This is a genomic window from Amycolatopsis sp. NPDC051716 (genome assembly GCF_040681595.1).
Taxonomy (GTDB): Bacteria; Actinomycetota; Actinomycetes; order Mycobacteriales; family Pseudonocardiaceae; genus Amycolatopsis.
Genome location: NZ_JBFAZA010000032.1, coordinates 1 through 111,957 on the forward strand (window position 1 = coordinate 1; position 111,957 = coordinate 111,957).

Annotated in this window: 105 protein-coding genes and 1 pseudogene (1 of these 106 only partly in view); 50 read left to right on the forward strand and 56 right to left on the reverse strand. The window is 72.0% G+C overall.

Translation table 11 applies throughout. From position 1 onward, the window contains the following. Positions 1-101: 101 nt before the first annotated feature. Together AB0M30_RS34515 and AB0M30_RS34520 are read right to left on the reverse strand one after the other, a co-directional pair. A complete protein-coding gene (locus AB0M30_RS34515; RefSeq protein WP_364592658.1) occupies positions 102-893 on the reverse strand; it encodes a DNA-formamidopyrimidine glycosylase family protein in 792 nt (263 codons plus the stop codon). A gap of 15 nt (positions 894-908) precedes the next feature. Beyond that, a complete protein-coding gene (locus AB0M30_RS34520) occupies positions 909-2,060 on the reverse strand; it encodes an MFS transporter (protein WP_364592661.1) in 1,152 nt (383 codons plus the stop codon). Positions 2,061-2,107: 47 nt separating this feature from the next. On the opposite strand from AB0M30_RS34520, the gene AB0M30_RS34525 reads away from it, so the two are divergent. After that, positions 2,108-3,511, forward strand: coding sequence for a PLP-dependent aminotransferase family protein (locus tag AB0M30_RS34525; RefSeq protein WP_364592663.1), 1,404 nt, complete (start codon positions 2,108-2,110; stop codon positions 3,509-3,511). 7 nt (positions 3,512-3,518) lie between these two features. Here the strand turns inward: AB0M30_RS34525 and AB0M30_RS34530 are convergent, their stop codons facing one another. After that, positions 3,519-4,145: a glyoxalase gene (locus AB0M30_RS34530; protein WP_364592666.1), complete on the reverse strand. Its 627-nt coding sequence runs from the start codon at positions 4,143-4,145 to the stop codon at positions 3,519-3,521. A 249-nt stretch (positions 4,146-4,394) separates the two neighbouring features. Between AB0M30_RS34530 and AB0M30_RS34535 the strand changes: the two genes are divergently transcribed. Beyond that, positions 4,395-5,093, forward strand: a complete 699-nt coding sequence (locus tag AB0M30_RS34535; RefSeq protein WP_364592669.1) for a GNAT family N-acetyltransferase — start codon at positions 4,395-4,397, stop codon at positions 5,091-5,093. Further along, positions 5,093-5,314 carry a translation initiation factor IF-1 gene (infA, locus tag AB0M30_RS34540; protein ID WP_103337604.1) on the forward strand — a complete coding sequence of 74 codons (222 nt, stop codon included), beginning with the start codon at positions 5,093-5,095 and terminating at the stop codon, positions 5,312-5,314. Before AB0M30_RS34535 ends, infA begins: the two co-directional genes overlap by 1 nt. A gap of 92 nt (positions 5,315-5,406) precedes the next feature. Here infA and AB0M30_RS34545 read toward each other — a convergent pair whose 3' ends face one another. Continuing rightward, complete coding sequence (locus AB0M30_RS34545) at positions 5,407-5,868, reverse strand: phage tail protein (RefSeq protein ID WP_364592672.1); 462 nt, start codon at positions 5,866-5,868, stop codon at positions 5,407-5,409. Between the two features lie 55 nt (positions 5,869-5,923). Continuing rightward, a complete protein-coding gene (locus tag AB0M30_RS34550; protein ID WP_364592675.1) occupies positions 5,924-6,541 on the reverse strand; it encodes a class I SAM-dependent methyltransferase in 618 nt (205 codons plus the stop codon). A 242-nt stretch (positions 6,542-6,783) separates the two neighbouring features. On the opposite strand from AB0M30_RS34550, the gene AB0M30_RS34555 reads away from it, so the two are divergent. The 3 genes from AB0M30_RS34555 (at position 6,784) to AB0M30_RS34565 (ending at position 10,039) form a co-directional block, all read left to right on the forward strand. Further along, a complete protein-coding gene (locus AB0M30_RS34555; protein ID WP_364592678.1) occupies positions 6,784-7,107 on the forward strand; it encodes a YciI family protein in 324 nt (107 codons plus the stop codon). Beyond that, the gene (locus tag AB0M30_RS34560; RefSeq protein ID WP_364592681.1) at positions 7,104-8,327 is read left to right on the forward strand and encodes a sigma-70 family RNA polymerase sigma factor; all 1,224 of its coding nucleotides are present in this window, start codon (positions 7,104-7,106) and stop codon (positions 8,325-8,327) included. The genes AB0M30_RS34555 and AB0M30_RS34560 overlap by 4 nt, the downstream gene beginning before the upstream one ends. Positions 8,328-8,410: 83 nt before the next feature. Then, positions 8,411-10,039, forward strand: coding sequence for a hypothetical protein (locus AB0M30_RS34565; protein WP_364592684.1), 1,629 nt, complete (start codon positions 8,411-8,413; stop codon positions 10,037-10,039). Positions 10,040-10,082: 43 nt separating this feature from the next. Here AB0M30_RS34565 and AB0M30_RS34570 read toward each other — a convergent pair whose 3' ends face one another. Both AB0M30_RS34570 and AB0M30_RS34575 read right to left on the reverse strand, forming a co-directional pair. Further along, positions 10,083-10,589 carry a hypothetical protein gene (locus tag AB0M30_RS34570; RefSeq protein WP_364592687.1) on the reverse strand — a complete coding sequence of 169 codons (507 nt, stop codon included), beginning with the start codon at positions 10,587-10,589 and terminating at the stop codon, positions 10,083-10,085. A 22-nt stretch (positions 10,590-10,611) separates the two neighbouring features. Then, positions 10,612-10,959, reverse strand: a complete 348-nt coding sequence (locus AB0M30_RS34575) for a GntR family transcriptional regulator (protein WP_364592690.1) — start codon at positions 10,957-10,959, stop codon at positions 10,612-10,614. Positions 10,960-11,024: 65 nt separating this feature from the next. Here AB0M30_RS34575 and AB0M30_RS34580 point away from each other — a divergent pair, with 65 nt between their 5' ends. Continuing rightward, positions 11,025-11,534, forward strand: a complete 510-nt coding sequence (locus AB0M30_RS34580; RefSeq protein WP_364592693.1) for a hypothetical protein — start codon at positions 11,025-11,027, stop codon at positions 11,532-11,534. Between the two features lie 16 nt (positions 11,535-11,550). Here AB0M30_RS34580 and AB0M30_RS34585 read toward each other — a convergent pair whose 3' ends face one another. Further along, entirely contained in the window at positions 11,551-12,279 is a 729-nt protein-coding gene (locus tag AB0M30_RS34585; protein WP_364592695.1) for a phosphatase PAP2 family protein, read from the reverse strand. Then, positions 12,276-12,953 (reverse strand): dienelactone hydrolase family protein, encoded by a 678-nt coding sequence (locus AB0M30_RS34590; RefSeq protein WP_364592698.1) that lies wholly within the window; start codon positions 12,951-12,953, stop codon positions 12,276-12,278. The genes AB0M30_RS34585 and AB0M30_RS34590 overlap by 4 nt, the downstream gene beginning before the upstream one ends. A 65-nt stretch (positions 12,954-13,018) precedes the next feature. On the opposite strand from AB0M30_RS34590, the gene AB0M30_RS34595 reads away from it, so the two are divergent. Beyond that, positions 13,019-14,371: a TrpB-like pyridoxal phosphate-dependent enzyme gene (locus AB0M30_RS34595; protein ID WP_364592701.1), complete on the forward strand. Its 1,353-nt coding sequence runs from the start codon at positions 13,019-13,021 to the stop codon at positions 14,369-14,371. A 72-nt stretch (positions 14,372-14,443) separates the two neighbouring features. Here the strand turns inward: AB0M30_RS34595 and AB0M30_RS34600 are convergent, their stop codons facing one another. Further along, a complete protein-coding gene (locus AB0M30_RS34600) occupies positions 14,444-15,718 on the reverse strand; it encodes a diguanylate cyclase (RefSeq protein ID WP_364592704.1) in 1,275 nt (424 codons plus the stop codon). Positions 15,719-15,926: 208 nt separating this feature from the next. Between AB0M30_RS34600 and AB0M30_RS34605 the strand changes: the two genes are divergently transcribed. Then, the gene (locus AB0M30_RS34605) at positions 15,927-16,178 is read left to right on the forward strand and encodes a hypothetical protein (RefSeq protein ID WP_364592707.1); all 252 of its coding nucleotides are present in this window, start codon (positions 15,927-15,929) and stop codon (positions 16,176-16,178) included. A gap of 35 nt (positions 16,179-16,213) precedes the next feature. On the opposite strand, the gene AB0M30_RS34610 is transcribed toward AB0M30_RS34605, so the two are convergent. The 3 genes from AB0M30_RS34610 to araD form a co-directional block, all read right to left on the reverse strand. Next, the gene (locus AB0M30_RS34610) at positions 16,214-17,413 is read right to left on the reverse strand and encodes an MFS transporter (RefSeq protein ID WP_364592710.1); all 1,200 of its coding nucleotides are present in this window, start codon (positions 17,411-17,413) and stop codon (positions 16,214-16,216) included. A 51-nt stretch (positions 17,414-17,464) separates the two neighbouring features. Next, on the reverse strand, positions 17,465-19,249 hold the full coding sequence (locus AB0M30_RS34615; RefSeq protein WP_364592713.1) for a VanW family protein: 1,785 nt from the start codon (positions 19,247-19,249) through the stop codon (positions 17,465-17,467). Between the two features lie 116 nt (positions 19,250-19,365). Continuing rightward, a complete protein-coding gene (araD, locus tag AB0M30_RS34620; RefSeq protein ID WP_364592716.1) occupies positions 19,366-21,078 on the reverse strand; it encodes an L-arabinonate dehydratase in 1,713 nt (570 codons plus the stop codon). Between the two features lie 75 nt (positions 21,079-21,153). Here araD and AB0M30_RS34625 point away from each other — a divergent pair, with 75 nt between their 5' ends. Genes AB0M30_RS34625 through AB0M30_RS34635 form a run of 3 tightly spaced genes read left to right on the forward strand, consistent with a single transcriptional unit; the run spans position 21,154 to position 23,303 of the window. Then, the gene (locus tag AB0M30_RS34625) at positions 21,154-21,807 is read left to right on the forward strand and encodes a GntR family transcriptional regulator (protein WP_103337590.1); all 654 of its coding nucleotides are present in this window, start codon (positions 21,154-21,156) and stop codon (positions 21,805-21,807) included. Further along, the gene (locus tag AB0M30_RS34630) at positions 21,804-22,307 is read left to right on the forward strand and encodes a YfcE family phosphodiesterase (protein ID WP_364592719.1); all 504 of its coding nucleotides are present in this window, start codon (positions 21,804-21,806) and stop codon (positions 22,305-22,307) included. Before AB0M30_RS34625 ends, AB0M30_RS34630 begins: the two co-directional genes overlap by 4 nt. Positions 22,308-22,316: 9 nt before the next feature. Next, positions 22,317-23,303 carry a PHP domain-containing protein gene (locus AB0M30_RS34635; protein WP_364592722.1) on the forward strand — a complete coding sequence of 329 codons (987 nt, stop codon included), beginning with the start codon at positions 22,317-22,319 and terminating at the stop codon, positions 23,301-23,303. 12 nt (positions 23,304-23,315) lie between these two features. Here the strand turns inward: AB0M30_RS34635 and AB0M30_RS34640 are convergent, their stop codons facing one another. After that, a complete protein-coding gene (locus AB0M30_RS34640; RefSeq protein ID WP_364592725.1) occupies positions 23,316-24,161 on the reverse strand; it encodes a chitosanase in 846 nt (281 codons plus the stop codon). A gap of 173 nt (positions 24,162-24,334) precedes the next feature. Continuing rightward, on the reverse strand, positions 24,335-24,925 hold the full coding sequence (locus AB0M30_RS34645) for a TetR/AcrR family transcriptional regulator (protein WP_364592728.1): 591 nt from the start codon (positions 24,923-24,925) through the stop codon (positions 24,335-24,337). Between the two features lie 66 nt (positions 24,926-24,991). On the opposite strand from AB0M30_RS34645, the gene AB0M30_RS34650 reads away from it, so the two are divergent. Further along, a complete protein-coding gene (locus AB0M30_RS34650) occupies positions 24,992-26,470 on the forward strand; it encodes an NAD(P)/FAD-dependent oxidoreductase (protein WP_364592731.1) in 1,479 nt (492 codons plus the stop codon). On the opposite strand, the gene AB0M30_RS34655 is transcribed toward AB0M30_RS34650, so the two are convergent. The 3 genes from AB0M30_RS34655 to AB0M30_RS34665 all read right to left on the reverse strand — a co-directional run bounded on the left by AB0M30_RS34655 (position 26,443) and on the right by AB0M30_RS34665 (position 30,829). Then, positions 26,443-27,342 (reverse strand): hypothetical protein, encoded by a 900-nt coding sequence (locus AB0M30_RS34655; RefSeq protein WP_364592734.1) that lies wholly within the window; start codon positions 27,340-27,342, stop codon positions 26,443-26,445. The two genes, AB0M30_RS34650 and AB0M30_RS34655, sit on opposite strands and share 28 nt — an antisense overlap. Before the next feature lie 76 nt (positions 27,343-27,418). After that, positions 27,419-29,500: a M4 family metallopeptidase gene (locus AB0M30_RS34660; protein ID WP_364592737.1), complete on the reverse strand. Its 2,082-nt coding sequence runs from the start codon at positions 29,498-29,500 to the stop codon at positions 27,419-27,421. 150 nt (positions 29,501-29,650) lie between these two features. Further along, positions 29,651-30,829, reverse strand: coding sequence for a saccharopine dehydrogenase NADP-binding domain-containing protein (locus AB0M30_RS34665; RefSeq protein ID WP_364592739.1), 1,179 nt, complete (start codon positions 30,827-30,829; stop codon positions 29,651-29,653). 112 nt (positions 30,830-30,941) lie between these two features. Here AB0M30_RS34665 and AB0M30_RS34670 point away from each other — a divergent pair, with 112 nt between their 5' ends. From AB0M30_RS34670 to AB0M30_RS34685, 4 genes are all read left to right on the forward strand, one after another. Continuing rightward, positions 30,942-32,105, forward strand: a complete 1,164-nt coding sequence (locus AB0M30_RS34670) for a lactate 2-monooxygenase (protein WP_364592742.1) — start codon at positions 30,942-30,944, stop codon at positions 32,103-32,105. Between the two features lie 118 nt (positions 32,106-32,223). After that, positions 32,224-32,472, forward strand: a complete 249-nt coding sequence (locus AB0M30_RS34675) for a hypothetical protein (protein ID WP_360174771.1) — start codon at positions 32,224-32,226, stop codon at positions 32,470-32,472. Between the two features lie 114 nt (positions 32,473-32,586). After that, on the forward strand, positions 32,587-36,495 hold the full coding sequence (gene hrpA, locus AB0M30_RS34680) for an ATP-dependent RNA helicase HrpA (protein WP_364592745.1): 3,909 nt from the start codon (positions 32,587-32,589) through the stop codon (positions 36,493-36,495). A 99-nt stretch (positions 36,496-36,594) separates the two neighbouring features. Continuing rightward, on the forward strand, positions 36,595-38,364 hold the full coding sequence (locus AB0M30_RS34685; protein WP_364592747.1) for a sialidase family protein: 1,770 nt from the start codon (positions 36,595-36,597) through the stop codon (positions 38,362-38,364). A gap of 55 nt (positions 38,365-38,419) precedes the next feature. On the opposite strand, the gene AB0M30_RS34690 is transcribed toward AB0M30_RS34685, so the two are convergent. Further along, positions 38,420-40,108: a bifunctional 3'-5' exonuclease/DNA polymerase gene (locus AB0M30_RS34690; protein ID WP_364592750.1), complete on the reverse strand. Its 1,689-nt coding sequence runs from the start codon at positions 40,106-40,108 to the stop codon at positions 38,420-38,422. Positions 40,109-40,289: 181 nt separating this feature from the next. Between AB0M30_RS34690 and AB0M30_RS34695 the strand changes: the two genes are divergently transcribed. After that, positions 40,290-41,924, forward strand: a complete 1,635-nt coding sequence (locus tag AB0M30_RS34695) for an acyl-CoA synthetase (protein ID WP_364592752.1) — start codon at positions 40,290-40,292, stop codon at positions 41,922-41,924. On the opposite strand, the gene AB0M30_RS34700 is transcribed toward AB0M30_RS34695, so the two are convergent. Next, positions 41,919-42,215, reverse strand: a complete 297-nt coding sequence (locus AB0M30_RS34700; protein WP_364592754.1) for a nuclear transport factor 2 family protein — start codon at positions 42,213-42,215, stop codon at positions 41,919-41,921. The two genes, AB0M30_RS34695 and AB0M30_RS34700, sit on opposite strands and share 6 nt — an antisense overlap. Positions 42,216-42,291: 76 nt before the next feature. Here AB0M30_RS34700 and AB0M30_RS34705 point away from each other — a divergent pair, with 76 nt between their 5' ends. Continuing rightward, on the forward strand, positions 42,292-45,249 hold the full coding sequence (locus AB0M30_RS34705; protein ID WP_364592757.1) for a LuxR C-terminal-related transcriptional regulator: 2,958 nt from the start codon (positions 42,292-42,294) through the stop codon (positions 45,247-45,249). Positions 45,250-45,388: 139 nt separating this feature from the next. On the opposite strand, the gene AB0M30_RS34710 is transcribed toward AB0M30_RS34705, so the two are convergent. Beyond that, entirely contained in the window at positions 45,389-46,318 is a 930-nt protein-coding gene (locus tag AB0M30_RS34710) for a helix-turn-helix transcriptional regulator (protein ID WP_364592760.1), read from the reverse strand. Between the two features lie 382 nt (positions 46,319-46,700). On the opposite strand from AB0M30_RS34710, the gene AB0M30_RS34715 reads away from it, so the two are divergent. The 6 genes from AB0M30_RS34715 (at position 46,701) to AB0M30_RS34740 (ending at position 50,869) form a co-directional block, all read left to right on the forward strand. Further along, complete coding sequence (locus tag AB0M30_RS34715; protein ID WP_364592763.1) at positions 46,701-47,453, forward strand: SDR family oxidoreductase; 753 nt, start codon at positions 46,701-46,703, stop codon at positions 47,451-47,453. Next, positions 47,450-48,508 carry a phosphotransferase family protein gene (locus AB0M30_RS34720; protein WP_364592765.1) on the forward strand — a complete coding sequence of 353 codons (1,059 nt, stop codon included), beginning with the start codon at positions 47,450-47,452 and terminating at the stop codon, positions 48,506-48,508. The genes AB0M30_RS34715 and AB0M30_RS34720 overlap by 4 nt, the downstream gene beginning before the upstream one ends. Next, positions 48,508-49,164, forward strand: a complete 657-nt coding sequence (locus AB0M30_RS34725) for a histidine phosphatase family protein (protein WP_364592768.1) — start codon at positions 48,508-48,510, stop codon at positions 49,162-49,164. The genes AB0M30_RS34720 and AB0M30_RS34725 overlap by 1 nt, the downstream gene beginning before the upstream one ends. A gap of 10 nt (positions 49,165-49,174) precedes the next feature. Beyond that, complete coding sequence (locus AB0M30_RS34730; protein ID WP_364592771.1) at positions 49,175-50,092, forward strand: SMP-30/gluconolactonase/LRE family protein; 918 nt, start codon at positions 49,175-49,177, stop codon at positions 50,090-50,092. Continuing rightward, on the forward strand, positions 50,092-50,481 hold the full coding sequence (locus AB0M30_RS34735; RefSeq protein ID WP_364592774.1) for a VOC family protein: 390 nt from the start codon (positions 50,092-50,094) through the stop codon (positions 50,479-50,481). The genes AB0M30_RS34730 and AB0M30_RS34735 overlap by 1 nt, the downstream gene beginning before the upstream one ends. Positions 50,482-50,584: 103 nt before the next feature. Beyond that, positions 50,585-50,869 carry a hypothetical protein gene (locus tag AB0M30_RS34740; RefSeq protein ID WP_364592777.1) on the forward strand — a complete coding sequence of 95 codons (285 nt, stop codon included), beginning with the start codon at positions 50,585-50,587 and terminating at the stop codon, positions 50,867-50,869. A 3-nt stretch (positions 50,870-50,872) separates the two neighbouring features. On the opposite strand, the gene AB0M30_RS34745 is transcribed toward AB0M30_RS34740, so the two are convergent. Genes AB0M30_RS34745 through AB0M30_RS34760 form a run of 4 tightly spaced genes read right to left on the reverse strand, consistent with a single transcriptional unit; the run spans position 50,873 to position 54,651 of the window. Further along, positions 50,873-51,700 carry an enoyl-CoA hydratase family protein gene (locus tag AB0M30_RS34745; protein ID WP_364592780.1) on the reverse strand — a complete coding sequence of 276 codons (828 nt, stop codon included), beginning with the start codon at positions 51,698-51,700 and terminating at the stop codon, positions 50,873-50,875. Continuing rightward, positions 51,697-52,389 carry an SDR family oxidoreductase gene (locus AB0M30_RS34750; protein ID WP_364592783.1) on the reverse strand — a complete coding sequence of 231 codons (693 nt, stop codon included), beginning with the start codon at positions 52,387-52,389 and terminating at the stop codon, positions 51,697-51,699. Before AB0M30_RS34750 ends, AB0M30_RS34745 begins: the two co-directional genes overlap by 4 nt. Next, positions 52,386-53,906 carry a benzoate-CoA ligase family protein gene (locus tag AB0M30_RS34755; RefSeq protein WP_364592786.1) on the reverse strand — a complete coding sequence of 507 codons (1,521 nt, stop codon included), beginning with the start codon at positions 53,904-53,906 and terminating at the stop codon, positions 52,386-52,388. Before AB0M30_RS34755 ends, AB0M30_RS34750 begins: the two co-directional genes overlap by 4 nt. Continuing rightward, positions 53,899-54,651: a creatininase family protein gene (locus AB0M30_RS34760; protein ID WP_364592789.1), complete on the reverse strand. Its 753-nt coding sequence runs from the start codon at positions 54,649-54,651 to the stop codon at positions 53,899-53,901. Before AB0M30_RS34760 ends, AB0M30_RS34755 begins: the two co-directional genes overlap by 8 nt. A gap of 48 nt (positions 54,652-54,699) precedes the next feature. Here AB0M30_RS34760 and AB0M30_RS34765 point away from each other — a divergent pair, with 48 nt between their 5' ends. The 5 genes from AB0M30_RS34765 to AB0M30_RS34785 all read left to right on the forward strand — a co-directional run bounded on the left by AB0M30_RS34765 (position 54,700) and on the right by AB0M30_RS34785 (position 59,532). Beyond that, a complete protein-coding gene (locus tag AB0M30_RS34765; RefSeq protein WP_364592791.1) occupies positions 54,700-55,515 on the forward strand; it encodes a PaaX family transcriptional regulator C-terminal domain-containing protein in 816 nt (271 codons plus the stop codon). Continuing rightward, positions 55,512-56,306 (forward strand): tryptophan 2,3-dioxygenase family protein, encoded by a 795-nt coding sequence (locus tag AB0M30_RS34770; RefSeq protein WP_103337560.1) that lies wholly within the window; start codon positions 55,512-55,514, stop codon positions 56,304-56,306. Before AB0M30_RS34765 ends, AB0M30_RS34770 begins: the two co-directional genes overlap by 4 nt. Next, entirely contained in the window at positions 56,303-57,496 is a 1,194-nt protein-coding gene (locus AB0M30_RS34775; protein WP_364592794.1) for a kynureninase, read from the forward strand. Before AB0M30_RS34770 ends, AB0M30_RS34775 begins: the two co-directional genes overlap by 4 nt. 165 nt (positions 57,497-57,661) lie before the next feature. Next, positions 57,662-58,735 carry a Glu/Leu/Phe/Val dehydrogenase dimerization domain-containing protein gene (locus tag AB0M30_RS34780; RefSeq protein ID WP_364592797.1) on the forward strand — a complete coding sequence of 358 codons (1,074 nt, stop codon included), beginning with the start codon at positions 57,662-57,664 and terminating at the stop codon, positions 58,733-58,735. Further along, positions 58,732-59,532 carry a serine hydrolase gene (locus tag AB0M30_RS34785; RefSeq protein ID WP_364592799.1) on the forward strand — a complete coding sequence of 267 codons (801 nt, stop codon included), beginning with the start codon at positions 58,732-58,734 and terminating at the stop codon, positions 59,530-59,532. Before AB0M30_RS34780 ends, AB0M30_RS34785 begins: the two co-directional genes overlap by 4 nt. Here the strand turns inward: AB0M30_RS34785 and AB0M30_RS34790 are convergent. Then, positions 59,517-60,461 (reverse strand): LysR substrate-binding domain-containing protein, encoded by a 945-nt coding sequence (locus tag AB0M30_RS34790; RefSeq protein ID WP_364592802.1) that lies wholly within the window; start codon positions 60,459-60,461, stop codon positions 59,517-59,519. The two genes, AB0M30_RS34785 and AB0M30_RS34790, sit on opposite strands and share 16 nt — an antisense overlap. An 84-nt stretch (positions 60,462-60,545) precedes the next feature. On the opposite strand from AB0M30_RS34790, the gene AB0M30_RS34795 reads away from it, so the two are divergent. Beyond that, positions 60,546-61,475: an MBL fold metallo-hydrolase gene (locus AB0M30_RS34795; protein WP_364592805.1), complete on the forward strand. Its 930-nt coding sequence runs from the start codon at positions 60,546-60,548 to the stop codon at positions 61,473-61,475. A 41-nt stretch (positions 61,476-61,516) separates the two neighbouring features. Here AB0M30_RS34795 and AB0M30_RS34800 read toward each other — a convergent pair whose 3' ends face one another. Both AB0M30_RS34800 and AB0M30_RS34805 read right to left on the reverse strand, forming a co-directional pair. Continuing rightward, on the reverse strand, positions 61,517-61,705 hold the full coding sequence (locus AB0M30_RS34800; RefSeq protein ID WP_364592808.1) for a DUF5302 domain-containing protein: 189 nt from the start codon (positions 61,703-61,705) through the stop codon (positions 61,517-61,519). Between the two features lie 82 nt (positions 61,706-61,787). Continuing rightward, positions 61,788-62,744 (reverse strand): winged helix-turn-helix transcriptional regulator, encoded by a 957-nt coding sequence (locus tag AB0M30_RS34805; RefSeq protein ID WP_364592811.1) that lies wholly within the window; start codon positions 62,742-62,744, stop codon positions 61,788-61,790. 127 nt (positions 62,745-62,871) lie between these two features. On the opposite strand from AB0M30_RS34805, the gene AB0M30_RS34810 reads away from it, so the two are divergent. The 5 genes from AB0M30_RS34810 to AB0M30_RS34830 all read left to right on the forward strand — a co-directional run bounded on the left by AB0M30_RS34810 (position 62,872) and on the right by AB0M30_RS34830 (position 69,085). Further along, entirely contained in the window at positions 62,872-64,344 is a 1,473-nt protein-coding gene (locus tag AB0M30_RS34810) for a carotenoid oxygenase family protein (RefSeq protein ID WP_364592814.1), read from the forward strand. Next, a complete protein-coding gene (locus AB0M30_RS34815; protein WP_364592817.1) occupies positions 64,341-66,032 on the forward strand; it encodes a class I adenylate-forming enzyme family protein in 1,692 nt (563 codons plus the stop codon). The genes AB0M30_RS34810 and AB0M30_RS34815 overlap by 4 nt, the downstream gene beginning before the upstream one ends. A gap of 4 nt (positions 66,033-66,036) precedes the next feature. Next, a complete protein-coding gene (locus AB0M30_RS34820; protein WP_364592820.1) occupies positions 66,037-67,230 on the forward strand; it encodes an acetyl-CoA acetyltransferase in 1,194 nt (397 codons plus the stop codon). After that, positions 67,227-68,198 (forward strand): LLM class F420-dependent oxidoreductase, encoded by a 972-nt coding sequence (locus AB0M30_RS34825; RefSeq protein ID WP_364592823.1) that lies wholly within the window; start codon positions 67,227-67,229, stop codon positions 68,196-68,198. The genes AB0M30_RS34820 and AB0M30_RS34825 overlap by 4 nt, the downstream gene beginning before the upstream one ends. 368 nt (positions 68,199-68,566) lie before the next feature. After that, positions 68,567-69,085 carry a pyridoxamine 5'-phosphate oxidase family protein gene (locus tag AB0M30_RS34830; protein WP_364592826.1) on the forward strand — a complete coding sequence of 173 codons (519 nt, stop codon included), beginning with the start codon at positions 68,567-68,569 and terminating at the stop codon, positions 69,083-69,085. On the opposite strand, the gene AB0M30_RS34835 is transcribed toward AB0M30_RS34830, so the two are convergent. Then, positions 69,075-69,920: an SGNH/GDSL hydrolase family protein gene (locus AB0M30_RS34835; protein WP_364592972.1), complete on the reverse strand. Its 846-nt coding sequence runs from the start codon at positions 69,918-69,920 to the stop codon at positions 69,075-69,077. The two genes, AB0M30_RS34830 and AB0M30_RS34835, sit on opposite strands and share 11 nt — an antisense overlap. A 111-nt stretch (positions 69,921-70,031) precedes the next feature. On the opposite strand from AB0M30_RS34835, the gene AB0M30_RS34840 reads away from it, so the two are divergent. Further along, complete coding sequence (locus AB0M30_RS34840) at positions 70,032-71,261, forward strand: helix-turn-helix domain-containing protein (protein WP_364592829.1); 1,230 nt, start codon at positions 70,032-70,034, stop codon at positions 71,259-71,261. A 206-nt stretch (positions 71,262-71,467) separates the two neighbouring features. Here AB0M30_RS34840 and AB0M30_RS34845 read toward each other — a convergent pair whose 3' ends face one another. Both AB0M30_RS34845 and AB0M30_RS34850 read right to left on the reverse strand, forming a co-directional pair. Next, positions 71,468-71,905, reverse strand: a complete 438-nt coding sequence (locus AB0M30_RS34845) for a hypothetical protein (protein ID WP_364592832.1) — start codon at positions 71,903-71,905, stop codon at positions 71,468-71,470. Positions 71,906-71,985: 80 nt separating this feature from the next. Next, positions 71,986-72,852, reverse strand: coding sequence for an alpha/beta hydrolase (locus tag AB0M30_RS34850; protein ID WP_364592835.1), 867 nt, complete (start codon positions 72,850-72,852; stop codon positions 71,986-71,988). 67 nt (positions 72,853-72,919) lie between these two features. Here AB0M30_RS34850 and AB0M30_RS34855 point away from each other — a divergent pair, with 67 nt between their 5' ends. Then, on the forward strand, positions 72,920-73,651 hold the full coding sequence (locus tag AB0M30_RS34855; RefSeq protein WP_364592838.1) for a TetR family transcriptional regulator: 732 nt from the start codon (positions 72,920-72,922) through the stop codon (positions 73,649-73,651). Positions 73,652-73,759: 108 nt separating this feature from the next. Here the strand turns inward: AB0M30_RS34855 and AB0M30_RS34860 are convergent, their stop codons facing one another. The 4 genes from AB0M30_RS34860 to AB0M30_RS34875 form a co-directional block, all read right to left on the reverse strand. Next, complete coding sequence (locus tag AB0M30_RS34860) at positions 73,760-74,425, reverse strand: TetR/AcrR family transcriptional regulator (protein ID WP_364592841.1); 666 nt, start codon at positions 74,423-74,425, stop codon at positions 73,760-73,762. A gap of 90 nt (positions 74,426-74,515) precedes the next feature. Continuing rightward, positions 74,516-76,207, reverse strand: coding sequence for an NAD(P)/FAD-dependent oxidoreductase (locus AB0M30_RS34865; RefSeq protein WP_364592844.1), 1,692 nt, complete (start codon positions 76,205-76,207; stop codon positions 74,516-74,518). Further along, positions 76,204-76,947: a carbon-nitrogen hydrolase family protein gene (locus AB0M30_RS34870; RefSeq protein ID WP_364592847.1), complete on the reverse strand. Its 744-nt coding sequence runs from the start codon at positions 76,945-76,947 to the stop codon at positions 76,204-76,206. Before AB0M30_RS34870 ends, AB0M30_RS34865 begins: the two co-directional genes overlap by 4 nt. After that, entirely contained in the window at positions 76,944-78,335 is a 1,392-nt protein-coding gene (locus AB0M30_RS34875) for an amino acid permease (RefSeq protein ID WP_364592850.1), read from the reverse strand. Before AB0M30_RS34875 ends, AB0M30_RS34870 begins: the two co-directional genes overlap by 4 nt. 211 nt (positions 78,336-78,546) lie before the next feature. Between AB0M30_RS34875 and AB0M30_RS34880 the strand changes: the two genes are divergently transcribed. Continuing rightward, positions 78,547-79,380: a MarR family transcriptional regulator gene (locus tag AB0M30_RS34880; RefSeq protein ID WP_364592853.1), complete on the forward strand. Its 834-nt coding sequence runs from the start codon at positions 78,547-78,549 to the stop codon at positions 79,378-79,380. Positions 79,381-79,506: 126 nt separating this feature from the next. On the opposite strand, the gene AB0M30_RS34885 is transcribed toward AB0M30_RS34880, so the two are convergent. The 6 genes from AB0M30_RS34885 to AB0M30_RS34910 all read right to left on the reverse strand — a co-directional run bounded on the left by AB0M30_RS34885 (position 79,507) and on the right by AB0M30_RS34910 (position 85,517). After that, complete coding sequence (locus AB0M30_RS34885; RefSeq protein WP_364592856.1) at positions 79,507-80,796, reverse strand: HAMP domain-containing sensor histidine kinase; 1,290 nt, start codon at positions 80,794-80,796, stop codon at positions 79,507-79,509. Positions 80,797-80,798: 2 nt separating this feature from the next. After that, the gene (locus AB0M30_RS34890; RefSeq protein ID WP_364592859.1) at positions 80,799-81,509 is read right to left on the reverse strand and encodes a response regulator transcription factor; all 711 of its coding nucleotides are present in this window, start codon (positions 81,507-81,509) and stop codon (positions 80,799-80,801) included. Positions 81,510-81,555: 46 nt separating this feature from the next. Continuing rightward, positions 81,556-82,218, reverse strand: a complete 663-nt coding sequence (locus AB0M30_RS34895; RefSeq protein WP_360174895.1) for an IclR family transcriptional regulator — start codon at positions 82,216-82,218, stop codon at positions 81,556-81,558. A 222-nt stretch (positions 82,219-82,440) separates the two neighbouring features. Continuing rightward, complete coding sequence (locus AB0M30_RS34900) at positions 82,441-83,253, reverse strand: sugar phosphate isomerase/epimerase family protein (protein ID WP_364592863.1); 813 nt, start codon at positions 83,251-83,253, stop codon at positions 82,441-82,443. Beyond that, positions 83,253-84,395, reverse strand: coding sequence for a dihydrodipicolinate synthase family protein (locus AB0M30_RS34905; protein ID WP_364592866.1), 1,143 nt, complete (start codon positions 84,393-84,395; stop codon positions 83,253-83,255). Before AB0M30_RS34905 ends, AB0M30_RS34900 begins: the two co-directional genes overlap by 1 nt. An 81-nt stretch (positions 84,396-84,476) precedes the next feature. After that, positions 84,477-85,517 carry a LacI family DNA-binding transcriptional regulator gene (locus AB0M30_RS34910; protein WP_103337538.1) on the reverse strand — a complete coding sequence of 347 codons (1,041 nt, stop codon included), beginning with the start codon at positions 85,515-85,517 and terminating at the stop codon, positions 84,477-84,479. A gap of 215 nt (positions 85,518-85,732) precedes the next feature. Here AB0M30_RS34910 and AB0M30_RS34915 point away from each other — a divergent pair, with 215 nt between their 5' ends. The 4 genes from AB0M30_RS34915 (at position 85,733) to lpdA (ending at position 89,367) form a co-directional block, all read left to right on the forward strand. Further along, positions 85,733-86,137: a nitroreductase family deazaflavin-dependent oxidoreductase gene (locus AB0M30_RS34915; protein ID WP_364592869.1), complete on the forward strand. Its 405-nt coding sequence runs from the start codon at positions 85,733-85,735 to the stop codon at positions 86,135-86,137. Positions 86,138-86,216: 79 nt separating this feature from the next. Beyond that, positions 86,217-86,978 (forward strand): lysophospholipid acyltransferase family protein, encoded by a 762-nt coding sequence (locus AB0M30_RS34920; RefSeq protein WP_364592872.1) that lies wholly within the window; start codon positions 86,217-86,219, stop codon positions 86,976-86,978. Positions 86,979-87,010: 32 nt separating this feature from the next. Then, the gene (locus tag AB0M30_RS34925) at positions 87,011-87,874 is read left to right on the forward strand and encodes an alpha/beta hydrolase (protein ID WP_364592875.1); all 864 of its coding nucleotides are present in this window, start codon (positions 87,011-87,013) and stop codon (positions 87,872-87,874) included. Between the two features lie 101 nt (positions 87,875-87,975). Next, positions 87,976-89,367: a dihydrolipoyl dehydrogenase gene (gene lpdA / locus AB0M30_RS34930; protein ID WP_364592877.1), complete on the forward strand. Its 1,392-nt coding sequence runs from the start codon at positions 87,976-87,978 to the stop codon at positions 89,365-89,367. On the opposite strand, the gene AB0M30_RS34935 is transcribed toward lpdA, so the two are convergent. Next, positions 89,357-89,803 (reverse strand): GNAT family N-acetyltransferase, encoded by a 447-nt coding sequence (locus tag AB0M30_RS34935; RefSeq protein ID WP_364592880.1) that lies wholly within the window; start codon positions 89,801-89,803, stop codon positions 89,357-89,359. The two genes, lpdA and AB0M30_RS34935, sit on opposite strands and share 11 nt — an antisense overlap. Before the next feature lie 22 nt (positions 89,804-89,825). Here AB0M30_RS34935 and AB0M30_RS34940 point away from each other — a divergent pair, with 22 nt between their 5' ends. Then, positions 89,826-90,398 (forward strand): nucleotidyltransferase family protein, encoded by a 573-nt coding sequence (locus AB0M30_RS34940; RefSeq protein ID WP_364592883.1) that lies wholly within the window; start codon positions 89,826-89,828, stop codon positions 90,396-90,398. Positions 90,399-90,543: 145 nt separating this feature from the next. Here AB0M30_RS34940 and AB0M30_RS34945 read toward each other — a convergent pair whose 3' ends face one another. Beyond that, on the reverse strand, positions 90,544-90,933 hold the full coding sequence (locus AB0M30_RS34945; protein ID WP_364592886.1) for a hypothetical protein: 390 nt from the start codon (positions 90,931-90,933) through the stop codon (positions 90,544-90,546). Here AB0M30_RS34945 and AB0M30_RS34950 point away from each other — a divergent pair. The 3 genes and pseudogenes from AB0M30_RS34950 to AB0M30_RS34960 all read left to right on the forward strand — a co-directional run. After that, positions 90,908-90,994, forward strand: a pseudogene (locus AB0M30_RS34950) (hypothetical protein); the annotation flags it as partial. The gene AB0M30_RS34945 and the pseudogene AB0M30_RS34950 overlap by 26 nt on opposite strands. A gap of 4 nt (positions 90,995-90,998) precedes the next feature. Next, the gene (locus tag AB0M30_RS34955) at positions 90,999-91,319 is read left to right on the forward strand and encodes a zinc-binding dehydrogenase (RefSeq protein ID WP_364592889.1); all 321 of its coding nucleotides are present in this window, start codon (positions 90,999-91,001) and stop codon (positions 91,317-91,319) included. A gap of 147 nt (positions 91,320-91,466) precedes the next feature. After that, the gene (locus tag AB0M30_RS34960; RefSeq protein WP_364592892.1) at positions 91,467-93,380 is read left to right on the forward strand and encodes a S8 family serine peptidase; all 1,914 of its coding nucleotides are present in this window, start codon (positions 91,467-91,469) and stop codon (positions 93,378-93,380) included. 43 nt (positions 93,381-93,423) lie between these two features. On the opposite strand, the gene AB0M30_RS34965 is transcribed toward AB0M30_RS34960, so the two are convergent. After that, on the reverse strand, positions 93,424-94,053 hold the full coding sequence (locus tag AB0M30_RS34965; RefSeq protein ID WP_364592895.1) for a class I SAM-dependent methyltransferase: 630 nt from the start codon (positions 94,051-94,053) through the stop codon (positions 93,424-93,426). A 21-nt stretch (positions 94,054-94,074) separates the two neighbouring features. Here AB0M30_RS34965 and AB0M30_RS34970 point away from each other — a divergent pair, with 21 nt between their 5' ends. Then, complete coding sequence (locus tag AB0M30_RS34970; RefSeq protein ID WP_364592898.1) at positions 94,075-94,809, forward strand: SDR family oxidoreductase; 735 nt, start codon at positions 94,075-94,077, stop codon at positions 94,807-94,809. A gap of 163 nt (positions 94,810-94,972) precedes the next feature. Here AB0M30_RS34970 and AB0M30_RS34975 read toward each other — a convergent pair whose 3' ends face one another. Further along, positions 94,973-95,983, reverse strand: coding sequence for an SDR family oxidoreductase (locus AB0M30_RS34975; protein WP_364592901.1), 1,011 nt, complete (start codon positions 95,981-95,983; stop codon positions 94,973-94,975). Between the two features lie 71 nt (positions 95,984-96,054). Between AB0M30_RS34975 and AB0M30_RS34980 the strand changes: the two genes are divergently transcribed. Then, entirely contained in the window at positions 96,055-96,933 is an 879-nt protein-coding gene (locus AB0M30_RS34980; protein ID WP_364592904.1) for a LysR family transcriptional regulator, read from the forward strand. Here AB0M30_RS34980 and AB0M30_RS34985 read toward each other — a convergent pair. Together AB0M30_RS34985 and AB0M30_RS34990 are read right to left on the reverse strand one after the other, a co-directional pair. Continuing rightward, a complete protein-coding gene (locus tag AB0M30_RS34985; protein WP_364592907.1) occupies positions 96,930-97,511 on the reverse strand; it encodes an amino acid transporter in 582 nt (193 codons plus the stop codon). The two genes, AB0M30_RS34980 and AB0M30_RS34985, sit on opposite strands and share 4 nt — an antisense overlap. Beyond that, positions 97,508-98,953, reverse strand: coding sequence for an ABC transporter substrate-binding protein (locus AB0M30_RS34990; RefSeq protein ID WP_364592910.1), 1,446 nt, complete (start codon positions 98,951-98,953; stop codon positions 97,508-97,510). Before AB0M30_RS34990 ends, AB0M30_RS34985 begins: the two co-directional genes overlap by 4 nt. Before the next feature lie 103 nt (positions 98,954-99,056). On the opposite strand from AB0M30_RS34990, the gene AB0M30_RS34995 reads away from it, so the two are divergent. After that, a complete protein-coding gene (locus AB0M30_RS34995) occupies positions 99,057-100,391 on the forward strand; it encodes a hypothetical protein (RefSeq protein ID WP_364592913.1) in 1,335 nt (444 codons plus the stop codon). Here the strand turns inward: AB0M30_RS34995 and AB0M30_RS35000 are convergent. The 9 genes from AB0M30_RS35000 to AB0M30_RS35040 form a co-directional block, all read right to left on the reverse strand. Further along, positions 100,388-101,968, reverse strand: a complete 1,581-nt coding sequence (locus tag AB0M30_RS35000) for a glycoside hydrolase family 13 protein (RefSeq protein WP_364592916.1) — start codon at positions 101,966-101,968, stop codon at positions 100,388-100,390. The genes AB0M30_RS34995 and AB0M30_RS35000 overlap by 4 nt on opposite strands. Positions 101,969-101,999: 31 nt before the next feature. Further along, entirely contained in the window at positions 102,000-102,869 is an 870-nt protein-coding gene (locus AB0M30_RS35005) for a carbohydrate ABC transporter permease (RefSeq protein WP_364592919.1), read from the reverse strand. Beyond that, positions 102,866-103,840, reverse strand: coding sequence for a sugar ABC transporter permease (locus tag AB0M30_RS35010; protein WP_364592922.1), 975 nt, complete (start codon positions 103,838-103,840; stop codon positions 102,866-102,868). Before AB0M30_RS35010 ends, AB0M30_RS35005 begins: the two co-directional genes overlap by 4 nt. Further along, positions 103,818-105,194: an extracellular solute-binding protein gene (locus AB0M30_RS35015; RefSeq protein ID WP_364592925.1), complete on the reverse strand. Its 1,377-nt coding sequence runs from the start codon at positions 105,192-105,194 to the stop codon at positions 103,818-103,820. Before AB0M30_RS35015 ends, AB0M30_RS35010 begins: the two co-directional genes overlap by 23 nt. A gap of 179 nt (positions 105,195-105,373) precedes the next feature. Further along, positions 105,374-106,381: a LacI family DNA-binding transcriptional regulator gene (locus AB0M30_RS35020; RefSeq protein ID WP_103337522.1), complete on the reverse strand. Its 1,008-nt coding sequence runs from the start codon at positions 106,379-106,381 to the stop codon at positions 105,374-105,376. A gap of 1,143 nt (positions 106,382-107,524) precedes the next feature. Next, the gene (locus AB0M30_RS35025; protein WP_364592928.1) at positions 107,525-108,943 is read right to left on the reverse strand and encodes a HAMP domain-containing sensor histidine kinase; all 1,419 of its coding nucleotides are present in this window, start codon (positions 108,941-108,943) and stop codon (positions 107,525-107,527) included. Then, positions 108,940-109,614, reverse strand: a complete 675-nt coding sequence (locus AB0M30_RS35030; protein ID WP_364592931.1) for a response regulator transcription factor — start codon at positions 109,612-109,614, stop codon at positions 108,940-108,942. The genes AB0M30_RS35025 and AB0M30_RS35030 overlap by 4 nt, the downstream gene beginning before the upstream one ends. A 101-nt stretch (positions 109,615-109,715) precedes the next feature. Continuing rightward, the gene (locus AB0M30_RS35035; protein WP_364592934.1) at positions 109,716-111,902 is read right to left on the reverse strand and encodes a discoidin domain-containing protein; all 2,187 of its coding nucleotides are present in this window, start codon (positions 111,900-111,902) and stop codon (positions 109,716-109,718) included. 11 nt (positions 111,903-111,913) lie between these two features. Further along, positions 111,914-111,957, reverse strand: partial view of a discoidin domain-containing protein gene (locus AB0M30_RS35040; protein WP_364592937.1) — the final stretch only. Its footprint extends 2,215 nt past the window's final position; 44 of the gene's 2,259 nt are visible here — the last part of the coding sequence; its start codon lies beyond the right edge, outside the window — the gene reads right to left on this strand; the stop codon is at positions 111,914-111,916.

The following is a 111,957-nucleotide window of genomic DNA, read 5'->3' on the forward strand; positions in this document are numbered from 1 at the left end:
TGAACGCACCGAAGGCCGCCTTGGGTGCGTTGAACGCAACCAAGGCCACATTGGGGCGCTCGGGGACCGGGCCGCTGTCACTGAACTTCGGACGCGCGACACTAGGACTGCTCCTTCGAGCACCACCAGGTCGACCGGCCGCCGACCGTCCCGTGGCTCATCTCCGCGCCGCAGCGCGGGCAGTGGTCGCCCGGCCGCCGGTGGCCGATGATATCGCCGGTGTGGACGCCGCCGTGGCGGATGGCCGCGCGCAACGCCTTCCGCAGCGCCTTGTGCAAGTCACCGAGGTCGCCGGAGTTCAGCTCGTGCACCGGCCGGGCCGGGGACAATGCCGCCTGCCAGAGGGTTTCGTCGGCCAGCAGGTTCCCGATCCCGGCCACCACCGACTGGTCCAGCAGCCGCGCCTTCAGCGGCGCCCGCCCGCGGCCGACGCGCTCGGCGAAGTCGCGGCGCGAAATCTCCCCGGCGTCCGGGCCGAGCGCGTCGAGATCCGGGTCGAGCCGGACCCGGCTGAGCCGCCGCGTGTCGAACAGGCGCAGCTGTTCGCCGTCGGCGAAAGTGATCCCGAACCGGAACCACTCGGGTTTCTCCACCCGATCACGAGCCCGTCCGGGCGGTCCGCTCTCGCCGCCGAACCGCAGCTGCCCGGCCATCCCGAGGTGCAGGCCGAGGTTCGGGCCGGGCCGCCCGTCGCCGGCTTCCGTTTCGCACCACAGTGTCTTGCCCCGTCGATGCGCTCCCACCAGCCGCCCGCCCCGCAACGCCGTGGCGATGTCCCCCGGGGCGTGTGGGCGGCAGACCCAGTCGTCGTGGTCGTCGACCGCGCAGATCTTCCGGCCGAGCGCACCGGCGAGGACCTGCCGGGCGAGTTCCACTTCGGGGAGTTCGGGCACGCGCACCAGTTTGCGTCAGGGACGCCGGTCGCGCCGCGCCAGCAGCAACGCCGGCAGGATCGCCACGGCGGTGAGGGCGAACGTCGCCGGGTACCCGGCGGAGCCGATCAGCAGCCCGGCGCCCAGCGCGCCGGCCGCCATGCCGAGGTCGTAGGCCGCGTTCCAGATCGCGCTCACCGCGCTCTCGCCGCCGGCGGGCACCCGGGCGTACATCAGCGACAGCGTCGCGTTCTGCAGGGCGCCGAACCCGGCGCCGAACACGAACGCCCCGCCGATCACCGCGGCCGGGGTACCGACGAAGACGAGGCCCGCCATGCCCGCCGCGGCCAGCAGCAGCCCCGGCACCAGCAGCCACGCCGGCCCGTGGCGGTCGCCGATCCGCCCGGCGGCCCAGCGCGCCGCGGTGGCCGCCGCGGGCTGGGCGAGCAACGCGCTCGCGGCGATCCAGGCCGGCTGGTCCGCGGCGGCGAGGGGGAGGAACGTGACCAGGACGCCGGCCGCGGCGGCCGACACCGCGAAGAGCGTCGCGGGCCGGGTCAGCACCGGGTTGCGCAGGCCGGCCAGAACACCTTGGTCCGGTGCGGCGGCCGAAAGGGAGTGCCGCGGCAGGCCCGGCACCGACAGCAGGGCGAGCAGGGTCGCCACGGTCGTCACCACGAACACCGGCGCGTAGCCCCAGTGCGCCGCCGCCCACACGCCGGCCGGCAACGCGAGCAGGCTGGGGATCCCGCCGACGATCCCGACGAGCGCGAGGCCCTCGCCGCGCCGGTCCGCCGGGATCAGCAGGGCGGTGACGGCCCCGCCGGCCACCACGGCGATGGCGTACCCGATCCCGCGCACCACGCTGACCGCGATGATGACGCGGATGTCGTCGCTGAAGGTCAGGACGAGGGTCGGCACCCCGAGCAGGACCAGCCCGGTGGCCAGCGCCCACCGATAGCCGACGCGGGCGACGAGCCGCGGCGTCACCAGCTCGGCGGCCACGGTGGCCAGCAGCAACGCGACCGTCGCGAGCCCCGCGCCGGCTTCCGAGCCGGCCTGTTTCGCGAACAGCGGCACCACCGAAAGCGGCAGGAAGAAGCCGATCGACGAGCCGATGATCGAGACGAAGCGCACCAGCAGGGCGCGGGACACCAACCGGGGGCGGAGCTGCAGGTCGACGGTCATGCCGAGAACGCTAGAAGCGAACCGGGTCACCGGTAAGGTCCAGTTCCATGCCTGTGGAGTGGGCCGGTTCGGGTCCGGAGCTGCTGTTCACGATCGACCGCGAGAGCGGGGACGGGCTCCGCGCGCAGCTGGAGCGGCAACTGCGTGACGCGATCTGCGGCGGCCGCCTGGCGGGTGGGGAGCGGCTGCCGTCGTCCCGCGAACTCGCCCGCGCCCTCGGCCTGTCCCGCGGCCTGGTCCAGGACTGCTACGCCCAGCTGCAGGCCGAGGGCTACCTGACCAGCCGCCCCGGATCGGCCACCCGGGTGGCGGCGGTCGCCCGCCGGGCCGCGCCGCCCCCGCCGAGCCCGCGGACGCCGCCGCGGCCCGCGATCGCCGACTTCCGCCACGGCGTGCCGGATCTCCGCCTGGCGCCCCGAGAGGACTGGGCGTGGGCGGTTCGCGAGGTCTGCCGCACCGCGCCGAACACCGCGTTCGACTACGGCGACCCGATCGGCGAGCGGCAGCTGCGGGAGGTGCTCGCCGCGTACCTGCGCCGGGTGCGGGCGGTCGCGGCCCCGGCCGAGCAGGTCGTCGTCTGCACCGGGATGGCGCAGGCGCTCGGCCTGGTGCTGCGGGCGCTCGCCGCCGACGGCGTCACCCTGGCCTTCGAGGACCCCGGCGCCGTCCGGTCGACGACGAGCCAGGCGGCCGCCGCCGGGATGGCCGCGGTGCCCGTCCCGGTGGACGAAGACGGCCTGGACGTCGAGGCGCTCGACCGCAGCGGGGCGCGGGCCGTGCTGGTGACCCCGGCGCACCAGTGGCCGACCGGCGTGGTGCTCGCCGGGCACCGCCGTCAGGAACTGCTCGCGTGGGCGCGCCGGCGCGACGGCCTGGTCATCGAAGACGACTACGACGCGGAATTCCGCTACGACCGCGACCCGGTCGGCTCACTGCAGGGCCTCGACCCCGGCCACGTCGTTTCGCTCGGCACCGTCAGCAAGTCGCTCGCCCCGGCCCTGCGCCTGGGCTGGCTGGTCGCCCCCGAACGGCTGATTCCCGTGCTGGCCCACGACAAGGCCGTCACCGACCGCGGGAGTCCCGGTCTCGACCAGCTCGCCCTGGCGCTGTTGATCGAGTCCGGGCGCTACGACCGGCACCTGCGCCGCGCCCGCGCCGAGTACGCCGCCCGGCGCCGGACGCTCGTCGACGCGCTGGCCGTCCACGCGCCCGGCCTCCGCGTCACCGGGCTCGCCGCCGGGTTCCACGCCGTCCTGCACCTGCCGCCCGGGGCCGGCGAGGAGCAGGTGATCGACCAGGCCCGGCAGCGGGGTGTCGGGCTCTACGGCCTGGCCGGCCTGCACGCGACGCCGGGGCCGTGGCCGCCGCGGCTGATCCTGGGGTTCGGCGACACCCCGGACCACGCGATCGCGCCCGGCATCGCCGCCGTTGCCGACCTGTTGCGCGGTTGATCGGTGCTCAGGAAAGGCTCGCGGAAGCGGTGGTCTCCCAGGCGAACCCGTCCGGGTCCGTGAACGCCGCGGGCGCGCCGCCGACCGCGATCCGGTGCGAGCCGCTGCCCTCGGGGGCGACGCCGGCGTCCTTCGCGAGCGCCTTGCGGCGGTACAGCGCCAGCTTGACGGGGCTCTCGCCGGCGTCGAACTCGACGTACATCTTGCCGAAGCTCTTCCCGACGGTCAGGCCGTGGCCGAGGTAGAACTTCTTGCTGGCGGCTACGTCGGCGGCGCCCAGCAGGAGCACGACGGATTCGATCTTGCGGGTGGCCGGGCCGGTGTTCTTCTTGGCGGAGGTCGCGAGCTTCCAGATCGCCCCGTCCGGCGCCCGGACGGTGCCGCCGTAGCCCCACATGGACTTGCTGGCGGGCTTGATGGTCGTGGCCCCGGCCTTCAGGGCGGTCTCGATCAGGGAGTCGACGTCGGCGGGCTGCGGCACGGTGAGGGAGAGGGTGTACCCGCGGAAGCCGTCGCTCGGCGCGTCCGAGACCCGGAACCGCAGCTGGGTGGTGAGCCCGAAGGCGTCGGCGTAGAAGCGCTCGGCGGCGGCGGTGTCGGCGACTTCGAGGGTGATGGTTTCGATGTTGGTCATGCCGGTAACGCTAGGTCCGGACCGCTGACCGGCGCTTCTCGATTCCTGATCGGTCTGGGCGGGCCCGTGCGGAAAAGGAGTGGGCGGGACGCTCGCGGAGCTGATAACTTGCCGTTGACCGTGACCCGGCCCGAGGAGGTGAGACCCGTGAACGCTGTACGCAATGGGTGCTCCCCCTCGTCGTCACGGACGGGCGGCTGACGCAGGTGTCGCCGGGAGCGCTTCGACAGTCTCCCGAAAGGCGACACCATGGACTATCTGCACCAACGGCCGGACGTGGCCGGCCGCGGGGAAGCGTTCCGGCGACCGGACGGACGCCTCTTCCTCAGCATCGACACGTGGGACCAGGCTGACTTCGCGCTGCTCGCGGCCGACATGCTGCCGAAACTGCCGAGGCCGCTGTACACAGTGGTCGACGAAGCCGACACCGAGCTCCGGTCCTGCTGGGAATCGGCCGGTTTCACCCCGCGACGCCGTGAGTGGGAGTACGTCGTCCCCACGGCACCGGGCACGGTTCCCGCCATCCCGGGGGTGACGATCGGGCCGCCGTCCGACGAGCGGGCCCTGCGCTCGCTCGACGACGCGATCCGCGCCGAAGTCTCGGCGACGGTGGGCTGGCCGGAGATGCCGGCCGAGATCCTTCCCCGCCCGGACGTCCTGGACCTCACGAAGTACACGGTGGCCGCGGCCGAGGAGGGTTACGTTGGCCTGCTCAGGCTGGCGGCGGTGCCGCGGCAGCCGCGGATCGGCCTGCTCGCGGTCCGCGCGGACCGGCAGCGGACCGGGATCGGCCGCGCGCTGCTGACCCATGTGCTGAATGCGTTGCACCGCAACGGAGTTCAGGCGGCCACGGCCGAAGTGAACGAAGCGAACCCGGCGGCTCTCGCGTTGGCCGAGGGCGCCGGAGCCCGCCGGGTGGGCGGCAACGTCGAGCTGGTGCTGCGCTGATGGCGAACACGGCGGGCATCGAAGTCGAGGGCACGGTCGTCGAGTGCCTGCGGAACGCGACGTTCCGGGTGGAGCTGGAGAACGGGCACAAGGTCCTCGCGCACATCAGCGGGAAGATCCGGAAGAACTTCATCAAGATCCTGCCGTTCGACCGGGTCCTGGTGGAGCTGAGCCCGTACGACCTGAACCGGGGACGGATCCTGTTCCGCTACCGGACGTAGTACGGGGGTCGCCGTCGCCGGGTCCCCGGACCCGGCGACGGTTTTCCGGAGGAGGTGGGCGAACCGGACCAAGGCCCTCGCCGGGTGAGGAATCAGTATTCGTTCTTGATGACGAAGTAGGAGCCGCGGATGGTGCCGGCCAGCTTCGACTTCTGGCGGGCGAACTTGAACGAAGACAGTTCCTCGGGGATCTCCATCCCGTCGGAGAGCTTGAACCCGACGGCCCGCTTCCCGCCGTCGTCCACGGTGTACAGCACGTTGATCGACAGGCCGCTCTCGTAGAACACGTACGTCCACCGGATGTTCTCGACCTGGAACGCGGTCGCCTCGAGCGGGCGGGAGGCGATGACGATGCCGCGCTCTTCCTCGAGGATGCGGTGCACCCAGTCGACGGTGGGCCGGACGTCGCCGGCGGGCTCGACCGTGAAGACGTGGTCGTACTTGTTCTTGAAGTACCGCGCCTCGTTGGCCCGCAGCCCGGCGAGCGCGTCCGCGACCGGCGACGACTCCAGGCCGGCCGTCGATACGGTCTCGAAGTCCACGGTGTGGGGCATGGCGATCCTCCGCGTCGGTGTCCTGGCCGGACTTCAGCCTAGGCCGTCGTGGCGGTTACGGCCTCCGGACGCGCAGGACGCCGGTCAGCAGCGGGAGGACGAACTCGCCGCGCCGGTCCGCGAGGTGGGCGCGGATCCGGTCCAGCGTGGCCTCCCGCTCTCGCGCCGGCATGACCAGCACGCCGGCGCGCGTCGCGAGGGTCGCGACGAGGGAGCCGGCGGTGCGCCGCTGTCCGTGCGGGAACTCGGCCTGCTCCGGTGCGCCGAACCGGGCCACCAGGCCCGCCGTGGCGGCACGCCAGCTGCTGAACGTGTCACGGGGGCCGATCACCGCGGGGCCGCTGACCCGCTCCAGCCCGGCCACCCAGCCGACCCGGTCGTCCAGGACGTTCCACAAACCGGCCAAGACGCCGCCGGGGGCGAGCACCCTGGCCATCTCGGGCCCGGCGACGGCCATGTCGAACCAGTACAGTGCGTTCCCGGCCAGCACGGCATCGACGGAGGCGTCCGGCAGCGGGATCGCCTCGGCACCACCCGCCAGGGCGAGGACGTCCGGCCGGGCGCGCCGCAGCTCGGCCAGCATCGCCGGGTCCGGCTCGACCGCGATGATGTCGGCGCCGAGAGCGGCCAGGGTGCCGGTCAGCTTGCCGGTGCCGGCCCCGAGGCCCAGCACCCGTGGACCGGGTGCCGCCGCCAGAGCCCACCGCACCGCGGCCGGCGAGTAGTCCGGGCGGTGCTCGCGTAGCCGGCCGCCGCCGCGCCGAAGGACGAGCCGTGCCGCCGTCGCGTGTCGTGGTCCACGAGGCACCGTAACCTTCGGAAAAAATCCGGGCGAGGTTGTCGGATCGGGCCGGCGGCGTTCGTAGCAAGGGTGAAGTCACCCGCGAGGGGTGGCCACCGAGAGAGGATTTCCTGATGCAGTACCTGGTTTCCGTGATCGACGACAAGAGCAATCCCGGCAGCACGGACCGGCAGCCCGCCATCAGCGAGTTCAACGACCGGCTGATCGCCGAGGGCTACTGGGTCTTCGCGGGCGGGCTCGCGGACACCGACGCGGCCACGGTCGTCGACCACCGGGGCGAGCAGGCGGTGATCAGCGACGGGCCGTTCCTCGAGTCGAAGGAGTACCTCGCCGGGTTCTGGGTGTGGGAGGTCCCCGACCTCGACGTGGCGCTCAAGCTCGCCGCCGAGGCGTCGAAGGCCTGCGATCGGAAGATCGAGGTGCGACCGTTCCGGTGAGCGACGTCGAGCAGGCGGTGACCCGGGTGCACCGCGCGGAGTGGGCCCGGGTGGTGGCCGCGCTGACCAGGCGTTTCGGCGACCTCGACCTCGCCGAGGAGGCCGCCGCCGAAGCGTTCGCGACCGCCGTCGAGCGGTGGCCGGCCGACGGCGTGCCCCCGAACCCCGGTGCCTGGCTGACCACCACCGCCAACCGCAAGGCCATCGACCGGATCCGGCGCGAAAACAAGCGCGACGACAAGCACCAGGAGGCCCGGATGGTGTACGACGACGCCCCGCCCGAGCCGTCCGGCGCCATCGACGACGACCGGCTGCGGCTGATCTTCACCTGCTGCCACCCCGCGCTGGCGACCCAAGCCCGCGTGGCGCTGACGCTGCGCCTGGTCGGCGGCCTGACCGTGCCCGAGATCGCCCGCGCCTTCCTGGTGCGGGAGTCCACTTTGGAGCAGCGGATCACCCGCGCGAAGGCCAAGATCAAGGCCGCGCGCATCCCCTACCGCGTGCCGGCCGCCGAGGACCTCCCCGCACGCGTGTCCGGGGTGCTCACGGTCCTGTTCCTCGTCTTCAACGAGGGCTACCTGGCCACCGGTCCCGGCACCGACCCGATCCGGCACGAGCTGACCGCCGAGGCGATCCGGCTCACCCGCCTGATCCACGCCCTCCTCCCGGACGACGGCGAGGTGACCGGCCTGCTGGCGCTGATGCTGCTCACCGAAGCCCGCCGCCGAGCCCGGGTTTCGGCGGGCGAGCTGGTCTCGCTCGACGAGCAGGACCGCGGCACCTGGGACGCGGCGCTGATCGCCGAGGGACACGGGCTGGTGCGCGAGCGTCTCGCCGCCGGGGTGGCGCCGGGCCGTTACCAGATCCTGGCGGCGATCAACGCCGTGCACACGTCCGCCCGCGACATCCGCGACACGGACTGGTCGCAGGTCGTCGCCCTCTACGACCAGCTGGTCCGGGTGGACGCGTCCCCGGTCGTCGCGCTCAACCGGGCGATCGCGGTCGCCGAGCTCGACGGCCCGGAGGTGGCACTGGCCGCCGTCGACCGGCTCGAGGATCAGCTGGCCGGCTACCACGCCTACCACGTGACCCGCGCCGACCTGCTCCGGCGGCTGTCCCGCGGCGCGGAAGCCCGCGCGGCGTACGGCAAAGCCATCGAGCTGGCGGGCAACACCGCCGAGATCGCGTACCTGACGCGCCGGCGGGATCAGCTGGGGTAGCCGGAACCGGACGCACCGCACCCGACCCGATCCGGGGCCGAGCCGTGTCGCGGTCGTGATCACGGCACCGGAGGCTGTACCAGATGCGAACTGGGGTCTTTCCGCGCTGGGCGGCGCATCCGCTGACCGTCGGCGCCACGGCGGTCCTGCTGCTCAACGACCACCTGCTCAAACCGGCGTGGCCGGGCCTGGTCACCGGGAAGCTCAGTGACGTGGCCGGGCTGGTCGCGGCCCCGCCGGTGCTCGGGCTGCTGCTCGGCCTGTTCCTCGCCCGACGGCTCGCCGCCCCGGCCGCGGTGGCGGTGACCGGTGCCGCGTTCGCGGTGGTCAAGCTGACCGCGGCCGGTGCCGGCGTCGCTTCGGCGGCGTGGTCGGTCGTCAACGGTCCTTCGGTGGTCCTGGCCGATCCGACCGACCTGGTCGCGCTGCCCGCGCTGGGGCTCTCCTGGTGGGTCTGGCGCCGGGTCACGGCGGCCCCGCCCCTGCCGGCGGACCTGGTGTTCCGGGCGCGGGTGATCGTCGCGGTGCCGTTCACGGTACTGGCGATCACCGCGACGTCGGCGGCCCAAGACAACACTCCGGCGGTCGAATCCGTGCAGATCAAGGGCACGGATGTGGTGATCGAGGCGGCCAGGGAGAGCTACAGCTCGTCCTCGGGCGTCGACGGCTGGCGGTTCGTGTCGCAGGTGCCGCCGACGAACTGGTCGACGGCGGGGCCGGCGCCGGAGCGGCAGCTGCAGACCCAAGCCTGCGTGCCCGACGTGGCCGCACACTGCTACCGGGTGCGCGGCACCGCCGATCTCGACAACGAAGGGCTGCTGCCGAGCGGTGGCCGCCCGCCCGGCGTCGACGAGTCGGCCGATGCCGGCCGGACCTGGCACACCGCCTGGGAGACGCCCGCCGCCCGGTGGCAGTTCATCTCGCGCCAGCACCCGTTTCCGGCCGGGGTGGTCAACCTGGCCAAACTGTCCAGTGTGGAACTCGTCGTCCGCGCCGTCCCGGGCGGGCACGAGGTGTTCGTGGCCAACGGCGTGGAAGGGCTGGTGGTCCGCGGTGCCGACGGTGCGTGGCGCCGGATCCCGGTCGTGGTCCCCGAGACCGGGCTGGCCATCCGGCCGGCGCCGCTCACCGCGTTCGGCCGGTTCATCGGGGACGACGTCAACTACGCCGGCTTGCTCGCCGTGCTCGCGCTGCTGATCGGGACGACGCTGGCGGCCGCCCGGGTCCGCACCCGGCTCGGCCGCGGGCTCACCGCCGTGGTTCCCCTCGTCCTGCTCATCGTGCTGGGTGTCCCGGTCCTCGGCGCGGTGGCGTTCTTCACCGAGGGCTCCGGCATGTCGACCGGGCCCTGGCTGGTGGCCTCCCTCTGCCTGGTCGGCACCGGTGCCGCGCTCGCACTGGCTCAGCCGCGCCTGTACCGGCCGCGCATGATGGCGGTCGTCGCCGCCGCCGTCCTGACCGGACTGGCGTACGTCGCGCCCGCACTGGGCTGGACGCTGGGCCACCCGCAGGAGCACGCCCCGGCGGCCGGACTCGGCCTGATCCTCGCCGCGGCTTGCCTGCCGGTGGTCGCCGTGGCCGGCTGGTGGGCCGGCGCGCGCGACCCGGCCGCGCCGCCGGGACCACCCTGGCCGCCGGATCCGCCGTGGCCGCGCGAGCCGTCCGGGCCGCCATGGCCGGTGGATCCGCCTGTCCCGAGGCGGAAGTCCTAGCGCGGTCGTCCCGGCGGTCCGCACTCGACGCCGTGTCGCGGTGTCAGGCGGACTTCGCCTCGTGGACGGTCGCGGCCGCGGCGTGGGGGTCGGGGACCGTGATCGTCACGCTCCGGCCGGTGCGCAGGGTCAGGCGCAGGGCGGGCCCGGTCCGGAGCGTGAAGTAGGTGTGGCGCGGGGTCCACCAGAAGCCGAGGGACAGCCGCCACAGTGACGGCCGCAGGTCGATCACCTCGGCGCGCTCGATCTCGTCCAGCCGGTAGGTGCGGCGCGGCCGGCCGAACGCTCCACAGTGGACCGAAACGCCGTTGGGGCCCGCCGCTGTCCGGACCCGCAGCCCGGTCAGCACGATGACGAGCAAGACGGCCGCGGCGGCGAGGAGCGGGATCGCGGGGCCGGCCGGGGCGAGCCAGTTGCCGTGCGACAGGCCGCCCAGTGACAGCAGCGGCACCATCAGGGCGGCGCCGAACGCCACCAGCAGCGGCCAGTTCGTCACGCGGCCGGTGTAGATCGAATACCGGCCGGGGCCGGGTAGCGCGGATGCCGTCACGGGGCACCGTCCTCTCGACGTGTCAGGTCAGCCGCTCGATGAGACGAAGCAGGTCGTGGCGCCCCAGGCCGTGCCGCCGGGCCACGGCGACGAGCGTCTGCGCCGCCTCGGTGACCGGGGCCGGCTCGGTGACGGCGGACGCGACGCGTGCCCCGCGGCCCCGCCGGAACTCCAGCACGCCCTCGTCTCGCAGCCGCCGGTAGGCGGCCAGCACGGTGTTGCGGTCGACGGAAAGCGCCCCGGCCAGCTCGGCCGCCGGCGGCAGCTGCTCGCCGACGGCGAGTTCTCCCGAAGCCACGCCCCGCCGCACGCAAGCCACGATCTGGAGTGGCAACGCCTCCGGGGAGGTGTGATCGACTACCCATCTCATAGTGCTAGTATTATTAGCACCATCTGAGGCGGGTGGTCAATGGCGCAGGTTCGGGGGAGTGTGCGGTGATACCGGAAGGCCGGTCGGAGGAGTTCCTCGAGCACGCCCGCCGTGCCTACGGGGATCTCCGGAACCCGTACTACGGGTTCTTCGCCGACGCGCTGAACGACAACCCGTGGAAGCCGCTCCTGCGTGGATTCGAGGAGTTCCTCAAGGTCGAAGACTGGACTGATCGGACGGACGACGTCAGCTTCTCGTACGTCCTCGAGCCGCGCCGCCGGAGCCGCTCGGTATGGAGCCTGTGGCTGTCGGCGGTGGGGCCGTACTCGTTCCTCACCTACAGCGATGCCGGCAACGAATTGGCGCGCGCCGACGTGGTCACCGGTCTTGGTCAGGGGCGGCCCGCGGAAGAAGCCCGGATCATCGGGATGCTCCGGGCAGCCGGACTGACCTTGCTCAGCGCCGAAGAAATCGAGATGACGGTCGATTTCCACCCGCCGGACGGCCGGTTTCCGGTGTCCGCGTTCGTGCTGCTCTTCGGCGAGTCGGACGTGCCGTGGTGGCACGGATCGTGAAGCCGGCCAACGTCGGTTAGGCAGGCACGGTTCGCCAGGACTCGGCGAGCCGCCCGCACCAGGACGCCACGAGTACCGAGACGGTCAGCAGCGCGACGCTGCCCGCGATGTCCAGCACGTAGTGGTTCGCCGTGGCGAGCACGTCCGCCATCATCAGCAGCGGGAACGACCACGCCGCCGTCGCCAGGCGTGGGTGCGTGCCGCGCAGGGCGGTCCACACCGCATACGCGCACCACAGCGACCAGCCGACGTGCATGCTCGGCATCGCCGTGTAGTGGGTGGGTTTCGTCCAGCTCGCCACGCCCAGGAAGTCATACCTGGCCACGATGTCCACCGCGCCCGGCAGCGCGAACCGCGGTGGCGACATCGGCACCGCCCAGTACACCGGCAGGACCAGCGCCGTCATCGCGACCATCGTCCGGCGCACCTGGCGGTAGACCTCGGCGTGGCGGACGAACACCCACAGCAGCACGCCCGCGACCACCACGTAGTACAGCCGGTACAGGTACACGGCCAGGTGGCCGAGGACCGGCCGGCCGGCCAGCCAGTCGTTCGCACTCCGCTCGATGTCGAGGTGGGCCAGGTGTTCCAGGGACTGCAGCGCCAGCGCATGGGCGTCGGCGGCCGCGAAGTCCTTGCCCACAGCGGCGTCGAGCCGCGCGAAGAGCAGGAACCAGAGCAGGAGGAAGGCCAGTTCGACGAGCACGCCGGGGCGCCCGCCGACGCCCCGGAAGAGCGCCTTCACGCCGGCAGGGTCCGCCGCAGGAACTCCGTCGTCAGCTCCCACGCCCGCGCCGCCGCTTCGGGGTGGTGGAACATCGGGGCCACGTGGTTGTGGAACGCGTGGCCCGCCTCTTCCTGGACGTGGATCTCCGCCCCGGGATGCGTGGCCACCGCGGCCTCCACCACGGCCACGTCGGACCGCGGGATGTACGGATCCGCCCCGCCGAAGTGGAACTGGATCGGGCATCCGACGCGGGAAAGGGCGTCGATCTGCTGCGCCACCGTCGAACCGTAGAACGACACCGCCACGTCCGGGTCGCCCTCGGCCGCCGCCGCGAAGGCCAGCGAGCCGCCCAAGCAGAAACCCAGGACGCCCACGCCGCCCGTCACCGACGGCAGGGACCGGAGGTGGCCGACCGTGGCCAGGACGTCGGAAAGTCCCAACGCCGGGTCGAAGGAGGACATCACTGCCATCGAAGCCGCGACACCCGCTTCGTCGTGGGTCGACGACCAGCCCGGAGCGGTGCGCCAGAACAGCTCCGGGACCGCCACCACGTACCCCGCGGCGGCCAGGTCCGACGCCACCGAGCGCAGGTAGTCGTCCAACCCGAAGATTTCCTGGACCAGCACCAGGCCCGGGCCGCGGCCGGCGGGCGGGTGCCACGTCGGGATGTCGTTCAGGACTGAATTCCTCACCCGGTCACCGTACTGGCTCCGCGGCCGGGTGCGTCCTAAGTTGAGGTGCCGACCAAGGAGGCGTGATGGCTGAACAGACCAAATACGTCCTGGACGAAGCCGATCTCCCTGCCCAGTGGTACAACGTCATCCCCGATCTGCCCGAGCCGCCGCCACCGCCGCTGCACCCCGGCACGCGCGAGCCCGTCGGCCCGGACGACCTCGCGCCGCTGTTCCCGCAGGCGCTCATCGCCCAGGAAGTGACGACTGATCGCTATGTCGACATCCCGGAGGAAGTGCGGGAGGTCTACCGGCTCTGGCGCCCGTCGCCGCTGTTCCGGGCTCGGCGGCTCGAGAAGGCGCTGGGCACCCCCGCGCGGATCTACTACAAGTACGAAGGTGTCAGCCCGGTCGGCTCCCACAAGCCGAACACCGCTGTGCCGCAAGCGTTCTACAACGCAGCCGAAGGCGTCACGCGGCTGACCACCGAGACCGGCGCCGGCCAGTGGGGGAGTGCGCTCGCTTTCGCCTGCGCCCAGTACGGGCTGGAATGCGAGGTCTGGCAGGTGCGGGCGTCCTACGACCAGAAGCCCTACCGCAAGCTGATGATGGAGACGTTCGGCGCGACCGTCCACCCGAGCCCGTCGGAGCTGACCGAGTCCGGCCGGGCGATCCTCGAGCGGCACCCGGACTCGACGGGCAGTCTCGGCATCGCGATCAGCGAAGCCGTCGAGCAGGCGGCGCAGGACCCGGACGCGCGGTACGCGCTCGGCAGCGTGCTCAACCATGTGCTCCTGCACCAGACGGTCATCGGTGAGGAAGCGCTGAAGCAGTTCGAGCTGGCCGGCGACACCCCGGACCTCCTGGTCGGCTGCACCGGCGGCGGCTCCAACTTCGGCGGGCTCGCGTTCCCGTTCCTGCGCGAGAAGCTGGCCGGCCGGATGGACCCGGTGATCCGCGCGGTCGAGCCGGCGGCGTGCCCATCCCTGACGCGCGGCAAGTACGCCTACGACTTCGGCGACACGGCCGGGCTGACGCCGCTGCTGAAGATGCACACGCTCGGCCACGAGTTCATCCCGGACCCGATCCACGCGGGCGGCCTGCGCTACCACGGGATGTCGCCGCTCATTTCGCACATTTACGAGCTCGGCCTGATCGAGGCGATCGCCATCGGCCAGCAGGAGTGCTTCGCGGCGGGCGTGCGGTTCGCCCGGTCCGAGGGCATCATCCCGGCACCCGAGCCGACCCACGCGCTCGCGGCGTGCATCCAGGAAGCGTTGCGGTGCAAGGAGACCGGGGAGGAGAAGGTGATCCTCACGGCGCTGTGCGGCCACGCTCACCTGGATTTGCCGGCGTACGGTGCTTACCTCGCCGGGGACATGGTGGACAACGAGCTGTCCGACGCCACCCTCGAGAAGTCTCTCGCCACGTTGCCCTGACCCGAGCGCCCCAATGTGGCCTTCGGTGCGTTGGACGCGCCGAAGGCCACATTGGGTGCGGTGATTGGAGCGTTACAGGGCGTCCGGGATTTCCGGGCGGGTCAGTTCGGTGCGGGCGGTCGCCAGGACCACGCGGTCGCGGCCGCCCGCCTTCGCCTCGAACACCGCGTCGTCCGCTGCCTGCAGCAGGATCGTGTACTCCGTGGCCGTTTCCGGGTACACCGCCGCGCCGATCGAGGCCGTCAGGCCGCTGATCACCTCGGGCTTGCCCGGGCGGATCACCGGGACCGGCACCTCGAGCCGGGCGATCGCGATCCGGATGCGGTCCGCGACCGACGCCAGCTCCGCGCTGGTCGTGCCCGGGAGCAGCACCACGAACTCGTCGCCGCCGAAGCGGCCCACGTAGTCGCCGCCGCGGACGGCGGCCTGGATCGCCGCCGCGACCGCGCGCAGGACCTCGTCGCCCGCCAGGTGGCCGTTGCCGTCGTCGATGGCCTTGAAGTGGTCGATGTCGATCATCAGCACGCCGGCCGTCGAGGACAGCTCCGCCGCGCGGGCCAGCTCGTTGCGGGCCAGCTGGACCCAGAACTCCGGCGCGAGCAGCGCCGTCTTGGAGTCCGTGCGCGCGGCCGCCTGGAACTGCGGCAGCAGCAGACCGATGTGCAGCGCCACCGGCGTCACCATGAGCACCGGCAGCAGCCACGGCCGGACCGTCATCACCAGCGCGATGCCGCAGCCGACGCCGACCGCGGCCAGCACGATCAGCACGTCGGACGCGTTGCCGAACGCCTGCCGCGGCGGCTTTCCCGGGTTGCTCAGCAGGATCGCCGCGATCACGAGCACGTAGTTCAGGCCGAAGTAGACGATCCCCGACGTCAGCAGCGCGGTCATCCCGCCGAACCCGTCCAGGTAGGGAACGTACGGCGCCACGTGCCCGGTGCCCGCCCACAACACCGCGCCCGCGGCGGTGCACGCCAGGATCACCGTCGCCCCGGAAAACACTTTCCGGTGAATCACACCTCGCCGTTTGTAGACCCGGACCCAGGAATGGGCATAACTCACGACGATGACGAGCGTGGCCAGCGGCGGGGGCAGCAGGAGCAGCCCGGCGAAGATCCAGATCGACTGCAGGTGCATGTGCGGACGGCCGTCGGCGGCCAGCTCGCGGATGCGCTCGATGCGTTGCGCCGCTTCGAGGTGCACGACCTCACCGGCGAGGATCAGTCCACACCAGAGCAGCGCCGGGGTGGTGATCGGCACCAGCGCGGCCGTCGAGAGGACCGCGATCAGCGCCAGGGCGTCGACGATGAGGACATAGCCGAGCACCGGAGTGGCCAGCTTCCACATCGCCCACGTTCGGGTACCTGATCGTGGACGTTCTGAGCTGGGCTTTCGCCCTTGGGACCCGGACAATCCCACGAAACGCCCTTCTGCTCAGGACGGAACTCTTCGCGGAAATCGTCAATGTAACCGAATGAACGCGGTGTGTCACTAGGCCGGTCAGGCTACGGTCCGGTCACGCACCGTGCCAATCCCCGCACAACAGGAGAAAACCATGTCGCACTTCCTGCCCAGCAGCAACATCGTCCCGTCCCGCCGTCGCGCGCAGCGGCCGACCGACTGGACCCGGCAGCTCCCCACCGACTGGACCCGGGCGATCCCGACCGACTGGACCACGCGGCAGCTGCCGACCGACTGGACCGCCCGCGAGCTGCCGACCGACTGGACCCTGCCGGGCGTCGCCCCGGCGCAGTGCCCGACCGACTGGACCCCGCGCCAGATCCCCACCGACTGGACACGACGCTGACCAGTGCCCGGTGACCGGTACCCCGGCGGGGCCGGTCACCGGGGATCCGGCTGTGCCCGCCGCCACAGCCGGGCCGCGCCGAACGCCGCCAGCACGCCGATCGCCCCGGCTCCCGCGACGACGCCGTGCGGCGCCACGCGTTCGGCGGCCACGCCGGCCAGCACCACGCCGAGCCCTTGCGACACCCGCAACGCCGTCAATGCGAACCCGAACGACTGGGCGCGCTGAGCCTCCGGCGTCAGCTGCACGAACGTCGTGTTCGCGATCAAGTTGTACGAACTGGCCACCCCGCACAGCGTGAACAGCGCCAACGTGGCCACCAGGTCCGGGTGCAGCGCGCAGCCCAGCAACGCCGCGCAGGCCAGCACGGCGAGCGGCCCCAGCAACGGTCCCCGCCGCGCGGGCGGGATCCGCGACAACGCCGCCATGCCGAGCACGTTCCCCAGCGCGAACGCCCCGAGCAGCAGCCCGACGACGACCGCGCCGCCGCCGAGCTCGGCGGCGTACGGCGCGGCGATCGCCTCGCCCGCGATGTAGAGCCCCGACACGCACCCCAGCGCCACCAGGGCGAGCCGCCGCCGGTCGCCGGCCACCACCGTCCACCCGGCCCGCACGTGCTGCCACCACCGGACGCCGGAGGTTTCCCGCGGCGGCCAGGCCCGCACACCGGCGGCCAGGAACAGGGCGGACACCGCGAAGCTCGCCGCGTCCGCCAGCAGGGCGCCGCCGGTGCCGAGACCCGCCACGAGCAGCCCGCCGAGGGCGAACCCGGCGACCTGGCCCACCTGGACCAGCATCATCAGCAGGCCCATCCCGGGCACGAACGTCTCGCCCGGCAGCACCTGCGGCAGCAGCGCGGCCCGGGCCGAGTTCCAGACCGGGTTGAACAGCTGGACGCCGACCAGCAGCGCCGCCACCACCGGCAGCGGCAGGCCCGGCGCCGCCATCACGGCCACTGCGAGCGCCCGCAGGACGTCCGCCAGGACCATCACCGTCCGCGGCGGGTACCGGTCGGCCAGCCCGGACAGCAGCGGCCCGCCGACGAGGTCCGGCAGGAACGTCAGCGCGTAGGTGAGCGCGGCCCAGCCCGGCGAGTTCGTGCGGTCGTACACCAGGATCGACAGCGCGACCCGCGCCAGCTGGTCACCGGTGACCGAGACCAGCTGGGCCGAGAACAGCGCCCGGAACTCGGTCACGGCGAGGACGTCCCGGAAGCCTGCCGCGCGCCCTGTCATGGGCACCCAGGGTACCGCCGTGGACGCCCAGCGTGAACGGCCGTTAGGAGGTCACTGACCTTCTCCGCAGACGATTTTCGGCTGCGGGTTGTAGTGCACGGTCCGGGTCGACCGGCCGACTTCGCGGCCGGTGGCGGCGTCCTTGAGCACGCGGGTGTTGCTGGTGGTGAACCCCGGCGCGCCGTTCGAGGCGTGGCAGTTCTCCGCCGGCCCCGGCTTGGGCTGCGGGTCGCTCGGGTTGGTCCGCTCGCCTTCGATCGACTCGACGGTGTAGCGCTTGGTGCCCCACAGCTTCACGGTGATCGACGACGGCGTCCAGATGGTCTGGATCGCGATGCCGGTCGGCGAGTCGTTGGTGAACTTGAGGTCGATCACGCTGGACCCGTTGGGGTTCTGGAACACCGTCGCCTCGCGCGCGGCGGGGTAGCGGCTGATGTAGTAGCTGTGCTCCTTGTGCCCCGCGTCCTTGAGGCCCGCGAAGTAGGACGCGTTGTACAGCGTGGTCGCGAACTGCGAAATGCCGCCGCCGACCTCGCGCCCCGGAGCGCCGTCCTTGATCACGCCCGCCTCGACGTAGCCCTGGGCCGTGCCGCGCGGGCCGGTGAAACCGTTGAGGCTGAAGGTTTCCCCGGGCTTGACGATGGCGCCGTTGACCTTCTGGGCGACGGTCCGGATGTTCACCCCGGAGTCGGCCGCGAACTTCTCGGTCGTGAACTCGCCGACGACTTCCTTGATGCCCAGCTGGTTCGCCTGCTCGGTGGTCACCTTCGCCGGGCTGTCCTTGTAGACGGCCGGGAGCTCGCGGCCGTCGGTCTTCTTGAGCACGTCGGGCAGTGGCTTGAGGCTGGGGTCCCAGTCGACGGTCCGGCCGTCGGTGGAGGGGTCGACCGCGGGCTTGCCGCCCTCGAAGACGACGGTCGCGTCCTTACCCTCCTTCTCGGTGGACTTCAGCTGCGGCCCGGCGGCTTCGGCGATCTTCGCGTTGTCGATCTTCGGGGTCAGCCCGCCACCGTCGGCCGGTTCGAAGGTGATCGCCGCGGCGATCGCCTCCGGCTTCACGGTGGCGACCTTGCCCTCGCCCTTGATCAGCAGGGGGCCGGACACGGCGGGACGCGCGAACCCGTCGAGCGCCGCCTGGACGCCTTCGGCCGTGGTCCGGACCGGCGTGCCGGTCACCGGCAGCGCCAGGGTTTCCCCGCTCGCCCACTTCTCGACGACGGCGGCGGTCGCGGCCGGCACGTCGAGCTTCTGCCCGGTCTTCGGCGGCACGGCGACCGGCCGGGCGCCCTCGAACTTGACGGTGCCCTCGACCGGGTCGCGGTCGACCTGGCCGCGCAGCGTCTCCAGCGCGGCGGTGAGCTTCGCGTCGTCGGCGTGGCTGACGACGCCGACCTCGCGGCTGGAGAACAGCGACGACAGGCGCGTGAACGGGTTCAGCGGCTGCTCGCCGGCCTGGTCGAGGGTCTGCGGCCAGTCGAGCTTCAGCCCGGCGAGCGTCGGCGCCAGCGTGCCCTGGTACTCGCCCGCGGTGACGGCGAGCGGGCGCGTCAGCCGCGGCTCGATCTTGCCGCGCAGTTCCTGCTCGGCCGCCTCGCGGCCCATCCCGCCGACGTCGACACCGGCGACGGTCACCCCGCGCGGGACGCTGCCCTGGCTGATCAGGAGGTCGATCCCGTAGACCGCGACGAGCACGCCGAACACCCCGCCCGCGATCAGGCCGGCCGTGCGGAAGGAGCGCTTCGCGGCGGCGGGGCCGGGCTGCGGCTCGGGCCGGACGACCGGCAGGACGTCGGTCTGCTCACCGTGTGAGTCGGGCCAGTGCGGTTCGTACGGCAACTCTCCACCCCTTCAACGCGGCACCGGGTTGCGACGGTGACGGGAACAGCGTACGGGGCACCCGGACAAGCCGTACGACTCGCCCTAACGGGGGATGAAACGGTCACGGATCAGCGTCAGCGCGCGTCCGGCTCCGGATTGTGGCCCGCCCGGGCGAGGAAATCGAAGTCGCAGCCTTCGTCCGCCTGCGTGATGTGTTCGCTGTAGAGCGCGCCGTAACCGCGTTCGAACCGGGGCGCCGGCGCGGTCCACCCGGCACGCCGCCGCTCGAGTTCCTCATCGGACACCTCGAGCCGCAGCGTCCGCGAAGGAACGTCCAAGGTGATCAGGTCGCCGTCGCGGACCAGGGCCAGCGGGCCGCCGACGTGCGACTCGGGGGCCACGTGCAGGACGCAGGCGCCGTAGCTCGTCCCGCTCATCCGCGCGTCGGAGATCCGGACCATGTCCCGGACGCCCCGTTCGAGCAGGTGCGCGGGAATCGGCAGCATCCCGTACTCGGGCATGCCGGGGCCGCCGAGCGGGCCGGAGCCGCGCAGCACCAGCACCGAGTCCGCGGTGATCGACGGGTCGTCGATCCGCTTCTTCAGGTCGGGGTAGTCCTCGAACACCACGGCCGGCCCGGTGTGCGTCAGCAGGTGCTTCTCGGCCGCGATGTGCTTGATGACCGCGCCCGACGGCGCCAGGTTCCCGTGCAGCACGGCGACCCCGCCTTCGGCGGCGACCGGGTTGTCCCGGGGCCGGATGACGTCGTCGTTGTGCACCTGCGCGTGCGCGAGGTTCTCGCCGAGGGTGCGGCCGGTGACGGTGAGCCGGTCCGGGTGCAGCAGGTCGGTCAGCCGCGACAGCAGCCCGGGCAGGCCGCCGGCGTAGTAGAAGTCCTCCATCAGCCAGTCGCCGCCGGGCCGGATGTTCGCCAGCACCGGCACGCGCCGGGCGATCGCGTCGAAGTCCGCGAGCGAGACCGGGATCCCGCTGCGCCCGGCCATCGCGATCAGGTGGATCACGGCGTTGGTCGAGCCGCCGAGCGCGAGCACGGTGGTGATGGCGTCGGCGTACGCGCGCTTGTCCAGCACCTGGGTGATGGCCAGGTCTTCCCACACCATTCCGACGATCCGGGCGCCACTCGCGGCGGCCATCCGGTGGTGCGCCGAATCGACGGCGGGGATCGACGCGGCGCCCGGCAGGGTCACGCCGAGCACCTCGGCGGCCGAGGTCATCGTCGAGGCCGTCCCCATCGTCATGCAGTGCCCCGGTGAGCGGGCCAGCCCGCGCTCCAATTCGGACATCTCGGCGTCGCCGATCAGCCCGGCGCGCTTGTCGTCCCAGTACTTCCACATGTCGGTGCCGCTGCCGAGGACCTCGTTGCGCCAGTGCCCGCGCAGCATCGGCCCGGCCGGGACGAAGATGGCCGGCAGCCCCGCGCTGGCCGCACCCATCAGCAGCGCCGGGGTGGTCTTGTCGCAGCCGCCCATCAGGACGGCGCCGTCGATCGGGTAGGACCGGAGGATCTCCTCGGTCTCCATGGCGAGCAGGTTGCGGTAGAGCATCGGGGTCGGCTTCTGGTAGGTCTCCGACAGCGTCGCGACGGGGAACTCCAGCGGGAAGCCGCCGGCCTGCCAGACACCCCGCTTGACCTGCTCGGCGCGTTCGCGCAGGTGCATGTGGCAGGGGTTGATGTCCGACCAGGTGTTGAGGATGCCGATGACCGGTTTGCCGAGGTGCTCTTCCGGGTTGTAGCCGAGCTGGCGGCTGCGGGCGCGGTGGCTGAAGTTGCGCAGTTCGTCGCCGCCGAACCACCGGTGGCTGCGGAGTTCCTCGGGTTGCTTCATGCGATCCAGTATGGCATCTGATATACGATCAGGGACCCTGGTTGAATTGGGGTTCACAGATCGAGGGAGCGCGCCATGACCGGGACGTTCAGCCTGCCCGCCTCCCGGACCGAAGTGGTCCTGGAGGAGATCCGCCGCGGCATCCTGACCCGGGAACTCGTCCCCGGTCAACCGCTGGTCGAGGCGGAGCTGGCCGCACGGCTCGGCGTGTCGAAGACGCCGGTGCGCGAGGCGCTCAAGGTGCTGTCCAACTCCGGGCTGGTGACGTTCAGCCCGTACAAGGGCGCGTCGGTGATCACGGTCGACGCCGAGCTCGCGAAATCCGTCTACGACGTGCGGATGGTGCTCGAACCCGAGGCCGTCCGGCGGACCGTCGGGCGACACGACCCCGAGCTGCTGGAAGACGCGGCGGAAGCGCTGAAGGAGGCGTCGACGGCGATCGCGGACAAGGACCAGGCCGCGCTGAGCCTGCTGAACCGCCGCTTCCACCGCGCCCTCTACCGCGGCTGCGGCAACCCGCTGCTGGTCAGCATCCTCGACGACCTCAAGGACCGCGCGGCGCTGATCAGCGTCGTCGGCTGGGAGGCCAACCCCAGCTGGAAGAAGGAGTGGACCGAGCACCGGGCGGTGCTGGCCGCGGCGAAGAAGGGGGACGCCGAGGGTGCGGCCGCCCTGCTGCGCGACCACATCGGCGGGTTCCTCGAACGGGTCCTGAAGGCCATCGGATGAGGCTGCTGCTCATCTCGGACACCCACCTGCCGGCCCGCGCCCGCGAGCTGCCGCCGCAGGTGTGGGCCGAGGTGGCGGCCGCCGACGTCGTCGTGCACGCGGGCGACTGGGTCGACGTCGCCCTGCTGGACGAGCTCGAGGAGCGCAGCAAGCGGCTGATCGGCGTGTACGGCAACAACGACGGCCCGGCGCTGCGGGCGCGGCTGCCCGAGATCGCCCGGGCGGAACTCGGCGGCGTCCGCTTGGCGGTGATCCACGAGACCGGCGCGAAGCAGGGCCGCGAGCAGCGGTGCGACGCCCAGTTCCCGGACACCGACGTGCTGGTCTTCGGGCACAGCCACATCCCGTGGGACACGGTGGCGCCGTCCGGGCTGCGCCTGCTCAACCCGGGGTCGCCGACGGACCGCCGCCGCCAGCCGTACTGCACGTACCAGACCTGCCGCGTCGAAAACGGGGCGCTGACCGGCGTCGAGCTGCATCAACTGCCCCGGAGGGGGTAGACAGGTCCCATGGATCCGGCATGGGCGTTGCGGGAGATCGCGTTCCAGCTCGAACGCGCGGGGGAACCGACCTACCGCGTCCGGGCGTTCCGGAACGCCGCGGCGACGGTCGACAAGACCGGCACCGAGAAGCTGGCGCAGATGGCGGAGAACGGCACGCTGACGTCGTTGCCGGGGATCGGCAAGGCCACCGCCGGCGTCATCGAGGACGCGCTGGCCGGCCGTGACCCGGCCTACCGGGGGAAGCTCGTCGAGAAGGAGCTGCCGGACGGCGAGCCGCTGCGCTCGGCGTTGCGCGGCGACTGCCACACCCACTCGGACTGGTCGGACGGCGGCAGTTCGATCGGCGAGATGGCGGTGGCGGGCCGGGACGTCGGTCACGAGTGGATGGTGCTGACCGACCACTCGCCGCGGCTGACCGTGGCGAACGGGCTGTCCCCGGACCGGCTCCGGACGCAGATGCAGATCGTGGCGAAGGCCAACGAGCTGATGGCGCCGTTCCGCCTGCTGCACGGCATCGAGGTCGACATCCTCGACGACGGTTCGCTCGACCAGGAGGAAGAACTGCTGGGGGAGCTGGACTTCGTGGTGGCGAGCGTGCACTCGAAGCTGCGGATGCCCGCGCGGGACATGACCCGCCGGATGGTGGCGGCGGTCCGCAACCCGCACGTGCGGGTGCTGGGCCACTGCACGGGCCGGCTGGTGGTCGGCCGCGGGCGCCCGGAGTCGGAGTTCGACGCCGAAGCCGTATTCACGGCGTGCCGGGAGAACGGGGTGGCGGTGGAGATCAATTCCCGGCCGGAGCGCCTGGACCCGCCGATGCGGTTGCTGCGCCTGGCCGCGGAAATCGGCTGCGACTTCACCATCGACAGCGACGCGCACGCGCCGGGCCAGCTGGATTGGCTGGGCTACGGCTGCGAGCGCGCGATCAAGGCGGGAATCGGGCCGGAGCGCATCCTGAACACCCGCACAGCGGACGCGCTCCTGACCCGATAACCCGGCCCAAGCTCAGTTGATCGTGTACGAGTCGCCGTACACCTTCCACTTCAGCGGGGTGTGCAGGTCGAAGTTGCCCTCGCTGAGGAACTTCGCCTGCTCGGTGTCCACACGCGAGGTGTCGGAGTGCGCGTCCTCCTGCTTCATGATCACCTTGCGGGCGGCGAAGAACGCCTTGAGGTACGTCGCCTCGTCGCCGCCCTGGGCCGGGGTCTTCGCCTTCTTCATCGCGGCCTTGCGGATGCCGCCGAAGCTGTCGGAGCTGTCGCCGGGGCCGTGCATCACGATGGCGTCGTAGTAGGCGAACTGGCCGAGGTTGCTCAGGCCGTCCGACTTGCCCTGGTTCACCGACGGGTTGAAGTAGACGCGGTCGCGCTCGTTGTTCTGCGCGGTCTGGAACGCCGTCGTCGCCGCGGCCTGCTTCCACGCGCTTTCGAACGCCGAGCCGAGCCCGGCGTGCGAGTCCGTGCCGTTCACCTTGCGCAGCGCCGGAAGGTACTTCGCCAGCGGGTTGTTCGGGACGGAATTCGTGTACGCCTCGACGAGTTCCAGCATGTCGCCGGTGCCCGAACAGAAGCCGATGATGCCCGCGGTGTAGCCGCGGCCGTCGCCGATGTCTTCGATGTACTTGTACTGCGCCTTCCAGTCCAGCGACGAGTTCTCCGCGCTGGACACCAGCTTCATCGCGATTTCCTTCTTGGCCGGGGCCGAGAGGTCACCGGTGGCGAGCACGGACGCGCTGGTCGCCGCCAGTGGCGCGGGTGCGGCGGAGGAGAGGGCCGGCGTGGTGATCACGAGGGCGGCGACGGAGGCCGCGCCGAGCGTGCCGACGAGGACCGGCCGCAACTTCTTGCTCATGGGGAGGGGACCCTTCCGCGGGATGCGCCGTGGGAGTACGGCGGTTACGGGTGTGTGGGTGGAGCTGCGGCGTAACGACACGGTAGCGAAGGGTCAGCGGGCTCCACAAGAGGCGGAATTCGTTCATGTTCGTGAACGGTCCAGACCACTTCGGCAAGGTCCGCAAAGGACGGTCAGCGCACCCCGGCGAAGAGGCGGATGACGTCCGGCAGCACGGTCACCGGGATCGTCGGGTCGATCGCGCGCTGGACGCCGAGCCCGATGCCCAGGCTGAGCAACGCCGTCGCGGCGTCGTCGGCCGACATCGGGAGGGTGATCCCGAACCGCTCGGCGTACCCGGTGAGCAGGCCGGCGATGGTGTCGCGGATGGCCTTGTCCCGCGCGGCCAGCTCGGCGCGCACGTGCGGGTCGCGCCGCGCGTTCGTGGCGAATTCGACTTCCAGCGCGGTCCAGGCCTCGTCGCCGATGCTGCGCTCGGCCCAGGTCTGGAACGCCGCCAGCAGCCCTTCCACCCCTTCGACCCCGGCCAGCGCCTCGGCGATCAGGGCGACCTGCTCGTCGTGGATCCGGTCGAGCACGGTGAGGCAAAGCTCGTCCTTGTTGCGGAAGTTCGAGTACACCGCGCCCTTCGAATACCCGGCCTCGTCGGCGACCTTCTCCAGCGACGTCACCGAGTAGCCGTCGCGCAGGAAGAGCAGCTTGGCCGTCTCGACCAGCTGCTCGCGGGTGCGCGCCTGGCTTTCCGCGCGGGTGAGTCGGGCCATGGTGGCACTCTAGCGAACCTCGGAATTGGGGTACCGATGGTTTTCGGATACTGCTAGTCTCCGAAAATGGAACAACGCGACTTCGCGGTCCTCGTCGTCGGTGCCGGGGCATCGGGCCTGGGCGCCGCCATCCGCCTTTCCCAGGCCGGCGTCGGCGACCTCGCCGTGCTGGAGAAGGCCGGCGCGCTCGGCGGGACGTGGCGCGACAACACCTACCCCGGCTGCGCCTGCGACGTCCCGTCCGCGCTGTACTCCTACTCCTTCGCGCCCAATCCGGAGTGGACGCGCGCGTTCGCCGGCCAGGCCGAGATCCGGGCCTACCTGCAGGACACGGCCGCGCGCTTCGGCGTCACGGAGAAGATCCGCTACGGCGTCGAGGTGACGCGCGCGCAGTGGAACGATCGCGACGCGCGCTGGGAGCTGGAGACGTCACAGGGTCCGTACACCGCGCGGATCCTGGTCGCCGGCACCGGTCCCTGGCACGAACCGCTGATCCCGGAGCTGCCGGGCCTCGCCGGGTTCCCCGGCGAGGTCTTCCACTCCGCGCGCTGGAACCACGGCTACGACCTGACGGGCAAGCGGGTCGCGGTGATCGGCACCGGCGCGTCCGCGGTCCAGTTCGTCCCGGAGATCGTACCCCGGGTGGGGCGGCTGCACCTGTTCCAGCGCACTGCGCAGTGGGTCCTGCCGAAGCCGGACCACCCCGTCCCGGCGGTCGAGCGGTTCCTCCTGCGGCGGTTCCCGGCCCTCCAGCGGGCTCTGCGCGCCGCCGAGTACGGCCTGATGGAGACGCTCGGCTTCGGCTTCCGGCACCCGTGGCTGCTGCGGCAGGTGCAGAAGATCGGGCTCGCGCACCTGCGCCGGTCCGTGCGGGATCCCATGCTACGCAAGGCCCTCACGCCGGACTACACGCTCGGCTGCAAGCGCCTGCTCATGTCGAACACGTACTACCGCGCGCTGACGCAGTCCACTGTGGACGTCCACCCGACCGCGGTGCGGTCCATTGCCGGCAGCCGCGTTTTCGGCGCGGACGGTTCGGTCGCCGAGGTCGACGCGATCATCTTCGGCACCGGCTTCCACATCCTCGACATGCCGGTGTCTTCGCGGGTGTTCGACGCCGACGGCCGGAGCCTGGACGACCACTGGAAGGGCAGCCCGCAGGCGTACGCGGGGACGACGGTGGCCGGGTTCCCGAACCTGTACCTGCTGCTGGGCCCGAGTCTCGGCACCGGGCATTCCTCGGCGTTCACGATCGTCGAGGCCCAGCTGCGGCACACGGTGGCGGCGGTGACCCGGACGCTGCGGTCGGCGGGGACGTCGCTGTCGGTCCGCCCGGCGGTGCAAGCGGCGTTCAACGCGGACGTCCAGGCGGCCCTGCCGGGCACGGTCTACCAGTCCGGCGGCTGCACCAGCTACTACACCGATGTCAACGGGCGCAACAGCTTCAGCTGGCCGTTCTCCACCGGGCGGCTGCGGTCGCGGGTGGGTTCGTTCGACGAGCGGGACTACGAGCTCGGTCAGTCCCACTCCCAGCACATCCCGTAAACCCCCGGCCGGGCGTCCAGCACCGCGATGTGGCTGGTGCCGCTCGGCCCCACCGGCAGTTCCGGCCGCGCCGCCGCCTTGCCGGCGTACCGGTAGCACCGCACCGGCACCGCCGCCGGGTCGAAGCACGCCTGCAGCACGATCTGCCGGGCCGGTGCGCGCACGCCGAACTGCAGGTAGCTCGTCTCCGGCGGGGTCCCGTCGTAGGCGAACTCGAAGTCGAACACGTACGTTTCGCCCGCCCGCAGCGGGTAGTCGAACCGCAGTTCCACGGCCAGCAGTTCGGACTCCGCGTCCCGGCGGACCCGGCCCGGGCGGCAGCAGTGCGCCGAGCGCAGCACCGGCTGGTGGCCGCCGCCGGTCTGGGGCCGGAAGAACGACACCCACCGGTCGACGCCGTCCGTGCGGCTGGTCACCACCAGTTCCGTGTGGACCGACCGCTCGGTTCGGTCCGGGCCCAGGACCGCCCGCTGGTGCACCGACACCAGCGCCAGCCGGGCGTTGCCGTCAAGGTCGATGCCTTCGCAGGCGGCCAGGTCCGCCGGCTCGCCGCCGAGCGCGCTGGCCAGGCTGACCCCGCCCGGCCACGGCTCCGTGCGGCGCACCCGCGGCCGCGCCACCAGGCTGGTCAGCGCGTCCGCCGGCAGGCCGAGGCAGCTTTCGGCGACGCCGACCGCGTGCAGCGAACGGTGGCCCTCCGGGTGACGGCGGCCCCGGCGCCAGTAGCTGAGCGTGGCCAGGCTGACCTGGGCGCCCCGGATCGCCATCCGTCGCTGCAGGGCCTCCAGGCTCAGGCCGCGCTGCCGGATCGCCAGGTCGAAGGCCTCGGCGAACGGGACCGACGCGGCGACTTCCGCGGAAAACGCCTCCATCCGCGTAAGCATGAATACCGGACGCGGCCGGCGCAACGAGGGCCTGCCACCAAAGTAGGTGGCAGGCCCCGCCGGGTCAGCTCAACGTGAGCCCGGTGTCGTCGACGGCGAAGGACGTCTGCAGTGACTGGTCCTCCGTCCCGGCGAACTTCAGCGTCACCGTCTGGCCCGCGTAAGCGGACAGGTCGAGTGTCTTCTGGACGTAGGCCGAGTTGCGGTCGAGGTTCGAGTACGTCGCCAGCGTCGTCGAACCGGCCGATACGACCAGCTTGTCGTAGGCGACGTTCTCGGTCTCCGCCGTCCACACGCGCAGCCAGAACGTCAGGCTCGCCTTGCAGCCGGCAGGGATGGTGACCGGCTGCGTGAGCGTGTCCGTGTGCGCCGAGCCCCAGCCGCCGAGCCAGGAGTCGTAGGTGCCCGAGCGCGCCGGCGCCTGGCTGCCCCACTGGCCGATGGTGGTGTTCGGGTCGGACCAGGACGCCTGGCCGGATTCGAAGCCCGGGTTCTGCACCAGCTGCCCGCTGCACCCGCCCGGAGGCGTGGTGGACGTCGGCGGCGTGGTCGGTGTGGTCGTCGGCGTCCCCGTGCACGTCGGGTCGCCGGACTGCGCCGGGACGCTCACCGCGTTCCACGCCGCCTTCACGGCGTCGAACTCGGCGCAGCTGCCCGGGTAGAGGTTCTTCGCCGCCTGCAGCGTCCACGTCCGGTAACGCAGGTAGCTGCTGCCGGAGGTCTTCAGCTGCACGGCGCCGTGCATGATGTTGATCGCCTTGCGGATGCCGATCCCGGTCACCGTGCTGCCGTTGCACGTCGAACTCGTGGGCTGCCCGTTCGCCGGGTTGCTGCCCTCGGCGAGCAGGTAGAACCAGTGGTCGCCGGGCCCGGCCGCCTTGTGCACCTCCGCGTTCGGCGTCGAGGTGGAGTAGCAGCTCGGGTCGCCGACCTTCGACGGGTCGTACATGTACCGGATCGCGCCGGTGCCGACCAGGTTGACCTCCTCGCCGATCGCGTAGTCCGGCGGGTCGTACTGGGACGGCTCGTTCGCGTAGAACTCCGTCGCCGTGCCGAACGTGTCCGCGATGAACTCCTGCGTGCCGCCGCCGGAGAACCCGCCGGACCCGGAGTAGTCGTCGACGCCGTGGCCCATTTCGTGGCCGAGGATGTCCAGCGAACCGACCCATTCACCGCTCGGGTTGTGGCCGAGGTTCACGTACGCCGGGCGCGAGTTGTAGTAGTAGGCGTTTTCGTCGTCGAGCCCGACGCGGATCTTCCACGCACCGCCGTCGCCGGTGAAGCCGTTGCGACCCGCCCATTCCGAGAGCATCTTCTTCTCGGTCTGGGCGACGAAGAGCGCGTCCGCGCAGCCGGTTTCGATGTTCGTCCCGGTGCCGTTGCCCCAGCTGTCGTCCGGTCCGGTCAGGACGGAGTCGCTGCTGTAGTTGCGGCAGTCGAGGTTCGGCGTGTTCGGGTCGGCCATCGCATACGTGCTGCCGGACTTCGTCGTGTTCAGCGGCAGCGGCGCCGGGCCGTTCCACTTGCCCGTGCCGGTACCCGCGGCGAGGTGCTGGACGGTCCGCAGCACGTGCCCGTCCACGGCGTCGACGTAGACGCTCAGGCTGCTCGGCTCGCCGTGGGAGTCGGTGCCTTCGACGTTGCTCTCGTAGGCGAGCCGCCCGGCGCCGTCGGCGACCACGACGAGCCGGCCGCCCGGCAGGCTCCTCGGGCCGCTGACCTCCTTGCGCGCCACGGCGTCCGCCTGCGCCGCCGACAGCTTCGCGCCGTGGACGTCGAGGTCGCCGAGCGCCTGCTGCTGCGCGACGGAGGTGGTCTTCACCGTGCCGGCGGCGTCGGTGGCGATGACCAGGTCGCCGCCGATCACCGGCAGGCCGTCGTAGGTGCGGTCGTAGACGACGTAGGACAGCCCGGCCGCCGACCGGACGGCCCGCTGGACGAACCGGTCGTGCTTCCCGGCGTGGAGGGCGGCGGGCCGGGCGCCGACCAGGTTCGCGGCGGCATCGGTGGCGTTGGCCTGGGCCTGCGCGGCGGACGGCGGGGGCTCGGGGGCGGGCCGGGCGGGTGCGGCGACGGCGACGCCGACCACCACCATGCCCGCCGCCGTCGCCCCGCCGAGCGCGGCGAACCGTTGGGGCAATCTCATGACGCTCCTTGGGAAAACGCGATGGGGGAAGGGAGAACCCGATCGACGCTAACCGCGGCCTCGGAGCGGCAGAAGTTCCATCACAGCAGCGGAATTTCACGCTGCCGCACTGTGAAAACGTGAAAAGCCTCGTGAGTGGTAAGGCGGGTTCTAACCCGCTTTACCACTCACGAGGGTGGTGAAGCGGATGCCCGCCTTGGTGAGCCGGTCCACGAGCGCCCCGCCCATCGCGGTCGCCGTGGTCACCTGGCCCGCCGTCTCCGGGAGGTCGTCGGTCGCCAGGCACAGGGCCGACTCCGCCAGCATCTTCGCCGTCTCGTCGTAGCCCGGGTCGCCGCCCGACACTTCCGTCACCACCCGCGTGCCGCCGCCTTCGCCGAGGAACCGCACCGAAAACCACGACCGCGCGCGCCGCTCGGGGCTCGGCCCGTTGCCCGGCGCCAGCAGCCGCGACAGCGCCCGCCGGGCCGGCGGCACCTGCGCCGCGGCGAGCAGGGCGCCCGCCCCGGCCACGCCGCCGGCCAGCACCGGCAGGTGCTTCACCGCGGCGAAGTGCCGGTACGTGAAGTCGGGCCCGTAGCGCTCGGACGCGGCCGCCGACCGGCGGACGACGTCGGGGTCGATCGTCGGCAGCGGCACCGCCCACCAGCCCGGGTCGGCGACCCGGTGTGGGCGTCCCAGCGGGGCGCGGGCGAACCGCCCGGCGGGCCGGGGTTCGGCGGCCGCGCGTTCCTTCGCGACGCGGGCGCCGGCGGGCAGGCGGGACATGATGGTCAGCGCGCTGAGGAACGTGCCACCCGAGGGCATCCCGCCGGCCCGGACGTAGCCGTCGACCGTCAGCGGCACGCCTTCGGGCAGCTGCTGCACGGTGAACCACGCGCCGAGGTCGTGCGGGATCGAGTCGAACCCGCAGGCGTGCACCAGCCGCGCGCCGGTCTCGCGGGCGCGCCGGTCGTGCGCCAGGTACATCCGGTCGACGAACTCGGGTTCGCCGGTCAGGTCGACGTAGTCGGTGCCCGCTTCGGCGCACGCCGCCACCAGCGGTTCGCCGTGCGTCAGGTACGGGCCGACGGTCGTGATCACCACTTTCGTGGCCTCCGCGACGGCCACCAGGGAAGCGCGGTCGCCGGAGTCGGCGACGAGCAGGTCGAGCGCGCCGAACCGGTCGTCGAGCTTCGCCAGCCGCGTCCGGACCGCCTCGAGCTTGCCGCGGTTGCGCCCGGCCAGCGCCCAGCGCAGGTCCGCCGGCGCGTGCCGGGCCAGGTACTCGGCGGTCAGGCCGCCGGTGAACCCGGTGGCGCCGAACAGGACCACGTCGTACGCGCGCATGGCAGCTCCTTCGAAGGGACGTCGGCGGGGCTCAGGTTACCCGCCGGTCAGTTCCCGGCGCCGGGTGAACTACCGGCGAGTACAGTGCCCCCTCGAACGCGAGGAGGCAACGGTGACCGAACGCTTCGGCAGCTACCAGAACGAGATCTACCTGCAGGGACTCGGTGGGCAGCTGCCGCCGTGCTCGACCGACGCGACGAAGCTCGAAGCGTCGGCCCGCGAGGTCATGGCGCCCGGGCCGTTCTCCTACGTCGCGGGCGCGGCCGGCTCCGGCGCGACCGCCCGCGCCAACCGCGAGGCGTTCGACCGCTGGCGCGTGGTGCCCCGGATGCTGACCGGCGCCACCGACCGGGACCTGGCCACGACGGTGCTCGGCAGCCGGCTGCCGGCGCCGGTGGCCGTCGCCCCGGTCGGCGTCCAGTCGATCGTCCACCCGGACGCCGAGTCCGCGACCGCCCGCGCCGCCGCGTCGGTCGGGCTGCCGTTCATCCTGTCCACGGCGTCCTCGACCGGCATCGAAGACGTCGCGGCGGCCAACGGCGACGGCCCGCGGTGGTTCCAGCTGTACTGGCCGGGCGACAACGACGTCTGCGCGAGCCTGCTGACGCGGGCGAAGAACGCCGGCTACACCGCGCTGGTCGTCACCCTCGACACGTGGACGCTGGCCTGGCGACCGTCCGATCTGGACCAGGCGTACCTGCCGTTCCTGAAGGGCGAGGGCTGCGCGGTCCCGTTCACCGACCCGGTGTTCCGCGGCCTGCTGGAGAAGACGCCGGAAGACGACCCGAACATGGCGATCCTGCGCTGGATCGGCATGCTCACCGGCACCGACCGGACGTGGGACCAGCTGCCGTTCCTGCGCGAGCACTGGGACGGCCCGATCGTGCTCAAGGGCATCCAGCACGTCGCCGACGCGCGCCGCGCGGCCGAGGCCGGCGTGGACGGCATCGTGGTGTCGAACCACGGCGGCCGCCAGGTCGACGGCGCGATCGGTGCCCTGGAGGCCCTCCCGGGCATCGTCGCGGCGGTCGGCGACCGGATGGAGGTGCTGTTCGACTCGGGCATCCGCACCGGCTCCGACGTCCTCAAGGCGCTGGCGCTGGGCGCGCGGGCGGTCCTGGTCGGCCGCCCGTGGGTGTACGGCCTGGCCCACGCGGGCGAGGACGGCGTGCGCCACGTCCTGCGCAGCCTGCTGGCGGACTTCGACCTGACCATGGGGTTGTCCGGTCACCGCACCCTCGCCGACCTGGGCCCGGACTCGCTGCAGCGGACCTGAGGTAACAAATCGGGAACTCCGGCGACAGCGTGCGCCAGGATCGCTACGGTTCTGCCTCACCACGGCCGCTCGGGGACGGACCGGTGGTTCCATCGTTCCTTTCTCCAGGGGGTTTCCCATGTCTTCGATCATGATGCGGATCGGCGTCCTGTGTGCCGTGCTCGGCTTCGGCACCCTTGTTCTCGAGCAGTTCGACTACGAGTTCCGGATCCTGTCCTGGGCCACTGACATGCAGCCGGTGTTCGGCATCGTCCTCGGCGTGGCCGGCCTCGCGCTGATCGGTGGCTCGGTGGCGTTGAACCGCGCCAAGAGCGCGGAGCAGCAGGCGCCGGTCCAGCCGCCGCAGCAGCCCGGCCAGCCCGGCTGACGTGCTCCGAAGGCCTCCTCGCCGCCGGTGAGGGGGCCTTCGGCGTGCGCCCGGTCACGCGGCGGGGATATTCGGAAGCCCGGTTCGTCACCCACGGCTATCCTTGGACCGAGAATGTCCGAGCCATCCCCCTTCCACGCGCTGCGAGCGCGCCTGCCCGAGCTGATGCCGCGCGACGAGCAGCGGCTGCGCCGCCGGCTCGAGGGCGCCCGCAAAGCCCGTGACCGTGAAACCGCCCTCGCGCGGATCGCCGCCGACGTCGACGCCGCCGAGCTGCGCGTCCAGTCGCGGCGCGAGAGCGTGCCCAAGATCGAGTACCCCGCAGAGCTGCCGGTCAGCAAGCTCAAGGACGAGATCGCCGCCGCCATCGACAAGCACCAGGTCGTGATCGTCGCGGGCGAGACCGGCTCGGGCAAGACCACCCAGCTGCCGAAGATCTGCCTGGAGCTCGGGCGCGGCATCCGCGGCCAGATCGGGCACACGCAGCCGCGGCGGCTGGCCGCGCGCACGGTCGCCGACCGGATCGCGAGCGAGCTGAAGACCGAGCTCGGCGAAACCGTCGGCTACAAGGTGCGGTTCACCGACCAGTCCGGCCAGGACACGCTGGTCAAGCTGATGACCGACGGCATCCTGCTGGCCGAGATCCAGACCGACCGGTCGCTGCGCCAGTACGACACGCTGATCATCGACGAGGCCCACGAGCGCAGCCTCAACATCGACTTCATCCTCGGCTACCTCAAGCAGCTGCTGCCGCGCCGCCCCGACCTCAAGGTGATCATCACCTCGGCGACGATCGACCCGGAACGGTTCTCGAAGCACTTCGACGACGCGCCGATCGTCGAGGTCTCCGGCCGGACGTACCCGGTCGAGGTGCGCTACCGGCCGCTCGTCGACCCCGACGACCCCGACGATCCCGAAGGCCCCGGAGACGCCGACGAGCGCGACCAGACCCAGGGCATCCTCGACGCCGTCGAGGAGCTGTGCGCCGAGGGCCCCGGCGACATCCTGGTGTTCCTGTCCGGCGAGCGCGAGATCCGCGACACCGCCGACGTGCTCAACCGCGCGAACCTGCGCAACACCGAGGTGCTGCCGCTGTACGCGCGGCTTTCGGCGGCGGAGCAGCAGCGCATTTTCCAGTCCCACACCGGGCGCCGGGTCGTGCTCGCGACCAACGTCGCCGAGACGTCGCTGACCGTGCCGGGCATCAAGTACGTCGTCGACCCGGGCACCGCGCGGATCTCCCGCTACAGCCACCGCACGAAGGTGCAGCGGCTGCCGATCGAACCGGTGTCGCAGGCGTCGGCGAACCAGCGCAAGGGCCGCTGCGGCCGGACGTCGGACGGCATCTGCATCCGGCTCTACTCCGAAGCGGACTTCGAGGCGCGGCCCGAGTTCACCGATCCGGAGATCCTGCGGACCAACCTCGCCTCGGTCATCCTGCAGATGACGTCGCTGGGCCTGGGTGACATCGCGGCGTTCCCGTTCGTCGAGCCGCCGGACCGCCGCCAGGTCGCCGACGGCGTGGGCCTGCTGCAGGAGCTGGGCGCGTTCGCGCCGGGCGGTTCCGGGTCCGACCGCAGCCTGACCGACATCGGCCGCAAGCTCGCGCAGCTGCCCGTCGACCCGCGGATGGGCCGGATGGTCCTGGAGGCGGCGCGGAACGGCTGCGTCCGCGAAGTCATGATCATCGCCGCCGCACTGTCCATCCAGGACCCGCGCGAACGACCGGCCGAGAAGCAGCAGGCCGCCGACGCCCAGCACGCGCGCTTCGCCGATCCGACGTCGGACTTCCTGGCCTACCTGAACCTCTGGGAGTACGTCGCCGAGCAGCAGAAGGCGTTGTCCGGCAACCAGTTCCGGCGCATGTGCCGCGCCGAGTACCTGAACTACCTGCGGCTGCGCGAGTGGCAGGACATCTTCAGCCAGCTGCGTCAGCTGGCCAAGCCGCTCGGCATCTCGCTGAACACGAACACGGCCCCGGCCGACCCGCAGCGCGTGCACACGTCGCTGATCGCCGGGCTGCTCTCGCACATCGGGCTCAAGGACCCGGCGAAGGGCGACTACCTGGGGGCGCGCGGCGCCCGGTTCGGCATCTTCCCGGGGTCGGCGCTGTTCAAGAAGCAGCCGCGCTGGGTGATGTCGGCGGAGCTGGTCGAGACGTCGCGGCTGTGGGCGCGGGTCAACGCGCGCATCGAACCCGAGTGGGTCGAGCCGCTGGCGGGGCACGTCGTCAAGCGGTCCTATTCCGAGCCGCACTGGGAACGCAAGCAGGGCGCGGTGATGGCGACCGAGAAGGTGACGCTCTACGGCGTCCCGCTGATCGCCGACCGCCGCGTCAACTACGGCCGGATCGACCCGGAGCTGTCGCGGGCGCTGTTCATCCGGCACGCGCTGGTCGAGGGTGATTGGCAGACGCGGCACCACTTCTTCGCCGAGAACCGGGCGCTGCTGGAGGAGGTCGAAGACCTCGAGAACCGCGCCCGCCGGCGCGACATCCTGGTCGACGACCAGACGCTGTACGAGTTCTACGACGCGCGGGTCCCGGCGGACGTCGTGTCGGTGCGCCACTTCGACAGCTGGTGGAAGAAGGCGCGGCACACCGAACCCGACCTGCTGTCGTTCGAGAAGTCCATGCTCATCAACGAGTCCGCCGGCGGCGTCCGCGAGGGCGACTACCCGGACTCGTGGACGCAGGGCACCCAGGTCTTCAAGCTGACCTACCAGTTCGAGCCGGGTGCCGACGCCGACGGCGTCACCGTGCACATCCCGCTGCCGGTGCTCAACCAGGTGACGCCGGACGGCTTCGACTGGCAGGTGCCGGGCCTGCGCGCGGAACTGGTCACCCAGCTGATCAAGTCGCTGCCGAAGGCCTTGCGCCGCAACTTCGTCCCGGCACCGGACACGGCCCGCGATGTCCTTTCGCGAGTGTCCCCTTCGGACGGTCCGCTGCTCGAGGTGCTCGGCCGCGAGCTGCGGGCCCTGCGCGGGATCACGGTGCCGTATGCGGACTGGGACCTGGCTTCGGTGCCGGAGCACCTGAAGATGACGTTCCGGGTGGTCGACGAGCGGGGTCGCCGCGTGGCCGAGGGCAAGGACGTGGCGGAGTTGCAGCGCCGGCTCGCCCCGAAGGTCCGCGAGACGATCTCCAAGGCGGCGAACACCTTGGAGAAGGCGGGCCTGACGAAGCCGTCGTTCGGTTCGTTGCCGCCGGTGTTCTCTTCGCACCAGCGCGGGCACGACGTCAAGGCGTACCCGGCGCTGGTGGACGAGGGCGCGACGGTGGCGGTGCGGCTGCTGGACACGCCGGCCCAGCAGGAACACGCGATGTGGGCGGGCACCCGGCGGATGCTGCGGCTGAACCTGAGCTCGCCGATGAAGTTCATCACGCGGTCGCTGTCCAACTCGTCGAAGCTGGTGCTCAACCGGAACCCGCACGGCAGCGTGGCGGCGCTGCTCGAGGACTGCGTCGACTGCGCGGTGGACGCCCTGATGGCCTCCGGCGGCGGTCCGGCGTTCGACGAAACCGGCTTCAAGGTGCTGCTGGAGAAGGTCCGGGCGGGCCTGCACCCGGAAGTGCTGGCGGTGCTGACCGAGGTGGAGAAGATCCTCCGCGCGGCGAACGACGTCGAGGTGCAGCTGTCTTCGTCGCGCGGCCCGGCGGAGTCCCTCGCGGACATCCGGGCTCAGCTGGCGGGGCTGGTGTATTCCGGTTTCGTGACGGAGACGGGCGCTTCGCGACTGCGTAACGTGGTCCGGTACCTGCAGGGAATTTCCCGACGGCTGGAGAAACTGGTTTCGGAGCCGACGCGCGACCTTCAGCGCACGGCGGACATCGCGTGGATAACCCGCGAGTACGCCGACGCGGTGGCTTCGCTGCCACCGGGGACATCGTCACCGGCGTTGAACGAAGTGCGGTGGATGATCGAGGAGCTGCGGGTGTCGTTCTTCGCCCAGACGCTGGGGACGGCGCACCCGGTGTCGCTGAAGCGGATCACGAAGGCCATCGACGACGCTCTGGCGTGACGCCGGGAATGTCCGGCTCCCCACTTCCGTCGGTTGACCGGGGCGGAATCGAAGTCAAGCCTGGGTCGGCTGGAGACCTTCCTGGGAAAGGGCTTTCCGATGTCCTTGGGTGTTTCGTCCGCCAGGCGAAGAATTTTCGCCGTCTGTACCGCGCTTCTCCTGCCGCTCCTGTTCGCGCCCGCCGCGCACGCCGCCACCGGGGGCTCGCCGCTGCCCGTGGATCCCCACGGTCGCAAGCACAAGATCGCCCGGATGGCCGCGGAGGCCCGGCACGACGTGCCGAACCCGCTGCTCAAGGAGCAGTTCGCCGAGGAGGAAGAGGAGGACGGCGACGATCCCGCGCTGTCCGCGCTCTGCCAGACCTACATCGGCAAGCCAAACCCGTACCGGCCGCTCGCGCCGAACACCGACGTCATCGACGGCGACACCATCGTGCCGACCGGCAGCCAGACCGGCTGCAGCACGGCCCAGAACGAGACCACCATCGCCGTCAACCCGGAGAACCCGCGCAACATCGTCGCCGGGGCGAACGACTACCGGCTGTACAACACGCGCGAGGCCCGCAACGACTCCGGCGGCTTCGCCTACACCTCGTTCGACGGCGGCCGGACCTGGGCGAACGTCCAGCTGCCGCACCTCGACTTCCCGACCGGGGCGGCCGCGCCGCTGTCCTACATGGACGCCGCCGGTGACCCGGCCATCGCCTTCGGGCCGCACAACACCGTGTACTACGCGACGCTCGTGTTCAGCCGGGCGGCGGTGCCGGACGACCAGCAGCTCGCCAGCGGCATCGCCGTGTCGGTGTCCCACGACGGCGGGCGCAGCTTCGGCGACCCCGCGATCCTGCACCTCGACGGCGTCACGCCGGCCGGCACGGCGACGCCCACGAACATCTTCAACGACAAGGAGTGGATCGCCGCCGACCCCGTGTCCGGCGACGTCTACGTGACCTGGACGCAGTTCACCTACGACGCGTCCGGCGCCTTCGTCGAATCGCCGATCGTGCTGTCGAAGTCCCGCGACTTCGGCCGGACGTGGTCGCCGATGCGCCGGATTTCGCCGTCTCTGACCGGGTTCCCCGGCGGCATCACCCCGTTCGGCAGCGGCTCGAACCCGGTGGTCACCCGCGACGGGACGCTCCAGGTCGCCTACGAGACGTCGGTGTGCGCGACGGCCGCGTGCGACCAGCCGGCCGACCACGACGCGGTCGTCGTGGCGACCTCCCGCGACGGCGGCCGGACCTTCCGGCACACCGAGGTGGGGCTCGACTTCGACTTCCCGGTCGACGAAGACGTCGCCAACAACGCGCTCACCGGCGAGAACTTCCGGGTCAACAGCTTCCCGCAGCTGACCTACGACCGCGTCACCGATCACCTGTGGGTGACCTGGGCCGACGACCGCAACGGCACCTACCGCGACGGCGAGTCGGTGAAGACGAACGGCGACGCGTTCCTGAGCGGGTCCGACGGCCGGCACGGCTGGTCGAAGCCGGTGAAGATCGGCACCGGTGCGGACGAGGTGTTCCCGGCGGTCGCGGCCGTGGCCGGCCGGGTGGCGGTCACGTCCTACACGCGCGCGTACGACCCGCACGGCATCGGCCTGGACTACGCGTACGCGACCGGCTGGGGCGACCGGTTGTCCCCGCTGCGCCGGATCACGACGCAGACGGCGAACCCGCAGGTCCAGTTCGTTTCGACGGGCGCGGAGACGGGCAAGGAACTCCAGGGCGTGTTCATCGGCGACTACACGGCGGCGGCGGTCGGCGCGGACTTCCGCCTGCACCCGGCGTGGACCGACTTCCGCGGCAACCCGGGGAAGACGCTGCCGAACCAGGACGTCGGGACGCAGACGCTGCCGATGTTCCCGTAGCGATCGATCCGGCCGCTCCCGAGCTCGGGAGCGGCCGGCCCGGCACCAGCACGGGCTACTTGGCGTCGGCGTAGGTGTCGACTTCGGCGGTTTGCATGGGGAAGCGGACCGGGCAGGCCGGGCCGAACAGCATCGTCGCCGCCTCCGTCACGCTGTCCGTGATGGCCGACGACACCTGGGGAGCCAAGGCGGCGGGGGTGTGGACGATCACCTCGTCGTGCTGGAAGAACACCAGGTGGGCCGGGACGGGGAGGCGGGTGCGGAGGGTCGCCAGCATCACCGCCGTCATGTCCGCCGCGCTCGCCTGGACCACGAAGTTGCGCGTGAACCGGCCCCAGCCGCGCGAGGCCCGGCGGGCCTTCAGCTCCGCCGCTTCGTCCGACGCCAGGCCGCCCGTCAACGCCCGCCACGCCGCCGAGGGCGCCGGGGACGTGCGGCCCAGCCGGGACCGGACCCGCTCGCCGCGCTCGCCCGCCTGGGCCGCACGCTCCACATAGGACACCGCGTCCGGGAAGCGCTGCCGCAGCAGCCCCAGGAGCGGCCCCGCCTCGCCGGACGTGCCGCCGTACATCGCCGAGAGCATCGCGATCTTCGCGCGCGCCCGGTCGTCGCGATCGTCGTCGGCGGCCGGCACCCAGCGGGCGCCGGAGAACAACGCCTCGCCCAGCCGCGCGTACAGGTCCGTCGCCGCCGCGACGTCGGCCAGCCGGCGGTCGCCCGACAACGCCGTGAGCACCCGGGGCTCCAGCTGAGCCGCGTCCGCCACCACGAGCTTCCAGCCCGGGTCCGCGCGCACGCACGTCCGCAGCACCTTCGGGATCTGCAGCGCCCCGCCGCCGCGGCTGGCCCACCGCCCGGACACCACCCCGCCGACGACGTAGTGCGGCCGGAACCGGCCTTCGCTGACCCACTCCTCGAGCCACGCCCAGCCGTTCGCCGTGAAGAGCCGTGACAGCTCCTTGTACTCCAGCAGCGGCCCGACCGCCGGGTGGTCGATCCCCTTCAGCAGGTACTTCCGCGCCGCCGGCACCTCGATCCCGGCGCGGGCCAGCGCCCGGACCACGCTCGGCGGCGAGTCCGGGTTCACCGGCCGCCCGCCGAACGCCTCGCTGATCTTCGCCGCCAGCTCGACCAGCGCCTTCGGCCGCTGCCCGGCCGGCACCCGCGGACCCAGGCGCGCGGCCAGCAGTGCCTCGTGCACGTCGGCGCGCCACGGCAGGCCGTCGGCCGACATCTCTGCGGCGGCCAGCGCGCTCGCCGACTCCGCGGCCAGCAGCAGCCGCATCCGGTCCGGGTGCTCGGTCGCCGCCACCCGCCGCTCCTGCTCCGCGAGCACGCGCCGCACCGCCGTGACGACCGTCACGCCCTCGGGCAGCACCGGCGTGCGGGTCTCGAACAGCGTCGGCTGCGCCAGCTCGACGGCCGACGAGTCCAGCGGCGGTTCTTCGCCGTTCGCCCTGGCCCAGGCCGCGCGCAGGCTCCGCGACTGCGCCTCCTCGCCCTCGTACCCCAGCAGCAGCCCCTCGGCCAGTTCGAGGTCGTAGCAGCGGCGCACCCGCAGGCCGGCCGCCAGCAGCACCGGGTACGTCCGCTCCACTGACGGGAACACCCACCGCGGCGCCAGCGACGCCTCCAGCTCCCGCGCCAGCCCCGCGAAAGCCGCCTCGTCCAGGCCGGACACCGTGTCCGACGGCGTGTGCACGGTGAAGCTCCCGTCCTCCTCCCGCCCCGCGATCACCTGCACCCGGACATCATGCCGACCACCACCGACAGTTTCTGCTCGACGCCGATCACCACCGACGGTTTCCGCCCGCTCGCGGGCTGGTGCGTTCGGCCTACGGTTGGTTTACTCTCCAGTAGCCCCCATACCGCCGGTACGCCGCCGTCGGCGTGGGCTCTCTTCCCGCAGCAACGGAGGTGCCCGGATGAGGCTGGTCGCGCTCGCAGCACAGGTGGCGGACAAGGTGGCCGAGACGGCGCGCAGCGTCGACGTGATGCGGCGGGCGGGACTCGTCCCCTTCCCCCGGCTCGACGAGGGCGTCCGCTCGCTGGTCGCGCTGCGGAAGTTCGGCCCGTTCGCCGGCGCCAACCACATCTCCGCCCGCCGCGACCCGGCCGCCGTCGGCATCGTCGACGAGCTCGGCCCGCTCACCTACAAGCAGCTCGACGACCAGTCGAACGCGCTGGCCAGGGCCTGGTCCGAGCGCGGCATCCGCCCCGGCCAGGTGGTCGCCGCGCTCTGCCGCGACCACCGCGGCCTGGTCCTCACGATGGCCGCCTCGGGCAAGCTCGGCGTCCGCCTGCTGCTGATGAACACCGGGTTCGCGAAGCCGCAGCTGGCCGACGTGGCCGAGCGCGAAGGCGTCACCGCGCTCGTCTACGACCAGGAATTCACCGGCTTGCTCGACGCCATCCCGGACGGCGTCGACCGCTACCTCGCCTGGGTCGACCCGGGCTCGGACCTGACCGACCGGACCGTCCCGGTGCTCGACGAGATCATCGCCAGCACCGACGACCGGCCGTGGCCCGCGCCGGCCAAGCCGGGCGGGTTCGTGCTGCTGACCAGCGGCACCACCGGCACGCCGAAGGGCGCGCCGCGGCCGCACACCTCCGCGCTGGCGTCGGCGCAGTTCCTCGACCGGATCCCGCTGCGGTCGAACGAGGCCACCTACATGGGCGCGCCGCTGTTCCACGGCACCGGCCTGTCCCAGTTCATCCTCTCCTTCGCGCTGGGCTCGAAGGTCGTGATGCGGCGCAAGTTCAACCCCGAAGAGGCGCTGCGCGGCGTCGCCGAGCACAAGTGCACCGCGCTCGTGCTGGTGCCGACCATGCTGCAGCGCATCGTCGACCTGCCGAAGGAGGTCCGGCAGAAGTACGACACTTCGGCGTTGCGGATCATCTTCGTCGCCGGCTCGGCGCTGTCGCCGGACCTCGGCAACCGGGCGAACGAGGCGTTCGGCCCGGTCGTGCACAACCTCTACGGCTCGACCGAGGTCGCGGTGGCGACGGTCGCGACGCCGGAGGACTGGGCGAAGGCGCCGGGCACGGTCGGCCGCGCGCCGGTCGGCTGCAAGGTGGCGCTCTACGACCAGGACGGCCGGCCCATCACCGAGCCGAACGTGACCGGCCGCGTGTTCGTCGGCAGCGGGCTCAGCTTCGGCGGCTACACCGACGGCCGCCACAAGGAGATCATCGACGGCCTGCTCTCCAGCGGCGACGTCGGCCACTTCGACGAAGACGGCCTGCTGTTCATCGACGGCCGCGACGACGAAATGATCGTCTCCGGTGGCGAGAACGTGTTCCCGATCGAGGTGGAGAACCTGCTGGTCGAGCGCGAAGACGTGATCGAGGCGGCGGTGATCGGCGTCGAGGACCCGGAGTTCGGGCAGCGGCTGAAGGCGTTCGTGGTGCGAGCCGAAGGCGCTTCACTGGACGCCGACGAGCTCCGCGACTACGTCAAGGCGAACCTGGCCCGCTACAAGGTGCCCCGCGACGTCGAGTTCCTCGACGAGCTGCCGCGCAACGCGACCGGAAAGGTCCTGCGCACCAAGCTCTCATGAGCCCCGCTGGACGTTGACGACCTGCCAGCGTCCGTCCCGGTTTTCGGCCACCACCGTGCAGGCGACGCCGTCGCGGTGGCCGGTCGCGACGCCGACCGACGGCGTCACCTGCAGGCGCGTCCACCGGAACGCGCCCGCCGGGACGCGGCCGGGCCAGCCGGCCTTGCCGAGCACGCGCCCGGCCGGGCCGTCGCCGCGGAAGCCGTCGGCGAGCAGCGGCGCCAGTGCCTCGGTGTCGCCGCCGGCGTCGGCGTCCCGCCAGCGGGCCAGCAGTTCCTCGAACGTCTCCACGGGTTCGAAGGTCGCAGGCGCCGAGTCGGGCAACATCGGCCACCTGGCCGAGATCCGCTGGCAGACTGGCCGGGCCATGACTGCGACGAAACTCCTGCCGGCCGGCACGGTCACCATCCTCTGCGCCGGCGATGCCGCTCCGGTCGTCTTCGCGACGCCTGACGAGGCGCTCACGGCGCTGCCCGGCGGGCCGGCGGCCGTGCACACCGGGGACGTGCTGATCCGCGACGACGGCACGCCCACCGGCCCCGCCGTCCGCCGCTGCGAACACCTGCGCGCGCTGGCCGAAGACGGCCGGGTCCTGGTGTCGGCCCGCACCGCGGCGGCCCTCGGGGACGCCGTCACGCTGCGCGACCTCGGTGTCCACCGCCTGCCGGACCTCACCGCGCCCGAGCGGGTGTACGAACTCGGCGAGGCACCCGAGCCGCGGCCGCTGCGCTCGCTCGACGCCGTCCCGAACAACCTGCCGGTGCAGCTGACCGGGTTCGTCGGCCGCGACGCCGAGGTCCGCGACGTCCGGCGGCAGCTCGCCGGCACGCGGCTGGTGACGCTGGCCGGGCCCGGCGGCAGCGGCAAGACGCGGCTGGCCGCGCAGGTCGCCGCGAGCACCGAGTGGCCCGGCGGCGTCTGGTGGGTGGAGCTGGACGCCGTGACCGACGTCGCCGAGCGGGTCGCCGCGACGCTCGGGGTGCCGGTGGAACCGCGGATCGGCGCGGCGCGGTCGGTCGCGACAGAACTGCGCGACCGGCGCGTCCTGCTTTGCCTCGACAACTGCGAGCACGTCCTCGACGGCGCGGCCGAAGTCGCGGTCGAACTGCTGCGGTCCTGCCCCGAGGTCGCGGTGCTGACGACCAGCCGGGAGCCGCTGGCCGTGCCGGGGGAGACGGTCTGGCGGGTGCCGCCGCTGGCCGTCGAAGACGCCGTCGCGCTGTTCGTCGAGCGCGCGGGCGCGGTCCGGCCGCTGTTCACCTTGGACGCCTCCAGTGCGGCCGCCGTCCGGTCGATCTGCACGCGGCTCGACGGCATCCCCCTGGCCGTCGAGCTGGCCGCGGCGTGGCTCGGAACCCTGACCCCGCACCAGATCGACGCCGGCCTCGAGGACCGGTTCGCGCTGCTCACCCGCGGCCCGCGCGGGGCGCCGGCGCGGCAGCGGACCCTCGAAGGCTCCCTCGCGTGGAGCCACGACCAGCTCGACGAGGAGGACCGCGCCGTGTTCCGGCGGCTGGCGGTGTTCGCCGGCGGGTTCACCCTGGACGCGGCGGGCGGCCCGGCCGTGCTGCCCGCGCTCGGCCGGCTCGTCGACAAGTCCTTGGTGCTGGCCGAAGACGGCCGGTACCGGCTGCTGGAGACCCTCCGCGAGTACGCGGCGGCCCGGCTGGCCGAGGCGGGGGAGACCGGCGCCGTCCGCGACCGGCACCTCGAGCACTACCTGGCGCTGGCCGAGGCCGCCGAACCCGATCTCGACCGCGACAAGGACGCGTGGCGGGCGCGGGTCGAGCCCGAGCGCGACAACTTGCGCGCGGCCCTGGAATGGGGGCTGGCGCAGGAGGATCCGAGCCGGGGCCGCCGGCTCGCCGCCGCCGTCGCCTGGCTGTGGAACCTGCACGGCCGCGGCCACGAGGGCCTGGCGTACCTCAGGCGTGCGGTCGCCCGGCGCCCGGACGACCGGACCCCGCTGCAGGCCCGGCTGCTGACCGGGATGGGCCTGGTCGCCGACACGACGGCGCCGTTCGACGTCGAAGCCGCGCAGCGCGGCCTGGACCTCGCCACCGAACTCGGCGAAGCGGGCCTGCGCGCGCGGTGCCTCTCCCTGACCGCCCTCGGCCACGTGTACACGGACTTCGACACCGCCTGGGACGTCGCCGTCGAAGCCGAAAAGGTCGCCGAGGACGCTGGAGACGGCTTCGCGCGGGACAGCGCGTTGATGCTGCGCGGCATCGTCCGGTTCGCCCGCGACCGCCACGACGAAGCGGCGCCCCTGCTCGACGAGGCGGCCGAAGGCCTGCTGCGCCGGGGCGATCGCGGCCTCGCGTCGACCGTCCTCAGTGTCCGGTCCGGGATCGCGCTCGCCGCGGCGGATCTGCCGCGGGCGCGGGAACTCGCCGGACAGGCCGTCGACGTGGCCGCGCCGCTCGGGGACTTCCACCGCGTCAACACGACGCTGTGCCGCTTGGCGCTGGTGCACTGCGCGGCCGGCGACGTCGAGGCCGGGTTCCGCGTGATGGAGCCGTTCCTGCGGCTGCTCGAGACGGCGGGTGACGTCTTCGTGCCGGGCATGGCCGGCGTGCTCGGCGAATTGCATTGGCGGCGCGGCGAGTTCGAAGAGGCGTTGCGCTGGTTCGAGCGCGAAGCCGTGCCGGGGACGTACATGGCCGCGCAGGGCTTGGCCGAGCGCGGCGCTCTGCTGCGCGCGCTCGGCCGGGTTGACGAGGCCGCTGAGATCCTGGCCACCGCCGTCGAGCTCACCCGCCGCTGGTCCCTGCCGTCGTCCTTGGCCGACGCCCTGGACCAGCAGGGGTACCTGGCGGAGCCGGAGCAGGCAGCCGAACTGCACCACGAGGCTTTGAGCTTGCGGCTCGACCGGGGCCTCCGGCTCGGGGTCCTGGCGAGTCTCGACGCGCTGACGACGTTGCTCGCCCGCACCGGCCGCGAGGGCGACGCCGCCCTCGTGTTCGTGTCGGCTTCGCAGGCCCGGGCCGAGCTGGGCCTGCCTCGCCGTCCGTCCGCACAAGCGGAGCTGGACGCGCTCGGCTTGGTGACCTCCGAACCGCCGATGGCCCTCGACGACGTGGTCGCGTTCGTGCGCCGGGCCCGCGGCAGCCGCGGCCGGCCGTCGAGCGGCTGGGGCAGCCTGACACCGACCGAGCTCGAGGTGGTCAAGCTGGCGGCGGAGGGCTGCACGAACCCGGAGATCGGCACCCGCCTGTTCATGAGCCGCGGCACGGTGAAGACGCACCTGGCGCACGTGTACGCGAAGCTGGGCGTCGCGAACCGCACGGAGCTCGCCACCCTCGCGGCGGCCCGCCTGACCTGACGACGTACCCGGAAGGTCGGCTCGCGTACCTGGAGAGTCGGTTTGCGTACCTGGAGAGTCGGCCGGCGAGCCGACCGTCTGGGTACGCGGGCCGACCTTCCGGGTACGCAGGCCGACCTTCCGGGTACGCGGGCCGGGGTCAGTCCCAGTCGATGCCGAAGACGCCGGGGCCGAAGTCGAACGCCACCGCGTGGACGCCGTCTTCGCCGTCGAGCTTCAGGGGGCGGCGGGCGAGGGTGCCGTTGGCGCCGTTGCGGGAGTACTGCCAGCAGCGGTCCGGTGCGGTGCCCCGGGCGAACCGGACCTCCAGCAGGTACTCGCGCACCGGGCGGCGGAACTCGCGGTAGTGGGTGTTGCGGCACTCCGGGTACGGCGGCCCGCTGTTGGTCAGCGTGTACTCGATCAGGTGCGTCTCGCCCCGGTTGATGGGCTGGTCGAAGAGCAGTTCGGTGACGAGCAGGCCGTGGGCCTCGTCGGTCTCGGCGCGGCCGACCCGGCAGTTGCGCACGGCGTGCAGTTCCGGGACGCCGGCCGCCGGGTCGTCCTGGGAGTACACCAGCAGCCAGCGGTCCTGGCCGTCCGCGACGGCCTGGAACACCGCCCGCGCGGTCACCGCGCGCTGCCCGCCGTCCGCGGCGATCTCGCACAGGTCGTGCAGGCCGACCATCTTCAGCGGCTGCTGGCGGTCGAGGGCGTGCGGCGCCCCGACCTTCTCCAGCAGCGGCTGCAGCACCTCACGCGGGAACGACATCGGCTCACCGCCGGCCCGGCGCTTCCCGGCGCCGCCGCGCGGCCGGGGCGGGGGCAGCAGGCCGAGCAGGGACCCGGCGGGGACGTCGAGGATCTCTTCGAGCGCCCGGACGGCCGAGAGGGAACTCTGCCGCTCCGGCTGCCTTTTGCCCGACTGCCAATAGCTGAGGGCGGTGACGCTGACGACGACGCCGCGGGCCCGCAGCCGCGCCTGGATCCGGTCGAGCGACAGCCCGCTGGTGGCGATGGCCGCGCGCAGCCGGATGGCGAATTCGGTGCGGCCGCTCTCCTGGCCGTCACCCGCCGCGCTGCCCGCCATCGCTGAAATCCCGACCCGCCCCATGCCGTCCCCCGACGATCCCCGACACGGAGCACGTTAGCAGTTTTCCTCGCCGTCTCCGCGCCCCTCTTCGGCCGTGCCGCCGGGACGGCCACTCGGGCGAACGGGCTAGTACTGGCAACTGTGAACCATTGCCCCGGCCTGGGCCGACGCGCTTGTATGACTTGCCTGCTCCGGTGGCACCGCCTCCCCCTCACGGCCCATCCGGGCGCAGGTGTGACCGGCCGCGCGAGCGGTTCCGGCTCCGGTTCACCCGGCCGAGTTGTGCGACCGGCCGGTGTGGCCGCGCGATGACCGGTGGCCCGGCGACGCCCCCAGCGCCGGGCCACCGGTCTTGTTACCACCGGGTAGCATCCCGGGCATGACGCTCCGGAAGAACATCCTGATCACCGGCGCCAGCAGCGGGTTGGGCGAAGGCATGGCCCGGCAGTTCGCGGCGAAGGGGCGCAACCTCGCGCTGTGCGCGCGGCGCACCGAGCGGCTCGAGAAGCTGGCCGCCGAACTGACCGCGGCGCACCCCGGGATCCAGGTCGTCACGCGCACCCTCGACGTCACCGACCACGACCGCGTGTTCGCCGTCTTCGCGGAGTTCCGCGACGAGCTCGGGTCCCTCGACCGGGTGATTGTGAACGCCGGGCTCGGGAAGGGCCAGCGGGTCGGCACGGGCCGGTTCGACGCCAACCGCCAAACCCTCGAGGTCAACTTCGTCGCGGCCGCCGCCCAGATCGAGGCCGCCGCCGGCATCTTCCGCGAGCAGGGCGCCGGCCACCTCGCCGTCATCTCCTCCTTCAGCGCGCTGCGGCCCTTCCCGGGCAAGCTCACCGCGTACGCCGCTTCGAAGGCCGGGATCTCGGCGTTCGTCGACGGCACCCGGATCGAGCTGAAGCCCCGGGGCATCGCCGTCACCGACGTCCGGCCCGGCTACATCGAGTCGGAGATGAACGACCGCATCGGCCGGAACCCGTTGCTGGCCAAGGCCGAGACCGGCGCTCGCGCGCTGGCGAAGGCGATCGAGGCCGAGCGCGCCCGGGCTTACGTCCCGGCGTGGCCGTGGGTACCGCTGAGCGTCGTCATGCGCGTGGTGCCCGCCGCGCTGCTGCGGAAGTTCACGTGAACGCCCCGGTCGAGGTCCGCGCGGAGGACACCTTCGACGTCGCCGCGGTGCACGCCTGGCTGAGCGCGAAAGTCGAGGGCCTCGGGGACGAGCCGCCGAAGGTCCGGCAGTTCCCCGGCGGCGCGTCCAACCTGACGTACCTGCTGACCTACCCGGACCGCGAGCTGATCCTGCGCCGCCCGCCCGCCGGGCACAAAGCGGCGTCGGCGCACGACATGCGGCGCGAGTACCGCGTCCAGCACGCGCTGAAGCCGGTGTTCCCGTACGTGCCGCGGATGGTGGCGTTCGGGGACGACCCGGCCGTGCTCGGCGGCGACTTCTACGTCATGGAGAAGCTCGACGGGCTCATCTTGCGGGGCAACCTGCCGGACGGTCTCGAACTGGGCCCGGACCAGGCGCGCGAGCTGTCCGGCAAGGTCGTCGACCGGCTGGTGGACCTGCACGCCGTCGACGTCGGGAAGGCCGGGCTCGCCGACCTCGGCAAGGGCGCCGGGTACGTCGAGCGGCAGGTCCGCGGCTGGTCGGAGCGGTACGTCGCGGCGCGCACGGACAACGTCGGCGACTTCGCCGAGGTGCGCGCGTGGCTGGCGGCGAACCAGCCCGGCGAGGTCAAGATCTGCCTGATCCACAACGACTACCGGCTCGACAACCTGGTGCTGGACGGCCCGTCGACGCTGAACATCACCGGCGTCCTCGACTGGGAGATGGCCACCCTCGGCGACCCGCTGATGGAGCTGGGCAGCATGCTCGCCTACTGGGTCCAGGCCGGCGACGACGACGTCATGCACGCGAGCCGCCGCCAGCCGACCCACCTGCCCGGCATGTTCACCCGCGAGGAGTTCGTCGCGCGCTACGCGGAGAAGACCGGGCTTTCGATCGGCGACTGGCGGTTCTACGAGGTCTACGGCCTGTTCCGGCTCGCCGCCGTGCTGCAGCAGCTGTACCGGCGCTACCACGACGGCGCCACCCGCAACCCGGCGTTCAAGGACTTCTGGCAGTTCGTCGGGTACCTGGACTGGCGCTGCCGCGAGATCATCGCGAAGGGGCGGGTCTAGTGGGCGCGATCTACCTGGTGCGGCACGGGCAGGCGTCCTTCGGCGCGGCGGACTACGACGCGCTGTCGCCGCGCGGCTTCGAGCAGTCCACTGTGGTCGGTGCGGAACTGCTGCGGCGCACCGTCTCCTTCAGCCAGGTCCGGTCCGGATCGCTGGCCCGGCAGCGGGACACCGCGGCGACGGCGCTGAAGGTGCTCGGCAGCGACGTCCCGGTGGTCGAGGACCCGCGCTGGAACGAGTACGACCACGTCGACATCGCCCGCCACCACGCCGGCGGGGCACCGCAGGAGGATTCGCGCGCCTACCAAGGTGTCCTGGACGCGGCCCTGACGGCGTGGACGTCGGCCGGTGCCGACGGGCCGTGCGCCGAGACGTGGCCCGCGTTCCTCGCGCGGTGCCGGGCGGCGCTGGGCGACCTGGTGGCCTCGCTGGGCAAGGGGGAGCACGCGGTCGTGTTCACTTCCGGCGGAGTGATCGCCACGATCTGCGGCCTGCTCATCGGCACCCCCGAGGCCGGGCTGCTCAAGCTCAACCGCGTCACGGTCAACGGCGGGATCACCAAGCTGGTGTCCGGCCGCGGCGGTGTCACGCTGCTGTCGTTCAACGAGCACCCGCACTTCGAGGCCGAGGCGGCTTCGTTGCTCACCTACCGGTAGGAGACGCTCGATGGAGTTCGGCGAGGTCACGCTGTACCCGGTGAACGGCCACGGCCCAGAGGACGTCGTCGTCGACGGCGAGGGCCGGATCTACACCGGCGTCGACGACGGCCGGATCCTGCGCCTGTCGCCCGACGGGCAGCACATCGACGTCATCGCCGACACGGGCGGCCGCCCGCTCGGGCTGGAGCTGTACGGCGAAGACGAGCTGCTGATCTGCGACGCGCGGGCCGGTCTCCTGGTGGTCCCGCTGGCGGGTGGTGCGGTCTCGACCTTGGCCACCTCCGCACTGGGCCTGGACTTCGTGTTCTGCAACAACGCGGCGGTGGCCTCCGACGGGACGATCTACTTCACGGATTCCTCCCGCCGCTTCGGCATCGACAACTGGCGCGACGACCTGATCGAGCAGACGGCAGGCGGCCGGCTGCTGCGCCGCTCCCCGGACGGCTCGATCGACCTGCTCCTCGACGGCCTCCAGTTCGCGAACGGCGTCGCACTGGCCCCGGACGAGTCGTTCGTGGCGGTGGCGGAAACCGGCGCGTTCAGCGTGTCGCGGGTGTGGCTCGCCGACGGCCGGACCGACGTCTTCGTCGACGACCTGTGGGGCTTCCCGGACAACATCTCGACGGGCACGGACGGCCTGATCTGGATCACGCAGGCGTCCCCGCGCGTGGCGGCCCTCGACGTGGTCCGGCGGCTGCCGGCGTTCGTGCGGGCGGCCATCCGGCGGCTACCGGAGTCGTTGCAGCCCAGCCCGGGCCGCGAGGTCGGCGTGCTGGGCGTCGCGGCGGACGGCAAGGTGGCGCGCGAGTTCCGCGGCGAGATCCCCGGCTTCCACATGCTGGTGGGCGTCCGCGAGTGGCGGGGGCAGCTGTATTTCGGCTCTTTGGAGGAGTCGGCGATCGCGGTGACGCCTACCATCGGGTGATGCTGAGCAACGTCCGGATCGAAGTCCGCATCCCCACCCAGGACCTGTCCCGCGCCCGGCGCTGGTACGCGGAGAAGCTCGGCCTCGAGGCGGTCGAGGAACGCGAAGGCGGCCTGCGGTACGAAGGCGCGTCGGGCGTGTTCTGCCTGTACGCTTCGGCGGGCGTTTCCGACGGCTCGTTCACGCAGGCCGGCTTCTACGTCGACGACCTCGAAGCGACGGTCGCCGTGCTGCGCGAGCGGGGCGTGGTTTTCGAGGAGTACGAAGGCATGCGCGGCGGGATCATGGACATCCGGGGCAACTACCCGAGCAAGGGCAGCGGTGAGCGGGCGGCGTGGTTCCGTGACAGCGAGGGCAACCTGCTCGGCCTCGCCGAAGTGGTGCCCTGACGCGCTTTCCGAGGAGCTGCTCGGCTCGCGAGTTTGAGCGGCCGCCACCGCGGGCAATCTTCCGTGGCCGGGACGAATGGGGCGAACTGGGTGGTGACGATCCGTGGTGGGGTACTGGCTGGGGCAGAACACGGTGAAGCGGTTGCGCCGGGGTGGCGTGATCAAGCAGGACGACGACGGCGAGAAGAAGTTCGACGACTGGGCGGTTAAGCACCGCGCGTGGGGTGTCCTGCTCGCCGCGGTGGTCTTCAGCTTGCTCGCATGGTGGCTGGCCGTAAAGTACGACGGCGCCACCGCCGGTGAAATCGCGCTGTACTCCCTGATCCTGGTCCCATGCGGAATCATCTACACCTTGGTCAAGCTGGCCAGGATCAAGCGCGAGAAGTGATCCTCACCGGCCCGTCCAGCGCGGCTCCCGCCCCGCGGTCCACGCCGCGTAGAACTCCTTGTGGTCCTTCGCCGTCATCAGCAGGGCCTGGGTGATCGCCTCCAGCTCGATCGCGCTGCCCAGGTCCATGTCCAGCTCGCGGGTCAGCAGCACCTTCGTCGTCGCGTACGCCAGGGCCGGGCCGTCCGCCAGCCGGCGCGCCAAGGCCGCGGCCGCCTCCGGGAGGTCCGCGTCCGGAACCACCTGAGTGGCCAATCCGATCTCCGAAGCGCGCGCGGCCGACACCTTGTCGCCGAGGATCAGCAGTTCCGTCGCGCGACCGAGGCCGACCAGCCGCGGCAAGAGGTACGCCGACCCCATGTCCGCGCCCGCCAAGCCCACCTTCGTGAACAGGAACGCGAACTTCGCCGACTCCGCCAGCAGCCGGAAGTCACTCGCCAGCGCGATCACCGAACCCGCTCCGGCCGCGACCCCGTTGACCGCCGCGATCACCGGGAGCGGGCACTCGCGCAGGGCCTTCACCACCGCGCCCGTCATACGGGTGAACTCGAGCAGCTCCGCCGTCTCGAACTTCTGCAGCTCGCCGATGATCTCCTCGACGTCGCCGCCGGAACAGAACCCGCGGCCTTCGCCCGTGATCACCAGGACCCGGACGTCCTCGTGCTGCGGGAGCTCGATGATCAGGTCCCGCAGATCCGCGTACACCTCGAACGTCAGCGCGTTGAGCTTCGAAGGACGGGTGAACGTCACCGTGGCCACCCCGTCGGACACCGTGAAGCCGAAGTGCTCCCATTCGCGAGTCAGCGGGGCGGTTGCGCGGAACGGGCTCATGACTGGATTCCTCCGCCGTCGAGTACGAGGGTCTGGCCATTGATCGCGGCGGCCTCCGGGGCCGCCAGGAAGGACACCGCGAACGCCACCTCGGCCGGCTCGAGCAGCCGGCCGAGCGGGGACGCCGCCGCCAGTGCCGCTTCCGCCTCCGAGGTGGACCGTCCCGACCGCGAGACGATCCGCTCCACCGAGGTCGCCGTCATGTCGGTGCGGACGAACGCCGGGCACACCGCGTTCGCCGTGACGCCGGTCCCGGCCAGCTCCGCCGCCACCGCACGCATGAAGCCCACCGCCGCGTGCTTGGACGCCGTGTAGCCGGCCGTGTAGCGGTAGCCGACGTGCGAGGCGGTCGAGGCCACCGTGACGACCCGGCCGCTGTCGCGCGCACGCATTCCGTCCAGCACCGCGCGGGTGCAGAGGAACGCGCCGGTCGCGTTCACTTCGAACTGCCGGCGCCAGTCGTCGAGCGAGGTCCGGGGAACCGGGGCGCTCGAAGAGATCCCGGCGTTGTTCACCAGGACGTCGACCGGGCCCGCCGAAGCGAAATACGCAGTCACGGCTTCCTCGTCCGTGACGTCGCAGTCCGCACGGCCCGGCGCCAGCACGGTGTCACCGAAAGTTCGGAACCGGGCCGCGATCGCCGCGCCGATGCCGCGGGTGCCGCCGGTGACCACCACCAGGCGGCTCACGGGCGGGCCGCCAGGGCGCGCCGGTCGAGCTTTCCGTTGGCGGTGCGGGGGAGTTCCGTCATGAAGACCACCTCGCGGGGGTACTTGTGCTTGGCCAGGTGGGCTTTCGCGTGTTCTTGCAGCTCCTTCGCCGACACCGACGCGCCGGCCCGCGTCACGACGTACGCGCGCGGCACGACCAGGCCGTCGACCTCGTGGCCGGCCACCGCGCAGTCGGTGACGTCCGGGTGGCCGAGCAGGCAGTCCTCGATCTCGCCGGGCGCGACGAACACGCCGCCGACCTTGAGCAGCGCGTCGGCGCGCCCGTGGTGGCGGAAGTACCCGTCCGGGGAGCGGCTGAACAGGTCGCCCGACGTCAGCGTGTCCCCGTCGAACGTCCGCGCCGACTTCTCCGGATCGCCGTGGTACGCCAGCGCGATCGTCGGCCCGGTCACGCGCAGCGGCCCGATTTCCCCGTCCGGCAGCGGTTTCCCGAGCTCGTCGACGACCTGGGCGGTGTAGCCGGGAACGGGCGTGCCGAGCGTGCCGACGCGCGCGGCACCCGGCCGGTTCGACAGGTAGATGTGGTACGCCTCGGACGAGCCGATCCCGTCCACCACCGGCACCCCGAAGGCCGCGTCCCACTTGCGGTGCAGCTCCGGCGGCAGCGCCTCGCCCGCCGACGTCGTCATCCGCAGGCAGCTCAGGTCCTGCTCGGCCGCGGCCGGGTGGGCGACCATCGCGCTCATCATCGTCGGCACGTTGACCAGCACGGTCGGCCGGTACTTCGCGATCAGCTCGAACATCAGGTCCGCCGTGCTGCGTTCCCCGAACGCGATGCCGGCCGCGCCGACCCCGAACGGGAACAGCGCCACCAGATCCCGCGCGTAACCGAAGAAAAGCTTCGGCACGGCCAGGACGGTGTCGTCTTCGCGCAGGCCGAGCACCTCGACGGCGTACCGCTCGAAGCTCTCCTTCGGACTGCGCAGCGGGTGCACGCACGCCTTGGGCGCACCCGTGCTGCCGGTGGTGAACTTCCAGATACCGACGTCGTCCACTGTGGTCGGTGCCGCGTCCAAAGTATCCGGTGCGGCCTCGACCAACGTCCGGAATGGACGTTCGCCGGTAAGCAGCTCGGCTTCGGGCACGCCCGTGACGAGCAGCCCCGTGGCGCCCGCCTCGCGCAGTGCGGGCAGCGTGACGGCGTCCGCGAGCACCGCTACGGCCTCGGTGTAGCCGAGGTAGTAGGTGTAGTCCTTGGGCTGCAGGAACGGGTAGACCTCGGCGGTGACCGCGCCGATCTTCTGCGCCCCGTACCAAGCCGCGACGAACTCGTCGCCGTCGCTCAGCGCCAGCAGCACCCGCTGTCCTCTTCGGACACCGGAGTCGAGCAGCACGTTGCCGACGCGGTTCGCCAAGGCCGCGAGAGCCGCATAGCTGATCGAACGGTCCCCGACGTGCAGGGCGGTCCGGTCACCCCGGCCTTCGGCCACGTGCCGGTCGAGGAAGTGCGTGGCGAGGTTGAACGGCTCACTCACGGGCCAGCTCCCGGATCGCTTCCACCAGCAGGTCGGTCAACGTCGAGAACGTCTCAGTGCCCTCTTCGGCGGTCGCCTCCGCGGGCCGGCCGCAGTACGCCTCGGTCATGCCCATCTCCCGGAAGCCGCCGTCTTCCGGAGCGGCGGCGAGGCTGACCGGCACGTGCGGGAGCGTCCGCATCAGCGCCTGGTCGACCAGCTCGGGCCGGTCGGCGAGCACCAGCGACGTCTCGTACCGCCCCGCGTGGCACTCGCCGGACCGGAACTCCTCGGTCAGCCGCTGCGCGTGCCGCCGCCGGACCAGGTCGAGCAGGGCGACGCGCCCGTCGTAGGCGAAGTTCAGCGTCTCCACGGCTCGCCGCAGCGTGACCAGGTGCGCGGGCTCGAAGTGGTTGTTGACCAGCAGGATCCGCTTCAGGCGCTGGCCGATCAGCGCGGACCCGATGTCGACGAGCAGGGCGTGCAGCGTCTCCTCGCCGATGTGGATGCCGCCGGCGAACCCGGCCGCGAACCGCGTCACGCCGTAGGGCACCTCGGGCAGGACCAGCACGTGGACGTCGTCGTCCGCGGCCAGCCGCTCGGCCGCGCGCTCGCACATCCCGCGGGAGATCAGCGGGTCGGTGCCCAGCGGCGCGTGCGGGCCGTGCGGCTCGATCGCGCCCAGCGGCAGCAGCAGCACCGGGACGCGCTCGTCATCCGGCAGCGCAGCGACCTGCCGCGAGCTGAGGTCCGCGAAGTACGTCACGCAAATCAAGCTACACCGCAGCGGCCTGAGGTGTATAGAGTTGCGCCCATGCCCACCGATGCCTTCGAAGCCGGCCCGCAGGAGCTGGTCATGACGTTGCTGGGCAGCTACGTGCACCCGCGCGAAACCCGCCGGGTGTGGTCGGGCGGCCTGGTCGCGGTGCTCGCCGAGCTGGGCTTTTCCGACGGCGCCGCCCGGATCGCGCTCACCCGCCTGGTGCGCCGCGGCCTGCTGCAGCGCCACCGCGAAGGCCGCACCGTGCACTACTCGCTGACCCGGCGCACCGTCGCGCTGCTCGCCGACGGCGACCACCGGATCTTCTCCCTCGGCCGACGCGAGCGCGCCGCCGGCGAGTGGACCGTGCTGTGGCAGAGCATCCCCGAGAGCCGCCGCCAGGCCCGGGAACGCCTGGTCCGGCGGCTGCGGTTCCTCGGGTTCGGGCCCTACCAGGACGGCACCTGGATCGCTCCGCACGACCGCGAGGCCGAGGTCGTCGCCCTGCTCGGCGAACTCGACGTCGCCGAGCACGCGGGGCTGCTGCTCGGCCGGCCGTCGGCCGCCCTCGACGTCCGCCGGTTCGCCGGCCGGGCCTGGGACCTCGACGACCTCGCCGCGCGGTACGCCGCGTTCGTCGGCCAGTTCGGCGGGTACGCGGGCCGGGAGCCGCCGGACGCCGAGGCGTTCGAGGTGCGCACCCGGCTGGTGCACACCTTCCGCATGTTCCCGTCGCTCGACCCGGAACTGCCCGCCGACCTGGTGCCCGCCCCGGACCGCCGGGCGGCGGCGGTCGAACTGTTCCACGATCTGTACACCGCGCTCGCGAAACCCGCGCAGCGCCACTTCGACGAGGTGACCCAGGGATGACCGAACCCAGCCAAGCGACCCAGGAAGCTCTGAGCTACACCTCGTACCTCGGGCTCGACGAGGTGCTGAACGCGCAGCGCCTGCGGTCCGACGAGCACGACGAGCTGCTGTTCATCGTGATCCACCAGGTGTACGAGCTGTGGTTCAAGCAGATCCTGCACGAAGCCGCCTTCCTCCAGACGAACCTCGAAAAGGGCAACACCGCGCATTCGATCCGGACGCTGCGCCGGATCCTCACCATCCTCAAGGTCGCGGTCGCGCAGATCGACGTGCTGGAAACCATGACGCCCAGCCAATTCACCAGTTTCCGCGCCCGTTTGGACGCTTCGAGCGGCTTCCAGTCGGCCCAGTTCCGCGAGCTGGAAGCGGTGCTCGGCCGCCGTGACGAGCGCGTGTTCGCGCACTACCCCGAAGGTGGGGAGCAGCGGAAACGCATCTCCGAAGCGATGGCGCGCCCGTCGTTGTTCGACTCTTTTCTCGCGTACCTCAAGGTTTCTGGCTACGCGGTCGAGTGTGACCGAGACGTCACTCGCTCGGTGGAGCCGTCCCCGGCCCTGCAGGCGATATTGCTGGACGTGTACAGCGACGACGGGGGACCCTCGCTCGTCGCGGAGTGTCTGGTCGATCTCGACGAAGGGATGCAGGAGTGGCGCTACCGGCACGTGAAGATGGTCGAACGCACCATCGGCGACAAGACCGGGACGGGAGGATCATCCGGCGCGACCTACCTGCGTACCACGCTTTTCCAGCCGATGTTCCCGGATCTCTGGGCCGTACGGAGCCGACTGTGACCACTTTGGACGACCTGCGCGAGGACCACAACGCCCTCGCCGCGCACTACACCCGGTTCGCGGTGGCCGACCGCCTCCTGCTCTCCGGGCACTCGCACCAGGCTTGGCCGGACGTCGCCGAGGAGGGACTGTACGAGTCCTTCGCCGACGCCGCCCGTGACGTCGACGCCAAGTGGGAGCGCGCCTTCGCGAAGGCGGACGAGCTGCGCGCGGGCTTCCGCCTGCTGCTCGGCGACCCGCACGGCGAGTACGCGCTCGGCGCGAGCACGCACGACCTGGTGCTGCGCTTCCTGTCGGCGATGGAGCTGCCGCGACGGCCGCGCCTGGTCACCACCGACGGCGAGTTCCACACCCTCCGCCGTCAGCTCGCCCGCCTCGAAGAGGAGGGCGTCGAGATCGTGCGGGTGCCGCTCGAGCCGGTGACGACGCTCGCCGAGCGCGTCGCGGGCGAGGTGAACGACGACACCGCGGCCGTGCTCGTGTCCGCGGTGCTCTTCGAGACGTCGCGGCTGGTCCCCGGACTGGCGCACCTCGCCGACGTCTGCCGCGGCCGCTCGATCGAGCTCGTCGTGGACGCCTACCACGCACTCGGCGTCGTGCCGTTCGCGCTGCACGACCTCGGGCTCACCAACGCCTGGGTGCTCGGCGGCGGCTACAAGTACCTGCAGCTCGGCGAGGGCAACTGCTTCCTGCGGCTGCCCGCCCACGCCCAGGAGCTGCGGCCGGTGATCACCGGCTGGTACGCCGAGTTCGGCGCGCTCGCCGACGAGCGCCACCCGGGCCAGGTGCCCTACGCCATCGGCGGCGACCGGTTCGCCGGCGCCACCTACGACCCGGCGAGCCACTACCGCGGCGCCCGGGTCCAGCGGTTCTTCGCCGAGCACGGGCTCACCCCGGAGTTCCTGCGCGAGGTCTCGCAGCACCAGGTGGGCCTGCTCGCGTCGGTGTTCGACTCGCTCGGGCTGCCCGAAGACGTCGTCACGCGCGACCGTTCGGTGGAGCTGGCCGACCTCGGCGGGTTCCTCTCGCTGCGCTGCGCCGACGCGTCCGGGCTGCAGGCGGCGCTGGCCGCCGAGGGCGTCCGGACCGACAGCCGGGGGCCGTACCTGCGCTTCGGCCCCGCGCCCTACCTTTCGGACACGCAGCTGGAGACGGCGATGCGCACGCTCGGCAAGGTGATCACCGGCTGACTACCCGTCCGTATGGCGAGACCGCCACTGGTCTCGCGATCACCGGGGATCTAGGTTGGTGCCGGGCACCCACCGGGCGGACGACCTCCGCGCGCCGGGTTCCCGCCAACCCGTGAAGCGCGTCCCGGCCACGAACCGGGCGCGGGAGACAAAGGAGTCACCACCGTGACCGAAGGTGTGTTCGCCCGGGGCACCGGGCACGAACAGGTCGTGTACTGCCACGACCAAGCCAGTGGCCTCAAGGCCATCATCGGCATCTACTCCACCGCGCTCGGCCCCGCCTTGGGCGGGACGCGCTTCCACCCCTACGCCACCGAATCCGACGCGCTCGACGACGTCCTCGCGCTGTCCAAGGGCATGGCGTACAAGAACGCACTGGCCGGGCTCGACCTCGGCGGCGGCAAGGCCGTCATCATCGGCGACCCGAAGACGCTCAAGTCCGAAGCGCTGCTGCGCGCGTACGGGCGCTTCGTGCAGTCCCTGGGCGGCCGTTACATCACGGCGTGCGACGTGGGCACGTACGTGCAGGACATGGACGTCGTGGCCCGCGAGTGCCAGTACGTCACCGGCCGCTCGCCGGAGGACGGCGGTGCCGGCGACTCGTCCGTGCTCACCGCGTTCGGCGTCTTCCAGGGCATGCGGGCCTCGGCCGAGCACGTCTGGGGCAGCCCGGACCTGGCCGGCAAGCGCGTCGGCGTGGCCGGCGTCGGCAAGGTCGGCCACATCCTCGTCGGGCACCTCGTGGAGGCCGGCGCGCGGGTCACGGTCACCGACCTCTACGCGCCCGCCATCGAGCGGACCCGCTCGATTCACCCCGAAGTCCAGGTCGTGTCCGATGTGGACACCCTGCTGCGCACCGAGCTGGACGTCTTCGCGCCCTGTGCGCTGGGCGGCGTCCTGAACGACGAGACCGTGCCGGTGCTCGGCGCCCGGATCGTCTGCGGCGCGGCGAACAACCAGCTCGCGCACGCGGGCATCGACAAGCAGCTGGCCGACCGCGGCGTCCTGTACGCCCCGGACTACCTGGTGAACGCGGGCGGCGTGATCCAGGTGGACGACGAGCGCCACGGCTTCAACTTCGAACGCGCGAAGCGCAAGACCACGGCCATCTACGACACGACGAAGGCCGTGTTCGCGCTGGCCGACGCCGACGGCGTGCCCCCGGCAACGGCGGCCGACCGGCTCGCCGAGCGGCGGATGGCGGAGGTCGGGCGGCTGCGGTCCATCATGACCGGGTGAGTCCTTCCGCCTTCTTCGAATCGGTGGGCGTGCGGGGTTTCCTGCACGCCCACCGCCTCGGTTCGGCCGAGGAGGTCGGCCTGGACGCCGACTCGCCGGTGGTACTGGCGTCCGTGGTGAAGGTGCCGCTGGCCTTCGAGTTCGCCCGCCAGGTGGCGGCCGGGCAGCTCGACCCCACCGACCGGGTGCGGGCGTCCGCCGCGGACCGCCTCGGCGGCACCGGTTCGGCCGGCTTCGCCGACGACGCCGAGTACAGCCTCCGGGACGCGGCGCTGCTGGCCCTTTCGGTGTCCGACAACACGGCCGCGGACCTGCTGTTCGACCGCGTCGGCGTGGACAACGTCCGGTCGCTGCTGGCCGAGCTGGGCTTGACCCGCACGACGGTGATCGGCGCGCCGCGGGACGTGCTGCGCACGATCATCGAGGACACTGCGGCGGGCCGCCCGTTGCGGGCGCTGGATCCACTGCGGACATCCGCGACCACGCCCCGCGAGATGACGGCGTTGCTGGCGGCGCTCTGGGCGGACGACGCGGGCGCTCCGGTCCGCGAGTGGATGTCCGCGCAGGTCGGCTGGCACCGGTTGACGGCGGGGTTCCCGCCGGAGGTGGCGGTGGCGGCCAAGACGGGCACGATGCCGGGGATCCGCAACGAAATCGGCGTCGCGACCTATCCGGACGGCACCGCCTACGCGGTCGCGGTGTTCACGACCGGCGGGGCCGAGACGCTCCGGCGCCCGGACATCGACCGCGCGATCGGCGCGGCCGCCCGGGCGGCGGTCGATCAGCTGCGCTCGTAGAACGCGTCCCACGGCCGGGGGCCCGGCGAAGGGGGCACGATCCGCGACACGCCGTCGTCTTCGAGGATTCCGGCCGCGATTTTCCCCAGCGTCGCCGCCTGGGGGTGCGGGCTGACCGAGGGCCAGGCGAAGGCCATCCGGGCCCGCAGCACCCCGCCTTCGAGCGGCCGCCACACGACCCGCGGTTCCTTGCGGGCGCCGGGTTCGAACGCCACGCCGTGCCCGGCCAGGACCAGCCCGAGCACGAACTCGGGGTTGCGGGCGTGCCGGATCGCCGCCGGGCGGAAGCCGTGGTCCCAGCAGGTGCGCAGCAGGGCGTCGTAGCTTCCCGGCGCGGCGGCGCGCGGGGCGTGGACCAGACCTTCGCCGGCCAGGTCGGCGAGGGCGAGCTCGGCGCGGCGCGCGAGCGGCGAGTCGCGGGGGAGCAGCACGCCCAGCGGGGTGTCGACGACCGGGCCGAGGTCCAGCCCGACCACGTCCACCGGCAGTTGCAGGAGGCCGGCGTCGAGTTCGCGGTCGCCGAGCAGCCGGGCCTGCTCGGCCGTGGTGAGCTCCTGCAGGTCCAGCCGCACGGCCGGGCACTCGGCGGCGAACTTCGTCAGGATCGCGGCCAGCACCCGGCCGGGCAGGTCGGGGGGCACGCCCGCGCGCAGGCTGTCCAGCTCGCCGCGTTCGGCCTTCGCCACGAGGGTCGTCATGCGGTCCCAGCGGGAGAGCAGATCGCGAGCTTCGGCACGCAGCACTTCGCCCGCTTCGGTGAGCGTGACGCGGCGGCCGCGTTCGAACAGCTTCGCGCCCAGCTCGGCTTCGAGCCGTTTGACGCGCTGGCTCAACGGCGGCTGCGCGATCCCGAGCCGTTCGGCGGCCCGGCCGAAGTGCAGTTCGTCGGCGACGACGAGGAAGTATCGCAGCGAACGGAGGTGGTCCACGCTGCGACGATAGCCGTTCGCCTATCGATCGGTGGTCGTCCTGATCTTGGACAGTGCGGGGCCGGTCGTGGTCGGGTGTCCGGTATGGACAAGGGATTGAGCAGGCGCGGGCTGTTCGGCGCGAGCGCGGCGGCGGCCGCGATCCTGGCGGGCGCCCCGCCCGCGGCGGCGGCGGCCGGTTCGGGCATGGTGCTGCGCTGGTGGGGGAACAACGGCTGGGAGATCCGCATCGGGGCGAAGACGATCCTGATCGACCCGTGGCTGACGCGTTTCAAGACGGGAACGTACACAGCGGCGGGCGCGGATCCGCGGACACCGCTCACGGTGAACCGCGCGCTGATCGACGGTTACCTCGACCGCGGTGTCCTCCGGGCGGACCACATCCTGGTGACCCACGGCCACTACGACCACCTGACGGACGTCCCGTACCTGGCCGAACGCACCGGGGCGACGGTCATCGGCACCGAGACGCATTTGAGTCTCATGGCGGCCATGGGGGCCCCGGAGGACCAGCTGGCGATCGCGACGGGCGGGGAGGACCTGACGTTCGACGGGTACTCGATCCGGGTGCTCCGGTCCCTGCATTCGGCGACGGGCAGCCGGGCCCAGGTGGCGTTCCCGGGCACCCGGCCGCTGTCCCGCCGCGACCGCCCCCGGGTGATCTCGGACCTGCTGGAGGGCGGCACGCTGGCGTACCTGGTGTCCGGTGGCGGGGCGAGCGTGCTGGACTTCGGGGGGTCGAACTACGTCGAGTCCGAGCTGGCCGGGCTCCGGCCGGACGTGGTGCTGCTGCCCCCGGGCGGGGCGAAAGTGCGGGAGTACGTCCCGCGCCTGCTGCGGACGGTGGGTGGCCCGCGATGGGTGGCCGCAACGCACTGGGACGACTTCGACTTGCCGCTGGGCCAGGCGCACGACCCCAACGGCGGGCTGGAGGTGCTGCGGAAAGCCGTGGCGGCGGCGAGTCCCGGGAGCGAGTTCGTGGTGCTGGACCACCTCGGGGAATTTACCCCCTGAAAGCGCGAAGGCCCCCACCGCTCGCGGTGGGGGCCTTCGGCTCAGCCGCTCTTGCGGCGGAACGTCCGCTTGTTCGCCGCCGGGCCGTGGGCGTGCTGGTTCTTGCCGCCCGCGTTCTCGTGCGACGCTCCCGTCCGCGCGTGGGCCTGCTTGCGCTCCAGCGCTTCGCGGAACTTGCGCTTGACGTCGTCGTCCTCCTCGCCGCTGGGCGACGGGTTCGGTTCACTCATGCTTACCTCCGAAAATGACGACGTGTGACCGCTCCAGCCTGGCATCACTCAAACTGCTTGGCGAGTCGATTTGGTCACGCCGTCAGCGTTTGGGGGACGGTACGCCGCCGAACTGGACCGACTTGCGGGTCAGCGGGCGGCCGCAGTGGTCGCACAGGAGCATCGGGCGCAGCCGCTCGCCGCACTCTACGTGGTGCAGCGTGATGTCCGGCTCCTGGCCCGTCACCTCGAACCCGCGCGACCACTCCGCGATGAACGCCAGCGCTGGGAAGAACGCCAGGCCCTTCGCCGTCAGGCGGTAGTCGCGGGCGTCGGTGCGGGTCTTCGCCGCGCCGGTGCGCAGGACACCCACCTCGACCAGCTTGCTCAGCCGGGCCGACAGCACGCTCGGCCCGATGCCCAGCTCGCGCTCGAACTCCGAAAAGTGCCGGCAGCCGAGCAGTGCCGACACCAGCAGCCCCGTCGACCACCGGTCGCCGAGCAGCTCCATCGTGTCCGGGAAGAACATCATCGGGTCGCCGGCCAGGGAATCGGCGTCCTTGCGGCGGAAGCGCTTGGACGCCGTCGCCGCCGCGACGCCGGTGCTGTCCAGCCGCGACGCCCGGACGTCCCGGGCGTCCACGCGGCGGCCGCAGGCGGCGCAGCCGAGGGGCGCTGATGTAGCCAGCTCACAGTCGAGGTGGATCAGCGTCGGCAGCACTTCGCGCCGGCCTTCGACCCACTCGCGCTCCCAGGCCCAGATCGAGATCAGCAGCGGCCACAGCTCGAGGCCGCGCTCGGTCAGCCGGTACTCGTGCCGCGTGCGGCGCGCGTCCCGGTACGGCACCCGGGCGAGCATGCCCGCCTCCACCATGTCCCGCAGCCGTCCCGACAACGCGGTCGGCGAAATGCCCAGCCGCAGGCGCAGCTCCTCGTACCGGCGGAAGCGCAGGAACAGGCTCTGCAGGATCAGCAGCGTCCACTGGTCGCCGACCAGTTCGAGCGCCCGGCGCAGCGGATCTCCCGCCGGCCGGACGCGGTGTGCAGACGCTTCGGTCACCACTTCCCCCTCGTTACACAATGCCCTCAGGGTAACACCTGGCTACACCTAAAGAAGCCTGTTGACACCTGGGTACACAAATCATAGTCTCATCTCCAACAGCCCCGCGCAGCCAGGGAGCAGCCCGATGACCAGCACTTCCGAACAGCCGCTGATGGTGGCCCGGACGGCGGACACCGGCGAGGACAACCCCTACCTGCTCGGCGTCTACGCCCCGGTCGGCACCGAGATCGACGCCGAAGACCTGCAGGTCATCGGCGAAATCCCGAAGGACCTCAACGGCGTCTACCTGCGCAACGGCCCGAACCCGCGGTTCGCCCCGGAAGGCCGCTACCACTGGTTCGACGGCGACGGCATGATCCACGCGGTCCACCTGGAGAACGGCAAGGCCCGCTACCGCAACCGCTGGGTCCGCACCAAGGCCTTCGAGGCCGAGTCCGCCGCCGGCAAGGCGCTCTGGACCGGCGTGATGGAGAACCCGAAGGACAACCCCTTCGGCAACGCCCACGGCCTGGGGCTCAAGGACAACGCCAACACCGACGTCGTCTTCCACCGCGGCCGGATCCTCGCCACCTGGTACCTGTGCGGCTCGCCGTACGCGGTCGACCCGCTTTCGCTGGAGACCCTCGGCGCCGAAGACTTCCTCGGCACGCTGGCCGGCGACATGATGGCCCACCCCAAGGTCGACGAGGCCACCGGCGAGCTGTTCTGGTTCGACTACGGGCCGCGCCCGCCGTACCTGCGCTACGGCGTGATCAGCGCGGACGGCCGGGTCGTGACCACCACCGACATCGAGCTGCCGGGCCCGCGCCTGCCGCACGACATGGCCATCACCGAGCACTACGCGGTGCTGATGGACCTGCCGCTGGTCCAGGACCTGGCGGCGGCGAAACAGGGCCGGCACAAGCTGCACTTCGATCGCTCGCTGCCGAGCCGGTTCGGCGTGCTGCCACGCTACGGGAACGGTAGCCAGATCCGGTGGTTCGAAGCGAGCCCGTGCTACATCTACCACGTCGTCAACGCCTGGGAAGAGGGCGCCGAAGTCGTCCTCGACGTCTGCCGCGTGCAGCGCCCGCAGCCGCGCGCCGACGCGCACACGCCGCTCGCGAAGATGCTCTCCTACTTGCGGCTCGACGCCCAGCTGCACCGCTACCGCTTCGACCTGCGGACCGGCGCGTGCCGCGAAAGCGCGCTCGACGACGACAACACCGAGTTCCCGACCGTCGACGCCCGCGGCGTCGGCCGGCGGAACCGGTACTCCTACGCGGTGCACATCTCGCCCGAGTCGACGCTGAAGTTCGACGGGCTGGTGCGCCACGACAATCTTGCCGGTACGAAGACCGAATACCGGTTCGGTCCGGGCCGGTGGGGCAGTGAGGCTCCGTTCGCACCCCGCGAAGGAGTACCCGTCGATTCGGCGGACGGGTATCTGGTGACGTTCGTGCAGGACGAGCGTGAGGGACGCTCGGAACTGGACATCTTCGACGCCGCCGACCTCGCTGCCGGACCCGTGGCCAGGGTCCTGCTTCCCCAGCGTGTCCCGCTCGGTTTTCACGCGACCTGGGTCCGGGCGGACCAGCTGGAAAACCTCCGTTCATGAGATGCCATCGAGAGGGTCGTGCCCGGGACTTCCGGACACGGGGATGGTGGAGTGCGGAGACGATCGACCAGCTCGTGAAGGAGCGGGTCAGTGCCGACCCGGAGGGTCTCGCGCTGGTCGATCCACCGAACACCACCGCACTGGTCGGACGCGACCCGGTGCGGTGGACCTGGAGCCGGCTCGACGAACGCGTCGACGTCCTGGCCGCGTTCCTGCTCGCCAGAGGGGTGCGAGCAGGTGACGTAGTGGCTGTGCAGCTGCCGAACTGCTCGGCCCTGGTCCAGGCGTTCCTCGCGATCGTGCGGATCGGCGCGGTCGTCACCCCGTTCCCGGTGTCCTACCGGGAGCACGAAATGGTTCCGATGTGCCGGCGCACCGGGGCGGTCGGGGTGGTCACGGCATCCAGATACGGCGAGCACCCGCTCGCCGGGGCGGCCCTTGGGCTAATCGGCGCTTCGGCGCTGTCGGTCCGGTTCGTCGTCGCCAGAGGGGACGACGAACCGGCCGGCGCCCTGGCGTGGCCCGAAGCTCCCCTGTCCGCAGCGGAAAAATCCACTTTGGACTCGTATCGCACCGAAGCCGACGTGAACGACTGCGTCACGATCTGCTGGACGTCCGGCACCGAAGCCGAGCCGAAGGCCGTGCCGCGCTGCCACGGCGATTGGCTGGCGACCGCGGCCGGCTGCGTCCAGGCCGCCGGGATCACGCGCGACGACGTCCTGCTTTCCCCGTTCCCGATGACGAACATGGCCGGCATCGGCGGCATGTTCCTGCCGTGGCTGCTGACCGGCGCCGTGTTCGTCCCGCACCACCCGTTCGACCTGCCGGTGTTCCTGGGGCAGCTCGCGGCCGAGCGGGTGACGTACACGCTCGCGCCACCGGCGTTGCTGACCATGCTGCTGCACAACGAAAAGATATTGTCCGGAGTGGACGTTTCGGCGCTGCGGAAGATCGGGTCCGGCTCGGCGCCGCTCTCGCCGTGGCTGGTGCGCACCTGGGCCGAGCGCTACGGCATCGACCTCATCAACTTCTTCGGCTCGAACGAGGGCACCGCACTGCTGTCCGGTCCGGTGGACATCCCGGACCCGGACCAGCGCGCGACCTACTTCCCGAACTACGCCTCGGCCGCCACCTGGTCGACCCCGGTCGCCGGGTGGACGTCGGTGCGGCTGCACGACCCGGTCACCGGCGAGCGGGTGACCGGACCCGGGCGCCCCGGCGAGCTGCACATCGCCGGGCCGACGGTGTTCGCCGGCTACCTCACGGAGAAGGGCGAGCCGCTCGACACCTCGGCGTTCGACGAAGACGGGTACTTCCGCACCGGCGACGTCTTCGAGATCGACGGCGAGCGCGGGGAGTTCCTGCGGTACGTCGACCGGCTGAAGGACCTCGTGATCCGCGGCGGCGTGAACATCTCGCCCGCGGAGGTCGAGGGCCTGCTGGCGGGGCACCCGGACGTCGCCGACGTCGGTGTCGTCGGGGTGCCCGACGAGATCATGGGGGAGCGGGTGTGCGCGGTCGTCGTGCCGGGCTCGCGCAAGCCGGCCCTGGCCGAGCTGGTCGCGTACCTGAGGGAGAAGAACGTGGCCGCGTTCAAGCTGCCGGAACGGCTCGAGTACGCGGAGTCCTTGCCACGCAACCCGGTGGGGAAGATCCTGAAGCGGCAGCTGAGGGAAAGCCTGGGGTGAGGTCATGACGGTGTACGTGCTGGGCGGGGCGCAGACCGACTTCGCGCGCAACGTCACGAAAGAAGGGCGCGGGATCCTCGAACTGTTCGCCGAGGTCGTGCCCGCGGCCTTCGCGGACGCCGGGGTCTCGGCCGCCGACGTCGAGGTCGCGCACGTCGGCAACCTCGCGGCGGAGCTGTTCACCGGCCAGGCCCAGCTGGGCGGGCTGCTGGTGGCGGCCGTCCCGGAGCTGGACGGCGTGCCGTCGACCCGGCACGAAGCCGCCTGCGCGTCCGGCAGCACTGCCGTCCTCGCTGCCTGCGCGGACCTCGAAGCGGGCCGGTACGACGTGGCGCTGGTCGTCGGCGTCGAGCTGATGCGGAACGTCGACGGGCAGCGCGCCGCCGAGCACCTCGGGTCCGCCGCGTGGGCCGGGCACGAGGCCGTCGCCGCGAAGTTCCCGTGGCCCGCGCTGTTCGCGGACGTCGCTTCCGCGTACGACGCCCGGTACGGACTCGATCCGGGGCACCTGGGGTCATTCGCCGAGCACGCCTTCGCCCGGGCGGCGCTGAACCCCCTGGCCCAGGCCCGCGACTGGCGGTTCCCGGCGGCCGCGTTCGGACCCGACGACGAGCTCAACCCCGTCATCGAGGGCCGCTTGCGCAAGCAGGATTGCGGCCGGATCACCGACGGCGCCGCGGCGGTCGTGCTGGCCTCGCCCGCGTTCGCCGAACGGCTCGGCGGCGGGTTCCCGCGCATCGCGGGCTTCGGGCACCGCACCGCGCACATCGGCCTCGTCCCGAAGATCGCTTCCGGCGGCGAGTACCTGTTCCCGCACCTGCGCGGCGCCGTCGCCGATACCTACCGGCGGGCAGGCGTGCCCGGGCCGGACGCGCTCGACACCGTCGAACTGCACGACTGCTTCACGATCACCGGGCTGGTCGCGCTGGAGCACCTCGGCTTGGCACCGCCCGGCGACGGCGGCCGGTTCATCGCCGGCGGCGGGCTCGACGCGGCCGGGATCAATCCGGGTGGCGGCCTGATCGGCCTCGGCCACCCGGTCGGCGCGACCGGCGTCCGCATGCTGCGCGACGCGGCCCGGCAGGTTTCGGGTACGGCGGGCGAGACGCAGGTGGCGGGCGCGCGGACGGCGTTGACGCTCAACGTCGGCGGCTCGTTCACCACGGTGGTCACCATGATCGTGCAGGCCGCCGCATGAAGCTTTCGGTGTCGCTGGGGCTCTGGCAGGACCGGCCGCCGGAGGAGGCGCTCGACACCGCCCGCGCCGCGGAGGCCGCGGGCTACCCGGAGCTCTGGATCGGCGAGATGGCGACGTGGGACGCCTTCGCGCTCGGCACCGCGATCGGCGCGGCCACTGAGCGGATTTCCCTGACGTTCGGGCCGCTGGCGGTGACCGTGCGGGACCCGGCGACGATCGCCATGGGCGTCGCGTCGGTGGCGGCCCTGACCGGCCGGTCGACCGGGGTCGCTTTGGGGACGTCGAGCGACGTCGTGGTGCGCGGCTGGCACGGACGTTCGCGCTCTCGGGCGGCCACGGCGTTGGCGGAGTCCGCGGTGGCGGTCCGCCAGCTGCTGGCCGGCGAGAAGTCCACTGTGGACGGTGCGGTCGTCGGCTCGCGGGGCTACCGGCTGCGGCTGCCCGCTCCGGAGTCTCCGCTGACGATCGCCGCGTTCGGGCCTCGTGCGCTCGACGTCGCCGCGCGGCACGCGGACCGGATGGTGGTCAACCTCGTCAGCCCGGCGGCCGCGGCGATGCTGGTGCATGGGCTCCGCGAGGCCGCTTCGCGCATCGGCGGCACCCCACCACCGGTGGCCGCGTGGGTGGTCGCCGCGGCCGATCCGGGGCCGGCCGAGCTCGAGCAGCTGCGCCGGGGCGTGGTCGGCTACCTCGCCGCACCCGGCTACGCGGACATGTTCCGCGCGGCGGGCTTCGGCGACCTGATCGACTTCGCCCGCACCCGGCCGCACCCGCGTGAGCTCCTGGCCGCGGTGCCCGCGGAAGCCATCGCCGCGGTCGGGCTGTTCGGGTCCCGCGACGAGATCGCCGCGAAGATCGGCGCTTACGCCGCCGCCGGGATCGACGAGCTGGCGATCGTGCCCGCGACCAGCGACGACGATCCCGGTGGCGAGAAAACTCTCGCCGCGTGTCTCTCTGCGGCGACGTGATCGGCTTCGCCCGCACCCGCCCGCACCTGGCCGCACCCGCCCGCACCCGCGAGCTCCTGGCCGCACCGCCTGCACCTGGCCGCACCGGGCCGCACCCGCGAGCGCTCCAGGCCGCACCGCCTGCACCGGGCCGCACCCGCCCGCACCGGGCCGCACACGCGTGAGCTCCTGGCCGCGGTACCCGCCGAAGCCATCGCCGCGGTCGGGCTGTTCGGGTCCCGCAGCGAGATCGCCGCGAAGATCGGCGCTTACGCCGCTGCCGGGATCGACGAGCTGGCGATCGTGCCGGCGACCAGCGACGACGATCCCGGTGGCCAGAAAACCCTCGCCGCGTGTCGATCCGCGGCCGGCCCGTTCGACGCGTAGGCATGACGGAACCGACAGCAACCCAGAACCTCGACCCATCCGGCTCCGCGGCGCTGCCGTGGAGCAGGGCGCGCGACCTCCTCGCCACCCAGACCCCCAAGGAGGACCTGACGTTCTTCGTCGGGACCGTCCGCCCCGACGGGCGCCCGCACGCCGCCGGCGTCGGCGCCATCTGGGTGGACGACACCCTGTACTTCGTGAGCGGGCCCGGCACGCGCCGGGCCCGCAACCTGGCGGCGAACCCGGCGTGCAGCGTGTCGGTGCGGCTGCGCGGCCTCGACGTCACGATGGAAGGCGAGGCCCACCGGGTCGCCGACCCCCAGGTCCTGGAGCGGGTGGCGGCCGTCTACCGCGAGGGCGGCTGGCCCGCGACCGTCGAGGACGGCGGGTTCACCGCGCCGTTCATGGCGGCGAGCGCCGGGCCGGCGCCGTGGCACCTGTACCGGCTCACGCTGCACCGGGCCGTCGGCGTCGCCACCGCCGAGCCGCACGGCGTCGCCCGCTGGGACTTCAGCCGCTGATCGCCGCCGCGACCAGGCCGCCGATCGCGGCCATGCCGTCCGCGTTCGGGTGCAGCGGCGCGGCGACCGACGTCGGGAGCACGCTCTCGAACCACTTCACGCCGGGCAGCTTGCAGACGTCGTGCCCGATCGAGGCCGTCCGGACGTCGACGTAGCGCGCGTCGTGCGCGGCGGCTTGCCGGGCGAGGGCGGCGTTGGTCTTGTCGATGCTGCCCTGGATGTAGTTCGCGTCGCGCGGGGTCAGTGGCGCGATCGGCCAGCAGCCGTTGTGCGGCAGGTAGGTGCCGTAGCCGGCCACGAAGACGTCGGCTTCCGGCGCCTTCGCGTGGATCGCGTCCAGCAGCGCGCCCCACACGGGCTCGAACGCGGCGATCTTCTCGGCCAGCTGGTCGTGGCCGCCGGCGGTGTACCGGTCGACGCAGTCGGGGTTGATGCCGGGCAGCAGGTTGATGCAGCTCGTCGCGGCCCCGACCAGGCCGATGTCGTTGCCGCCGATCGTCACGGTCACCGTGCGGGTCCGCGCGCCGAGCGCGTCCAGCTGCGGCGGCACGGCGCCGGCCGACGTCTGCTGCGGGGCGGTCATGTCCGCCGTCGTCGCGCCCGAACAGGTGACATCCGTCAGTGGTACGCCGAGTTCTTTCGCGGCGACGTGCGGGTAGTTAGCCAGGGAGCGGAGGCAGCCGGGGGAGGAGAGATCGGGCGGCAGGATCAGCGGCCCGGCCGCCGCCGAATCCCCCAGTGCGACGTATTCCCCGGCGGTGCCCGCCGCCGCCGTGCCCGCCGTCGCGCCCACCAGCGCGGTGACCAAGATCGCGATGAACGTCGTCGTTCTCACTCGCACGCCGTCCTCCTTGACGCTGTGCCCACTGTTGGTCTCCGTGACACCATCGGCACCGGGCGTCACGGGATTGACTGGGAATCCGGGCAGAGAACGAGGGGATCGGTTGTGACCGAGCACAAGTGCGGCGGGGACCTCACCCTCGGCGGCCAGCGCGTGCACGAACGGCTCACCCGGGAGGAGCCCGAGCTGATCGCCCGGGTGCTCGCGCGCATCCAAGCCGAGGTGGCCGACTACCGGCGGCTGCCGGTGGAGGAACTGGCCGGCGACATCGCCGGCATCACCCGGCAGGCCGTGCGGGCGTTCGCGCGCAGCCTGCGCGAGGACCGCGAGCTGAACGCGGCCGAGCTGCGGCAGGTCGGCGCGTCCGCGGTCCGCCGGGCGGAGGAGGGCTTCCCGCTGGAGGCGGTGCTGACCGCGTACCACGTCGGCGCGCGGGAGATCTTCGCCGTCGGCTCCGCTTCGTCGGGCAGTGCGGACGTCGCCGACCTCCTCGAAGTCGCGGACCGCGTGCTGGCGTTCGTCGGCACGGTCACCGGCGCGGTGACGCGGGGGTACCTGGAGGAGCTGCGGACGAAGGTCGGGCAGGAGCACACCGCGCGCCGGACGCTGCTGTCGGTGCTCGTCGACGGTGGCCCGGTCGACGTCGTCGCCCGCAGCGCCGGGATCACGCTGCCCGCGCGGTACGTCGTGCTGAGCGTCGAACTCGGGCCGCACGCCGACGAGGAGTCGCCGGGGGTGGACGCCGAGATCGCCGTCCGCCGCAAGCTCCGCCGGTTCCTGGCGGCGTTCGAGCAGGCGTGCGGTGACGGCGTGCTGGCGTCCCTGGACGGACCGGGCGGGCTCGTCCTGCTCCCGCTGTCCGACCGGCTTTCGGACGGGCACGCGGTCCTGGACGCGGCCGGGCGCGCGGCGGGGGTGACCGTGCTCGCGGCGGCGGAGACGGCGGCGCCCGCGGAGGTCCGGGAGGTGGCGGCGCAGACCGGCGAGGTGCTGGACGTGCTGCGGTGGTTCGGCCGCGCGCCGGGTCTGTACCGCCTCGACGACGTCCTGGTGGAGTACCAGCTGACCCGCCCGGGAGCGGCCCGCGACCGCCTCGCGGCGGCGCTCGACCCGCTGGAAGCGCACCCGGAGCTGGTCGAGACGCTGGATGCCTACCTGGCGCTGGACACGAACCGCCGCCGCACGGCGGCCCAGCTCCACGTCCACCCCAACACGGTCGACTACCGCCTCCGCCGCGTCCGCGACCTCACGGGCATCGACCCCCTCCACCCGGCCGGCCTGCCCCGCATCATCGCGGCCTCAGCCGCCCGCCGCGCCACCCTCCCCCGCCCCTGACGCGTCGACCCCCCAATCACGCGAGATGCCCTTCCAATCACGCGAGTTACGCGCCCAATCACGCGAGATGCCCCTCGAATCACGCGAGTTACGCGCCCAATCACGTGAGCCGACCCTCCAACTACGCGAGCCGACCCCCCGAGTACGCAGGCCGACCCCCTGAGTACGCAGGCCGACTCCCCGGGTACGCGAGCCGACCCTTCCGATCACGGGACCCGGAGGATCCGGCCGGCGAACTCGCGCACCCGGACGGTCGGTTCGCGTACTCCGACGGTCGGTTCGCGTACCTGGAGGGTCGGTTGGCGTGCTTGGAGGGTCGACACGCGTGATGGGGAGGTCGACACGGCGTGGGCGAGGGTGCCGGTGACCAGGGCCGAGGCGAAGACGAGCGCAGCGAGGCGGGCCGGCGCGTCGAAGGTGAGTTCGCCGAAGCGGCCGAGGACGAAGCCCGTGTGGAGGGCCCAGGCGACCACTGCCACGCCCGTCGCTGCCGCGGGAGAGCCGCGGTAGGCGGCTGACAGGACGACCGCGCCCAGGGTGACCAGTGCGTACCAGGGATGGCCCGTCGCTCCGGCCAGGTCCGCCACGATCACCGCGGCGACCGCGGCCACGCAGCCGAACGGGAACCCGAAGTCCTCTGTCATCCGCCCAGTCCAGTCCCGGGGACGACGGCGAGCGTGGCCCAGGACACTTTCCCTACACCCGGCCCCGGGATCTTTACGCGCTATTTACCCGTCACCCGGCCGATCGCGTCGGCGACCTCGGGCCAGACCGCGCGCGGCAGGTTGTGCCCCATCCCCGGGATCACGACCAGCTCCGCGCCCGGGATCGCCTCCGCCGTCGCCTTGCCGCCGCTCACGTTGATCAGCGGGTCGGCGTCGCCGTGGACGACCAGCGCCGGGAGCCGTACCGAACGCAGCCCGGCCGTGCGGTCGCCGGAGGCCATGACCGCCGCCGCGTGGCGCAGCGTGCCCACCGGGTGGCGGGCGCGGTCGTAGTGCAACGCCGCCTTGGCCAGCAGGAACGCTTCGTCGTCCGGGTAGCCGGGGGAGCCGAGCCGCCGGTAGCCCTCGACGCTGTCGGCGATGGCCTGCTCGCGGGTGGTGGCCGGGGCCCGTCCCAGCAGCGCGAGCGCCCACGGCTCGGCCTGCCCGACCGCCCGGTCGCCGGTGGTCGACATGATCGACGTGACCGAAAGCAGCCGGTCCGGGTGGTCGATGGCCAGCTGCTGCACGATCATCCCGCCCATCGACGCCCCGACCACGTGCGCCCGGTCGATGCCGAGCGCGTCGAACAGCCCGACGGCGTCGTCGGCCATGTCCGACAGCGTGTACGGCGCACTCGACAGATCGCCGGCGGCCAGCGCGGCCAGGTCCGGCGGGGGCAGGTGGTCGAGCCAGGTGGAAAGCCCGACGTCCCGGTTGTCGTACCGCACGACGAAGAACCCGCGGCCGGCGAGCAATTCGCAGAAGCCGTCCTCCCAGGTGATCATCTGGGCACCCAGGCCCATCACCAGGACCAGCGGCGGAGCCGCCGGATCGCCGAAAGTGCCGTACTCGAGCTCGAGACCGTTGGCCTGTGCGCGTGCCATACCCCGATCCTGCCGTACCCGCGCGGAGCTGGCACCGGTCCGGGCGGTGCGGTTACCGTTACGCCCCATGCCTACCTCATCCTCGGGTACGGGACAGCGTCCACGGTCACGGGCCGCGGCGGGACTGCCGGCGCTGACGGCCGACCGCATCGTCGGCGCCGCCACCGCCCTCACCGCCCAGCGCGGCCTCGACAACTGGACGCTGCGGGAGCTCGCCCGCTCGGTCGAGGCCTATCCGGCGGTGATCTACCACCACGTCGGCGACCGGGACGCGGTGGTGAACGCCGTCGTGGACCGGGTCGTCGGGCTGCTGGAGCTGCCGGCCGAGCAGCTGCCGTGGCAGGAGTGGTTCACCGAGCTGCTGGCCGGCCTGCGCGCGGTGCTGCGGACCTACCCGGGCTGCGCGCGGCGGCTGGCCCTGTTCGGCCCGTCCGTCAAGGCGGCCACGCGCACCATCGACGCGGGCGTCGGCGTGCTGCTGGCCGCCGGGTTCGGCCGCGAAAGCGTGCTGGCCTACAACCTGCTGCTGATGACCGCGTGCCAGTTCGTCGCGATGGAGGACGACCGCGACGGCGCACTCGCGCTGCGGATCGACAACACCGAGGAGTACGCGACCTACCGCGAGCGGGCCGATCTGCCCGGGATGGCCGAGCTGGGCGCGGCGATGCACGACCTGATGGGCGACCCCGACCTCGCCTCGGGCTATTACGCGCAGCTCTACGACTACGCGGTCCGGCGGTGCCTCGACGGCCTCGCGCACCGCCTCGACGAACTACACAATCCGGACATCTCGGGTTGACAGTGACTTGACAGTGCCCCGGCGTACCGTGGGCGTGCGTCGGTGGTTCGCCCACTGACCCGGAGCCCCTGGCGCCCTCCTCCCCCTCGTGGCGCCGGGGGCTTCGGTCTACCCGGAATCACCCTGCCGCGGCGCCGGCGGCTCGCTGTGCGGCGGCTCCGCCTGGATGGCCGGGAAGATTTCGCCGACCAGGGTCACGAGCGACTTCGAGAGCAGCAGGTGCACCTGGGCCCGCGTCAGCGAGCCGCGCACGAGCCACTCCCGGCCCGCCGCCTTCACCATCCCGCCGAACGCGCGCACCAGCGCGTTGAGCTCCGGCCCGTGGTCGCTCTCCCGGGACAGCCCGACGGCCTCCAGCACGCGGTCGGCGGATTCGCGGTCGGCTTCTTCGAGGATGCGCTCCACCTCGAGGTCGCGGCCGATGCCCTCGGGCGCGATCGCGGCCAGCCACATCCGCTCCTGGCTGGTGACCATGTCGAGGAACCACTCGATGGCGACGTCGGCGCGCAGTTCGAGCGGCCCGTCGGGGAGGATCTCGACGGCCAGCCGCGGCACGGTCAGCGCGCGGCGGATGATCTCCAGGTACAGCTCGCGTTTCGTGCCGAAGTAGTGGTTGATCAGCCCCCGCGCCACCCCCGCCGCGGCGGCTATGTCCGAAGTGGACACTGCGGAATAGGGACGCTCACCGAACAGCCGCGCCGCACAAGCGTAGATCTGTTCCTTCCGTTCGTCCGGTTCCAGTCTTCGCCATCTCGGCGCCGGCTCGGTGTTCATCCGCCCATCGTCGCACGGGCCGTTGCGCCGGGCAGAGTAGTGAGCACGATGTCGGATGTACTGCCGGCCCAATACACGATCGGGGCACGGTCAGTCCGGCAGCGTGATCGGCGCGATGTCCGCGAAGCCGTCACCCGGGCCCGGATTCGCCGGATCGGTCGTCCCGCCGAAGTGGTGCAGCACGCCCCACACCGCGTTCAGCGCCGTCTGCACCGCGCCCTCGGCCCAGCCCGCGGTCCACGAGATGTCGTCGCCCGCGAGGAACAGGCCCCGGTACCGCGCCGGCAACTCGTCCTGCACGAAGTGCGTGAACAGCCGCTGCTGGTAGCGGTAGTGGCCGGGCAGGTTCGCCTTGAACGCGCCCATGAAGTGCGGTTCGGCCTCCCAGGACACGGTCACCGGGTCGCCGATGATGTGCCGGCGGACGTCGACGCCGGGGTAGATCTCGCGCAGCGACTGCAGCATCACCTCGACGCGCTCGCCCACCGGAAGCGGCAGCCACTTCAGCGAGTCGTCGGCCCACGTGTAGGACAGGCAGATCACCGCGGGCGCGTCCGGGTCGTCGCCGAGCAGGTACGTGCCGCGCGGCATCCGGTCGGTGAGCGTCATGCTCATCGCGTCGCGGCCGGTGCCTGCGTCGCGGTCCAGCCAGAACGGCCGGTCGACCGGCACGAACACCTTCGACGACGCCATGTAGTGCGTGCGCTCGATCGCCGTCCAGTGGTCGATCGGGAACAGCGCTTCGTCGCACTCGATGTTCGACAGCAGCATCCAGCTCTGCGCGGTGAACACCGCGGCCGGGAACGTCCGGATGTGCCCTTCGGTGTCCGTCACGGTGATGTTGCCGGGCGCCGTCCGGTGCAGCCGCGCGACGCCGGGTTGCGGCCGGCCGCCGTGCAGCGTGCTCAGGCTGGTGCCGGCCGGCCAGAAAGCGATGTCTTCCGGGGCGTGCTCCCACAACCGCAGCGGCAGCTGCCTGCTGCCGCCGGCGATGCTGCGGTGCTCGTCGTCGGCTCCGGTGTAGACGACGCGCAGGATCTCCAGGATGGAGTTCGGGAAATCGGTGTCCCAGCCGCCGGTGCCGAAGCCGACCTGGCCGAAGATCTCGCGGTGGCGGAAGGAGGCGAACGCGGGGGAGTCGCAGAGGAACCCGTAGAACGTCTGGTTGTCCAGCCGGGGGACGAGCTCGTTCCACAGCCGCTTGATCGTCTTCGCGTCGCGGTCGCGGATCGCCGTCTGCATCTCGGCGAAGGACGCGTGCTCGGCCAGGGTCCGGTCCCACGCCGCGGCGACCTCGCGGAAGACGGCGGGCAGGTCTTCGGGCGTCCGCGCGTAGTGGCTCTCTCCCTTCAGGTCCACGACGGTGCTCGGCGTCCCCGGCGCCAGCGGGTTCGGGAACGGCGTGGTCTCGAGCCCGACCTTGTCGATGTAGTGGAACAGCGCGGTGGACGCGGGCGGGAAACGCATCGCGCCCATTTCGGCGACGACGTCGTCCGGGCAGCCGGGGAACCGCACGGTCCGCAGCCGGCCGCCGAGCTCGGCGACCTCGTACACCACCGGCCGCAGGCCCAGCTTCATCAGCTCGTACGCGGTGACGATGCCGGAGAGGCCGCCGCCGATCACCGCCACCTCGGTGCCGTGGCGCCCGGCGGGCAGCGAGCCGAGGCCGGCGGGGTGGGCGAGGTAGTCGTCGTAGGCGAACGGGAAGTCCGGCCCGAACATCGTGATCGGGCGGCCCGCCGGTTCGTCGTGGTGGATCGCGGTCGGGACGGCGGAGGTCATGCGGTGGTTCCCCGGTACAGTTCGGGCCGTCGGTCGGCCAGGTGGGTGTTTTCGAGGCGGGACGCGGCCAGGGCGTCCCGCGTGACGCCGGCGGCGATCACGCCGGGCCCGGCACCGGCGCGGGCGAGCACCTCGCCGGTCGGGGCGACGACGCAGGACCTCCCGCAGTAGGTCAGCTCCCGCTCGGTGTCGCAGCGGTTCGCGTAGGCGACGAACAGCTGGCTTTCGTAGGCGCGCGCGGGCACGAGCGTGTCCGCGACGATCTCGTAGGGACTCATCAGCGCGGTCGGCACGACCAGCAGCTCGGTGCCGGCGAGCGCGTGCGCGCGGACCAGCTCCGGGAACTCGACGTCGTAGCAGATGAGCAGCCCGACCCGGACGCCGCCGAGGTCGGCCTGCACCACGGCCTCGTCGCCGGGGGTGAACCAGGCTTTGTCGAGCTCGCCGAAGAGGTGCGTCTTGCGGTAGTTGGCCAGCCGCCGCCCGGCCGCGTCGACGAGCTGGACGCTGTTGTAGACGTGCTCGCCGTCGGTTTCCGGGTAGCCGTACGCCAGCGCGGTGCCCGTCCGCCGCGCCAGCGCGGACAGCCGGGCCGCCGTGGGCCCGTCGGCGGGTTCGGCGAGCTCGTGCGTGCGCGCGCCGATGTGGTAGCCCGTCGTGATCATCTCCGCGGTGACGACGAGGTCGGCGTCGATCCGCGGCAGGTCGCCGAGCGGGCCCTGGTGGATGGCGACCCTCATGCCAGCCTCGACTTCCGGATCCCGTAGCCGAAGTAGATCAGCAGGCCCAGGGCCATCCAGGCGCCGAAGACCAGCCAGGTGGCGCCGTCGAGGCTGAGCATCATGTACGCGCAGCAGAGCACGCCCAGGATCGGCGTCACCGGCGAGAGCGGCACGCGGAACGAGCGCGGGCGGTCGGGCTGGCGCTTGCGCAGCAGCAGGACGGCCACGTTGACCAGCCCGAACGCGAACAGCGTCCCGATGCTGGTGGCGTCGGCCAGCTTGCCGAGCGGGATGAAGGCGGCCAGGACCGCGACGAAGGCCGAGACGACCAGGGTGTTGATCCGCGGCGAGCCGGTCTTCGCGTCCACTTTGGACAAGGCGGGCGGGACGAGCCCGTCGCGGGACATCGCGAACAGGATGCGCGTCTGTCCGTAGAGGACGGTCAGCACGACGCTGGAGATCGCCACGATCGCGCCGACGGCCAGCAGGCCGGCCCAGAACGGGTTGTCCGAGACGACGTCGAGCACGTGCGAGAGCGCGGCCTCCTGGCCGTCGAACTGCTGCCACGGCAGGGCGCCGACCGCGGCCACGGCGACCAGACAGTACAGCACGGTGACGATGCCGAGGGAGAGCAGGATCGCGCGCGGCAGGTCGCGTTGCGGGTTCTTCGCCTCCTCGCCGGCGGTCGAGGCCGCGTCGAAGCCGATGTAGGAGAAGAACAGCTTGGCGCCACCCGCGCTCAGCCCGGCCAGCCCGAGCGGCAGGAACGGCGTGAAGTTCTTCGCCTGCACCGCGCTGAAGGCGATCGCGCAGAACAGCACCAGCGTGCCGATCTTGACCACGACCATCACCGCGTTGGCCCGCGCGCTCTCCTTCGCGCCCGACAGCAGCAGGAGCATCGCGAGGACGACGACGAGGATGGCGGGCACGTTGACGACACCGCCGGAGCCCGGCGGCCGGCTCAGCGCGTCGGGGATCGTGAAGCCGAAGGCCAGCCGCAGCAGTTCGTTGAGGTACTGGCCCCAGCCGACGGCGACGGAGGCGACCGAGACGCCGTATTCGAGCACCAGGCACCACCCGCAGACCCAGGCGACGAGCTCGCCGAGCGTGGCGTAGGTGTAGGAGTACGACGAGCCGGACAGCGGGATCATCCCGGCCAGTTCGGCGTAGGACAGCGCCGAGAACATCGCCGTGACGCCGGCGAGCACGAAGGAGAGCACCACCGCCGGGCCGGCCACCGGGACGGCTTCGCCGAGCACCACGAAGATGCCGCTGCCCAGCGTCGCCCCGATGCTGAGCATGGTGAGCTGCCCGAGGCCGAGCGACCGCCTCAACGTGCCATGATCACCTTCGGCGACCAGGTCGGCGACCGGTTTCCGCCGCACCGTCGCGGCTCGCAAAGTCATGCCGACGACGGTAACGGTCGTTTCCGGAGCGGAAAACACGAGAACATTGCACGTACAGATGAATCACAGGTGATTCATTGCACAGCGGAGTCGGATCATGGCGATTCGTTCCACGGCGAAATTTGGTCAAGCCTGGGTGTCGGATCCGGCGTGAGCCGTTCGTGGAGGGGGTGAGCGGCCGCCACGAGGGCGCCGCCACGAACCACAGGGGATGAAGATGTCCGAGCCCGTCGCGCGCCGCATGTACGACCTGGTCGAGCCGATCGGCCTGGTGCCCTACTTCGCCGACGAGTCCGACGAGGCCCTGCTGGCGCTCGGCCTGCGCAACGTGTGGGACGCCTACTTCGCCGGCCGGGCCGCGCCGCTCGGGCGTGGGGTGCCGGCCGAGGTGGTCCACGCGATCTTCTACAACTTCGCTCCCGGCGAGGTGGCCCGGCACCTCCCGCGGGTCTGGGAGCTGACCACGCCCGAGGCGGCGCTGTCCGCCCGCGAGCGGGGCTGCGTCGCGGGGATGCGGCGGATCCTCGGCGCCCTCGCCGACGACCCCGGCGTCGCCCGCGCCGGCGACCTCCTGCTGAAGGCGGCGACCAGCGCACCGGTCGAGGGCCGCCCCCTCTACGCCGCCTTGCGCGCGCTCCCGGTACCGGAGGAGCCGGTGGCCCGGCTCTGGCACGCGGCGACCCTGCTGCGCGAGCACCGCGGCGACGGCCACACCGTCGCGCTGGTGGCCGAGGGCATCGGCGGGACGGAGGCCCACGTGCTCCACGCCCTGTCCGTCGACCTGCCCCCGAAGGACTTCGGCCGGGTCTGGCACCTCCCCGCCGCGCAGCTGGACGCGGTCATCGACGGCATGCGCGCCCGCGGCCTCGTCGGCACCGACGGCTGGCTCACCGAGGCCGGCCGGGCCACGAAGGCCCGCGTCGAAGCCCTGACCGACCGGCTCGCGGAAGCCCCCTACAACGCCCTGACCCCCACCGACCTCGCCCACCTCATCGCCGACCTCGAACCCCTCTCGAAGGCCTTCCGGACCACCTTCCCGATGTGATTCCCGAGCCATCACCCGTGATTGAGGGGTCGACGCGCGTGATTGACGGGTCGACACGGCCCGGCCGTCGTGTCGACCCTCCAATCACGCGAGTTGACCCTCCAATCACGTGAGTTGACCATCAGGTCACGCCGGGGCGGCGGGTAGGAGGAGGGTGAACGTGGGCGGGTCCGGGCGGCTCAGCCGGAGGCGGCCGCCTTCGGCTTCGGCGAGGCCGCGGGCCAGGCGCAGGCCGATGCCGTGGCCGGTGGGCGTGGTCGCGAACGGGTCCGTCTCGCCGAGGTCCGGGCCTTCGTCGGCGACGTCGATGGCGAGCGCGTCCCCGACGTCGCGGGCCAGCACCGTGACCGTGCCGCGCCCGTGCGTCGCCGCGTTGTCCAGCAGCACGCCGAGCACCTGCCGGACGGCCGCGGCCGACGCGTGCGTCGGCGGCGGGTCCTCGCGGAGGATCCGCAGACTCCGTCCCCGCGGCCCGAGCAGGGCTTCGCCCGTCTGCCGGAGCTCGTCGAGGAGCCGGCCGAGGTTCAGCTCGGCGCGTTGTCCTCGGCGTTCCCGGCCCAGCGCCAGGAGGTCTTCGATGGTGCGTTCCAGCCGGTCGGCCGAGGCGATGCCGGCGCGGATCGCCGCGTACGGGTCGGCGGCCGGGGTCTCCAGTGCGGCTTCGAGCTGCAGGCGCAGCCCGGTCAGCGGGGTGCGCAGCTGGTGTGACGCCTCCGCGGAGAACGCGCGCTCGCGTTCCAGCGTTTCGCCGATCCGGGTCGCGGTCGCGTCCAGCGTCTCGCCGACCTGGTCGATCTCGGGGATGCCCGCGCGCGGCGACCGGACGGTGAAGTCGCCGTCGCCGAGCCGCCCGGCCGCGGCGGCCAGCTCCTCCAGGGGCCGGACGAGCCGCTTCGTGAACCGCCGGGCCAGCAGCCAGCTCGCTCCGATCGCCCCCGCCGCCAGCAGGGCCATGGCGTGCCAGGTGAGCGCGATCCGCACGGTCAGCGTGGACGACGGCATCGCGGACCGGACGACCCCGGTCACCTTGGACCCGCTGAGCACCGGCACGGCCAGCACCAGATCGTCGCCTTCGCTTCCGGTGACGACGTCCATCGTGGCGCTCGCCGCCTGCTGCTCGATCGGGCCGGCGATCGCCGGGCCGTGCCCGGCGATCAGCCGCCCGTCCGGGCCGTAGACCCCCACCTCGGTGTCGGCGTCGTCGCCGTCCCCGTCGCCGTGCCGGGGCACCTCGGGCGGCAGCCCGGCGTCCAGCGCATGGGACACCGCGAGCGCGACCGTGTCCGCGGCCCGTTCCAGCTCGGTGGTGACGTCGTCGTGGTAGTACCGCGTCGCGGCGATGCCCAGCGGCAGCGCGAACAGCACGGTCGAGACCACGGCGGCCAGCACCGTGAGCGAAATGATCCGGCGGCGCACGGCTACCCTTCGGCGGCGGTGCGCGCCGGGTCTTCCAGCCGGTAGCCGTGCCCGCGCAGGGTGGCGATCCGCGGCACCTGGTCGTCGGGCCCGGCGGCCGCCGAGAGCTTGCGGCGCACCGCCGCGATGTGCACGTCCAGCGTCTTCGTCGAGCCGTACCAGTGCGCGTCCCAGACCTCGGACATCAGCGTCTCCCGGCTGACCGCGACGCCGGGCTGCTCGGCGAGCCGGGCGAGCAGGTCGAACTCCTTGGCCCGCAGCACCACTTCACGCCCGCCCAGGATGGCGCGGCGGCCGGCGATGTCGACGGTCAGCCCGGCGATGGTCACCGGGGGCCGCGCCCCGGCCGGTGCGCCGCGCCGCAGGTGCGCCCGCACCCGGGCGAGCAGTTCGCCCAGCCGGATCGGCTTGGTGAGGTAGTCGTCGGCCCCGGCGTCGAGCCCGACGACGACGTCCATTTCCTCCTGCCGCGCGGTGAGGATGACCAGCACCGCGGCGGGCAGCGCGGCCCGCAGCCGGCGGCAGACCTCGACGCCGTCCAGGTCGGGCAGCCCGAGATCGAGCAGCACGAGGTCGAAATCGCCGGGTTCGGCGGCTTGCAGGGCGGTCCGCCCGTCGCGGCGCCAGCACACCTGGTGACCGTGCAGTCGCAGGGTCGATTCGAGCACGCTGCCGATCGCCGCGTCGTCTTCCACCACCAGCAGGTTCGGCATGCCGGAAGCCTAACCAACCGCACCCGGGATTCCGGACGGCTGTGGCCTATTCCGCCCGCGTCGCGAGGCCGATCTGCGATATCCGCACCGAAGCGGCAGCAAGAGCCTCGGTGAACGCGGCGACTTCACCGGGCCCGAACCGGCTGCTGGGCCCGGTGATCGCGAGGGCCGCCAGCAGCCGCCCGTCGCCGTCGTGCACCGGCGCGGCGACGCTGGAGGCGCCCGGCTCCGGCTCCCCGTGACTGACCGCGGCGCCCTCGGCACCGTCGAGAACGCGCCCGGCGGCCCCGAAGCCGAGCGGCAGCTCATCCCCGACGCGGCCGACGTGCCGGATGGCCAGCGGTCCCTCCTGCTGGGCCACGCAGACGAGCACGGCGGTGCTGCGCACGTAGAGGTTCACCGTCTCCCGGCATTCCCGCGCCAGCTCCCGCAGCACCTGGCGGACCGGCTCGGGCAGCTGCCACGCCGTGTTCGCCAGCTGCGCCCACCGCAGCATCCCGGGCCCGACGGTGATCCGCCCGTCCGGCCGGGTCCAGAGCAGGCCGCGCTGTTCGCAGGTGGCGACCAGCCGCAGCACGGTCGTCTTCGCCAGGCCGCTGGCCGTCGTGAGGTCCTTGACCGCCCAGGTCCGGCGGTGTTCGGTGAAGAGGGCGAGCAGGTCGAACGCGCGGAGCACGCTCCGGACCGATCCGTCTTCTTCTGCCTTCATGAGCGACCCCGTCCGCCTGGTGGACCCAGAGTACCGCCAGGCGGACCGAATTAGGTCACGTGTCGCTCGAACGCCGCAATGGTCGCGGCGCGCAAGTCGGCTCCCGGCTGGGCTCCGCAGGTCCGCGTTGGCCGGGGCGGTGGTCGCTGGCCGTGGCTCAGTGGCGGGCCGGGGCGCGAGGGCGTCGCGCGCGTCGACTCGGCTGTTCGCCGCGGGGATGGGTCAGGCGACGTGCCGCTCGAACGCCGCAATGGTCGCGGCGAGCACGTCTCCACCCGGCTGGGCCCACAGATCCGCGTTGAACACCTCGACCTCGATCGGCCCGGTGTAGCCCGCGGCCTCCACCGCCGCGCGCAGGTGGCGGTGGTCGATCGGGCCGTTGCCGGGCAGGGCGCGGCCCAGCAGCGGGTCCGGGAGCGGCACCAGGATGTCGCACACGTGGAACCCGGCGATCCGCCCGGCGGCCGCGGCGATCGACTCCTCGATCCGCGGGTCCCACCAGACGTGGAACTCGTCCACGACCACCCCGACCTGGTCAACGGGGTGCTCGAGCGCGATCGCCAGCGCCTGGTCCACAGTGGACAGCACCGATCGCTCCGCGCACTGCATCGGGTGCAGCGGCTCCAGCCCCAGCCGGACCCCGCGCTCCCCGGCGTACGGCGCCAGCGAGCCCACCGCGTCGGCGACCCGCTGCCGGGACGCGGCGAGGTCGTTGCCCGCGATCCCGCCCACGACCAGCACGAGCACGTCGGCGCCGAGCGCGGCGGCTTCGTCGATCGCCTCGCGGGTCTGCGCCACACCGTCCACAGGGGACCCCTCCGGCGTCACGCCGGTGAAGAACCCGCCGCGGCACAACGACGAAACCCGCACCCCGTGCTCCTTGAGCAGCCGCGCGGTCTCGTCGACACCGGTCTCGGCGACCTTGTCGCGCCACAGCCCGATCCAGCCGACGCCCGCCTCGGCGCAGCCGGCCACCGCCTCGGGCAGCGACCAGGACTTCGTGGTGATCTGGTTGAGGCTCAGCCGGGGGTCCATCACACCACCCCCGCGACCTGCAGCAGCGGCCGCATCCGGGCCTCGGCCAGCTCCGGGTCGGCCAGCACGCCGGCCTCGTCGGCCAGGCGCAGCAGCGTCGCCAGGTGGGTGATCGTGCGCGCGGATTCCTGGCCCGCGATCATCCGGAAGTGGTCCTGGTGGCCGTTGAGGTGGGCCAGGAACACCACGCCCGTCTTGTAGTGCCGGGTCGGCGCGCGGAAGATCTCGCGGGCCAGCGGCACGGTGGGGTCGAGCAGGGCGCGGAACCCGGCTTGGTCGCCGTCGTCCAGACGACGCAGCCCCGCCGCGGCCACCGGGGCGATCGGGTCGAAGATGCCGAGCAGGGCTTCGCTGTGGCCTTCCGCGTCACCGGCGATCAGCTCGGGGTAGTTGAAGTCGTCGCCGGTGTAGCAGGCGACGCCGTCCGGGAGGGCCCGGCGGAACTCGATCTCGATCTCGGCGTCGAGCACCGAGACCTTCACCCCGGCGATCGTGGCGGCGTGCTCGGCGCAGAGCGACGCCAGCTCGCGGGCGGCGGCGCGGACGTCGTCGTGGCCCCAGTAGCCGGCCAGCGCCGGGTCGAACTGCTCGCCCAGCCAGTGCAGCAGGACCGGGCCGCCCGCCTCGGAAAGGAGCTTCCCGTACGCCGCGTGGTAGTCGTCCGGGCTCTGGGCGGCGGCGGCCAGCGCGCGGCTGGCCATCACGACCGGGATCGCGCCCGCGCCGGAGACCAGGCCGAGCTGCTCGCGCCAGGCGTCCACAATGGACGACACGGTGGCCGGTCCCGGCGGCAGCTGGTCGGTGCCGACCCCGGCGCACCAGCGCCGCCCGGCCGCGACCGCGCCGGTGCGGGACACCAGCTCCCGCGTCGTCGCCCAGTCGAGGCCCATCCCGCGCTGCGCGGTGTCCATCGCCTCCGCGACGCCCAGCCCGCACGACCAGAGGTGCTCGCGGAAGGCCAGCGTCGTGTCCCAGTCCACGGCGTAGGGCTCGTCGGCCAGCGCGTCCGCGACGACGTGCGCGGCGGCGTAGGCGATGCGCGACGCCGGCGGCGGCTGTGGTGTCTGCGGGGGCGCGGGCGGCCGTGGCCCGGACGGCGACCAGTTCAGCAGCTCGCCGCCGGGGGCCGGGAGCACGAGCATCGAGGACCTCCGGAAGGGTCAGAAAGCGCTTTCTCGACCCACGGTAGGGCCTGTGCCGCGCCGCGACAAGGCCCGGTGGGGTCAGCGCTTCGGGCGTCCGGTGCTTTCGCGCAGGACGACTTCGCCGGACAGCCGGACCGTCCGCGGCCGGGTGCCCGCGGAGCCCTTGATCGCCATGTCCATCGCGCGTTCGCCGAGCTCTTCCAGCGGCAGCCGGACCGTGGTCAGCGCCGGGGCCAGGTCGCGGACCACCGGGATGTCGTCGAAGCCGGCCACCGAGATGTCGCCGGGCACGGACACGCCTTCCTCGCGCAACGCCGTCAGCGCGCCGATCGCCATCACGTCGGTGACGGCGAACAGGCAGGTCGGCAGCTTGCGCTTGCGGCCGGCGAGCAGCCGCTTCGTCGCCTCGTAGCCGCCGTCGCGGCTGAACGCGGCCTCGACGACGTCGTCTTCGCGCAGTTCGATGCCGTGCGCGGCGAGCTCGCCGGAGAAGCCGGCCAGCCGGTCGATCACGGTGCTCAGCCGCCGCGGCCCGGCCAGCACGGCGAACCGCTTGTGGCCGAGGCCGACCAGTTCCTTCGCCAGTGCCGCGGCGCCGCCCTTGTTGTCCGGCTGCACGGTGTCGATCTTGAGCCCGCGGTGCCGGCTGACCGCCGCGACCTGGCCGCCGCCGCGGCGGTAGGGCTCCAGTTCGGCCGCCATCGCGCGTTCCCACGCCCGGTCCTCGAACGCCGAGCCGATGAGCAGGATCGCCGCGGCCCGCTGCGCGCGCAGCGTCGAGACGTAGGCGACCTCGCGGTCCGGGTCGCGGAACGTGCCGGCGAGCATGACGAGCAGCCCGTTGTCGGTGGCCACCCGCATCACCCCGCCCGCGATGGCCGCGAAGTACGGGTCGCTGACGTCGTGGCAGATCACGCCGACCGTCCGGTGGGTGCCGCCGGCCAAGGCCTGGGCGTGCGCGTTGGGGGCGTAGGCCAGCTCGGCCGCGGCGGCGGACACCCGCTCCCGCAGGTCGGCGCGGACGGACGCGGTGCCGTTGAGCACCCGCGACGCCGTCGCGAGCGAGACGTTCGCGCTGCGTGCCACGTCTTCCAGTGTCACGTGCGGCCGGGCCTTCATGGCTGGCTCCTCCAAGGTCGGTCTCGAGTGTCTCCGCGTGCTCGGTCGGTGCAATCTACTGGGAGGGGGGTGTGTCCCGAGAAGCCGCTGCTCGGGGGACCTCACCCGAACGAGTGAAACTCACGGGAAGATCGCGCGTGTCGCGTGTGTTGGCAACAAGGAGAACCTTCAAGTGGTGAGCCCGCCACTGCCGATCGACGCGAAAGGAACCACGCATGCTGTTCGGTGACGAGCACGTCCGCCGCTACGAGGAGACCGACGGCGAGGTCGGCCACGAGTGGAAGGAAGGCGTCCCGACACTGGTCTTGACCACCAAGGGCCGCAAGACCGGGCAGGAGCGCAAGTTCGCCCTCATCTACCAGGAAGTCGACGGCAACCCGGTGATCGTGGCCTCCAAGGGCGGCGCGCCGAACCACCCCGGCTGGTACTTCAACCTCGTCGAGCACCCCGAGGTCGGCGTCCAGGTCAAGGCAGACAAGTTCACGGCCCGTGCGCGCACGACCTCCGGCGAGGAGCGCGCGAAGCTGTGGGAAAAGCTCGCCGCCGTCTGGCCGGACTACGACGAGTACGCCAAGAAGACGGACCGTGAGATCCCGGTCGTGGTGCTCGAGCGGGTCTGAAAGTTTTTCGCTGTGATCTGCGCCGCGTTCGGCGCGGGCGCGGGCCGATCCGGCCGCTCGTGGGCTACGAATGACACCCATGGGCCACTGGACCGCGCTGGATCTCGAGGGTGAGCTGCTCACCCGGCGCCAGATGATCGCCTACGGCCGGCGCTTCGCCCGCGCCGGCCGTGGCGCCTGGTACAGCTTCGCGATCGAGGTGGTCTGGCAGTTCCTCGTCCAGACCACCCGGTTCCGCGTCCGGGGTTCGCACCACATCCCCAAGTCCGGCGGGGTGCTGGTGGCGTCGAACCACCTGTCGTTCGCCGACCCGACGACGCTCACGGCGTTCTGCCTCGCCTCCGGCCGCGTGCCGCGTTACCTGGCGAAGGCGTCGCTGTGGAAGCTGCCGGTGGTCGGCCGCGTGATGCGCTCCGGACGGCACATCCCGGTCTACCGCGGCGCGGCGACGGCCGCGGAGGCCTACCGCGACCTGGTGGCATCCGTCCGGGCGGGCGAGTGCGTCGCGATCTTCCCCGAAGGCACCTTCTCGAACGACCCGGCCGGCTGGCCGATGCGCGGCAAGACCGGGGTGGTCCGGGCGGCGCTGGAGACCGGGGCGCCGGTGATCCCGGTGGCCAACTGGGGGACCCACCACCTGCTGCCGTCGACGGCGAAGCTGCCGCGCGGGCTGCCGCGCAAGACCGTCGAGCTGGTCGCCGGGCCGCCGGTCGACCTCTCCGACCTCGTCGGCCGCGAACTGACTCGGGCGGTGCTGGAGGAGGCCACGGCCCGGATCATGGCCGCGATCACCGAGCTGCTGGCGTCGATCCGGGGCGAGACGCCGTCGGTCGCCGCCTGAAAACTGTCGGTGGTGGGTGAGAACCTGCCCGCATGACGATTTCCGGGTTCTCCTTCGAGCGGGTCCCCGTCGGGGACGTGCGCCTCGGCGTCGCGCACGGCGGCGCCGGGCCGCCGGTGGTGCTGCTGCACGGGTTTCCGCAGACCCACCTCGCCTGGCGGCACGTGGCCGGGTCGCTGGCGCGCGACCACCGGGTGATCTGCCCCGACCTGCGCGGTTACGGCGGCAGCGACAAGCCGCCGGGTGACTACTCGAAGCGGCGGATGGCCGCCGACGTCGTCGCGCTGGCCCGCGCGCTGGGGCACGAACGGTTCGCGCTGGCCGGGCACGACCGGGGTGCGCTGGTGGCGTTCCGCGCGGCGCTCGACCACCCCTCGGCGGTCAGTCACCTAGCGGTGCTCGACGTCATCCCGGCCGTGGACCTGTGGCCGTCGCTGACGGGCACCGGCGGGGTGTTCGCGTTCCACCTGTTCCTGCTCGCGCACCCGCCACCGCTGCCGGAGCGGCTGCTCGGCGCGGCGCCGTCGGAGTTCTTCGGGCACTTCCTCGACGCCTGGACACGGGATCCGCGGGCGATCCCGCCGCCGGTCCGGGCGGCGTACCTCGAGGCGGCTTCGGCGCCGGAGGCGATCGCGGCGGTGTGCGCGGACTATCGGGCGAGCGCGACGGTGGACGTGGCGCACGACGAGGCCGACCGCGCGGCCGGGCGGCGGCTCTCGATGCCGGTGGCCGCGTTGTGGCAGCGTCCGGTGGCCGAGCTGCCCTTCGATCCGGCGGCGGTGTGGGGCTCGTGGGCGCCCGATCTGCGGACGCACGTGCTGGACTGCGGGCACTTCCTGCCCGAAGAACGGCCGGACGAGGTGGTCGCCGCGCTGTGTGAACTGGTCGCCGCCTGAGGCCCGGGTCACCCCGCCGGAGAGTGCCCGGAAGGGTATTCCGCCTTCCTCCCCACCGCCACCCTCAACGGATGCGCTTCGCGCCGCTGTAGATTCGAGATATGAGTGCACAACACTTTGATGTCGTCGTGCTGGGGGCCGGAGTGGGCGGCTACGTCGCGGCGATCCGCGCGTCCCAGCTGGGGCTGAGCGCCGCGGTGGTCGAGGAGAAGTACTGGGGTGGCGTCTGCCTGAACGTCGGGTGCATCCCGTCGAAGGCGCTGCTGCGCAACGCCGAGCTGGCGCACGTGGTGACGCAGGAGGCGAAGGCGTTCGGCATCTCCTCCGACAGCCCGATCAAGGTCGACTACACGGCCGCCTACGAGCGGAGCCGGAAGGTCGCCGACGGGCGCGTCAAGGGCGTGCACTTCCTGATGAAGAAGAACAAGATCACCGAGTTCGACGGGCACGGCACCTTCCTCGACGACCACACCCTCGAGGTGAACGGCGAGCGGATCACGTTCGGCCACTGCGTCATCGCGACCGGCGCGACCACGCGGCTGCTGCCGGGGACTTCGCGCAGCGAGCGCGTGGTGACCTACGAAGAGCAGATCCTGTCGAGCGAGCTGCCCTCGAGCATCGTGATCGCCGGCGCGGGCGCGATCGGCGTCGAATTCGCCTACGTGCTGCACAACTACGGCGTCGACGTCACGATCGTCGAGTTCCTGGACCGGATGGTGCCGCTGGAGGACGCCGAGGTGTCGGCGGAGCTGGCGCGCCGGTACCGCAAGCTCGGCATCAAGGTGCTGACGTCGACCCGCGTCGAGTCGATCGACGACTCGGGCTCGTCCGTGCGGGTGACGGTGTCCTCGGAGAAGAACGGCGAGCAGGTCCTCGAGGCCGACAAGGTCATGCAGGCGATCGGCTTCCAGCCGCGCGTGGAGGGCTACGGCCTGGACAAGACGGGGGTGGCCCTGACCGACCGCGGCGCGATCGCCGTGGACGGCCGCGGCCGCACGAACGTCGAGCACATCTTCGCGATCGGCGACGTGACGGCGAAGCTGATGCTGGCGCACGCGTCGGAGTCGATGGGCGTGGTGGCGGCGGAGACGATCGCGGGCGCGGAGACGATGGAACTCGACTTCCCGATGATCCCGCGCGCGACGTACTGCCAGCCCCAGATCGCCAGCTTCGGCTGGACGGAGGAGCAGGCCCGCGAGAAGGGCTTCGACGTCCAGGTGGCGAAGTTCCCCTTCACGGCCAACGGCAAGGCCCAGGGCCTGGGCGATCCGGGCGGCTTCGTGAAGCTGATCAGCGACGCTCGCCATGGGGAACTGATCGGCGGGCACCTGATCGGCCCGGACGTGACGGAGCTGCTGCCGGAGCTGACACTGGCCCAGCAGTGGGACCTGACGGTGCACGAGGTGGCGCGGAACGTCCACGCCCACCCGACGCTGGGCGAAGCGGTGAAGGAAGCGGTGCACGGCCTCGCCGGCCACATGATCAACCTGTAGGGACGTCGAAGCGGAGCTCCGGCCGGTCCCAGCGGACCTTCGGCGGGTTCGCCGGGATCGTGCCGGTGCGCCGCGCGCCCATCCGGACGTAGAACGCCAAGGCGGGCGGGTGCGACACCACGCGCACGCTGTCCAGCCCGCGCTCGCGGGCTTCGGCGAGCATGTGCTCGATCAGGCGGGCGCCGATGCCGAGCCCCTGCGCCTGGTCGGCGGCGAAGAGCAGGTCGAGTTCGGCGGCCAAGAGCGTGTAGAAGCCCAAGATTTCGCCGTCCCTCGTGGCGGTGAAGGTCGGGTGGGCCTCGACGTACTCGGGCGTGACCGCGTACCCGGCCAGGATGGACGCGTAGTCGCCTTGGTAGGCGGAAGAAGCGTGCATCAGCGCGGTCAGAGTGCCGGCCTGGCCCGGCGCGGCGCGGACGATCTCGATCTGGCCCATGCCGCCAGCCTACGATGACGGGATGACGGACCTCGACCGGCTGCGGAACGTCCTGTCCCGCAACGAAACCCTCGTCGAACTGCTGCGGCGGGCGCGCGGGTTCGACCTGCCGGGCTGGTACCTCACCGCCGGGTGCGTCGCGCAGACCGTGTGGAACGTCTTGACCGGCCGGGAAGCGACGCACGGCATCCGGGACTACGACCTGTTCTACCACGACGCCGCGGACCTGAGCTGGGAAGCGGAGGACCGCGTCATCCGGTCGGTCGCCGCCGCGTGCGAAGACCTGCCGGCCGACGTCGAAGTGCGCAACGAAGCCCGCGTGCACCTCTGGTACGAAGCGAAGTTCGGCACGCCCTGCCCGCCCTTCGCGAGCACCGAGGCGGCGATCGACGCCTTCCCGGCCGTCTGCTCTTGCGTCGGGGTGCGGCTCGCGCGCGATGGCTCGTGGCACTTCCACGCGCCGCACGGGCTCGACGACCTCTTCGCCATGGTCGTCCGGCCGAACCCGGTGCTCGCGCCGCGGGCGGTCTACGAACGGAAAGCCGCCCGGTGGTCGGCCGGGTGGCCGGAACTGACCGTCTTGACCTCGAGGTAACTCGAAGTATCAGACTGACGCTCGTGAAAGCTGTGGCGTTCACCGAATTCGGCGGCCCCGAAGTGCTCCGCGTCCTCGACCTGCCGGAGCCGCACGCCGGGCCGGGGGAGGTTCGCGTTCGGGTCAAGGCCGCCGGGGTGCAGCCCTACGATGCCGCCGTGCGGGGTGGGTGGGAACCGCCCGGGCTGGCGCTCTCCTGGCCGCGCGTGCCCGGGAACGAGTTCGCCGGCGTCGTGGACGAGGGCGAACTCGAGGCCGGTACCGAAGTTCTCGGCTTCACCGCCGTGCGGGCCGCCGCCGAGTACGTCGTCGTGCCCGTCAGCGATGTCACGCCGAAGCCGCCGGAAATGTCGTGGGAGGTCGCCGGCGGGTTCAGCGCCGGGATGCAGACCGCCTCCTTCGCGCTGGAAATGCTGAACCCGCGCGAAGGGGAGACGCTGCTCATCCACGGGGCCGCCGGGGCGGTCGGCACCGCCGCCGTGCAGCTCGCGAAACTGCGGGGCGCGCGGGTGGTCGGCACCGCGAGCGCGGTCAACCAAAACTACCTGCGCGAGCTGGGTGCGACCCCCGTCGTCTACGGCGAAGGGGTGAAGGAGCGCATTGTGGCCGCCGCGCCGCGGGGCATCGACGTCGTGCTCGACGGGGCCGGCGGGGGAAGCGCTCGACGTCTCACTCGAACTGGTGAAGGCGCGGGATCGGATCCTCACCCTCGTCGAGCACGGCCGGGCCGCCGGACTCGGTGTGCTCGTCGCGAAGTCCGGGCGCTCGGCCGCGCGGCTCGCCGAGCTGGCGGCGCTCTACGCCAAGGGCGACTTGCGGTTCCTCGTGCGCCGGACCTACCCGTACGCCGAGGCCGCGGCCGCGCACCGGGAAATCGAAACCGGGCACGGCCGCGGAAAAATAGTTCTCACGTTTTCTTGAGCGGCCCGGACTCGTTCCAGGATGTGGACCGGAGGGCCTTCCCGACTTTGGTCGCTGGAATCCGGCTCGGTCACTCCTTAGATTCTCCCCATTACACCCGGTCGGGTGTCATTCGGTCGAGTGGCCGAGTACTACAGGGAGACATCGATGGTGAGATTCAGCCGGGCAGCCGCGCACGCGGTTCCGCTGACGGTCGGCGCGCTGCTGCTGACGACGGGGGTCTCGGCGGCGCAGCCGTCCACGGTGGACGCAGCGGCCGCGCGCACCGAAGCGGGCATCAGCGCACTGCAGAGCATCAAGAAGAGCCTGAGCCCCGCCGAGCGCAAGCAATCGAGCCAGCTGGTCGTCGAGAAGCGGTTGCGGGCCGACCGGTCGCTGGCCGCGAAGCTGCCCGAGTACCGCTCCGGCGTCGGCGTCAGCAACGCCGGCACCGTCTCGGTCGACATCGCCGCGCACGGGAAGGCCGTCGCGAACGCCGTCACGGCGGCGGGTGGCGCGGTCCGCTCCGTCTCGCCGGACGGGGCCGTCCGCGCCGACCTGCCGCTGTCCGCCCTCGACGCGATCGCCGGCCGGGCCGACGTCGCCGAAGTGAAGCCCGCCGCCCAGGCCACCACCTGGAGCGAGCCGGGCAACCGCGACTTCAGCACGGCCGCACGAACCGCCGCCGCGCAGGCCGCCGCCGCGACGCAGGTCTCCGAAGGGGACAAGGCGCACGGCGCCGACACCGCCCGCACCACCTACGGCGTCAGCGGCTCCGGGGTGAAGGTCTGCGTGCTCTCCGACGGCGTCGACTCCCTGGCGAAGTCGCAGGCCGCCGGCGAGCTGCCCGCGGTGGACGTCCTGTCCGGCCAGCAGGGCAGCGGCGACGAGGGCACCGCGATGCTCGAGATCATCCACGACCTCGCGCCGGACGCGACCCTCGGTTTCGCGACCGCGTTCACCAGCGAAGCGAGCTTCGCCGCGAACATCCGCGCCCTGCGCAGCACCGGCAACTGCCAGATCATCGTCGACGACGTCTCCTACTTCGACGAATCGCCGTTCCAGGACACGCAGGTCGCGCAGGCGGTCAACGACGTGACCGCGGCCGGCACGCTCTACTTCTCCTCGGCCGGCAACTCGGGCAACGCCACCGACGGCACCAGCGGCTACTACGAAGGCGACTTCCGCGCCTCGTCGTCGAAGATCAGCGGCGTCACCGGCACCCCGCACGACTTCGACCCGAGCAGCACCACGCAGAACTTCGACGCGCTCTCGGCGGGCTCGCTCGGCAAGCCGGTGACACTGTTCTGGTCCGACCCGTGGGGCAAGTCCGCCAACGACTACGACCTGTTCATCCTGAACTCCGCGGGCAGCGTCGTGGCCTCCAGCGAGAACGCGCAGTCCGGTTCGCAGAACCCGTACGAGATCGCGTCCGTGCCCACCACCGGCTCCGGCTACAAGGTCGCGGTGGTCAAGTACAGCGGCGCCGACCGCTTCATCGCGCTGAACGTGATCCGCGGCCGGTTCACGGCTTCGGGTTCACTCAAGGCGTTCAGCACCAACGGCGTCACGAACGGCCACTCGGCCGCGGTCAACGCGTTCAGCGTGGCGGCGGCGCCGGCGGCGGGCGCGTTCACCCGGCCCCTCGAAACCGGTGACCCGGCCAACCCGGCCGGCCCGTACCCCGGCCTGTACACGGCGTCGAGCAAGTGGGAGCGGTTCTCTTCGGACGGCCAGCGTCGGGTGTTCTACACCGCCAACGGCACGGCGATCACCCCGGGCAACGTGTCCTCGACCGGCGGCACGGTCCGCGCCAAGCCGGACATCACCGCGGCCGACGGCGTCGCGACCTCGGTGACGGGCTTCCAGCCGTTCTTCGGGACGTCGGCGGCGGCCCCGCACGCGGCGGCCATCGCGGCCCTGCTGCTGTCGGGCAAGCCCACGGCGACGCCGGCCGACATCCGCACGGCCCTGGTGTCCTCGTCGATCGACCTGGGCGCGCCCGGCTTCGACACGGTGACGGGCAACGGCGTGATCATGGCCGGCCCGGCGCTCGCCGCGCTGGGCGTGGCGGCGAAGTAAGGTTCCTTCCGAGCGGGGTCCGGCGCGCGCCGGGCCCCGCTCGTCATTTCCCGGACACGAGCAGGTGGAAGCCGAGGCCGCGGTGGGCGACCCGCTCGTGGTTCCGCAGGGGCAGCCCCGCGCCGTCCAGCGCGGACTCGAGCTCGGCCACCGGCCGGATGCGGAAGCCGTTGTCGGTGAGCATCGGCGCGCGGCTCATCAGGTCCGGGTCACCGATGCCCAGCACGAACCGCCCACCCGGCCGGAGGACCCGGGCCACCTCGGCGAACGCGCCTGCGAGATCGTCGATGAAGTAGACCGTGTTCGTCGAGACCACCGCGTCGACCGAACCGTCGCCGAGCGGCAGCGCGGTCATCGAGCCCGCACTGAGCACCAGGCGCCCGGCCGCGATCTCCCCGCGGAAGGCTCCCCGCGCCCGGTCGAGCATGGTCGCCGAGATGTCCACGCCGTGCACCACGCCGGCCTTGTCCAGCAGCAGCGCGAGGCCGAGGCCGCCGCCGAAGCCGATGTCGAGCGCGGTTTCCCCGCCGGCCACCTCCAGCGCGGCGACCGCCCGCACCACCGCCGTCCGGTTGCGGCGGTTGAGCATCGCGCCGACGATCCGGCCCCGCAGGCCGCTAGGGTGGCCGAGTTGCCGGGCGAGCCCGGCTCGGAAGCTCTCGCGAAGTCCCATGCGCGCAGTCTAGGAGGCGGGATGGCGAAAACGGCGGTCGTCACCGGAGCGGGGTCGGGCATCGGGCGGGCCGTGGCCCGGGCACTCCTGGAAGACGGCTACCGGGTCGCGCTGGCCGGGCGGCGCGCTTCCGCCCTCGAGGAAACGGCCTCGGGCTTCGAGAACGCGCTCGCGGTGCCCACCGACGTTTCCGACGAGCAAGCCGTCGAGGCGCTCTTCGCGGCCGTGCGGGACCGGTGGGGGCGGCTCGACCTCCTGTTCAACAACGCCGGGATCTCCGCAGGCGGGACCGTCGCCGACTTGTCCGTCGAGGACTGGAAGCGGACCGTCGACGTCAACCTCACCGGGATGTTCCTCTGCGCCCGCCAAGCCGTGCGGCTGATGAAGGACCAGGACCCGCGTGGCGGCCGGATCGTCAACAACGGCTCGATCTCCGCCCACGCGCCGCGGCCCGGCAGCGTCGCCTACACCGCGACGAAGCACGCCGTCACCGGGCTGACCCGGTCGATTTCGCTGGACGGCCGGGCCTGGGACGTCGCCTGCGGGCAGATCGACATCGGCAACGCCGCCACCGAAATGACCGAGCGGATGGCCGCCGGCATCCCGCAGGCCGACGGCCGGGTCGTCGCCGAGCCGACCTTCGACGTCCGGCACGTGGCCGGCGCCGTGCGGTACATGGCCGGGCTGCCGCTCGACGCCAACGTCCAGTTCCTCACCATCACCGCGACGACCATGCCCTTCATCGGCCGCGGCTAGTGTCGCGCGTCGCAAGTTGTTTGACGTCCGGGAAGAGCGCCCCAATGTGGCCTTCGGTGCGTTGAACGCACCGAAGGCCGCCTTGGGTGCGTTGAACGCAACCAAGGCCACATTGGGGCGCTCGGGGACCGGGCCGCTGTCACTGAACTTCGGACGCGCGACACTAGGGGATCACCCGCGCCTTCCGGAATTCGTCGAACAACCGGTAGAACATCTGCTCCGTCTCGACGTATTCGTGGAAACCCGCACGCCGCGCCTTCGACGTGTCCGCGAACATGTCGTAGTCCCAGCCGAACACGAAGTCGCCGAACGCCCATGACGACGAGACGTCCGCATAGGACGCCGAAAGACCGTGGGCCACGGCCATTTCGGACCACAGTGGACCTTTGTCCGCCATGACGTCCACCAGCGACATCCGCAGCGGCGGCGCCACCTCCAGGCCGAAGTACGCCGCCAGCTTCGGCCAGAGCTCGCGCCAGCGGAACAGGTCGCCGTTCGCGATGTTGAACGCGCCTTCGTGCCCGGTGGCCCAGACCGTTGCCGACGCCAGCAGTCCCGCGTCGGTCATTTCCAGCAGGCTGTCGTACGCGCCGGGCTCGCCGGGGAACCGCAGTGGCAGCCCGAGTTCCTTCGAAATCGACGCGTACACCGCGATCACCAGCGCCAGGTTCATCGGGTTGCCCAGCGCGGTGCCGCCGACCACCGACGGCCGGATCGCCGACCACGTCCACTCGCCCGCCCGCCGTTCGAGGAACCGCTGCTGGTCGACGTTGAACTCCGGCGGCATGTGCCCGGCGTCCGTCTCGCGCGCCGGGGTCTTGAACGGGCCGAGGTGCGCGCCGTAGACCTTGTAGCCCTGCATGAGGCTGACGTGCCGCAAGCCGGGCCCGGTCGCGTCGACGAGGTTCGTCAGCATCGCCAGGTTCGGCGGGACGAGCTCCGCCCACGTCGGCCGGTCTTGGTAAGCCGCGTAGAAGAGGTGCGTGACGCCGGCCAGCGCCCCGACCTTGGCCCGGGTGTCGGCCGCGTCGAGGAGGTCGACGGCGATCGCCCCCGGCCCGCCTCGCCGGGACAGGCCGACGACGTCCCAGCCACCGTCGGCCCGCAGGTGTTCCACGAGGTTCTTGCCGATGATCCCGTTGGCCCCGGCGACCAGAGCTGTCTTGCGTTCCATGCTGTCAAGGCTGGTCAGCCGGGCGGGATAAGTCCAAGGCTTAGTTGTCACCAAGTCGATAAGCTGTGTTCATGACAAGTCTGCGGCAGCTCGAATACCTGGTCACGGTGGTCGACACCGGGTCGTTCACCCGCGCCGCCGAGCAGCTGCACGTGACGCAACCGGCGTTGTCGCACCAGATGCGGGCCCTCGAGCGCGGCCTCGGCGGGCCGCTGCTGGAGCGGCTGCCCCGGGCGGTCCGGCTCACGCCGATGGGCCGGGCGATGCTGCCGCACGCGCGGGCGGCGCTGGCCGACGCCGAACGCGCGCGCTGCGCCGCCCGGCTCGCGTCCGGGACGACGGCGGGTGAGCTGCAGGTCGCCACGGTGTACTCGGTGAGCCTCGGTGTGCTGCCGCCCGCGTTGCGCGTGTGGCGGCGCGACCGGCCCGAGGTCGACGTCCGGCTGATCGAGTTCCGGCACGCCGGCGAGCTGCGCGAGGCGATGGCGGCGGGCGAGGCCGACGTGGCGCTCGGCCCGCGCCCCGGCGACTGGGCGGGCCCGGTGCGGGAGCTGGGGGTGGAGGAGTTCGTCGTCGTGCTGCCCGCCGACGGCGCCCGCGAGGACGACAGCACCGGCGAAGTCGATCTGGCGACGCTCGCCGGCTGCGCGTGGGTGCACTACGCCCCGGGCAACGGCCTGGCCGAGCTGGTCGACGCGGCCTGCGCGGCGGCGGGCTTCCGCCCCCGCGCGGCGGTCCGCACCGAGCAGACGGCGGCCGCGCCGATCCTCGCGGCGGCGGGCCTCGGCCCGGCGCTGGTCCCGGCCAACGTCCTGCCGGCCCGCTTCGACGGCCGGGTCCTGCGGCCGAGCACGCCGGTCCGCCGGACGCTGACGGCCTACACCCGGGCGGCTCCGGATCCGCTGACCGGGGCGTTCATCGAAACGCTCGTGGAGCACGCCACCGTCTAGAGGCGGCCGAGCCAGGGGTGGGGGCCGTAGGTCGTTTCGAGCGCCTCCGCGAGCCAGCGCCGCTGTGCCGCGCCGAGCACCGGCAGAGCGGCGGCGAAGTCCTGCTCGTCCTTGGGGCGGGTGTCGTGGGCCTTGGCGAACAGCTGGACCTCGGGTGCCAGGTAGGGGATGCCCTCGGGTGAGAAGCCGCCCAGCACCGCGATCTCCCGGCGCACCGCGGGGCTCCGGCGGGAGACCCATTCGGCACCCTCGGCCCGGTCGAGCATCACCTGGATCCGCCACGGCGCGGCCGCCGACGGGCGGCACCACACGTCGTCGACGTCGTCGCCCAGGACCTCGCCGGGTGCCCAGGGCCGCAGGGTGCCCGGCGGGTCCGCCGCCCACCATTCCCAGGACGGCAGCGCCTCCTGGATCGCGAGCTGGTCGCGCCGCAGCAGCAGGACGTCGACGTCGGCGTGCCCGCGGAACGGCCGGCCCACCGCCAGCTCGATCGCGTACCCGCCGGCGATCCACCACGGCGCGCGGACGTGCGCGAACACCTCGGCCACCTCGGGCAGCGGAGCGGGCTCCCAGCTCACGAGACGCCGATCCCCGCCAGCACCGGGCCGGTGAACGGGGTGGCCGTGACGTCGTGGACCCGCGGTGCCCAGACCGCGTGGCCGTGGCCCGACCACAGCGGTGCCACCGGCAAATCGCGCAGCAGCTGGTTCTCCGCCAGCCGGTACAGCTCGCCCGCCTCCTCCGGCGTGGCCGCCGCGTCGGCCAGCGCCAGGTTCTGGCGGAAGACGTCGTCGGTGTACCCCGACGCCGTGGCCAGCTCGGACAGCAGCTCGTACGGGCTTCCCGTCGCCGGCTTGACGTCCAACGTGGACGGACCGTCGAGCTGGTCCGTGCGCGGGGCCGCCTGTGCCGTCACGGAAACGTCCAGTGCCTTGTGCAGCCCGACCACCAGTGCGCGCGTCCACGCCTCCGCGCCCGGTCCGAAGTAGACGGTCGCACCACCGGGGAAGGCCGCCTGCTTCAGCAGGGCCTTGCCGGCCGCCGCGTCGAAGGTGCACGGGCGGCAGGTGCCCGAGCGCTCGCCCGGGGCGTCCGACGGGGGCAGCATCGCCTTGGCCGGGTCGGCCTGGTGCGCCAGCGGGCCGGCCTCCAGCGCCGCGCGGTCGACGCCGAGGGCGAAACCGTGGCGGACCGTCGGGTCGGCGAACCGGGGGTTCGTCACCGGGAACGCGAGGTAGCCCGCCTCGGGCAGGGCCCAGGACGCGTGGCGGTCGGCGAATTCGCCGTGCATGGCCTCGTGCCGCTCGCCGGGGACCTCGGTCGCGAGGTCGAGCGTGCCCGCCTTGACCGCGTCGTACTGGGCCGCCGGCTCGCCGACCCGCAGGTCGAGCTCCTCGGCCTTCCCGGCGCCGACGCGCTTGAGGGTGCCGCCCGATCCCGGCCGCCAGCCGCCGTCGAGCCGGTACGGGCCGTTGCCGACCGGGGCCTTCGCGAACGCGTCCCAGTCCTGGGAGGCGAGCACCGACGCCGGCAGCGGCACCAGGCCCGGCGCGGAGAGCAGCGCGGGCACCTGGCCGGACGGCCGGTCGAGGGTCAGCGCGATCGTGTCCGGAGCCGCCGCCTTGATTTCGCGGGCCCGCAGGAGCTTCGTCAACACCGGCGACGAGACCCAGTGGGAGGCGGCGATCGCCCGCCACGTGTCCACATAGGACTGGGCAGTGACCGGGGTGCCGTCGTGGAACGCCGACGGCCGCAGCTTGACCGTCCAGTGCACCCGGTCGGTGCTCTCGATCGACGCCGCCGCGCGCGGGGTGACCTTCCCGGACGTCGCGTCGTAGTCGGCGAGCGGGGTCCACAGCACGCTCGTCACCAGCCGGCCCGTCTGGTCGGCGAGGTCGGCGGGCAGCAGCGTCGCGGGCTCCCGGATGCCGACGGACAGGACACCGGGCCGGGCGGTGTCGGACCCCGAACAGCCCGTGACGGCGAGGGCCACGGCGGCGAACAGCACGAGCAGGCGCATGCGCCAGTCTTATCAGTCGGTTGGCAACGAAAGACGGTTGTGTCCGGTTGATCTCCGTCGTACCGTTCGGTTGTCACGCTCGGAGCGTTCTGGGAGGTTTGCCGTGCGCACCTGGTTGCGGTCGTGCTTCGCCGCCGTCACCGTCAGCGCCACGCTGGTCGCGACCGGGCTCCCGGCCGCCGCCTGCGGCGAGGACGACAAACCCGCGGTGCCGGCCGCCCGCACGCTGGGCGATCCCGGGGCGGTCAAGAACGTCAAGGCCGTCGGCAACGTGCCCGACGCCGCCGGCGCCATCTCGATCAACTTCCTCGACTACGGCCGCCGCGACGTCATGGTCGTGTCCGGCGAGTTCGGGCTCAAGGTGTACGACCTGACGAAGAACCCGGCCGCGCCGAAGCTGGTCGGGCAGGTCAGCCTGCCCGGGCTGTGGGAGACCGAGGACACCGAGGTCGACCAGAACCGCAAGCTGGTGTTCCTCTCCCGCGACCCGCGGGCCTACGGCGGCACCACGCACACCGGCGAGTCCGGGATCTACGTCGTCGACGTCTCGAAGCCCGAGGCCCCGGCGATCCTCAGCTACGTGCAGGTGCCGGCCGGCCACACCACCAGCTGCGTCGACGGCTGCCGCTACCTGTGGACCGGCGGCCCGGCGAAGGCCGACAACCAGCCGGCCGACTGGGGCGGGCGGCCGATCTGGGTCACCGACATCCGCGACCCGAAGCACCCGAAGGTCGACCCGCGGCCGATCGAGCTGGCCCGCAACGACGGCAAGACCGACTACGTCCACGACGTGCAGGTCGACGCGGACGGCGTGGCCTGGGTGTCCGGCCGCGGCGGTGTCCGCGGCTACTGGACGAACGGCGTGCACCGCGACCCGCTGTCCGGGAAGATCCGCCGCGCCACCGCGCACGAGCCGATCCCGTACGCCGGTGGCGGCATCGCCGAGACGGCGGCGCCCTCGCGGTTCATGCACAACAGCTTCCACCCGGCCGGCCACCGCATCGGCGACGGCGCTTGGCGCGGCCAGGACCTGATCTACGCGACGGAGGAGAACTTCGTCGACGGCTGCGCGGGCGACGGCGTCCTGACGATTTCGTCGCTGAAGGGCTCCTACCACGGCGAAGGCTGGCGTTCGACGCCGGAGAAGCCGTTCCGCCTGGAAAGCGTCGGCACCTGGGGCGTCAACGGCCAGGAGGGCAGCGACCCGGCCTCCGACGACTGTTCCGCGCACTACTTCGACGTCCGGGGCAAGATCCTGGTGCAGTCGTTCTACGCGCAGGGCACCCGGTTCCTCGACGTCAGCGACCCGACGAACCCGCGGCAGATCGCGTACTACCGCCCGGCCGACGCGAGCGCGTGGGCGCCGTACTGGCACGGCAGGTACGTCTACGTCGCGGACAACGCCCGCGGCGTAGACGTCCTGCAGCTGACCCGCTAGGACCGCAGCCAGGCAGCGGTGTCGGCCGGCAGCTCACCGTTGCCGACCGGCCCGCTGGCCAGCAGGACCTCGCCCGGCGGGAGCGGCACCGGTTCGGGCGAGAAGTTCAGCGCGAACGTGAACTCCGTGCCGAGCCGGAACGCCAGCACGCCCTCGCCGGGCGACAGCCACTCCAGCTGACCCGTCGGCAGGTCACGGCGGATCCGGAGCCCGGCGCGGTAGAGCGACAGCATCGAGTCCGGATCCGCCGCCTCCGCCGAAGCCGTGTACGCCTTCCACTCCGCCGGCTGCGGCAGCCACGCGTCCCCGGTGCCGAAGCCGAACGGTGGCTCGTCGCCGGACCACGGGATCGGGACCCGGCAGCCGTCGCGGCCCGGGTCGGTGCCGCGGGTGCGGGCGAAGACCGGGTCCTGGCGCAGCTCGTCCGGGATGTCCAGGACCTCCCACAGCCCCAGCTCTTCGCCCTGGTAGACGTACAGCCCGCCGGGCAGGGCCAGCGTCAGCAGCGCCGCCGCCCGGGCCCGGCGGGTGCCCAGTTCCAGGTCCACCGGCAGCTCGTGCAGCCGGTTCGCGAACGAGAAGCCCGTGTCGCCGGCGCGGCCGTAGCGGGTGACGTGCCGGGTGACGTCGTGGTTCGACAGCACCCACGCCGCCGGCGCGCCGACCTCGTCGTGCGCCTTCAGCGTGCGGGAAATGACGTCGCGGAAGCGCGCCGGGTCCCACGGGCAGACCAGGAAGTCGAAGTTGAACGCCGAGTGCAGCTCGTCGCGGCGCAGGTACCGGGCGGCCCGCGACATGTCCGCCAGCCACATTTCGCCGACCAGCACGCGCTCGCCGCCGTAGCTGTCAGCGATCTTGCGCCACGACCGGTAGATCTCGTGCAGCCCTTCCTGGTCGGAGAACGGCGTCTCGTCGCCGTCGTCGACGTCGGGCAGGTGCGGGTCCTTGACCAGGCCGTCGGCGACGTCGATGCGGAAGCCGTCCACGCCGCGGTCGAACCAGAAGCGCAGCACGTCCTCGAACTCCGTGCGGATCTCCGGGTTGTCCCAGTTGAAGTCCGGCTGGCGCGAGCTGTAGAGGTGCAGGTACCACTCGCCGTCCGGCACCCGCGTCCACGCGGACCCGCCGAAGCGCGACTTCCAGTTGTTCGGCGGCTCGCCGCCGTCCGGGCCGCGGCCGGGCCGGAACCAGAACCGCTGCCGCTCCGGCGAACCCGGGCCCGCTTCGAGCGCGGCCTGGAACCAGCGGTGCTCGTCGGAGCAGTGGTTGGGCACGATGTCGATGATCACCCGGATCCCGCGCGCGTGGGCCTCGGCGATCAGGTCCTCCGCCTCGGCGAGGGTGCCGAACAGCGGCTCGATGTCGCGGAAGTCGGCGACGTCGTAGCCGCCGTCGTCCATCGGCGACGGGTACCACGGGGTGAACCAGATCGCGTCGATGCCGAGGTCGGCCAGGTGGTCCAGCCGGGCGCGGACGCCGGCGAGGTCGCCGACGCCGTCGCCGTTGCCGTCCGCGAAGCTGCGGATGTAGACCTGGTAGATCGCCGCGCTCCGCCACCAGCCGGTCTTGTCGGTCACGGAAGTGCCCTCCTGAGTCGTTGTCGAAAGATCAGCCCTTGAGGCTGCCGGCGGTCAGCCCGGCGAGGATCTGCCGCTGGAAGGCCAGGAACAGCGCCACCATCGGCAGGCTGGCCAGCACCATCCCGGCCACGAGCACGTTGAGCGGCATGTCGATCGCCACCCGCTGCAGCATCACCGAGAGCGTCTGCTTCCCGGTGTCCGGGAACACCAGCAGCGGCCAGATGAAGTCCTTCCACGCGGTGACCACCGCGAGGATCGACACGACGGCGAGGATCGGCCGCGAAATCGGCAGGATGATCCGCCAGAGCGTGCGGACCGGCCCGGCCCCGTCGAGGCGAGCCGCTTCGATCAGCTCGTCCGGGATCTGGTCGAAGAACCGTTTCAGCAGGTAGATGTTGAACGCGTTCGCCGCCGCGGGCAGCCAGACCGCGGCCGGCGAGTTGATCAGGTTGAGGTGCAGCAGCGGCAGGTCCGTCACCGTCACGTACGTCGGGACGAGCAGCGCCGTCGCGGGCAACATCAGCGTGGCGAGCATCAGCCCCAGCACGACGTTGCCGAACTTCGGGCGCAGCTTCGACAGCGCGAACGCCGCCGGGACGTCGATGGCGAGCTGCGCCAGCCACGCGCCGCCGGCGACGACGAGCGTGTTGAGGAAGTACTTGCCGAGGTTCAGCTGGTCCCAGGCGTCGGCGAAGGTCTCCGGGTGCCACTCGTGCGGGACGAGCGTCGCCGGCGTCTGCGCCAGTTCCTGCGGGGACTTCATCGCCCCGGTGACGACCCAGTAGAGCGGGAACATGAACGCCAGCAAGAACACCACGAGCGTGCAGGCGAAGACGACGCCGTAGACGACCTTGCCGCGGGGGCTGCGCAGCGCGCCGGGGGAGACGAGGGTTCTCATGACTGGTCCGCCTTCCGCGTCAGCCGGACGTACCACGCCGAGAACACGCCGAGCGCCACGAACAGCAGCAGGCTCATCGCGCTCGCCGAGCCGAAGTCGTTGTAGACGAAGGCGTAGCGGTAGAGCAGCAGGAGCACGGTCACCGTCGAGTCGTCCGGGCCGCCGCCGGTCATCACGTACGGCTCGGTGAACACCTGCATGGTCGCGACGATCTGCAGCAGGAGCAGCACCAGCAGGACGAACCGGGTCTGCGGGAACGTCACGTGCCGCAGCCGTTTCCACAAGCCGGCGCCGTCGAGCTCCGCGGCTTCGTAGAGCTCGCCGGGGATCGTGCCGAGCGCGGCCAGGTAGATCAGTGTCGTGCTGCCCATGTTGGCCCACGTCGAGACGAACACCAGCGACAGCATCGCGGTGGTGGAGGAGTCGAGCCACTGGCCGCCGGGCAGGCCGGCCGCGCCGAGCGCGGAGTTGAACAACCCGGGACCGGGGTCGTAGAACCACTTCCACATCAGCGCCGTCACCACCGGCGGCAGCATCACCGGCAGGTAGACGGCGAGCCGGAAGAACGCCTTGGCGTGCCGGATCTCGTTGAGCAGCACGGCCGTCAGGAACGGGACGGCGAAGCCGAAGACGAGCGCGAGCCCGGTGAACAGCAGCGTGTTGCGCCAGGCGACGCCGAACAGCGGGTCTTCGAACAGCCGCGTGAAGTTGCCGAAGCCGACCCACGTCGGCGCGTTGACGAAGTCGACCTGCTGGAAGCTCAGCAGGACACCGCGCACGATCGGGTACCAGGAGAACAGCGCGAACACCACGAGGGCGGCGCAGAGCAGGCCGTACGCGGTGAGGTTCTCCTTGAGCTTGCGCTTGAGCCGGGTGCGGCGGCGTTCTTCCTGCGAGACGGCCGGGCGCCCGGCCCGCGACGGTTTCGCCGCGGGCCAGGCGAGCAGGCTACTTGACCTGGGCGAGGACACCGTTGACCTTCGACGCGGCCGAGGACAGCTGCTGGTCGAGGTTGGCGTTCTGATCGGTGAGCACCGCCTGCATCACGCTGTCGAGGGCGGCGTAGACCTGCTGCGCGTTCGGCGGCTCGATGCTGCCCTTGATCTTGCTGGTCGTGTCCACATAGGACGTGTAGTTCTGGGCGGGGACGTTGGCGTACTTGGCCTTCAGGGCCAGCTGCTGGTCGCGCACCGCGCCCTGCCAGACGTCCGGGGTGGGCTCGGCGGGCAGGCCGACCGGCTGCTTGCCGTCGACGTACTGCCGGATGTGCTTTTCGAAGCGGTCCGGGTTGAGGTACTTCCACTGGATCCACTCGAGGCCGGCCTTGATCTTCTCCGGCGACGCCTTCGGGTTGAGCATGTAGCCCTCGCCGCCGAGCAGGGTGCCCTGGCCGCCGGGCATGCCCGCGATGCCGTAGTCCTCGTACTTGCCGTTGAACTGCTTGACCAGCACCGGCACGTTGTCCGGGGCGGCCATGTACATGCCGAGCTGGCCGGCGCCCATCATCCGCTGGACGTCCTGCGCTTCGAGCAGTTGCTTGGCGCCCATGGAGTTGTCGGTCCAGCGCATGTCGTGCAGGTACTGCAGGGCCTGCTTGCCCTTTTCGTTGGCGAAGTCGGCGACCCACTTGTCGCCGTCCTTGCGGGCGATGTCGCCGCCCATCGAGTAGAGCCAGCCGGTCATGTGCCAGCCGCCCTGGTTGTTCTTGCTGTAGTCGGCGTACCCGACGACGCCGTTGCCGAGCGCGGAGATCTTCTTCGCGGCTTCGCGGACTTCGTCCCAGGTCTGCGGCGGCTTGTCCGGGTCGAGCCCGGCCTTCTGGAAGAGCGGGCGGCTGTAGAGCAGGCCCATCGTGTAGTTCATCGTGGGCAGGCCGTACAGCTTGCCACCGGCGTCGCGGAAGTTGTCCAGCAGTTCCGGCTTGAGGTCGTTGACGTGCGGAACGCTCTTGGCGGCTTCGGTGATGTCGGCGGCTTGGTGGCGGGCGATGATCTGCGCCGGGTCGGTGAAGTAGACGTAGTAGACGTCTTCGAGCTGGCCGCCGGCGAGCTTCGCGGAGAACGTCTTCGGGTCCATGAAGCCTTCGTGCGGATCGATGTCGATGTTCGGGTGGGCCGCCTCGAACTCCTGGACGTCGGCGTCGAAGACGCTGCGCTCGAACGGCTGGCTGGTCGGCGGCTGCCCGGTGACGGTGATCTTGACCTTGCCGCCGGGCTGGGCGGCGGTGTCACCGTCCCCGCAGGCGGCCACCCCGAGGGCGAGACCACCGGCGGCGAGCAGGCACAACGTTCGGCGGGAGACGGTTCGGGACCAGGTACTGCTCATCTCAAGCCTCTTCTCGGGTCGCGACGGCTGTCACGTGATTGCGGTCACTCTAAAGTGGGAGACGCGATGGCCGCAATAACCCGACGAGATTTTGCAACTTACGAACAGGACTCGAGCGAGTCGGGGCGCGCGAAAGAGCGCGACGGCTGGCAAGCCGTCGCGCTCTCGCGATACTGGGGTCAGGCGGTGCGGCGGGCCGTGGACCCGCGGACCACCAGCTCCGGCGCGAACAGCAGTTCCTCGGCCGCCACCTCGCCGCCGTTGATGCGCTTGACCAGCAATTCCACCACCGCCCGGCCCATCGCCTCGATCGGCTGGCGGGTGGTGGTCAGGGGTGGGTCGGTGCAGTTCATCAGGGCCGAGTCGTCGTAGCCGACCACCGAAATGTCCTCCGGCACCGACAGGCCTTGCCGGCGGGCCGCGCGGATCGCGCCGAGGGCCAGCAGGTCGCTCGCGCAGAGCACCGCCGTCGCGCCGCGGGGGTACAGGCGGGCCGCCGCCGCGTGGCCGCCCTCGATCGAAAACATGCCGTGCTCGATCAGCTCGTCCAGCACCGGCAGCCCGAGTTTCGCCGCGTAGGAGCGGAACGCCTCCAGCTTCCGCTGTGACGGCACGTGGTCGGACGGGCCGAGGACGAGGCCGATTTTCTCGTGCCCCAGCGAGCTCAGGTGCCCGACGACCTGCTCGACGGCCACCGCGTCGTCGCACGAGACCTGCGGCAGCCCGAGGTGGTCGACCGCCGCGTTGATCAGCACCGTCGGCAGCCGCCGCTCGACGAGGTGGTGGTAGTGGGAGTGGACCGCGTCGGCCTGCGCGTACAGCCCGCCGGCGAACACCACGCCCGACACCTGCTGCTGCAGGAGCAGCTCGACGTACTCCGCTTCGGACACCCCGCCCGCCGTCCGCGTGCAGAGCACCGGCGTGAAGCCCTGCTGGGCCAGGGCGTTGCCCATGATCTCGGCCAGCGCCGGGAAGATCGGGTTCTGCAGCTCCGGCAGCACCAGCCCGACCAGCCGGGCCCGCTCGCCGCGCAGCTGGGTGGGCCGCTCGTAGCCCATCACGTCCAGCGCGGTGAGCACGGCGGCGCGGGTGCTCGCGGACACCCCGGACCGGCCGTTGAGCACCCGGCTGACCGTGGCTTCGCTGACCCCGACCTGGCGGGCGACTTCGGCAAGACGACGCGTCATAGCTGAAACTTTACCGCAATCGAGCGCAAAAGCACGACGTGCGGAACCGGGGCGGAGCTGGTGATCAACGGTCACCGAGGCCGCACATCCCGTTCCTAGCTTGGCCGACGTGACCACCACCCTCGCCCGCACCACCACGTCTCGCGGCCTGACCGCGCTCGCGGTGCTCGCTTTCCTGCTGGCCGCCTACCGCGGGTTCCGCATGCCGGGCGACTGGGCCGTGACGCTCGAAGCCGTCTCGTCGGCCGACGGCTTCCACCGCCGATTTCTCGTCGGCACCCTGCTCCACCCGTTCGCCCTCGCGACCGGGTACGCGTACTGGGTGTTCGCGGCCGCCGCGTTCGCCGTCCTCGCGGCGGTGCTCGGGGTGCTGGCCGTCGCGTTCGCCCGCGCCCGGCACCCGGGGCGGAAGCTCGTGGTCGTCGGCTGGCTCTTGCTGCCCTCCGGCGGCTTCTTCTTCCACGAAGTGGGTTACTTCGACCAGGTCCTGTACCTGCTGCTGTTCGCCGCGCTGGGGCAGCTGCCGCGCCGGCCCGCGGTGGCCTCCGGGCTGATGACGGCCGCGGTGCTCACCCACGAGATCGCGGCGCTCACCGTCCTCCCGGTCTTCGCGGTCGTGCTGCTGCGGCAGTCTTCGGTGCGGAGCACGGCGATGCTGCTCGTCACGCCGGTCGTGGCGGAACTCGCCGTGCTCGCGCTCCCGGCGTCGAGCGCGGGCGCGGTCACGCGGCTCGAGACCGCGATGGCCACCGCGGACTTCACCCCGCGAGCCGACGCACTGGCGTTGTTCGAACGCACCCAGAGCGAAAGCTGGCAGCTGTACTCGATCACCGAAGTCCTGCTGCTCCTGGCCCCGATCCTCGTGGTCGTGGTGGCCGGCTTCCTGGTGCAGCGGCGTGACGTGCTCGCCGCCGCGGCCGTCGCGGCTCCGGCGTTGCTCGCCTTCGCGGGCTGGGACTGGGCGCGCTGGGGGTTCCTGCTGGTCACCAACTTCGCCGTGCTGCTGTGGCTGGGCCCGCCGCGGGAGCTGCGCCCGCTGCCGCTGATCGGGGCCGCGGTGCTGCTCGCGCACCTGCCGCTGCCGTACTTCGACGCGCAGCACCCGCGTGAGCTGTCCTGGCGCGCGGTCAGCGCCTTCGCCGGTCAGGCGTTCTCGACACCCCGGGGCAACCGCACGGTGAACACGGCACCGCCGTCGTTGTGCACCGTGAGCGATCCGCCGTGCGCCAGCACGTTCTCCCGGGCGATCGCCAGCCCGAGCCCGCTGCCCTCGGTCGCCTGACGCGCGTGGTCGCCGCGGGTGAACCGGTCGAACAGCAGCGGCAGCAGGTCTTCCGGCACGCCCGGGCCGGCGTCGGCGACGCGCACGACGACGTCGTCACCGGTCCCGTCGAGGGTGACCGTGACCGGCGCGGCCCCGTGCCGGACGGCGTTGCTCAGCAGGTTCGCCACCACGGTGTGCACCCGCCGCGGGTCGGCGACGACCGTGACGTCCCCGCTCGCCGTCACGGCGGCCTCGACGCCGGTGACCTCGGCGGCGTCTGTGACCAGGTCGGCGAGGTCGACGGGCGCCACTCGCAGGTCGGCCTTCCCGGCGTCGAAGCTCGCGATCTCGAGCAGGTCTTCGACGAGCTTGGCGAGCCGCCGCGCCTGGGTGCCGAGGATGTCGGCGGCGCGGGTGCGGGTGGCGGGCTCGGCGTCGTCGAGGCTGTCGACGGTGGCGAGCATCGAGGCCAGCGGCGTCCGCAGGTCGTGGGCGACGTCGGCGACGAACCGCCGCTGCTGCCGGTCTTTCGCGTGCAGTTCGTCGATCGACGCGCCGAGCCGTGCGGCCATCGCGTTGAAGGACCCGGCCAGCGCGGCGACCTCGTCCCGGCCCTTCACGGGGACGCGGGTATCGAGCGCGCCCGCGCCGAGTTCGTCGGCGGCCGTGGACAGCGCCTTGATCGGACGGCGGATCCGGCGGCCGATCAGGAGCGCCACACCGACACCGAGCACGCTCACCCCGAGCGCGATGCGGACCAGCTTCCAGCGCAGCCCGCTCAGGTCGTCGTCGAACCGGCTGAAGTCGAAGAATTCGACGAGGTGGTAGCCGGGGAGCGGCAGGTTCGCGTTGACCACGAACACCTTCCGGCCCGTCTGCGGCACTCTCGCGTAGGCGCTCCCGAACTGCTCGGGTGCCCGCTGGCGGAACAGTTCGTCCCGCACGGTCCCCAGCATCGCGAGCTTGTCCGGAGCCGGGATGAGCGAGCCGTACCCGGCGGCGGCCCGGACGACTTCGACCGCCCCGCCGGGGCGCTCGGTCACCAGCGCCCAGTCCGGGTCGGGGCCGAGGGCGCGGCCTGCCCGGCCGAGCCACCCCGCGGAGCCCACCTTCGAGAACTCCTGGAGGACCTGGCGGTCGGCTGCCGTGTTGCGCACGGACGACCAGGCGAACCGGCCCAGTGCCTCGTCCGCCTGCACCTGGTACGCCGAATAGGCCATGACCGCCGTCGCCGTCGTGGTCACGCCGACGATCGCCGCGACGATCCGCGTCCGCAGGCTGACGGCCGGGAGCCTCACCTCGTCACCAGGCGGTAGCCCAGGCCGCGGACCGTCCGCAGCAGCGCCGGGTTCGCCGGGTCGTCCTCGACCTTCGCCCGCAGCCGCGCGACCGCCGCGTCGACGATCCGCGAGTCGCCGACGTAGCCGTAGTCCCAGACGCGCTTGAGCAGCACCTGGCGGCTGAGCACCTGGTTCGGGTGCTCGGCGAACTCGACGAGCAGCCGGATCTCGGTGGCGGTCAGCGCCAGTTCCTCGCCGCCGCGGGTGACGCTCATCGCGGCGGCGTCGATCTCCAGCTCGCCCACGCGCAGCAGGCCGGCTTCCGGCACGGCCGGCTGCGCGCGGCGGCCGATCGCCTTGATCCGCGCGTCGAGCACGCGCGGTTCCGCCGGCTTGACCACGTAGTCGTCGGCACCGCACTCGAGCCCGGCGACGACGTCGATCGGGTCGCCGCGCGCGGTCAGCAGCACGATCGGCAGCCGGCTGCGGGCGCGGATGCGGCGGCAGACCTCGAAGCCGTCGATGCCGGGCAGCATGACGTCGAGGAGGACGAACTCGGCGTCGCCCAGCGAAGTCAGCGCGTGCTCGCCGGTGGGAGCGTGGACGACCTCGTGGCCCAGCGCGCTCAACGCCAGCGAAAGCGCTTCGGCCAGCGGTTCGTCGTCCTCGACGAGCAGCAGACGCGGCACTGGTCCTCCCCGGGGTGATCGGTCCGGCGAGACTAATGCAGGGCACGGCGGCCCGGCGGTTCCCGTGCGGAACCGTCGAGCCGCCGTGCGGTTTCGTCACACTAGGCCGCGGCCACCTCGAATTCCGACGCCTGCCCGGCGGGCCAGCCGGTGTTGCCGGTGAAGGTCAGCCGCACGAACCGCTGGGACGTCGTCGCGAACGACACCGACGCCGTGTTGCCGGACGCCGGGTCGAACGTGTAGCCGCGCGAACCCACCAGCGTGGTGTACGAGCCGCCGTCCGTGCTGGCGGAGATCGTCACCGTCTGGGTGCGTGCCCCCCACGCCGACGACGGCGGCAGGCGAAGCGTCACCTTGTTGATCGACGCCGCCGCGCCGAGGTCCACCGTCAGCGTCTGCGGGAACGCGTTGTTCGCGCTCTCCCAGTACGAGCCGGCGTCCCCGTCGTTGGCGTTCGACGGCGGGAACCCGCCCTGCTGGGACGACGAGCTGATCGCCTTCCCCCGGGCGAGGTTGGTGCCGGGCTGCGGCGGCTGCGGCGGCCCCGAGTTCGGCGCGGGCCAGGTCGAGCAGTCGCCCCAGGTGCCGGTCCAGCCGTTGTTGCCGGAGCCGGTGAAGGTCATCCGCGGGATCGACGTCGGGTAGGGGCAGTTGTACGTCCCGGTGACGCCGACACCGGATGCCGTCAGGTTGCTGATCGACACCGCCCCCTGCGTCTGCGACTGCGCCACGAACGTGCCGACGCCCTGCACGGAGACGCCGTCGATGGTGATGCCCTGGATCGGCTTGCCCGCGCCGTTGCCGTCGATGAACTGGATGGCCTCGTACGGGCTCTGGATCGCGGTGAACCCGGTGACGCGGATGGTCACGCCGGTGATGGCCTGGTCGCGGGCGTCGAACCACAGCGCACCGACACCGAACTGCCAGTTCGGGTCGAGCGCCCCGGCCCGCAGCGCGGTGTTGTTCGACAGCGTCACCGTGCCCGACAGCGGCACCGAGTTGAACCGGTTGGCGACCAGGTAGCCGCCGCCGAGGGCGTTGGTGTCCTGGACGAGGTTGCCGCTCACCGTGTTGTTCGAGCCGCCGTACAGCGCGATGCCGTTGGCCAGGTTGGGCTGCACGACGGTGTTGTTCGCGATGGTGTTGCCGGAGTCGGCCTGGCCGTTGGACCACAGCGCGAGCCCGTCGTCGCCGTTGTTGCGCAGGTAGTTGTTGCGCAGCGCCGAGTTCGTCACGGCACCGTCGAAGTTCACGCCGTCGGCCTGGGTGTCGAGGATGCGGTTGTTCTCGATGGTGACGTTCGAGGACGCGCCGTTCATCAGCCACAGCCCGCACTTCGTGTCCTGGATCCAGAGACCCGACACGACCGAGCCGGTGCCGAGGACGCCGTGGAACGCGTTGTCCGGGCTGCCGTCGTTGCGCTCGGTCACGTCACCGAAGACGGCGAAGTCGTACAGCTTGATGTTCCCCGACGCGCTGCCGTTGTTGAAGATGTTGTTGCCGTGCAGCACGGTGTACCACGGGCCCGCGCCCCGGACGGTCGTCTGGTCGATCTGCAGCGCCGACCCGATTTCGAAGCGCCCGGACGGCACCCACAGTTCCCGGCCTTGCGAGCGGGCCGCGGCCAGGCCGTTCCGGAACGCCTGCGAGTCGTCCGAAGCGTCGTTCGCGGTGGCACCGTAGTCGGTGACCGACAGGGCGTTCGCCGGTTTCGTGCCCGCGCCGCCGACCTGCTCGAAGTCGGCGAGGTCGATGGTCGCCTGGCCGACGTCGCCGGAGTCGGCCTGCACCCGCACCTTCGCCCCGGCGGCGAGGTTCTGGCCCAGCAGCAGCCGGGCGTCGTCGAAGAAGTGGTGCGTCTTGGCGCCGGGGATCCAGCTGGTGTCCACATAGGAATACCGGGACGTCACCGAGAGCCCGCTGCCGAGCTTGGTCCCGTTGACGGACACGGAAAGCCGACCGGACGACCCGTCGGGCAGGTTGTAGTGGACGTTGATCGAGTTCGCCGCCACGGGCAGTGTGAACTCGACGTACTGGCCGGTCGTGATGCGCACGGCCTGCCGCCCGGAGGCTTCCGAAGCGATGCTGGCCTGCGTGTAGTCGGGGCCGACGGCGGAACCGTTCGTCGCCGAGCACTCGGCTTCGACCGTCCGGAAGGGCACGCTCGCGCCGCCGGACGCCGTCGCCGGACAGGTCGCCGCCGCGGCGGGGGCGGCGCCCGAAAGCACGGTCAGACCGGACGCGGCGAGCGCGACGGCGAGTAACGCCGGGATGCGGGACATCGTCATCACCTTCCTGATCAGGAGGAATAGGCTTCGAGTTCGGACAGCTGCCCGGCGGGCC

Bases quoted from the DNA above. Each gene is read 5' to 3' on its own strand.
- AB0M30_RS34970 (WP_364592898.1), top strand. From the start codon at position 94,075: ATGGCGAAAACGGCGGTCGTCACCGGAGCGGGGTCGGGCATCGGGCGG.
- AB0M30_RS34660 (WP_364592737.1), bottom strand. From the start codon at position 29,500: ATGAGATTGCCCCAACGGTTCGCCGCGCTCGGCGGGGCGACGGCGGCG.
- AB0M30_RS34810 (WP_364592814.1), top strand. From the start codon at position 62,872: ATGACCAGCACTTCCGAACAGCCGCTGATGGTGGCCCGGACGGCGGAC.
- AB0M30_RS34545 (WP_364592672.1), bottom strand. From the start codon at position 5,868: ATGCCCCACACCGTGGACTTCGAGACCGTATCGACGGCCGGCCTGGAG.
- AB0M30_RS34825 (WP_364592823.1), top strand. From the start codon at position 67,227: ATGAAGCTTTCGGTGTCGCTGGGGCTCTGGCAGGACCGGCCGCCGGAG.
- AB0M30_RS34975 (WP_364592901.1), bottom strand. From the start codon at position 95,983: ATGGAACGCAAGACAGCTCTGGTCGCCGGGGCCAACGGGATCATCGGC.
- AB0M30_RS34940 (WP_364592883.1), top strand. From the start codon at position 89,826: ATGACGGACCTCGACCGGCTGCGGAACGTCCTGTCCCGCAACGAAACC.
- AB0M30_RS34575 (WP_364592690.1), bottom strand. From the start codon at position 10,959: ATGAGATGGGTAGTCGATCACACCTCCCCGGAGGCGTTGCCACTCCAG.
- AB0M30_RS34960 (WP_364592892.1), top strand. From the start codon at position 91,467: ATGGTGAGATTCAGCCGGGCAGCCGCGCACGCGGTTCCGCTGACGGTC.
- AB0M30_RS34820 (WP_364592820.1), top strand. From the start codon at position 66,037: ATGACGGTGTACGTGCTGGGCGGGGCGCAGACCGACTTCGCGCGCAAC.
- AB0M30_RS34655 (WP_364592734.1), bottom strand. From the start codon at position 27,342: ATGGAGGCGTTTTCCGCGGAAGTCGCCGCGTCGGTCCCGTTCGCCGAG.
- AB0M30_RS34735 (WP_364592774.1), top strand. From the start codon at position 50,092: ATGCTGAGCAACGTCCGGATCGAAGTCCGCATCCCCACCCAGGACCTG.
- AB0M30_RS34870 (WP_364592847.1), bottom strand. From the start codon at position 76,947: ATGAGGGTCGCCATCCACCAGGGCCCGCTCGGCGACCTGCCGCGGATC.
- AB0M30_RS34635 (WP_364592722.1), top strand. From the start codon at position 22,317: ATGGATCCGGCATGGGCGTTGCGGGAGATCGCGTTCCAGCTCGAACGC.
- AB0M30_RS34765 (WP_364592791.1), top strand. From the start codon at position 54,700: ATGCCCACCGATGCCTTCGAAGCCGGCCCGCAGGAGCTGGTCATGACG.
- AB0M30_RS34900 (WP_364592863.1), bottom strand. From the start codon at position 83,253: ATGGACCCCCGGCTGAGCCTCAACCAGATCACCACGAAGTCCTGGTCG.
- AB0M30_RS34630 (WP_364592719.1), top strand. From the start codon at position 21,804: ATGAGGCTGCTGCTCATCTCGGACACCCACCTGCCGGCCCGCGCCCGC.
- AB0M30_RS34685 (WP_364592747.1), top strand. From the start codon at position 36,595: ATGTCCTTGGGTGTTTCGTCCGCCAGGCGAAGAATTTTCGCCGTCTGT.
- AB0M30_RS34595 (WP_364592701.1), top strand. From the start codon at position 13,019: ATGGCTGAACAGACCAAATACGTCCTGGACGAAGCCGATCTCCCTGCC.
- AB0M30_RS34910 (WP_103337538.1), bottom strand. From the start codon at position 85,517: ATGAAGGCCCGGCCGCACGTGACACTGGAAGACGTGGCACGCAGCGCG.
- AB0M30_RS34880 (WP_364592853.1), top strand. From the start codon at position 78,547: ATGAAGATGTCCGAGCCCGTCGCGCGCCGCATGTACGACCTGGTCGAG.
- hrpA (WP_364592745.1), top strand. From the start codon at position 32,587: ATGTCCGAGCCATCCCCCTTCCACGCGCTGCGAGCGCGCCTGCCCGAG.
- AB0M30_RS35015 (WP_364592925.1), bottom strand. From the start codon at position 105,194: ATGAGCAGTACCTGGTCCCGAACCGTCTCCCGCCGAACGTTGTGCCTG.
- AB0M30_RS34860 (WP_364592841.1), bottom strand. From the start codon at position 74,425: ATGAACACCGAGCCGGCGCCGAGATGGCGAAGACTGGAACCGGACGAA.
- AB0M30_RS34815 (WP_364592817.1), top strand. From the start codon at position 64,341: ATGAGATGCCATCGAGAGGGTCGTGCCCGGGACTTCCGGACACGGGGA.
- AB0M30_RS34965 (WP_364592895.1), bottom strand. From the start codon at position 94,053: ATGGGACTTCGCGAGAGCTTCCGAGCCGGGCTCGCCCGGCAACTCGGC.
- AB0M30_RS34695 (WP_364592752.1), top strand. From the start codon at position 40,290: ATGAGGCTGGTCGCGCTCGCAGCACAGGTGGCGGACAAGGTGGCCGAG.
- infA (WP_103337604.1), top strand. From the start codon at position 5,093: ATGGCGAACACGGCGGGCATCGAAGTCGAGGGCACGGTCGTCGAGTGC.
- AB0M30_RS34935 (WP_364592880.1), bottom strand. From the start codon at position 89,803: ATGGGCCAGATCGAGATCGTCCGCGCCGCGCCGGGCCAGGCCGGCACT.
- AB0M30_RS34715 (WP_364592763.1), top strand. From the start codon at position 46,701: ATGACGCTCCGGAAGAACATCCTGATCACCGGCGCCAGCAGCGGGTTG.
- AB0M30_RS34730 (WP_364592771.1), top strand. From the start codon at position 49,175: ATGGAGTTCGGCGAGGTCACGCTGTACCCGGTGAACGGCCACGGCCCA.
- AB0M30_RS34710 (WP_364592760.1), bottom strand. From the start codon at position 46,318: ATGGCGGGCAGCGCGGCGGGTGACGGCCAGGAGAGCGGCCGCACCGAA.
- AB0M30_RS34845 (WP_364592832.1), bottom strand. From the start codon at position 71,905: ATGACAGAGGACTTCGGGTTCCCGTTCGGCTGCGTGGCCGCGGTCGCC.
- AB0M30_RS34770 (WP_103337560.1), top strand. From the start codon at position 55,512: ATGACCGAACCCAGCCAAGCGACCCAGGAAGCTCTGAGCTACACCTCG.
- AB0M30_RS34555 (WP_364592678.1), top strand. From the start codon at position 6,784: ATGCAGTACCTGGTTTCCGTGATCGACGACAAGAGCAATCCCGGCAGC.
- AB0M30_RS34980 (WP_364592904.1), top strand. From the start codon at position 96,055: ATGACAAGTCTGCGGCAGCTCGAATACCTGGTCACGGTGGTCGACACC.
- AB0M30_RS34640 (WP_364592725.1), bottom strand. From the start codon at position 24,161: ATGAGCAAGAAGTTGCGGCCGGTCCTCGTCGGCACGCTCGGCGCGGCC.
- AB0M30_RS34875 (WP_364592850.1), bottom strand. From the start codon at position 78,335: ATGACTTTGCGAGCCGCGACGGTGCGGCGGAAACCGGTCGCCGACCTG.
- AB0M30_RS34675 (WP_360174771.1), top strand. From the start codon at position 32,224: ATGTCTTCGATCATGATGCGGATCGGCGTCCTGTGTGCCGTGCTCGGC.
- AB0M30_RS34535 (WP_364592669.1), top strand. From the start codon at position 4,395: ATGGACTATCTGCACCAACGGCCGGACGTGGCCGGCCGCGGGGAAGCG.
- AB0M30_RS34530 (WP_364592666.1), bottom strand. From the start codon at position 4,145: ATGACCAACATCGAAACCATCACCCTCGAAGTCGCCGACACCGCCGCC.
- AB0M30_RS34915 (WP_364592869.1), top strand. From the start codon at position 85,733: ATGCTGTTCGGTGACGAGCACGTCCGCCGCTACGAGGAGACCGACGGC.
- AB0M30_RS34895 (WP_360174895.1), bottom strand. From the start codon at position 82,218: ATGAAGGCAGAAGAAGACGGATCGGTCCGGAGCGTGCTCCGCGCGTTC.
- AB0M30_RS34795 (WP_364592805.1), top strand. From the start codon at position 60,546: ATGGACAAGGGATTGAGCAGGCGCGGGCTGTTCGGCGCGAGCGCGGCG.
- AB0M30_RS34745 (WP_364592780.1), bottom strand. From the start codon at position 51,700: ATGAGCCCGTTCCGCGCAACCGCCCCGCTGACTCGCGAATGGGAGCAC.
- AB0M30_RS34990 (WP_364592910.1), bottom strand. From the start codon at position 98,953: ATGCGCCTGCTCGTGCTGTTCGCCGCCGTGGCCCTCGCCGTCACGGGC.
- AB0M30_RS34865 (WP_364592844.1), bottom strand. From the start codon at position 76,207: ATGACCTCCGCCGTCCCGACCGCGATCCACCACGACGAACCGGCGGGC.
- AB0M30_RS35020 (WP_103337522.1), bottom strand. From the start codon at position 106,381: ATGACGCGTCGTCTTGCCGAAGTCGCCCGCCAGGTCGGGGTCAGCGAA.
- araD (WP_364592716.1), bottom strand. From the start codon at position 21,078: ATGAAGCAACCCGAGGAACTCCGCAGCCACCGGTGGTTCGGCGGCGAC.
- AB0M30_RS34605 (WP_364592707.1), top strand. From the start codon at position 15,927: ATGTCGCACTTCCTGCCCAGCAGCAACATCGTCCCGTCCCGCCGTCGC.
- AB0M30_RS34665 (WP_364592739.1), bottom strand. From the start codon at position 30,829: ATGCGCGCGTACGACGTGGTCCTGTTCGGCGCCACCGGGTTCACCGGC.
- AB0M30_RS34565 (WP_364592684.1), top strand. From the start codon at position 8,411: ATGCGAACTGGGGTCTTTCCGCGCTGGGCGGCGCATCCGCTGACCGTC.
- AB0M30_RS34800 (WP_364592808.1), bottom strand. From the start codon at position 61,705: ATGAGTGAACCGAACCCGTCGCCCAGCGGCGAGGAGGACGACGACGTC.
- AB0M30_RS35035 (WP_364592934.1), bottom strand. From the start codon at position 111,902: ATGACGATGTCCCGCATCCCGGCGTTACTCGCCGTCGCGCTCGCCGCG.
- AB0M30_RS34610 (WP_364592710.1), bottom strand. From the start codon at position 17,413: ATGACAGGGCGCGCGGCAGGCTTCCGGGACGTCCTCGCCGTGACCGAG.
- AB0M30_RS34905 (WP_364592866.1), bottom strand. From the start codon at position 84,395: ATGCTCGTGCTCCCGGCCCCCGGCGGCGAGCTGCTGAACTGGTCGCCG.
- AB0M30_RS34850 (WP_364592835.1), bottom strand. From the start codon at position 72,852: ATGGCACGCGCACAGGCCAACGGTCTCGAGCTCGAGTACGGCACTTTC.
- AB0M30_RS34855 (WP_364592838.1), top strand. From the start codon at position 72,920: ATGCCTACCTCATCCTCGGGTACGGGACAGCGTCCACGGTCACGGGCC.
- AB0M30_RS34625 (WP_103337590.1), top strand. From the start codon at position 21,154: ATGACCGGGACGTTCAGCCTGCCCGCCTCCCGGACCGAAGTGGTCCTG.
- AB0M30_RS35005 (WP_364592919.1), bottom strand. From the start codon at position 102,869: ATGAGAACCCTCGTCTCCCCCGGCGCGCTGCGCAGCCCCCGCGGCAAG.
- AB0M30_RS34525 (WP_364592663.1), top strand. From the start codon at position 2,108: ATGCCTGTGGAGTGGGCCGGTTCGGGTCCGGAGCTGCTGTTCACGATC.
- AB0M30_RS34830 (WP_364592826.1), top strand. From the start codon at position 68,567: ATGACGGAACCGACAGCAACCCAGAACCTCGACCCATCCGGCTCCGCG.
- AB0M30_RS34600 (WP_364592704.1), bottom strand. From the start codon at position 15,718: ATGTGGAAGCTGGCCACTCCGGTGCTCGGCTATGTCCTCATCGTCGAC.
- AB0M30_RS34650 (WP_364592731.1), top strand. From the start codon at position 24,992: ATGGAACAACGCGACTTCGCGGTCCTCGTCGTCGGTGCCGGGGCATCG.
- AB0M30_RS34705 (WP_364592757.1), top strand. From the start codon at position 42,292: ATGACTGCGACGAAACTCCTGCCGGCCGGCACGGTCACCATCCTCTGC.
- AB0M30_RS34645 (WP_364592728.1), bottom strand. From the start codon at position 24,925: ATGGCCCGACTCACCCGCGCGGAAAGCCAGGCGCGCACCCGCGAGCAG.
- AB0M30_RS34890 (WP_364592859.1), bottom strand. From the start codon at position 81,509: ATGCCGAACCTGCTGGTGGTGGAAGACGACGCGGCGATCGGCAGCGTG.
- lpdA (WP_364592877.1), top strand. From the start codon at position 87,976: ATGAGTGCACAACACTTTGATGTCGTCGTGCTGGGGGCCGGAGTGGGC.
- AB0M30_RS34920 (WP_364592872.1), top strand. From the start codon at position 86,217: ATGGGCCACTGGACCGCGCTGGATCTCGAGGGTGAGCTGCTCACCCGG.
- AB0M30_RS34925 (WP_364592875.1), top strand. From the start codon at position 87,011: ATGACGATTTCCGGGTTCTCCTTCGAGCGGGTCCCCGTCGGGGACGTG.
- AB0M30_RS34520 (WP_364592661.1), bottom strand. From the start codon at position 2,060: ATGACCGTCGACCTGCAGCTCCGCCCCCGGTTGGTGTCCCGCGCCCTG.